Origin of the sequence: Aquamicrobium sp. NLF2-7 (genome assembly GCF_022359935.1) — a bacterium.
Classification (GTDB): domain Bacteria; phylum Pseudomonadota; class Alphaproteobacteria; order Rhizobiales; family Rhizobiaceae; genus Mesorhizobium; species Mesorhizobium lusatiense.
The window spans coordinates 3,083,802-3,198,311 of sequence record NZ_JAKSED010000001.1 but is presented as its reverse complement, the minus strand read 5'-3'; the positions used below and the strand labels follow the sequence as shown (position 1 = coordinate 3,198,311).

The window sequence follows — 114,510 nt, the reverse complement described above, 5'->3', positions numbered from 1 at the left end:
TGTAGATCACGTTGTAGTAACGGATCTCGATGCCGGCGGCTTCAGCCGCAGCACGCGCCTGAACGTTGGCGCGGACGTTGAAGCCGATGATGACCGCACCGGACGTCTCGGCCAGCGAAACGTCGGTCTCGGTGATGCCGCCTGCCCCCGAATGAACGATGCGCACGCGCACTTCGTCGGTGCCGAGCTCTTCCAGCGCGACGTTGATCGCCTCGATCGAGCCGGATACGTCGCCTTTGATGACCAGCGGGAACTCCTTGAGATTGCTGGTCTGGAGCTGCGACATCATCTGCTCCAGCGAGCCACGCTGACCGGCATGCTTGGCAGCAGCCTTGTCGCGCGCCTTGCGCTGGCGGTACTCGGTGATTTCACGGGCGCGCGCTTCGTTGTTCACGACGGCAAAGCGGTCACCGGCGCGCGGCGTACCCTGCATGCCCAGAATTTCGACCGGCATGGACGGGCCGGCCTCTTCCACATGCTCGCCCCGGTCGTTGACCAGGGCGCGAACGCGGCCCCACTCGTTGCCGGCAACCAGAATGTCACCGGGCATGAGCGTGCCGGTCTGCACCAGAACGGTGGCAACCGGACCGCGGCCCTTGTCGAGCTGCGCCTCGATGACCACGCCTTCCGAGGTACGGTCGGGGTTGGACTTCAGGTCGAGGATTTCAGCCTGCAGCAGGATCGCCTCAAGCAGCTTGTCGATGCCGGTTCCCGTCTTGGCCGAAACCTCGACGTCGAGCACCTCACCACCCATGGATTCGACGAACACCTCATGCTGAAGAAGCTGGGTGCGCACCTTCTGCGGATCCGCAGACGGCTTGTCGACCTTGTTGATGGCCACGATGATCGGAACGCCGGCAGCCTTGGCATGGCTGATCGACTCGATGGTCTGCGGCATCACGCTGTCGTCAGCCGCCACCACCAGAATGGCGATGTCGGTCGCCTGCGCACCGCGGGCACGCATGGCGGTGAAGGCCGCGTGGCCGGGGGTGTCGATGAAGGTGATCTTCTGACCATCCTTTTCCACCTGATAGGCACCGATATGCTGGGTAATGCCGCCGGCTTCGCCCGACTGCACCTTGGCATGACGGATGGCGTCAAGCAGCGAGGTCTTGCCGTGGTCGACGTGGCCCATGATGGTGACGACAGGCGGACGCGACACCAGATCGTCGGGATTGTCCGCGATGTTGAACAGGCCTTCCTCGATGTCGGAATCCGCCACGCGCTTGACGGTGTGACCGAATTCAGTCGCCACCAGCTCGGCCGTATCGGCGTCGAGAACGTCGCCGGGCTTCATCATCTGGCCCTGCTTCATGAAGAACTTCACGACATCCACGGCCCGCTCGGACATACGCTGGGCAAGTTCCTGGATGGTGATCGTCTCCGGCAATGTCACTTCGCGCATAACTTTCTCGCGGGGCTCCTGATACATGGCCCGCTTGAATTTTTCCTGACGCCGGCGCATCGCCGAAAGCGAGCGGGCGCGGGCATCGCCATCTTCCGACGAGAGAGCGCTGGTCAGCGTCAGCTTGCCACGGCGGCGATCTTCCTCGCCCTTGGCCTTGGCCGGACGCGCCACTTCAGGCGTCACGATACGGCGGGGCGGCACGCTCGGGCTGCTCGGGGCGCCTGCGCGCTTGACCGGCTTTGCATCATCCTCCTCATCAGCAGCTGCCTGAGGCGCACGACGACGCGCTTCTTCCTCGGCCCGGCGACGGGCTTCGGCCTCAGCCTGAAGGCGGGCCTCTTCTTCGGCCTGCCGACGAGCGGATTCTTCCCGCTCACGCTTGCGCCGCTCATCTTCCTCGGCACGGCGGCGGGCGTCCTCGGCCGCACGGGCGCGATCCTCGGCCTCGCGTGACTGGGCTCCCTCGAGCGCACGACGACGCGCGTCCATCTCCTCGCGGGACAGGGCGTTCAGGACCATGCGCTCGGCCGGTGCCGGGGCGCGTGCAGGCTGCTGCGGCCTCGGCGCGACCTTCGGCGCCTGCTGCTGCACGACGGGAGCGGCTTGCTTTTCAACGGGTTCCGGGGCGGGTGCTGCTGCCACTTCAGGCGCTGCCGGCGGTACGGGCGCAGGCTGCGGCTTCGGCGCAAACACGGACGGCTCCGGCTTTTCGCCAGGAATGTTGAACTTGCGCTTCTTGGTCTCGACGACGACAGCCTTCGTGCGTCCATGCGAGAAGTTCTGGCGCACGGTTCCCTGCTCCAGGCCCGGCCGCTTCAGCGTCAGGGTCTTCTTCGGCGTAACGCTCAAAGTCTTGTCATCGCCCGATTTCGTATCGCTCATTCCCAATCCTCTGCGGCATCATCTTCGCCAGCGACGGCCGCAAGCATCGCCAGATCGTCCGGGGATCCGCCCCGGTAACGGTCGAGCGCAACCATGCGCTTCTGCACCGCCGTGCCCGCGTCCGACGCGAGAACGGCTGCATGTATCACATTTGTGCCACCCAATGCCAAACCCAATTCAGCTTCGGGGAAAAGTTTGTAGGCACGGATAGCGGGTCCGCCCAGATGCACGGTGGCACGGCGGGCCTGGCTGATCTTTCTCACGCCGTCCTCAGCGGCTTCTTCGGCATGAAGAACAAGCAGCGCCTCACCGCTGCGCACCGCTGCCTCAACCTTGGTAGCGCCGAATATGACCGCTCCCGCCTTGCGGGCAAGGCCGAGCATGCCAAGGGCGGACCGGACCAGCAACCCGTCGACCAGAGCGCCGAGTTCAGCAGGCACGTCCACCTTGGTCTTGAAGGCGCGTGAAAACAGGTTTTTCGCCGCCGCCTTGTCTACATGTAGGCGATCGGCACTCACCCAGCAACCACGGCCGGGCAGATTTCGCTTCAGATCGGGGACGACGGCCGAATCCGGGCCGACAACGAAACGGATCAGTTCATCCGTTTCGGCTGTCTTCCTCGTGACGATGCAGGTGCGATCGTTCATATCCGACAAAGGGTGCCCCGGTCTCCATCACGTCACGCGTCGGCGTCAGCTTCGGCCTCTTCGGCCTCAGCTTCGTCGGCGGTGATCCAGCCAGCCTTCAGGCGGGCGGCTACAATCATCTGTTCTGCATCCGTATGCGAAATGCCGTGGCTTGCCAGAACGCCGGGGAAAACCTTGGTTTCCCCATCCTTGCGCTCCTTCCAGCCGGCGAGATCGTCGGCCGCATATCCGGCGAAATCCTCTACGGTCTTCACGCCGTCCTCGCCAAGCGTCACCATCATTGCAGTGGTCACGCCGGGGATTTCGCGCAGCTCGTCCTCGACGCCAAGCTCCCGGCGCTTCGCATCATGCTCAGCCTCGATGCGCTCCAGATATTCGCGGGCGCGGGTCTGGATTTCTACGGCGGTGTCGTCGTCGAAACCGTCGATGGACGAAATCTCGTCGGCATCGACATAGGCCACTTCCTCGACGCTGGTGAAGCCTTCCGAGGCAAGAACCTGCCCGACCATCTCATCCACGTCGAGCGCATCCATGAACAGGTTGGAGCGTTCCACGAATTCCTTCTGGCGGCGCTCGCTCTCTTCCTGCTCGGTCAGGATATCGATGTCCCAGCCGGTGAGCTGCGAGGCAAGGCGCACGTTCTGGCCGCGGCGGCCGATGGCCAGCGAAAGCTGATCGTCGGGAACCACCACTTCGATGCGCTCGGCATCCTCGTCGAGCACGACCTTGGCGACCTCGGCCGGCTGGAGGGCGTTGACGATAAAGGAAGCGGCCGAAGGCGACCACGGAATGATGTCGATCTTTTCGCCCTGAAGCTCGCCGACGACGGCCTGAACGCGCGAACCGCGCATACCGACGCAGGCGCCTACGGGATCGATGGAGGAATCGCGGGAGATGACGGCGATCTTGGCGCGCGAACCCGGATCACGGGCAACCGACTTGATCTCGATGATGCCGTCGTAGATTTCCGGCACTTCCATGGTGAACAGCTTCGCCATGAACTGCGGATGGGTGCGCGACAGGAAGATCTGCGGACCGCGCTGCTCGCGGCGCACGTCGTAGACATAGGCGCGCACGCGGTCGCCATATTTGTAGATCTCGCGCGGGATCAGCTCGTCACGGCGGATGATGCCTTCACCACGGCCGAGATCGACGATGACGTTGCCATATTCCACGCGCTTGACCGTACCGTTGACGATTTCGCCAATGCGATCCTTGTACTCGTCATACTGGCGGTCGCGCTCGGCCTCGCGCACCTTCTGGACGATGACCTGCTTTGCCGACTGGGCGGCGATACGGCCGAAATCCATCGGCGGAAGCTGTTCTGCGATGAAATCGCCGAGCTGCGCGTCGGGATTGCGCTCACGCGCCGTGACCAGCGCGATCTGCGTGGCGTAATCCTCCACGGTATCGACGACCTCCATCAGCCGCTGGAGCTTCATCTCGCCCGTCTGCGGATTGATGTCGGCGCGAATGTTGGTTTCCAGACCGTAGCGCGAGCGCGCCGCCTTCTGGATGGCGTCGGCCATGGCGTCGATGACGATCTGCTTGTCGATCGACTTCTCGCGCGCGACCGCATCGGCAATCTGCAGCAGTTCAAGCCTGTTTGCGCTTACAACCATGTCTATCTCCCTGAACCGGGCCGCTTCTTCGCGACGGTTCAATTCGCTTCGTGTTCGTTTCCGTCTTCGGCGTCGTCTTCATCAAACGCCTCGTCGGTTTCGTCCTGATTCTTCTTCGCTTCCTTGCGGGCGCGATTGTCCTTCGACAACGCATCGCGGATGAGGTCATCGGTCAGAATCAGGCGCGCTTCGGCAATCGTATCGAAAGGCACCTGCACCGAAGGCTCCTCGCCATAGGCGGGCACATCGCGCAGCACCAGAATGCCTTCGTCGTTCACCTCGGTGATCCGACCCCTGAAGCGCTTGCGCTCGGCAACCAGGGTCGAGGTCTCCATCTTCACCAGATGGCCGAGCCAGGTGGCGAAATCGCCCTTGCGCACCAGCGGCCGGTCGATACCCGGCGACGACACTTCAAGATGATACGCCTTTTCGATGGGATCTTCCACATCGAGCGCCGGCGAGACGGCGCGGCTCAGCTCCTCGCAGTCCTCCACGGTCATGGTGCCGTCTTCACGCTCGGCCATGATCTGAAGGGTGAGGCCATTCTGGCCCGACAGTCGCACGCGCACCAGACGAAAGCCGATGCCGCGCATCACCGGCAGAATGATCGCCGCAATGCGCGCATCAATGCCGCTCTCACGGATGATGCGATCATCACCGTTGTCGCGGTCGGGGCGGTCGTCGCCGAAAACTTCGCTTGCCGTCATATGATTCCTGATCCGAAGGCCGGCAGGTAACAAAAAAGAGCGGGACCGGATGGACCCACTCTTCGTCATACCGACCAAGAATTTGCACGCTATATAACCGAAGTCGGCACCGGGTTCAATAGCGGGCGCGAGCCACCACCGATTTGCATGAGACGTGCGGCAGACGCAGGCCACACATGCGCTACATGCCATGGAAGCACCCGGATTCGCGTCCTATATGTATGCTGCATCGCACAACAAGATAATGCGATGCAGCAAAGGATCAAGATAATGCGATGCAGCAAAGGATAAAGAAATGAACCGTTACAAGCCGTTCAACCGGCTCGGTACCTTGCTCGGCATGATGGGAAGCGCGGTCGCCGCAGCCAGTGCCGTCGAGCGCGGCGTTGCCCCGGAAGCACGCCACCTGCGTAAGCTGGGCATCGACCCGAAGCAGTTCGGCCAGATCCGTCTCAGCTGACGGCTGAACAGCAACTCTGTTCGCGACAGGCCGATAAGATGAAGGGCGCCCCTGCTGACGCCCTTTTTGCTTTCCGGTTCCTGCCTTGCTCAATCCTCGTCGGTCGCAAACTGGGCAAGCACCTTGCCCTTGCCTTTGGCGCGCAGATAAAGCGGCAGCGCCACCGCGAGGATCGCCAGAACCCACAGCAATATGGCGATCCATGAGCGGAACAGGATCGCCGGATCGCCCTGGCTTATCTGCAAAGCCTGACGCAGGCTCTTCTCCGCCATCGGCCCCAGAATGAGGCCCACCACAACCGGCGCGATCGGGTAGCCGAAGCGGCGCAGCCCGTAGCCAAGAATGCCGAACAGCATCAAAAGCAGAAGGCCGAAGGACACCGGCACCGGCCCGATGAAGAAGGTCGAGCCATCGGCGCCGATGGTGCCGAGCGTGGCGAACACGAGAATCCCCGCATAGAGCCACGGCTTGGGTATGGAAAGCAGCTTCACCCACAGGCCGATCAGCGGCAGGTTGAGCACCAGCAGCATGAAGTTGGCCACCAGCAGGCTGGCGATCAGGCCCCACACCAGAGGGGCGTTTGTGGCGAACAGCAACGGGCCGGGCTGCAGGCCGAACTGCTGGAAGCCGGCCAGCATGATGGCCGCGGTAGCCGTCGTCGGCAGGCCAAGCGTCAGAAGCGGCACAAGCGTGCCGGCAGCCGATGCGTTGTTGGCGGCCTCCGGACCGGCAACCCCCTCGATCGCCCCTTTGCCGAACTCTTCGGGGTGCCGGGCGAAATTCTTTTCAGCCGAGTAAGAAAGGAAGCTGGAGACATCCGCACCGCCCGCCGGCATGGCCCCGATCGGGAAGCCGATGGCGGTGCCGCGCAGCCATGGTATCCAGGAGCGGCGCCAGTCCTCGCGGCTCATCCACACCGAGCCCTTGACCGTTTCCACCTTTTCCTCACCCATGTTGCGCTGGGCAACGACCGTGAAGGTTTCGCCGATGGCGAACAGCGCGACCGCCAGCGTGGTGACGGAAATGCCGTCGAACAGGTTGGGCATGCCGAAAGTGAGCCGCGCCTGCCCGGTCAGCTGGTCGATACCGATCAGGCCAAGTGCAAGACCGATGAACAGCGAGGTCAGGCCACGCAGGGTCGATTCGCCAAAAGCGGCCGAAACGGTCATGAAGGCCAGCAGCATCAGCGCGAAATATTCCGCAGGCCCGAAGGAAAGGGCGAATTTCACAACGGAAGGTGCGATGAAGGCGAGGCCCAGCGTGGCGAGAAGCCCGGCCACGAAAGAGCCGATGGCCGCCGTGGCAAGTGCTGGCCCCGCCCTGCCCGATTTGGCCATCTTGTTGCCTTCCAGCGCCGTGACGATCGAAGCGCTTTCGCCCGGCGTGTTGAGCAGGATCGAGGTGGTCGAACCGCCATACATGCCGCCATAATAAATACCGGCGAACATGATGAGAGATCCGGCAGGGTCGAGCTTGTAGGTCACCGGAAGCAGCAGCGCCACGGTGAGCGCCGGTCCGATGCCCGGAAGGACGCCGACCGCGGTTCCAAGCGTGACGCCGATCAGCGCATAGAGCAGGTTGGCAGGATCCATGGCCACCATGAGGCCCTGACCCAGCAGGCTGAATGTATCCATGTCGCTCTCCGCTCAGAAAAGGCGTTCGAGAGGACCGGCCGGCAAGGTCAGTTGCAGCCCCTTGGCGAACATCAGCCACACCAGCAGCGCGAAAACCACGCCGACGGGAAAGGTGATCCACATCTGTCCCTTGCCGAAGGCGCGGGCGGTAGCGGCAAACAGAAAGCCGGTGGCGATCGAAAAGCCTATCGTCTTCATGGTCAGCATCTGCGCCACCAGGCCGCCGAGAACCCAAAGCATAGGCGGGAAATTTTGCGGTTCGCGCTGCGGAAAATGCCCCCGCATGGCCTCTATGGCGGTGAACACCGAGAGGATGAACAGGCCGCCTGCAATTATGTAGGGAAAGGTTTTGGGGCCGACCGGCGAGTAACCCGCAACTGCGCTCGACAGCGATGTGCTCCACGCGATCACTATCGCCACGGCGGCAAGGACGGCGGCTATGCCCAGCGCCGCCTTGTCGGGGCGGCGCCGGAGGTTACGCGAACCCATGTCGCTCATTTGACGAGACCGATGTCTTTAAGAATGGCCGTGGTGTCGTCGGTGTCCTTCTTCAACTGCTCGACGAAGGCATCGCCGGCCAGATAGGTGTCGGCCCATCCCTTGTCCTTCAGAGTCTTCTGCCAGCTCTCGGATTTGGCCATTTTCTCGATATCGGACTGGATAGCGGATTTCTGTTCATCGGTGATGCCGGGAGCTGCCGCCACCATGCGCCAGTTCTGGATCGACACGTCGACGCCGCCTTCCCTGAAGGTCGCCGCATCGATGCCCTCGACCCGCTCGTCACTGGAAATGCCGATGATGCGCAGCGTGCCGGCTTCGATCTGGGAAGCGAACTCGCCATAGCCCGAAATGCCGACGGTGACCTGATTTCCCAGAATGGCGGCAAGCGCCTCGCCACCACCGGCAAAAGCGATGTAGTTGACCTTGGTGGGATCGACACCCACAGCCTTTGCGATCAGGCCGGCCGTGATGTGATCGGTGCCGCCTGCGGAGCCGCCCGCCCACGAAACGCTGCCCGGATCGGCTTTCAGCTTCTCGGCCAGCCCGGCCATGTCCTTGATCTCGGATGCGGCGGGAACGACGATCGCCTCATATTCTCCCGTCAGCCGCGCGATCGGGGTCACCTGATCGAGCGTGACCGGAGATCCGTTGGTCAGGATCGCGCCGACCATGACATAGCCGCCCACGATGAGCTGTGAGGGGTCGCCGGATGACTGGTTGACGAACTGGGCCAGGCCGATGGTGCCACCGGCACCCGGCACGTTCAGCACCTGAACGCTGCCGGAGATTTTCTCGTCCTGAAGCGCAGCCTGCATGGAGCGCGCTGTCTGGTCCCAGCCGCCCCCGGGTGCGGCCGGAGCCATGATCTTGTAATCCTCGGCCATCGCCGGCATGGCCATGGCGCCGGCAATGATGGATGCCCACACGAACTGCTTCACTGGATTTCCTCCCTTGTAGCCTGCCTCATGGCAGGCTGACATCTGCCGGCTCCCGTGCCGGCCGGCTCATCGCTGAGCCTCGACCGACAAGTTGGCATCAGATGCAAAAGGGCGCAAGCACCCTCATCCTAAGGTCCAAGATGCAGGCGGACGGAAAGGATTTCAGGCGCGCAGAAACGTCAGATAGGCGGGCGTTCGGCCCTCACGCAGGGCCTTCGCCTCATAGCGGGTGCCCGGCCAGCCCTCATAGGGCGTGTGCCAGTCGGCCGCCTCGCTGGCCTTCCACTCAAAAGCGGTATGCGCATGGCAATGCAGCAGCGTCCAGTTCACATAGGTATCGATGTCGGAAGCGAAGCGGAAACGTCCGCCCGGCTTCAGCACCCGTGCGAAGCGATCGAGATTGGCGGCATTGACGAAACGGCGCTTCCAGTGCCGTTTCTTCGGCCAGGGATCGGGATAGAACAGATCGATCCCGTCGAGAGACGCCACAGGCAGCCAGTCGAGCAGCAGCGTGGCGTCCTCGTTGAACAGCCTGATATTGTTCAGCGGCTGGCGCTCCAGCGCCGCCGTCATCTTGGCCATGCCGTTGACGAAGGGCTCCACCCCGATGAAGCCGTCATCGGGGTGGGTCGCCGTCTCATGCAGGAGATGCTCGCCGCCGCCGAAGCCGATTTCAAGCCGCACATGCTCGACCTGCGCGGTGAAAAGCTGGCGCAGGTCCTGAGGCGCGGGGCGGGACAAATCCAGCCCCATCGTTTCGAGCCCGGAGGCGAGCGCATCCGTCTGGCCGGAGCGCAGGGGCTTGCCCTTGCGCCGGCCGAAGAACGCCTCGCTTGTGCGGCTGGGTCTGGTCGCTTCGGCAGACACGGCTTCGACTATCCCTTTCAGGCGGAAACCGCCTCCCGGAGTGCCTTCACCAGATCGGTCTTTTCCCAGGAGAACGACCCGTCGCGGCCGGCCTTGCGGCCGAAATGGCCATAGGCCGAGGTCCTGGCGTAGATCGGCTTGTTGAGATCGAGGTGACGACGGATGCCGCTCGGCGACAGGTCCATGACCTTGCGCAGCGCCTCTTCCAGAACCGATTCCTCGACCTTGCCGGTGCCGTGCAGGTCGACATAGACCGACAGCGGCTGGGCAACGCCAATGGCGTAGGAAAGCTGGATGGTGCAGCGGTCGGCAAGCTTGGCGGCAACGACGTTCTTGGCAAGGTAGCGCGCGGCATAGGCAGCCGAACGATCGACCTTGGTGGTGTCCTTGCCGGAGAATGCGCCGCCGCCGTGGGGCGCGGCACCGCCATAGGTGTCCACGATGATCTTGCGGCCGGTGAGGCCGGCATCGCCGTCAGGCCCGCCGATGACGAACTTGCCGGTCGGGTTGATGTACCAGTTGCAATCGGCGGCGATCTTCAGGTCGCCCAGCGCCTCGCGGATGTAGGGTTCCACGACCTGACGAACCTTCTTCGAATCCCAGCTTTCGTCGAGATGCTGGGTCGAAAGCACGATCTGGGTGACTTCCGTAGCCTTGCCGTTCTCATAGCGGACGGTCACCTGGCTCTTGGCATCGGGGCCAAGCTTGCCGACATCGCCCTCGCCCTTGTGGCGGGCGGCGGCCAGCAGTTCGAGGATCTTGTGGCTGTAGTAGATCGGTGCCGGCATCAGGTCCGGCGTCTCGCGGCAGGCATAACCGAACATGATGCCCTGATCGCCAGCACCTTCTTCGCCCTGACGGTCGGCGGCATTGTCGACGCCCTGACCGATATCCGGCGACTGGCCATGCAACAGCACGTCTATCTTCGCCGTCTTCCAGTGAAAGCCGTCCTGCTCGTAGCCGATCGCCCTGATCGCCTTACGGGCGGCAGCGCGGATCTTCGAAGGGTTGATCACGGCGTGACCCGAAGCGTCCTCGAGGATCCTGCCGTCCTTGTCCTTCTTCAGCAGCGTTTCAGGCACGCGTACTTCGCCTGCGATCACCACGCGGTTCGTGGTGGCCAGCGTCTCGCACGCCACACGCACTTTCCAGGGGTCCATGCCGCTTTTCTTCGCCTCGCGATAAACGAGATCGACGATTTCATCGGAAATGCGGTCACAGACTTTGTCGGGATGGCCTTCGGACACGGATTCCGAAGTGAAGAGATAGTTCTGACGGCTCACGGGATGTCCCCTCTGGAAATGCCGAAGCTCCGTGCCCGGCGTTGCGTCGATATGGCGCGCAACGTGTTAGCGGGGTGGCGCGCGAGTCGTCAAGCTATGGGAATGCCCTCGGGGAAGGACTTTCCCTCAGGCCGCGAACGGCAGCACTTATTTGTCGGTATCGTCGGGAGAAAGGGATTTCACCAGTTCCACGATCCTGCGGCGAACCTTGGGGTCGTTAATACGGGCGAATGCCCGATTGAGCTGAATACCCTCGGCGCTGGAACAGAAATCCATTACGGATGTCATGGAGGCGTCTTCCGCGAAACCGCCACCCGATGTCGCTTCATCGGTCGGCGCGTTCTCGAAAAAAAACGCCGGCGGCACTTCCATGATCGACGCGATCGCCTGCAGGCGGCTTGCGCCTACACGGTTGGTGCCTTTCTCGTATTTCTGAATCTGCTGAAAGGTAATCCCCAGGCTCTCGCCAAGCTTCTCCTGGCTCATGCCCAGCATGTTACGGCGCATTCGTATGCGGGCGCCTACATGCGCATCGATCGGGTTAGGCTTCTTTTTGCTCTGATCCGCCATTCGTTCCTCGCCGAATTCCTCCGGCATCTCGTTATTTAAACGCCTTACTTTTTCGGCCCGCACATGGCACGAATGGGTCCGTGAACCTAGCACAAGAAAGTAGTCTCAATAGAATATGAAATTCTAATATATGACGAGTCAATTCGTTCGTAGGCTCTGCCTTACATTCACGACAAAGGCACCGATCACAAGAAGCATCACCAGAATTATGCCATTTATGCGACGCTGGCGCTCAGTTATGGTTTCCGCAAGGTAAATGGGAATGCGAGAATCAATTATTCCCTGAGTGCCGATCGCCAGCCCGTCGACGACGATGCCACGTTGTCCGACAACTCCGGAAATGCCTGTATTGGCGGCCCGCAACAACGGCCGTCCGGTCTCGACGGCACGCAGCTGGGCCTGCCGGAAATGCTGATAAGGGCCCGGCGTGTTGCCGAACCACGCGTCGTTGGTGACATTGATCATGATGTCCGCGGACGCAGAATCGGCGGCCACCAGCCCGGGGAAAATCACCTCGTAGCAGATGAAGGGCGAGGCTTTGACGCCACCCGGCAGGGAAATATCCCTGCGCTGGTTGCCGGCATCAAAGTTCATCGGCCCGGCGACAAGCTGGTCGATGCCGATCGAAGCGAAGAGATCGGCGAAGGGGATGTACTCGCCGAACGGAACCAGATGCACCTTGTCGACCGCATCGACGATTTCGCCCCTGTCGTCGATCGCAACGACAGAATTGTAATAGCGGGTGCGGGTTCCCGGCCCCGACGCCGCTTCTTCGCGCACGATGCCGGCCACCAGCAACTGCCCGTCCTGCAAGACCTCACCCAGCGCGGTCAAAGCGTCGGGACGGTCGGTGAACAGGAAGGGCACGGCCGTTTCAGGCCAGATGATAAGCTGCGGCCGCGCCTGCCCTTGCGCCGGCGGCCGCGCCGACAATTCGATCAGCGACGCGAAGATGCGGTCCCTGACTTCCTTGTCCCATTTTTCAGAAAGGTCGACATTCGGCTGGACGATCCGCACCTGAAGATATTCAGACGCTTCGGCAACCGGCTTGGTAAGCCGATAATAACCGAACCCCGCATGCGAGATCAGCAGAAGCGCGAACAGCGCCGCCCCCAGGCGCCGGCCTGATTTGTCCACCAGAAGCGCCGGCATCGAGAAGACGAATACGGCCAGCGCGTTCATGCCGTCCATGCCCATCACCGAAACGCTCTGCATCAGCATCGGCACCGGCATGGCGGCATAGCCGATGGCGTTCCACGGAAAGCCGGTGAAGAGAAAACCGCGCAGCCACTCGGCGATCGCAAAGCCTGCGGCAAGGGCGGCGATCCGGCCGATGCCGCTGCCCCACATCGCGCGGGCGATTGCCGCCGCCAGCCCATAGAAGAAGGCAAGCAGCAGCGGAATGCCGATCATGGCGAAGGGAAGCGCCCACGCAAAGCTCTCGGCTTCGACCAAAAGGGCCGTGCCGATCCACCACAGGCCGCCGAGGAAGTAGCCGAAGCCGAACCACCAGCCCACCGCAAAGGCAGGTTTCAGGCGCCCGATGCGACTGACGGTGGCGTCGCCGGTGGTGCCATCAAGCAGCCAGACCAGAATGGGAAAGGAGATGAAGCAGGCTGCCGGAAAATCATAGGGGGCCTGCCCCAGAACGGCAAACACCCCGGCGAGGAAGGCGACCAGCGCCCGCCGCCATCCCCAAAGCAGCACTATCCGGCCGGCAAGGCGTTGCATGAGACCTTCCGATCAACGCGAATCACAGATCAACCTAGCAGGCGCGAGTCCGCAGGCCAAACGCTACAGTTGTACAGAAACCCGCTACAGCCCGCCCGATCAGGCCTGCTCCGCCCGTATTACGCGCTTGCGGCGCTCGCCCTTGGACAATTGCACGATCCGCACGCGCTTGATGCGGCGCGGATCGGCGTCCAGAACATGGAACTCGAAGCCGGGGACGGCCTGAACCACCTCGCCACGAGCCGGCACGCGGCCAAGCGTGTTGAAGATCATGCCACCGATCGTATCGACGGATTCGCCATGCTCGCCGGGCGCGAAGTCCTTGCCGATCATGGCCTGCACGTCCTCGATCTCGGCCTTGCCGTCGACAATGAACACGCCGTCGCCCGCCCTGGTGATCAGCGCTTCCTCGTCGTCGTGCTCGTCCTCAATGTCGCCGACGACCATCTCGACGATGTCTTCCAGCGAGGCCAGACCGTCGGTGCCGCCATATTCGTCGATGACCAGAGCCATCTGGATACGCGCTGCCTGCATGCGACCCATCAGGTCGGAGGCCAGCATGGACGGCGGCACGAACAGCACCGGGCGCATGAGATTGAGTTCACCGATGGTGCGGGAAAGATCGACCTGAGAGAGGTCGAGCTGAGCAGCGGTCGGGGCGGTCTTGCGAGTCGTGCGCCGCTTCTTGCCGCGGGCAAGGCGCGTGATGTGGCCGAGCAGATCGCGGATGTGGACCATGCCGCGCGGATCATCCAGCGTCTCGCAATAGACAGGCATGCGCGAGTGGCCAGACTGCTCGAACACGGTCATCAGGTCCGCCAGCGTGGTGCCAAGCTCGACCGCCTCGATATCGGCGCGCGGCACCATGACGTCCTCGACGCGGACTTCGCGCAGCCGCAATATGTTGTTGAGCATCGCCCTTTCGCCGGGCGAAAATGCCTCGCCATCGGCACCGGCCTCGGCAAGAGCGTCGACGATCTCTTCGCGCAGGTTGGTGCCGTTGCGCGGCCTGAACAGGGCCTTGAACTTCTGGACAAGCCCGGGTCCGGCAGGCGTGGCCTCATGCGGCTGGCTGCCGGTTACGGTACTCGGACTGGGGTCCTCGTCCGGATTCTCGGGCAGGTCCCGAGCGCTGCCTGCATCATTGTGCCGGGCAGTATTTGGCGTGTCGTTCATCGTCGTCCGGTCAGTTTCTCAAAAACGTAATTACGCATAGGGATCGGGAATGGCAAGCCTTGCCAGAACCCGTCGCTCCAGAGCTTCCATTTCCTCGGCCTCTTCATCGCTCTCGTGATCGTATCCGAGAAGATGCAGAAATCCATGCACAAGAAGATGACTGATATGGTTGGCGAGCGGCTTGTTTTCCAGTTCCGCTTCGCGAAGGACCGTCTCGGCCGCCATTACGATATCGCCAAGCATCGGGGGCTGGATATCTTCTTCCAGCTCAAATGCGGGAAATGACAGCACGTTCGTCGGCTTGTCCTTGCCCCGCCATTGGGCATTGAGTTCCTGAATGCGGGCATCGTCACAGAAGACGACGCTGAGTTCGCTCTGCCCAGTCCAGCCCGGCTGCAATTCATCGAGAACAGCGCCGACGGAACGTTCCACGAGCCCCATAAGCTCGCTCTCTGGCGGCCAGTCGCCTGCCTCCAGCAACAGGTCTATATCCACGGGAAGCGGCGCGGACGCCGCCGGATCGCAATCTTTGATGGACATGCGGCGCGTCAGCCTTCCACGCCCAGACCGCGCGAAACCTTGCCGTCGCGGTCATAGGCCCTGACGATTTCGGCCACCAGCGGATGGCGAACCACGTCGACATCGTTGAAGCGCACGGTGACGACACCCGAAACGCCATCCAGCACGCGCAGCGCCTCCACAAGGCCCGATTTCGTATTGGGCGGCAGGTCGATCTGCGTCGGATCGCCGGTGACGATCATGCGCGAATTCTCGCCAAGACGCGTCAGGAACATCTTCATCTGCATGGAGGTGGTGTTCTGGGCCTCGTCGAGGATGACGGCGGCATGCGAGAGCGTGCGCCCGCGCATGAAGGCCAGCGGCGCGATCTCGATGACGCCTGCACCAATCGCCCGCTCCACCTTGTCGCCCGGCATCATGTCGTAGAGCGCATCGTAGAGGGGCCGCAGATAGGGATCGACCTTCTCCTTCATGTCGCCCGGCAGGAAACCAAGCCGCTCGCCCGCCTCCACCGCAGGCCGCGACAGGATGATGCGCTCGACCATGCCGCGTTCGAGCAGCATGGCGGCATGCGCCACCGCCAGATAGGTCTTGCCCGTGCCGGCAGGCCCGACGCCGAAGACCAGTTCCGAGCGCTCCAGAGCCCGCATATAGGCGTCCTGATTGAGCGAGCGGGCATAGATGGTCTTCTTGCGGGTGGAAATCTGCGCGGCCGACATCTTGCCCTTGCGCTCCATGGTGGGCAGCACCAGCTGGTCGTCGGCCGCAACGGCCATGCGCACGGCGCCATCGACATCGGACTGGCCGATATCGGCGCCCTTCTGGAGAATCTCGTAGAGGCTGTCGAGCGCCCGGCGCGCCTGCTCGGCCGCCACCGCAGAACCACGAATGCTCAGCTGGTTGCCGCGCGAGCGGATATCGACACCGAGCTTCTGCTCCAGCCGCGCCAGATTTTCGTCAAACTGGCCATACAGGGCGCCGGCCAGCTTGTTGTTATCAAAGGTGAGTACGATGTGGGCCATATCTGAAGCCCCTGACGGGGCGCTGGAAGATGGGCCGTTACCGGACGTGGCATCGGGGCTCGTATTCGTCAGGTCGGTTGCGCTCAACCGTCTCTCCAGATCTGCCGGGGCCGGATCATACGGGTTATCCGCGATCAGACCGGGTCGGCGAACAGGCTGTTGAAGCCAGTCTTCGTGATTCGCACGTCAATAATGTCACCGATTTCGGCGACCTTTTCATCAACAATAACGGGCTGCAGCCAGGGCGAGCGGCCCACCTTCTGTCCCGGCTGGCGGCCGGGCTTCTCGATCAGCGTGGACATGGTGCGGCCGATCATCGAAGTGGTGAACGCCTGCTGCTGTTCATTGAGCAGCGCCTGAAGCCGCCGCAAGCGCTCGTCCTTGACCGGCTCGTCGACATGGCCGCCCATCTCCGCGCCCGGCGTGCCGGGGCGCGGCGAATATTTGAACGAGAAGGCCGAGGCATAGGAAACCTCGCGCACCATCTTCAGCGTGTCCTCGAAATCGGCTTCCGTCTCGCCGGGGAACCCGACGATGAAATCGCCCGACATGGCGATGTCGGAACGGGCCGAACGAATGCGCTCGATCAGGCGCAGATAGTCGGCACCCGTATGGCGGCGGTTCATCGCCTTGAGGATGCGATCCGACCCGGATTGCACCGGCAGGTGCAGATAGGGCATCAGCGCGCCGAGATCGCGATGGGCGGCGATCAGGTCGTCGTCCATGTCGCGCGGATGGCTGGTGGTGTAGCGCAGGCGCGCAAGGCCCGGGATTTCCGCCAGCCGGAACAGCAGGCGGCCAAGGCCCCATTCGGAACCATCCGGCCCTTCGCCATGCCATGCGTTGACGTTCTGCCCGAGCAGCGTCACTTCGCGAACGCCGGCATCGGCCAGCCGCTCGGCTTCCGCCACGATCTGGGCAACCGGGCGCGAGACTTCCGAGCCGCGCGTATAGGGCACCACGCAGAAGGTGCAGAACTTGTCGCAGCCTTCCTGCACGGTGAGGAAAGCGGTAACGCCACGCTTCGCCACCGCCGCACGTTGCAGCTTCGGCAGATGCGCGAACTTGTCCTCGATCGCGTATTCCGTCTCGACGACCTTCTCGCCGTTGCGGACCTTTGCCAGCACATCAGGCAGGCGATGATAGGTCTGCGGGCCAACGACCAGATCGACGGCCGGCGAGCGGCGCAAAATTTCGCTGCCTTCGGCCTGCGCCACGCAGCCGGTGACGCCGATGACCAGTTCGCCGCCATTGATCTCGCGCTCGGCCTTCATTTCGCGGATGCGGCCGAGTTCGGAATAGACCTTCTCCGCCGCCTTCTCGCGAATATGGCAGGTGTTGAGCAGCACCAGATCGGCGTCCTCGATCACTTCGGTCGCCACATAGCCATCGGCGGCCAGCGCATCAGTCATGCGCTGCGAATCGTAGACATTCATCTGGCAGCCATAGGTCTTGACGAAGACCTTCTTCGGCGTGCCCTTTTCGGTCGGGAGCGTTGTCGTCTGTTCCATCGGCGGGCTTCTACCAGCAAAACCCGGCTGAATCTACGGCTTTGGGCGCGACCCTTCCGGCGCGCGCAGGGCTGCGGCAAACTGCTCGCGCACCCTCTCCTCCACGGTGCGCGCCGCCTGCTTGCGGTTGTCGCCGGCGGCGAAGATCACCGGCTCGCCAAAACGCACTTCCACATCCATCGCGCCGCTGGCTATGAGGTCGCGGGCATGCGAGGCGAGATCCTGATCGCCGATCCAGCTTGCCAGAGGCCGGAAGCGGCGGCCGAGCGGCATGCCGTGCAGGCGCGTATAGGCAATGGCCACCGGCTGGATGGCGACTTCCTTTGCTGCTCCTTCGGCAACCGCCATGGTGGCCGCGCCAAACAGCGTGCTCTTGAAGGGCAGCATCATGTTGCCGTCGCTGGTGGTGCCTTCGGCGAACAGAACCATGGCCTCGCCGTTGACCAGCCGGAGCGCGATCTCGCCGGCCTGATCGCCGGACTTGCGCCGTCTTTCGCGCTCGATATAGACGGTGCGTTGCAGGCTCGACAGAAAACCGACCAGCGGCCATGTCTGCATATCGGCCTTGGCGATGAAGCGAACATCCGCAATCGCGCCCAGAACCGGAATGTCGGTCCATGAAATGTGATTGGCGACGATGAGTAGCGGGCGCCGCGCTGCCGGCTGGCCGGTCACATGCACCCGTATTCCCAGTCCGCGCAGGACGACGCGGTGCCATAGCCTCAGGATGACGGTTTCCCGCCACAGCCCCGTCTTCATGGCAACCAGTTGCAAGGGCGCCAGAATCAGCGTCGCGATCCCGACAAAGACAAGCGCGAGCGCGATCCTGATCCGTGCGATCATGTGAACGGCACCCGCTTCATCGGCGCAGATCGCGGCGCATGACGAGCGCGCTGGTCGGTGCCTGACCCGGCGTCTGGTAATAGTTTGGCCGCTTGCCGACCTCCACAAAGCCGAGGCGGCGATAGAGCCCGACGGCTGCAGGATTGGTCTCGTCCACCTCGAGGAACAGCGCTTCGGCGCGGCGGGCGTGAAGCTCGCGCAGCACCGCGTCCATGAGCTGCCAGCCGAGGCCGTAGCGGCGGTGTGCGCGCGCCACCACGATGGTCAGGATCTCGGCCTCGCCTGCGGCAAGCCGGGCCAGCACGAAGCCGACCGGATTGCCCCTGCCCCGACCCACGGCGCGCGCGGCAAACCCGAACACGGTGTCCTGCCCCAGAAGCGAGATGAATTCCTCATCCGTCCACGGGCGGCTGAAACCTTCGCGATGCAAAGCGGCGGCAGCTCCGCTTTCTTCCGGCGACAGGGGCTGCAACGCATATTCCCGGCGCAGCGATGACAGAAAGGGTATGCGCATGCGAAAGTCTCTCCTCCCGGCCCCCCAGCCGTCATAAACCGTTGCGCGGCAGCACGAAGCCGGCCTGCGGCCTGGCATCGGCGTCGCGCAGATAAAGCGGGCGCGGCTTTTCGCCCGCCCCCTTGTTCGCGGCAAGCCGCGCATAAACAGCAATGTCGGCGGTGCGCTCCGGTACTGCGCTGTCGAAGACCATATCCGCCGCATCGGAGAGCTGTGCCGCTGCGGCTCCGGCCAGAACGGCGTTGGCCTGTCCGCCAAGACGCGCAGCCGCCTCCGCCGACATCACCGCCGGGCCTGACAGGGGCTGCAACTGGGCGTCGTAAAGGGCGGCATGAATTTCGCCGCGGCCACCATCGAGGGCGGCAAGCACCGCCCGCCTGGGAAACTGCTGCGCGGCTTCCGCCGCCAGCGCTTCCAGCGTGGTCACGCCGATTGCGGGGAGGCCGAGGGCCAGCGCCAGACCGCGTGCGGTCGACACGCCGACACGTATGCCGGTGAAGGAGCCGGGACCGATGGATACGGCAACGGCATCGAGATCAGCAAAAGTCCGGCCGGCCCGTTCGAGCGCGGCATCGATCACGGCCATCAGGTGTTCGGCGTGGCCCTTGCCCAGATCACGAACCTCGCGCCCCAGCTCCGTATCCGAACCGGTATCGCAGACGCAGGAGGCGCAGAGGCCGGCGGAGCAGTCGATGGCAAGAACGATCATGATGTGCAGGGGCTAGCGCATTTCCGCTTTTCTCCGAAGCGTGGAAATGCGCCAACCCTTTGTTTTGACGCAATTCCCGACGCAAAAAGCGCTTCGCACTTTTACTGCAATTGCTCTAGCGCAAGACGAGGCCCGCCACAAGCCGTGGCTCAGGCGTCATTCCCCAGCTTCGCCTTCAGTTCGAGGCGACGCTTGTGTAGCAGAGGCTCGGTGTAGCCGCTCGGCTGCTCGCGCCCCCTGAATACCAGATCGCACGCCGCCTTGAAGGCGATGGAGGCTTCGAAGTCCGGCGCCATCGGGAGGTAGAGCGGATCGCCTTCGTTCTGGCGATCGACCACGGCGGCCATGCGCTTCAGCGTTTCCATCACCTGTTCCTCGCTGCACACGCCATGGTGCAACCAGTTGGCGATGTGCTGCGAGGAAATGCGCAGCGTTGCGCGGTCTTCCATCAGGCCGACATCGTTGATGTCCGGCACCTTGGAGCAGCCGACGCCCTGATCGATCCAGCGCACCACATAGCCGAGGATGCCCTGCGCATTGTTGTCCAGTTCGAGCTGAATGTCTTCCGGCGTCCAGTTCGGACGAACGGCAACCGGAACCGTCAGCAGATCGTCGAGCTTCGCCTTCGGACGGCTGCGGATCGTATCCTGCACGGCATGAACGTCGACCTGATGATAATGGGTGGCGTGCAGCGTGGCGGCGGTCGGCGACGGCACCCATGCTGTGTTGGCGCCCGCCTTCGGGTGGGCGATCTTCTGCTCCAGCATCGCCGCCATCATGTCGGGCATCGCCCACATGCCCTTGCCGATCTGCGCATGGCCGGACAGGCCGCACTGCAGGCCGGTGTCGACGTTCCATGCCTCATAGGCACCGATCCATGCCGCCTGCTTCATGTCGCCCTTGCGGATCATCGGGCCGGCTTCCATGGAGGTGTGGATCTCGTCGCCGGTGCGGTCAAGGAAGCCGGTGTTGATGAAGGCCACGCGCGCCGAGGCGGCGCGGATGCACTCCCTGAGGTTCACGGTGGTGCGCCGCTCCTCGTCCATGATGCCCATCTTGATGGTGTTGCGGGCCATGCCCACGAGGTCCTCGACGCGATCGAATATCTCGACGGCGAAGGCCACCTCTTCCGGCCCGTGCATCTTGGGCTTGACCACATACATGGAGCCGGTGCGGCTGTTAGCGCGGCGGCCCTTCGGCCCGACATCGTTGAGCGCGATCAGGGCAGTGATCGCCGCATCCATGATGCCTTCCGGAATTTCCGAGCCGTCGCGCAGCAGGATGGCCGGGTTGGTCATCAGGTGGCCGACATTGCGAACCAGCATCAGCGATCGGCCGGGCAGCACCAGTTCGCCGCCATCGGGCGCGGTGCAGGTGCGGTCGCCATTGAGACGGCGGGTGAAGGTGCGGCCGTCCTTGACGATTTCCTCGGCGAGGTTGCCGTTCATCAGGCCGAGCCAGTTGCGATAGACGACGACCTTGTCCTCGGCGTCGACGGCGGCGACCGAATCCTCGCAGTCCTGAATGGTGGTGAGCGCGGCTTCGATCACCAGATCGGAAATGCCGGCCTTGTCGTCCCTGCCGATCACGCTGTCGCGGTCGATGACGATTTCGACATGGAGCCCGTTCCTGCGGAGCAGAACCGCCGAAGGCGCGGATGCCTCGCCGCGATAGCCGGCGAACTGGGCCGGATCGGCAAGGGCGATCTCGCCGACCACCAGCTGGCCGTCCTTCACAGAGAGGGCACCAGCATCAGCCCACGAGCCGGTCTTCAGCGGCGCGCTTCCATCGAGGAAATTGCGGCCCCATGCGATGACCTTCGCACCACGCTTCGGATTGTAGCCCTTGCCCTTTTCCGCGCCATCGGCGTCGGAAATCGCATCGGTGCCGTAAAGCGCATCATAGAGTGAACCCCAGCGCGCATTGGCGGCGTTGAGCGCATAGCGCGCGTTCATGACCGGAACGACGAGCTGAGGGCCGGCCACCTCGGCGATCTCGGGATCGACATTGGCGGTGGTGACTTCGAACGCCGGGCCTTCCGGCACCAGATAACCGATCTCGCTCAGATAAGCTTTGTAGGCCTCCAGATCGTTCGGCGCGCCGTTTTCACGGTACCACTGGTCGAGCTTTGCCTGAAGGTCTTCGCGCTTCTGCAGCAGCTCGCGGTTCTTGGGGGCCAGATCGTGAGCGATCGCCGATACGCCGGTCCAGAATTTCTCAGCATCGATCCCGCTGCCAGCCAGTGCTTCGTCAGCTACGAAGTCGTGCAGTACGCGCGCGACGCGCAGCCCGGCGATCTCGATGCGATCCGACATTCCCAAACCTCCACATAAGGGCCCGTTGCGGCAGTGCAACATAATCGGGCCCGGCTTTGACACGAAAGGGCGCGAAGGGTCAATGACGGGGTTGGCTCAGAAGGGCGATTGATTTGGCTCAGATGCCGGTTTTGCGGGAAAATCGCCGTCAGCGCTCGCTGTCCAGCCAGATCGTCACCGGGCCGTCATTGACCAGCGCGACCTTCATGTCCGCGCCAAAAACGCCATTGGCGACAGGCACGCCATGTGCCGCAACGGCAGCAGAAAAATGCTCGTAGAGCCGTTTGCCGTCGTCGGGCGCGGCAGCCGTTGAGAAGCCCGGCCGGTTGCCTCTGGTCTCGGCCGCCAGCGTAAACTGGCTGACGATGAGCGCACTGCCGCCCACATCCGGAAGCGAGCGGTTCATGCGGTCCTGTTCGTCCCGGAAGATACGCAGATTGACGACCTTGCGCGCCAGCCATTCAGACTGTGCCTCCGTATCGCCCTGCATGGCGCAGACCAGCACCAGCAGGCCGGTGCCGATTTCTCCGACCTTTTCGCCATCCACCGTGACGCTGGCTTCACTGACCCGCTGGACAAGTGCGCGCATGACGAGGCGTCAGTCGCCCATCTTGAGCGCCTGGATGAAGGCTTCCTGCGGAATGTCGACCTTGCCGAACTGCCGCATGCGCTTCTTGCCTTCCTTCTGCTTTTCCAGAAGCTTGCGCTTGCGGGTGGCGTCGCCGCCATAGCACTTGGCGGTCACGTCCTTGCGCAGAGCCGAAATGGTCTCGCGCGCCACGATCCTGCCGCCGATGGCCGCCTGGATCGGGATCTTGAACATGTGCTGCGGGATCAGTTCCTTCAGCTTCTCGCACATCACACGGCCGCGCTTTTCCGCCGCCGAGCGGTGAACGAGCATGGACAGCGCATCGACCGGCTCGTCATTGACGAGGATCGACATCTTGACCAGATCGCCCTCGCGATAGTCCGTCAGATGGTAGTCGAACGAGGCATAGCCCTTGGAAATCGACTTCAGGCGATCGTAGAAATCAAACACCACTTCGTTGAGCGGCAATTCGTAGACCAGCATGGCGCGCTTGCCGACATAGGAGAGATCGGCCTGCACGCCACGACGGTCCTGACAGAGCTTGAGGATCGAGCCGAGATAATCGTCCGGCGTCAGGATGGTAGCGCGGATCCACGGCTCCTCGATATGCGCGATCTTCACGACATCCGGCATGTCGGCCGGGTTGTGCAATTCCTTCACCTCGCCATTGTTCATCACCATGCGGTAGACGACGCTTGGCGCGGTGGCGATCAGGTCGAGGTCGAATTCGCGCTCCAGCCGCTCCTGAATGATCTCCAGATGAAGCAGGCCGAGGAAGCCGCAGCGGAAGCCGAAGCCCAGCGCGGCGGATGTCTCCATTTCATAGGAGAAGGACGCATCGTTGAGGCGCAGCTTGCCGACGGCGGAGCGCAGATCCTCGAAATCGTCGGCATCGACCGGGAACAGGCCGCAGAACACCACCGGCTGCGCCGGCTTGAAGCCCGGCAGCGGTGTCGTCGTCGGGCGACGATCCTCGGTGATGGTGTCACCGACGCGGGTGTCGGCCACTTCCTTGATGGAGGCGGTGATGAACCCGAATTCACCCGGGCCGATCTCGTCGACATTCAGCATCTTCGGCGTGAACACACCGGTGCGTTCAACCGGATATTTCGCGCCGGTGCCCATCATGCGGATGGTCTGGCCCTTTTTCAGTACGCCATCGATGACGCGCACCAGAACGATGACGCCCAGATAGGAATCGTACCATGAATCGACCAGCATCGCCTTGAGCGGCGCGGTGCGATCGCCTTCCCGCGGCGGCGGCAGCTTGTTGACGATGGCTTCCAGAACGTCCTCGATGCCGATGCCGGTCTTGGCCGAGATCATCACCGCCTCGGAAGCGTCGAGGCCGATCACGTCCTCGACCTGTTCCTTGATGCGCTCGGGCTCGGCGGCCGGCAGATCGATCTTGTTCAGCACCACGACGATCTCGTGGTTGTTGTCGATGGCCTGATAGACGTTTGCGAGCGTCTGCGCTTCGACACCCTGCGAAGCATCCACCACCAAAAGCGAGCCTTCGCAGGCCGAAAGGCTGCGCGATACCTCATAGGCAAAGTCGACGTGGCCGGGCGTGTCGATCAGGTTGAGGATGTAGTCCTCACCATTCTTCGCACGATAATTCAGGCGCACGGTCTGCGCCTTGATGGTGATGCCGCGCTCCTTCTCGATGTCCATATTATCGAGAACCTGCTGCTGGCCGGCCATCTCACGCGCGTCCATGCCGCCTGTCATCTGGATCAGGCGGTCAGCTAGCGTGGACTTGCCATGGTCGATATGGGCGACGATGGAGAAGTTGCGAATGTGATCGAGGGGTGTGGTCATAGTCGCGGCCTTTATCAGGCGGACCATCCCTCGGCAAGCAGGAGCGCAAAGCTCCTGCCCGCATCAGGCCGTGATCAGGCGATATCCGCCTTTATTTCGGTTCGCCGGTGATCGGATCGAAGCGGATTTCGACCTTGGCCTTGTCGGTCGTGTAATAGGTCACCTCATAGAGCCCGCGATCCCACTCGATCTCGTCGATGTAGCGAAAGCCGTCGCGCTGCTCGACCTTGGCGATGATCTCCGAAAGCTTCAGCGCATTCTGCGGCGGGGCCCTGTCGTTGTCCTGCGCATAGGCGGGGGCGAAGCCTGCTCCGGCCACAAATGCAGCTGCAAGCAGTGTCGGGACGATCTTTCGTGTCATTCGCTCGGACTCCGTTTTCTCTGTGCCGGTCATCAACAAAATGGTCATCAACCAGGTGGGCATCAACTAAGTGTGCATTGGCATGGGAAAGACAACCCCCGCGTTTCGCCACAGCCTCCTGTCGGGAAATGTCAGCAGGCGCATTGACTTTGCCGGCAGCGCACCGACATTCGGGCAGCCAGAAAAAATTTCCAGTCCGAAGCGATCTTCATGCAGCCAGCCATCTCCATATCCGGCGTGTCGAAAACCTATGCCAGCGGCTTCAGCGCCCTGAAGCATATCGATCTCGACATCAGGCACGGCGAAATCTTCGCGCTTCTCGGCCCCAACGGCGCCGGCAAGACGACGCTGATCTCGATCGTGTGCGGCATCGTCAACCGCAGCTCCGGCACTGTGACAGTAGAAGGAGCCGACATAGACCGCGACTATCGCACGGCCCGTTCGCTGATCGGACTGGTGCCGCAGGAGCTGACCGTGGAGTCGTTCGAGACCGTTCGCTCCGCCCTCACCTTCAGCCGCGGGCTGTTCGGCAAGCCGCCGAACCCGACACTGATCGAGAATATCCTCAGGGATCTTTCGCTGTGGGACAAGCGCGACGCCAAGATCATCACCCTTTCCGGAGGCATGAAGCGGCGCGTGATGATCGGCAAGGCGCTGGCGCACGAGCCGCGCATCCTGTTTCTCGACGAGCCGACCGCCGGCGTCGATGTGGAACTGCGGCAGGATATGTGGGCGATGGTGCGCCGTTTGCGCGAAAGCGGTGTCACCATCATCCTGACCACGCATTATATCGAGGAGGCCGAGGAGATGGCCGACCGCGTCGGCGTCATCAACCACGGCGAGATCGTGCTGGTCGAGGACAAGGCGGAGCTGATGCGCAAGCTCGGCCGCAAGCAGTTGCGGCTTGAGCTTCGCCAGCCGCTCGATGCTGTGCCCGAGGCGCTGGCCGGCTATGGGCTCGAACTGTCGGCCGATGGCAGTGCGCTCACCTATACATACGACAACCAGAGCGAACGGCCCGGCGTCGCCTCGCTGCTGCGCGACCTCGAAATTGCCGGCATCGCTTTCCGCGATCTCGACACGGTCAACAGCTCGCTTGAAGAAATCTTCGTCAATCTGGTCAGGAAGGCGTCATGAACCATCACGCAATCTGGGCCATCTATCGCGTGGAGATGGCGCGCACCGTGCGCACTCTCATGCAGAGCGTCATTTCGCCGGTCATCTCGACCTCGCTCTACTTCGTCGTCTTCGGCGCGGCCATCGGCTCGCGCATCGACCAGATCGACGGCGTCAGCTACGGCGCCTTCATCGTGCCGGGGCTGATCATGCTGTCGCTGCTCACCCAGTCGATCTCCAACGCATCCTTCGGCATCTATTTCCCGAAATTCGTCGGCACCATCTACGAGCTGTTGTCGGCGCCTGTCTCCTATCTGGAAATCGTCATTGCCTATGTCGGGGCGGCGGCGACCAAATCAGCGGCCATTGGCCTGATCATACTGGCGACATCGTCGCTGTTCGTGCCGCTGCATATCGAACATCCGTTCTGGATGCTTGCCTTCCTCATCCTCACGGCCGTGACGTTCTCGCTGTTCGGCTTCATCATCGGCATCTGGGCCGGCACGTTCGAGCAGTTGCAGCTCGTGCCTCTGCTCATCGTCACGCCGCTCACCTTCCTCGGCGGCTCCTTCTACTCGATCGACATGCTGCCCGGCATCTGGCGCACCATCACGCTGTTCAACCCGGTGGTCTACCTCGTCAGCGGCTTCCGCTGGGCCTTCTTCGGCAAGGCCGACGTGTCGCTGGGCTTAAGCCTCGGCATGACGCTGATGTTCCTGCTCGCCTGCGTGGCCGTCGTCGCATGGATCTTCCGGACAGGCTATCGCCTGAGAACATAGAGCGTTTCTGGTGAGAAAGGTTCACCTCCAATGCTCTATCTCTTTGTTTTGACGCAGTTCCGGACGCAAGATCACTTCGCGCTTTTGCTGGAACTGCTCCAGCGGACAATTCTTGTCCCCGACCCTTGACCGCCGGCACCACTTTCGGAAACAAACCGGCAAAGGAAATGCACAGGGAAAAGTCAGGATGAAGCCGATCACCGCTCTCATCGGACGGATCGAACTGCCGATGCTGCTGGCCGGCGTCATCGTCGCGGGCGGCTTATGGGGTTTCCTGGAACTGATGGAGATCGCCACGGACCGGGCCCCGCACGCCCTGGACAGCGAGATCCTGCTGTGGTTCCGCGTCGAGGGTCATCCCGACGTGCCGGTCGGACCCGCATGGCTGCCCAAGATGGTGCGCGACATCACCGCCCTCGGCAGCGCCGCGGTGCTGACGCTTATCACAGCCGCGACGGCGCTCTATTTCTTCGTGGTGCGCAGGCCGGCTAGCGGACTTTTCGTCATCGCCGCCGTGGCGAGCGGGCAGATCGTGGCCACCCTGCTGAAGACCGGCATCGACCGTCCCCGCCCCGATGTGGTGCCGCATCTGATGCAGGAAAGCTCGCTGTCCTTCCCCAGCGGACATGCGATGATCTCGGCGCTCGTCTATCTGACGCTCGGCGCACTGGCCAGCCAGACCGCACACAATCAGGCGACGCGCATCTACATCCTGTCGCTGGCGGTGTTCGTATCGCTGCTGGTCGGCATTTCGCGCCTCTATCTCGGCGTTCACTGGCCTTCGGACGTGATGGCCGGCTGGTGCGCCGGTTTCGCATGGGCCATGCTGTGGTGGATGGCGGCGCGGCTGATACAGCCGAACGGTGGCTCCGCCGCCGCTTCCGGCAATAATGTTTCAAACATTCATAATGATGTTTGACACATCACAATGAAAGTATCATATATTCATATTGCAGATCCAGACGGGAGACTGTGCCGGTGATCACAGCAGCGCAGATGCGCGCCGCGCGAGCACTCGCCGGCATCGACCAGAAGACGCTTGCAGAGCGGGCCGGGGTTTCGCTTCCGACCATCCAGCGGATGGAAGCCAGCGATGGCGTGGTCCGGGGCGTGGTGGACACGCTGATGAAGGTGATTCAGGCGCTCGAAGAGGCCGGAGTCGAACTCATCGGCGAAAACCAGCCCAGCGAGCGCGGCGGACGGGGCGTGCGCCTGCGGACCCGCTAGGACCGTTCAGCGTTTCACGGAACCGCTGAACGGCTTCAGGTCTTGTTCTGGCGCGTTTGCGAACCGGAAAGGTGTGTCCACTTTTCCCGGAAACGCTCTTGCCGCAGCCTTCCTGCGGATCGGCAAACAGGTCGCGACGGCGGCCGGCGATCATTCCGATGCCGACAGTGCCGCCACGCAACGGTGTGAGCGAAGGCCGAGACATGAAACAGCGCCGGAGATCGAGGCAGCGTCCCCAATCCAGCAACCCGTCCTTCCGGGAGCTTTTCACGCCGAAACTGGTGACCGTGCTGCGGGAAGGCTATCACCTTCCCCAGTTCAAGGCCGACGCCATCGCGGGCCTGACCGTCGCCATCGTGGCGCTGCCGCTTTCCATGGCGATCGCCATCGCCTCCGGCGTCGGTCCCGAAAAAGGCCTGTTCACGGCCATCGTCGGCGGCTTCCTCGTCTCGCTGCTCGGGGGCAGCAGGTTCCAGATCGGCGGTCCGGCCGGCGCCTTCATCGTTCTGGTGGCGTCCACGGTGGACCGCCACGGCGTCGACGGCCTCGTGCTGGCAACTATGATGTCGGGCGTGCTGCTGGCGGCGGCCGGATGGCTCAGGCTCGGCACCTATATCAAGTTCATTCCCTATCCCGTCACCGTCGGCTTCACCGCCGGCATTGCCGTCATCATCTTCGCCAGCCAGCTGACCGACCTGTTCGGGCTTACGCTGACGGAAAAGGAGCCGGGCGACCTGATCCCCAAGCTGATGGCGCTTTTCAATGCCGCGCCGACCGTCAATGCCGGCGCGGTGGCGATCGCGGCGCTGACGATCGCCGTGATCGTCGGCCTGAAACGCTGGCGTCCGTCATGGCCGGGCATGCTGATTGCCGTCGCGCTCGCTTCGGTGGTCGCGGCCGGCCTCGATGTCGAGACCATCGGCACCCGCTTCGGCGGCATCCCTTCGATGCTGCCGAGCCCCACCCTGCCGGCGATGAGCGTGGAAAAGGTGCTGGCCGTGCTGCCCGATGCGGTCGCTTTCACTCTGCTGGGCGCCATCGAATCGCTGCTTTCCGCCGTGGTGGCGGACGGCATGACCGGGCGGCGCCACCGCTCCAACTGCGAGCTTGTGGCGCAGGGCGCCGCCAATATCGGCTCGGCCCTGTTCGGCGGCATCTGCGTGACCGGCACCATCGCCCGCACCGCCACCAATGTGCGCGCCGGCGCGCATGGCCCGGTCTCGGGCATGCTGCATGCAGTGTTCCTGCTGGCCTTCATGCTGCTGGCAGCCCCGCTCGCCAGCTACATTCCGCTGGCGGCATTGGCCGGCGTTCTGGCCGTGGTGGCGTGGAACATGATCGAACGCCCGGCTTTCCGCGCGCTGATCCGTTCCTCGCGGGGCGATGCGGCAGTGCTGCTCATCACGTTCGGGCTGGTGATCTTCCGCGACCTGACCACCGGCATCGTCGTCGGCTTCTCGCTCGGCGCGCTCATGTTCATCGACCGCATGGCCAAGTCGGTCGAGGTCGAGGCGGAAGCGCCCTTCATGGCGGAAGACCTTGCCGACACCGCCAATGGCGAGCGCGATGCCTATGATGCGGCAGCCGCCAGCGATCCCGATACCGTCGTCTACCGCATCTCGGGCGCATTCTTCTTCGGCGCGGCCTCAACGGTCGGCAGCGTGCTCGACCGGATCGCGGATCAGCCGAAAACCTTCATCCTTGACTGTTCCGGCATTCCGCTGGTGGATTCCACCGGCGCCAACGTGCTGGAAGGCGTCGCGCACAAAGCGGCCAGACAGGGCGTCCTGTTCTACATCGCCGGCGCGTCGCCACAGATGCGCAAGCTGCTCACCGCCCACGGCGTCAAGCCTCCGCTGGTGCACTATCGCGCCACCGTCGCCTCGGCGAAGGCGCATGCCCGCGCACAGGTCCGCCAGTCGCAGCCGGAGGCCGAGCCTGCCTGACGAATGGCAGGAAAGCCGCGCTTCAGGGTGCGTCGTGGGGAAAACCGTTCAGCGCCAGCGAGGCGTTGGAATAGCGGATCTCACTGGTGATGTCGGGCCCCAGCCAGTCCGGCAACGCATCATCCTGCACCCTGTCCGGCGTCTCAAGCTCGGCCACGACAAGGCCATCCAGATCCCCTGAAAAGACGTCGACCTCATAGAGGTAGCCGGCGTGGCGCACATGATAGCGGGTCTTGGTGATGACCTTGCCAAGGGCGAAGGCCTGCATTTCCCGCGCCTCGTCCAGCGGGATGTCATACTCGAACTCGTCGCGCACGTTCAGGTCGCTGCCGAATTTGAGCGTCAGCCGGGCCTTGTCGCCGTTCGAGATGCGCACGCGGATCGAGCGCTCGGCGGTGACAGCCAGATAGAACTGGACGATGGCGATGCTGGCCTCGGACCTTGCCAGCCACGCCTGGTTCTTCACCAGAAACTTTCGTTCGATTTCCTTGGCCATGCCCATCAGGTAGGCCATCGGGATCGCAAGCGCATCTGTTTTTTCGCCGCTTTCCGGCGCCCTGCGACAGGACGGCACCCGGCAGGCCGTTGACTTCACCAGCCTCGATACTTAATTTAGAATAATTCTAAAGTATATCGAGATCATCATGCTTTCCCGTGTTTTCGGCTTCGGCCGCCGCTCCTTCGAGTCCCTGTCCGAGCAGGAAATCCTGGCACTTGCCATCTCGTCGGAGGAGGACGACGCGCGCATCTACCGGGCCTATGCCGACGGGCTGGAAGCGGACTTTCCGCATTCGGCAAAGATATTCGAGGCCATGGCCGAGGAGGAAGACCGGCACCGCGCCGCGCTGATCGACCTGCACCGCAAGCGCTTCGGCGAGCGCATACCGCTGATCCGGCGCGAACATGTGAAAGGCTATTATGAGCGCACGCCCGACTGGCTGGTGCGGCCGCTGGGCATCGACAAGGTGCGCGCCCGTGCCGAAGACATGGAGAGGCAGGCCTTCGCCTTCTACACCGAAGCCATGAAGCGCACCACCGATGCCTCGACGCGCAAGCTGCTCGGCGACCTTGCCGCGGCGGAACAGAGCCACGAAGGGCTGGCGCAGCGGCTTGAAGCACAGCATGTTCCGGGCGCCGTCCGCAACGAGGAGGCTGAAACCGAGCGGCGGCGGTTCATCCTCACCTATGTGCAGCCGGGCCTTGCCGGACTGATGGACGGCTCGGTTTCGACGCTCGCCCCGATCTTCGCCGCAGCCTTTGCCACGCATGATACGTGGCAGACGTTCCTCGTCGGCCTCGCAGCCTCGCTGGGCGCCGGCATCTCGATGGGCTTCACCGAAGCGGCCTCGGATGACGGCAGGCTTTCGGGCCGCGGCTCGCCGGTGAAGCGCGGCTTCGCCTCGGGCCTCATGACAGCGCTGGGCGGCCTTGGCCATGCCCTGCCCTATCTGATCCCGGATTTCCGGACGGCAACCACCGTTGCGATCGTCATCGTCTTCTTCGAGCTGTGGGCGATTGCCTACATTCAGAAACGCTACATGGAAACGCCGTTCCTGCGCGCAGCATTTCAGGTCGTGCTGGGTGGCGGGCTGGTGTTTGCAACCGGCGTTCTCATCGGCAACGCCTGAGCCTTAACCAAGACGGCTTGTCTTCGCGGTCGGGCAAAACCGCCGTGGCGACGGGCTTGCGACATGCGGCCGGAAAGCAACAGTCGGCGGAGATCGGCACAGGGGCAAGAAAAGACCGCCAAACAGCCGCAATCCGGTCATGAAGCAGCGCGTTTTACGGGAAAAGTTAAGATCGCGTTCACCACCTATTCATGCTCGGTCGGTAGGGTGTCCGCACTTCGGAAAAACCGTCCGAAACGGAACAAAGACATGACGCTCGTGAACCTTATGCGCCGCCTTTTCGCAGCCATGCGCGAGATGATCGCGCCTTCATACAAACCCGAACGCCACTATATGCGCGGGCCTGGCCCCGCCACGTCCCGCCGCATGGGAAACAGGACATGACGGCCGGCACCATGACCGACAGAAGGTTTCCGGGCACAGGCGTCCGCAAGGGCGTGGACATGGCCGGGCGCGCAGCCCGCGCCACCACCTATCACGCGCCGCGTGCTGCGGATCTGCGCCGCCGCTGAGTTTCCGCATCTCGAAATGAAGGAACGGCCCGCGCCTTCAAGGTACGGGCCGCTTTCGTTCGCTCAGCCGCCAAGGCCTTCGAACAGCACCGTCGACAGATAGCGCTCGGCGAAGGACGGGATGACGACCACAAGCGTCTTGCCCGCATTCTCCGGGCGCGAGCCGACCACGGTTGCCGCCTGGAGGGCTGCGCCCGAGGAAATGCCGACCGGAACGCCTTCCAGCCGCGCCACCAGACGGGCGTTGGCGATGGCGTCTTCGTTGGAGACGGTGACGATCTCGTCATAGACGGCGGTATCAAGCACCTTCGGGGCAAAACCCGCGCCGATGCCCTGAATCTTGTGCGGACCCGGCGCGCCGCCGGAGAGGACCGGGGAAGCCTCAGGCTCGACGGCAATCACCTGCACGGAAGGCTTGTGCTGTTTGAGAACCTGCCCGACGCCGGTGATGGTGCCGCCGGTGCCGATGCCGGAAACGAAAATGTCGACCTCGCCATGGGTGTCGTTCCAGATTTCCTCGGCAGTGGTATGGCGATGGATTTCGGGGTTGGCAGGGTTCTCGAACTGCTGGGGAATAACCGAATCGGGGATCGTGGCCGCCAGCTCGTCAGCCTTGGCGATGGCGCCTTTCATGCCCTTAGCGCCTTCGGTCAGCACCAGCTCGGCGCCAAGCAGGCTGAGCATCTTGCGGCGCTCGATCGACATGGTTTCCGGCATGGTCAGGATCAGGCGGTAGCCCTTGGCGGCAGCCGTGAAGGCAAGCGCGATGCCCGTGTTGCCGGAAGTCGGCTCGATCAGCGTGGTCTTGCCCGGCGCGATCCTGCCCTCAGCTTCCAGCGCCTCGATCATGGCCACACCGATACGGTCCTTGACGGAGGCGATCGGATTGAAAAACTCCAGCTTGGCGACGAGACGCGCCACAATGCCCTTCTCAGCCGCGAACCGGTCGAGGCGCACCAGCGGCGTGTCGCCGATGGTCTGGGTGATGGAATCATAGATGCGGCCGCGGCCGGGAGCTTTGATGGAGGTTTCTGGCTTGGTCATGGAACTCGCTTTCGCACGGAATTGAGCTTTCTTGGCGGCTACCGCAACAGATAGGGTGCCATGCGCCAATATCCGAGCGGTTTTATTGCTCAGATAATCACACCAAGGGAAACTTGTTCCGAATTTTAAGTCAAACCGAGTATAAAAATCCAAACCCGTATGATCAGCGACACGCCCTAGTGCCGGGCGGCAATTGCGGCCGCAGCGCCGACCATGAAGGTCGCGGCGGTGCGGTTGAGCATCTTGAGCGCGCGCGGCGACGACAGGAACCAGCGCGCCCGCGAGGCCAGAACCAGATAGGGCATCAGCGAAATGGTCAGGACGACAGCCGTGATCACCACAAGGATCGCGTAGTCGGATGGCGTAATGCTTTTCAGGTCGATGACCGTCGGCGTGATCGCCAGATAGAACACCATCGTCTTGGGGTTTCCAAGCGTCAGCGTCAGGCCACCGAGAAAACTCGAAAACAGCCCGCCGCGCGCCTTGCCCGCCTCGACATTTTCCGGCGTGATGCCTTCGCGCCAGAAGCGCCAGCCGAGCCAGGCGAGATAAAGGACGCCGAACCATTTGATGGCCGTAAACACCATGCCGAACTGCTGGGCGACGAAAGCCAGCCCCAGAACGGCCGCCGTCAGATAGAACAGGTCGCCAAGGAGCAGGCCGAGCAGCATGGCGAAGGACGAGCGAAAGCCGGAGCCGAGCGCCCTTGCGACCAGCGCGGTTACACCGGGCCCGGGGATGACCGCCGCAATGCCGAGAGCCGCACTGTAGGCAAGGAAAGTTGCGGGCGTCATGGAAATGTCCGTGAATATCTCAAAAGTGGATGGTCGCTTCTTGCACGTCGCCGCTGCGGGCGAAAATACCTGTACAGGCCTTTGATTGCGCCAGCCAGAGAAAGATTGGCTGCTCAGGCGGTGCGGCAACAGCGCCATTGCCCTGAGGCGCTCTTTTCGCTATGTGCGCTTGAGATGATTTAGGAGGGGTATTTCCTATGGCTGAACACTTGCCCGCGGGTCCTGTCGAACTCGGCGCTCAGATGGATTATTCCGAGCACGAAAAAACCTACAGGATGTTCACTGCCCTGACCAAATACTGCACCCTCGCCTGCGTTGCCATTCTGGTGGCCATGGCGTTCGGCTTCTTTGCAGGCGGCGCCGTCTCAGGTCTCATTGTTTTCATTCTGACCTTCGTGGTCGGCGCCTATCTGCTGCGCTGATGCCTATGCGGACCCTCGGAGCACGATGCACGAGGATCATCGCCCATGTCGATGAGGCTGCCTGAGGCCAACAGGATTTTCACCCTACGCAGGGTGAAAAATGCCCGATCAAGCCTGATTTCGGCGCTATCGCCCGATCCGGTGCGGAACCGGTTTCCATATCGCCGCCAGCGCGTTTGATGAAGCCCTTCGGGATCAGCTATCCCACCCGGCGAGAACAGCATCAACACATTCGCTGCCCCTAAAAAGCGGGGAAGCACCTGATGTCTTGTTTGCAAATTATCCCCGATCAGACTTTAGTGCTGTGATGCGGCCTATGGTGCAGGATCTCAGCTTTTCCGCAGTGACATGCAATGTAGCTTGGACGCTCCCCGGAAGGATTGGCGACCTGTGTGTTCCATAGCACTTTCTTCGCGCCGGCGACTTTCACCGGCACTGCATAGCTCGACCGGCAATGCCATCACTCTGGTGATCTTGGCCGCACATGGCTTGTCGCCGTCAACGGGTTCGGTGATTTCCCCGACATCCAGTCTATAGTGGCGGGGCTCAGGAAAAAGGATCGACGATGAGACCTCTTGTAAAACTGCTCCTGCCTGTTGTTGCAGCCATTTCCATCCTCAGTTCCGCTGCTTTTTCCACGCTGGCAGAAGCCCGTCCGCTGACCGATACGGAAAAGGACAAGCTGCAGCAGACCGTCGAGACCTTCGACAAGGCCATGCGCGACGAAGACTATGAGCAAGTTGCCAACACCATTCCGCCGCGCGTGATGGAATTCATCGCAAAGCAGGCCGGCCTCGAGGTCGATGCGCTGCGCACCGTGGTCATCCAGCAGATGGAGGCCGCACTTGCCGCCGTCACGCTGGAAGATTTCGGCATGGATATGAAGGCGCTGCAAGAAGCCGAGCTTGCCAATGGCGACCCCTATGCGCTGATTCCGACCGAAACCGTCATGACTTCGGAATCCACCGGAACAATGCGGGTTCAGTCGGAAACGCTGGCATTGCTGGACGAAGGCCAGTGGTATCTCGTGCGCGTCAACGACCTTCAGCAGGTTGCCATTCTGCGTCAGGTCTATCCGGAGTTTTCAGCGGTTGAGTTCTCCGGCGGCAAGGTGGAAGCCTCGGAGTAGAAGTTCGCCGACCAGAAACGTTTGTCTGCTGCATCACCGGCATTCTGTTCGGTCTGTGCGGGCGCTGGCGGCGCGGCTCATTATGATTTGTGATCGCCAGACCCACGACGCAAAAAGCCCGGAGACGATACCGGGCCTTTTCGCGAAAACCGCCGCCATCAGCCCCAGCGTCCGGCCACGGGCGTCCAGATCACGTCCTCGATGCGGGCGGCCCCTGCCGCAAGCATAACCAGACGGTCGAAGCCCAGTGCTATGCCGCTGGCATCCGGCATGATCGCAAGGGCGGCCAAAAATTCCTCGTCGATCGGATAGCGCTCGCCGTAAATGCGCTCCTTCTCGTCCATGTCCGCCTCGAAACGCTTGCGCTGTTCGACCGGATCGGTGAGTTCGCCGAAGCCGTTGGCAAGCTCCACCCCGCAGCAATAAAGCTCGAAACGCTCCGCCACGCGCGGATCGTGCGCGGCGGGACGGGCAAGTGCTGCCTCGACGATCGGATATTCGCACAGCACGGTTGCGCGTCCCTGCCCCAGTTGCGGTTCCACGCACTCCACCATGACGCGGCTGTAGAGGTCGGACCATGTGTCGTCGGGCGCGGTGCGCAGGCCGGCCCTGACCAGTGCCGCATGGAGCCCTTCGCGATCCGTGCCGCCATCCGCCGCTACGGTCGCCAGAAGATCGATCCCGGCATGACGCTGGAAGGCTTCGGCAACGGTGACACGCTCGGGCTCGGCATAAGGGTCGGCCTCGCGATCGCGGAAGGCAAATTTCCGCACGCCGGCCTGATCGGCGGCCAGCGCCAGAAGCCGCGCGCAATCGCCCATCAGGCTCTCATAAGTCTCGCCAACCCGATACCATTCGAGCATGGTGAATTCAGGATGATGCAGAGCCGAGCGCTCGCGATTGCGATAGACCGGACCCATGGAGAAAATGCGCTGCTCTCCGGCGGCCAGCAGCTTCTTGCAGGCGAATTCCGGCGAGGTATGCAGATAAAATGGCTGCACGCTACCGTCCGGCCGGATTTCGGCAGTGGCGAAGGCCGAAAGATGCGTTTCGTTGCCGGGCGAGATCTGCAGGGCCACCGCGTCGACCTCGACGAAGTCCTGCGATGTGAAGAAACCGCGGATCGCTGCGGCAATGCGGTTGCGCAGAAGGAGGCGTGGCCGGCGGTCGGCATGGACATGCGGGGTCCACCAGGGAGAGGCTTCTACTGTCATTTTCGGATCGTCTTCAAGCTGATGGTTTTGAACCGGCTGGCGATTTGCGCACTTATAGTTTAAAGCGCGCACTATGGCTGCCACAGCCGTTTGGCCGCAACACGATTTTCAGGAAGAACACTAGTGAAGGTAATTGCCAGCTCCCTCCGTAAAGGCAATGTCGTCGACAAGGACGGCAAGCTCTACGTGATCCTGTCCGCCGAGAACATCCATCCCGGCAAGGGCACGCCCGTCACCCAGCTCGACATGCGCCGCATTTCCGACGGCGTGAAGGTGTCCGAGCGCTACCGCACCACCGAGCAGGTCGAGCGCGCCCATGTCGAGGACCGCGAGCACACCTTCCTTTATCAGGATGGCGAAGGCTTCCACTTCATGAACCCGGAAAGCTACGACCAGATCGCCGTGTCGGCGGACGTGGTCGGCGACTCCGCCCCTTATCTGCAGGAAGGCATGTCGGTCACGCTTTCCGTGCATGAGGGCGTCGGCATTGCACTGGAACTGCCGCAGCGCGCCGTTTACGAAGTGGTCGAGACCGAGCCGGTCACCAAGGGCCAGACGGCATCTTCCTCCTACAAGCCGGCGATCCTTTCGAACGGCGTCAAGTCGGCCGTACCGCCGCACATCACCGTCGGCACCCGCATCGTCGTCATGACCGCCGACGGTTCCTACGTGGAACGCGCCAAGGACTGAGCGTTCGCCCCAACCATACGGGACGCAATCATGAAAACCGCGCTTGTCGCCGCAATCGCCCTCCTGCTGGCAGGAGGCGCGGCGCGCGCGGACGACCCTCCGTTGCGAATGGGCGTGGAGGGTGCCTACGCGCCCTTCAACGCAGTCGGACCGGACGGCAAGGTGCATGGCTTCGACAACGATTTCGGCGAAGAGCTGTGCAAGCGCCTGCACCGGCGCTGCGAATGGGTGGTGGTGCAGTGGGACGGGCTGATCCCGGCCCTTCAGGCGGGCAAATTCGACGTGCTGATGTCATCGGTGACCATGACGCCGGAACGCCACCAGCAGGTACGCTTTTCAAAGCCCTACTATTTCTCCTATGGGCTGATGATAGCCCGCAAGGATCAGCAAGACCTGCAGTTTAGCCGCGAGGGGCTGGACGGACGCGCCATCGGCGTGCAGGCATCGACCACGCATGAACACTGGCTGCGCGAGCGGTTCGGCACGGCCATCTCCATTCATGCCTATCCTTCAAGCGACGACATGTTTCTCGACTTCCAGAACGGCCGGCTGGATGCGGTGTTCGCCGAGTCTGTCGCCATGTTTCCGTGGATGGAGCGCAATGGCGGGATCGATGCCTATAAGCAGATCGGCCCCGACATAACCGACCCGGCGCTCGGGACCGAGATGGGGATCGCAGTCGCAAATGGCAACGATGCGCTCGGCAGCGAAATCGACAGGCTGATCGATGAGATCGTGGCCGACGGAACCTTTCGGAAGATCGAACGCAAATATTTCGAGACGTTGCGCCTCAGACCTTGAAGACACCCGCTTCGGGCCACCAAAAAGAAAAGCCGCGCCGGAAAAGCAATCCGGAGCGGCTTTTTCTATAAAGTTCGGCCCGATCAGATGTCAAGATTGGCGACGCTCAGCGCGTTGTCCTGAATGAACTCGCGGCGCGGCTCCACCTCGTCGCCCATCAGGCGGGCGAACAACTCGTCGGCGCCCGACGCATCATTGACCTTGACCTGCAGAAGCGAGCGGACATTCGGGTCCAGCGTGGTTTCCCAAAGCTGCTCGGCGTTCATTTCGCCCAGTCCCTTGTAACGCTGCATGGTGAGTCCGCGACGGCCGATCGCAAAGACGGCGTCGAGAAGCGCCAGCGGCCCGGAGATCGTCTGGCTGCCTTCCTTGCGGCGCAGCACCGGCTGCTGGCTGTAAATCTCGCTCAGACGTGGCGCAAAGCGGTCGAGCTGGCGCGCGTCGGCCGAATTGATCAGCCCCATGTCGAGATGCACGACCTCGCGCACGCCGCGCACCGTGCGCTCGAACGAATAGCCGCCCGGGCCCTCGTTGGAGCGAGAGGTGGTGCCTTTCCAGCCACGTTCCGTATCTTCCGAAATCATGTCGAGCCGCTCGGCGATTGCTTCGGCCATGGCGGTCGCCTGACCGAGATCGTTGAACAGCTCCGGATTAAGCCCGCCGGCGATCGCCGCCTGCTCCACAACGGAGTGGCTGTAGCGCGTGTGCAGGCCATTGAGCAGTTGGCGCACGGCCAGAGCATCCTCGACGGCCGCCCGCAGATCCTGCCCGGTGCGCACTTCGCCGGAGCCCAGCGTGAGCGATGCATCCTCAAGACCGGTGCTGATGAGGTAATCCTCGAAAGCCGCCTCATCCTTCAGATATTGCGAGCTCTTGCCGCGCGTCACCTTATAGAGCGGCGGCTGGGCGATATAGAGGTGGCCGCGCTCGATCAGTTCCGGCATCTGGCGGAAGAAGAAGGTGAGCAGCAGCGTGCGGATATGAGCGCCGTCGACGTCGGCGTCGGTCATGATGATGATCTTGTGATAGCGCAGCTTGTCCGGGTTGAACTCGTCCTTGCCGATGGACGTGCCCAGCGCAGTGATCAGCGTACCGATCATGTCGGACGACAGCATGCGGTCGAAGCGTGCGCGCTCGACATTGAGGATCTTGCCGCGCAGCGGCAGGATCGCCTGGTTCTTACGATCGCGTCCGCCCTTGGCGGAGCCGCCTGCCGAGTCACCCTCGACGATGAACAGTTCGGACTTGGCGGGATCGCGCTCCTGACAGTCGGCCAGCTTGCCCGGCAGGGAGGTGATGTCGAGAACGCCCTTGCGGCGGGTCAGTTCGCGCGCCTTGCGGGCGGCTTCACGGGCAGCAGCGGCTTCCACCACCTTGCCGATCAGCACCTTCGCCTCGGCCGGATGCTCTTCCAGCCACGTGCCAAGCGCCTCGTTGACGAGGCTTTCCACCACCGGGCGCACCTCGGAGGAAACCAGTTTGTCCTTGGTCTGCGAGGAGAACTTCGGATCAGGCACTTTCACCGAAAGCACCGCCGTCAGGCCTTCGCGGCAGTCGTCACCGGTCAGCGAGACCTTCTCCTTCTTGGAGATGCCGGAATTATCGGCATAGCCGGTCACCTGACGGGTCAGGGCGCCACGGAAGCCGGCCAGATGGGTGCCGCCATCGCGCTGGGGGATGTTGTTGGTGAAGCACAGCACATTTTCGTGGTAGCTCTCGTTCCACCACATCGCCACCTCGACGGTGATGCCATCGCGCTCCGAACGGATGGCGATCGGCTTGTCGATCAGCGGCTTCTTGGCACGGTCGAGATATTTAACGAACTCTTCCAACCCGCCATCATAATGCAGTTCCTGACGCTTCACGTCGGCATGACGGTTGTCGGTCAGGATGATGCGCACGCCGGAATTGAGGAAGGCCAGCTCACGCAGGCGGTGCTCCAGCGTGCCGTAATCGAAATCGATGACCCCCTTGAAGGTGTCCGGCGACGGCAGAAAGCTGACGGCGGTGCCGCTGCGGCCTTCATAGGTGCCGGGCTCGTTGGTGACTTCGTACTCACCCACCACGGCCAGCGGCGCATCCGCCACGCCATGCGAGAAGCTCACCTCATGAATCTTGCCGTTGCGGCGGATGCTGAGTTTCAGCCACACCGACAGCGCGTTGACCACCGACACGCCGACGCCATGCAGACCACCGGAAACCTTGTAGGAATTCTGGTCGAACTTTCCGCCGGCGTGAAGCTGGGTCATGATGACCTCGGCAGCCGAAACGCCCTCGGTCGGATGCAGATCGGTGGGAATGCCGCGACCATTGTCGGCCACCGTGCAGGAACCGTCCGGATTGAGCGTGACCGAAACCAGATCGGCGTGGCCGGCCAGCGCCTCGTCGATGGCGTTGTCGACAGCCTCGTAGACCATGTGGTGCAGGCCCGAGCCGTCGTCGGTGTCGCCGATATACATGCCCGGCCGCTTGCGAACGGCATCCAACCCCTTCAAAACCTTGATGGAATCGGCACCGTACTCAGCCGGCGCGGCGGCCTGATTTTCGGTCGTATCGCTCATGAAATACTTTCGTCTCTCTGTCGCGGAGGCGGGCGTCCGAAAACGTCGCGAATCGAATGCCCACCGATCCGCCAGATATAGGCGTTCCGGGCCTTTTTTCCAAGTTTTCCAAGGAGTTTGCCACTGAAAAACGACCCCGCCGGAGCATCTCCGGCGGGGTCGTCAGGGTAATGATGGATTCAGACGTGCCTGTGTATCAGGCCGCGGCGGCGGCCTTCACCTGCGAACGAAGCGCCTTGAGCGCGCCCGCCCAGCGGTCGAGTTCATCCAGCATGGTGGTCGCGCCGGTGGTCATCAACTCATTTGGCTTGAATTCACCGTCGGCGAGGAACTGCGGATAGCCCGGAACCGGCACGCCTTCGGGGATCGGCACGACCTTGAGTGCTGCCAGCAGCGGCTTGGCCGATTCCACGGCGCGCAGGCCGCCGGAAACGCCGCCGTAGGAGAGGAAGCCGGCAGGCTTGTAGTTCCATTCGGTGGACAGATAGGTGATGGCGTTGAGCAGCGGCGCGGGAATGATCGAGTTGTATTCCGGCGTCACGAACACATAGGCGTCGCCTTCGGCGATGGTCTGCGACCAGCGCTTTGTATGGGCGTTTTCATACTGGCCGAGGCGCGGATGCTTCGGCTCGTCGAACAAGGGCAGATTGAACTCGGCGATGTCGACGAGAACCGGGTCGAACTTGCCGTGCTGGCGGGCGAATTCAACGAACCAGTTCGCGAAGATCGGTCCGACGCGGCCAGGCCGCGTGCTGCCGACGATGATGTTGAGCTTGTGCGTCAATGTAGGAATCCCTGTGATCCAGAGCATTTCCAGTCGAAGCGAAGTCGCTTCGGCGTCGGAAAATGCGGTAAAAACAAGAGACCCGCACATTTCCGGTGAGCGTCCGGCTCACCGGAAATGTGCGGGGTCACCAAAAGTGACCAGCGCCAGATGGGCCTTTTATGCGCCTGCGGCAAGAGATGATTTTTCCCGAACCGTTGATTTTCGAGGGTGACGGTGCGTTCACGATTCATGCACGATGGAGAATTGCTGTGGACGCAAGGGCGCGGCGAACCTAGATATCGGGCATGGCCACCGTGACGGAAGCAGTCCCTTTCCCCTTTGTGCCCCCGGCTCCGAAGCCGCGCACCAGCCCGCCTTCGACGCTGGAAATGATGCGGATCGTCTACCGCAATCCCCTCGAACTATGGGGCGAGCCTTCCTACAACGAGCCGTGGATTTCGATCAGCGGTATTGGCGGGCCGCTGGTCATCGCCAACGATCCCGGCCTTATCCGCCACGTGCTGGTCGACAATGCGAAGAACTACAGGATGGCCACCGTTCGGCAGATGGTTCTGCGGCCGATCCTGCGCGACGGGCTGCTAACGGCCGAGGGCGCGGTGTGGAAGCGGTCGCGCAAGGCGATGGCGCCGGTGTTCACGCCGCGCCACATATTCGGCTTTGCCGCGCCTATGCTGGCCTGCACGAATGCGTTTGTGGAGCGCTACGAGCAGGGCGGCACGTTCGACATCGCCCACGATATGACGATGCTGACCTACGAGATCCTGGCCGAGACGCTGTTTTCCGGCGAGATCGCCGGCGAACCGGGCAGCTTCGCCCGCCAGATCGACCGCCTGTTCGAGACCATGGGCCGGGTCGATCCGCTCGACCTCCTGCGCGCGCCGGACTGGCTGCCGCGCATCACCCGCATCCGCGGCCGCCGCACCATGGCCTATTTCCGCCAGATCGTGGCTGACACCATGGCCTTGCGGCGCGCGCGCATGGAGCGCGATGGCGACAGGGTGCCGAACGATTTCCTCACCCTTCTGCTGCGCGCCGAAGGGCCGGACGGGCTGACCCGCGCCGAGATCGAGGACAACATCATCACCTTCATCGGTGCCGGCCACGAGACCACGGCGCGTGCGCTGGGCTGGACGCTCTACTGCCTTGCCGAAGCGCCATGGGAGCGCGAGCGCATCGAGCAGGAGATCGACACGGTTCTGGCGCGCGAGACCGATCCGGTAAAATGGCTGGACGCCATGCCGCTGACACGCGCCGCCTTCGAGGAGGCGCTGCGGCTCTATCCTCCCGCGCCGTCCATCAACCGCGAGCCGGTCGAGACTGACCATTACAAGGACCTCGAACTGCCCAAGGGCGCGCAGGTTCTGGTGATGCCGTGGACCGTGCATCGCCACCGCAAGCTCTGGGAAGCGCCGGATGCCTTCATGCCCGAGCGCTTCCACCCTGAAAACCGCGACCGCATCGACCGCTACCAGTATCTGCCGTTCGGAGCCGGGCCGCGCGTGTGCATCGGGGCGAGCTTCGCCATGCAGGAAGCGATCATCGCGCTCGCGGTCATGCTGTCGCGTTTTCGGTTCGAGACGGTTCCCGAAACGCGTCCATGGCCGGTGCAGAAGCTGACCACCCAGCCGCAGGGAGGCCTGCCGATGCGGGTGAGCCGGCGGTGAGCGCCCGCACGGTGACGGTGCGCGTCCGGGGCCGCGTGCAGGGCGTCGGCTTTCGCTACTGGACGCAGGAAGAAGCCGAACGGCTCGGTCTTGTCGGTTGGGTTCGCAACGAAGCGGACGGCTCCGTCAAGGCGCTGTTCAGCGGGGCGGACGAGGCCGTCACCGGAATGCTGGAGCGACTGCGCCAGGGTCCGCGCGGTGCCGTGGTCAGCGATGTGGAGATTCTGCCGCCGGGGGTGCAGAACGTGCCGGCCGATTTTCGCATCCTGCGCTGACGACCCCAATCCGACCGCTTCGCGCCCCTTCTCCCGCAAGGGAAGAAGTTGGCCCGCATCAGCTGTACCGCCAACCACACCCCCGGCTATTTTCACAGACGACCATGCAGCACTTTCCTTCTCCCCTTGCGGGAGAAGATGGAGTGGCACGGACTGCCGGAACGGATGAGGGGTATTCAGTCAGGCGCTGCCCCCGGCTACCGCCCGTAAAACACATTCTCCACATGCACCGGCCAGCGCCATGGCAGCACGGCGACCATGTCGAAGCGCAGGGAAAAGCGGCCATAGTCCGGCTGGCGCGACAGCCAGATATCGGCGGCGGCTTCGATGCGGCGTTCTGACTGGCGCGCGATCGCCTCCATCGCATCGACCAGCGAGCGCCGCGCCTTGACCTCGACGATGAGCACCAGATCGCCGCGCCGCGCGATCAGGTCGATTTCACCGAGCCGCGTGCGGTAACGGCGTTCCAGAATGCGGTAGCCCTTGATCATCAGCGCCAGCGCGGCCAGCCATTCGCTGTAATGGCCGCGCCGATAGGCGGCCTTGCGGCGATTGTCCTTGCGTCGATTGTCGTTGGGTCGGGGGGCCGGAGCGTCAGCCACCGCCGCCCTCCTTCAGGGCAAGAAGGCGACGGTAAAGCTCCTGCTTGGGCTGGCCTGTCATGCGGGCCGCTTCAGCGGCTGCCTTCGAAGCCGGCATTTCAGCCGCAAGGCCGATGAGAAGCGCATCCACATCGGCAGGCGCAGCATCCTCATCCGCCGCCGGCCCGACGCAGATGACGACCTCGCCCTTCGGCGTGTCGGCGGCGGCATAATGAGCCGCCAGCTCCCCGAGGGTTCCGTGGCGGGCTTCCTCGAACGTCTTGGTCAGCTCGCGGCATACGGCTGCCCGCCGTTCCGCGCCCAGAACCTGCGCCATCGCATCGAGCGTATCGGCCAAACGGCGTGGCGATTCGAAGAAGATCAGCGTCGCCGGCACCGCTTGCCACTGCTCCAGCCGCGTACGCTTCTGGCCAGCTTTGGCCGGCAAAAAACCCGCGAACAGGAAGGCATCCGAAGGCAGGCCGGAGACTGTGAGGGCCGCGAGCGCCGCCGACGGCCCCGGTATGGGCACGACGCGCAGGCCGCGCTCCAATGCCTCGCCGACCAGCCGGTAGCCCGGATCGGAGACCAGCGGCGTGCCGGCATCGGAAATCAACGCAACGCTTTTGCCCTCCTCCAGCGCCGCCATCAGCCGGGGGCCGGCATCAGCGGCGTTGTGCTCGTGATAGGCTGTGGTGCGGCGGCGGATGCCGTAGCGCTCCAAAAGCACGCGCGACACGCGCGTGTCTTCGCAGGCAAGCACATCGGCAGCCGCCAGCGTTTCCAGCGCGCGGATGGTGATGTCGGCCAGATTGCCGATCGGCGTCGCCACCAGATAGAGCGCAGGTTCCAGCGGGCGTGCCGGAAATTCGGCCTGTCCGATCAGGAAGGAGCGTCTCGAAGTCCCGGAATCCATGCCATGTCCTTTTTCAGAAGGACGGTTTGGCATGGCTTGCGCGCTTTGCAAAGCTCGTGCCACAAGCCGCCACAACCAAAGCTCGCGGAAAGACACCCATGACAGCCTCCCTCCCCGCGATTTCCGATCTGCGCGATCAGCCGAAGTTTGCCGAAACCATCGCCGATCGCGTCTGGCAGGCATGGTGGCGCGAACAGGGTGTCGCCTTCAGCGAGATCGAGGCCATGGTGCGCGAATGCATGGATGGACAGGACATCCCGCTTTCGCTGGTTGCCCATGAAGGTCCGGATTTTTACGGCTGCGCGCATCTGATCGCCAGCGACCTCGATGAGCGCCCACACTACACGCCATGGGTTGCCGCCGTCTGGGTCGAGGAAAAAGCGCGCAAGGGCGGACTCGGCACGAAGCTCGTGCTCGCCGCCGTCGAGCAGGGATTTTCGCGAGGTTTCGACACGGTCTATCTCTGTGCCGAACCGCATCTTGCGCCCTTCTACCAAAAGATGGGGTGGCACAGCATCGAGGAAGGCGTCGAGGGGCTAAGCGTTTTCTCGATCTCGCGCTGAGCGGCTTTTCGCCTAACGATAGGCGACCAGAACGGCACCGGCCGCGATGAGCATGACACCGAGCCAGTTGGCGAGCGACAGGCGCTCGCCCAGAAAGATCACGCCGAACACGGCCACCAGAACGACGCTCAGCTTGTCGATGGGCGCGACCTGCGCCGCCTGCCCGAGCTTCAGGGCACGGAAATAGCACAGCCACGAGGCGCCCGTCGCCAGACCCGACAGCGCCAGAAATACGTAGGTTCTGCCAGAAATAGAGCCGAGCGGCTGCGCCTGCCCGGTGGCCATGACGATAGCGGCGATGACCAGCAGGATGACCGCCGTGCGGATCAGCGTGGCGAAGTCGGAATTGACGTTTTCCACGCCAACCTTGGCGAAAATGGCGGTAAGGGCCGCGAAACCGGCCGAAAGCAGCGCCCAGAACTGCCACGAGGAAAAGGAAAGGTTCATGCGATGCACCGCCAGATTGTCGGCCGCCATACTGGAACGACGGTCGGCGAAAGGAAAGTCTTCAGAGCTTCGGTCCGATACTGTATCGATAATTCAGATCGTCCTTTGTGCGTCCGTATGGACGCACAGCGATCTGGAGCAGCGGGCGTTCTGACGAACGCTGCTCCGGCTTGTTTTCTTTGGCCGCATTTGTGCGATGTCAGACGGTTCCGTCTGGCTGCAAAATACTTTATCGCGCCAGTTCGGCGACAAGCGAATTCAGCACGATCATGCCGGAGGGCGTGGCGCGCAGGCCTGAATTGCCGACCGGGGCGACAAGCCCCTCCTCCTGCAAAATGGACAGTTGGCGGCGCGGCAGCGTGCGCCCGGACAGGGTCTCGAAGCGGGCGAGGTCGATGCCCTCGACCAGCCGCAGGCCCATCATCAGGAATTCATCGGCCTCTTCCTCGCGGGTCAGCCGCTCGCCATCGACGATGCCATGGCCCTGCCGCTCCACCAGTTCCGCCCAAGTCTCGGGATGCCTTTCGGCGATGGTGACGGTGCGTGTGCCGTCTTCCACGAAGCGGCCGTGGGCGCCGGGACCGATGCCGACATATTCGCCATAACGCCAGTAAACGAGGTTGTGGCGGCTTTCCGCGCCGGGGCGGGCGTGGTTCGACACCTCATAGGCCGGCAGGCCGCGCGCGGCGGTGACTTCCTGCGTGAGCTGGTAGAGATCGGCGGCGAGATCAGGCACCGGCATCTCGAATTTGCGGGCTGCATAGAGCTTGTGGAAGGCGGTGCCTTCCTCGATGGTGAGCTGATAGAGCGACAGATGATCGGCGGCATGGCCGATCGCCTCGTTCAGCTCAGCCTCCCACGCCTCCGGTGTCTGGCCGGGCCGCGCATAGATGAGATCGAAAGACAGGCGCGGGAAGATGTCGCGCGCCAGCCTGATCGCATGGAGCGCCTCGGAAACATTGTGCAGGCGGCCGAGGAACCGCAGGTCGGCATCGTTGAGCGCCTGCACGCCCAGCGAGACGCGGTTGACGCCGGCGGCGCGATAGCCGCGAAAACGCTCCGCCTCGACCGACGATGGATTGGCCTCCAGCGTTACCTCTATGCCTGCGGGAACCGTCCAGTTGCGGGCGACTTCCTCCAATATCGCATCCACGGTTGCCGGCTCCATCAGCGAGGGCGTGCCGCCGCCGATGAAGATGGACGTCACCTCGCGCGGGCCGGTGCGTGCCCGCATCGATGCCATTTCGGCGGCGAAGGCGCGCACGAAGCGCTGCTGATCGACCTTCTGATGGCGCACATGGCTGTTGAAGTCGCAATAAGGGCACTTGGCCGCGCAGAACGGCCAGTGGAGGTAGACCCCGAAACCGGGTGAGCGATCCAGCGTCACGCCACTCCCAATCGTGCTCGGGCGAACTTCTGGAAGGCGCGGGCGCGGTGCGACAGCGCCTCGGGCGTGCCGGGCTTCCAGCCGTGTTTCTGCTCCGCCGTCATCTCTCCAAAGGTCCTGTCATAGCCATCGGGCAGAAAGACCGGATCATAGCCGAACCCCAGTTCGCCGCGTGGCGGCCACACCAGATGGCCTTCCACCTCGCCGCGATAATATTCCGCCTCGCCATCGGGAAAGGCAAGACAGATCACGGCAACGAAACGGCCCGTGCGCTGCCGCGGCTCCACCGCGCCCGCCTTCTGCATGGCGGCCTCGGCCTTTTCCATGGCCATGCCGAAATCGCGCTTGCCATCCGGCTTTTCGGCCCAGTTAGCGGTGTAGACGCCCGGATCGCCGTCCAGCGCATCGATGCACAGGCCGGAATCGTCGGAAAGGGCCGGCAGGCCGGTGGCCTTTGCCGCCGCGAAAGCCTTGATATAGGCGTTTTCCTCGAAGGTGGTGCCCGTTTCATCCGGCTCGGGCAGACCGAATTCGCGCGCCGACTTCGCCTCGAAGCCGAACGGAGCCATCAGGTCGGCGAATTCGCGCAGCTTGCCTTCATTGTGGCTGGCGACGACGATCTTCTTGTCCAAAGGATGCATTACAGGCCCCCAGATACGCGGTTCGGCGAATTCCAGCGAATTGCCGGAAGGGTCGCGGATATAGATGGAACGGCCACCGTTTGGCCACTCGAAATCGGCTTCGATGGCAATGCCCGCCGCTTCCAGCCGGCTCTTCCATGCGTCGATCTCATCGGCGCTGGCGCCAAAGCACAGATGCCCCTGCCCTGTCGCGCCGTGCGGCGGCACCGGCAGCCGCGCCCCGGGCGCGGGCGGCTCAATCGTCGCCCCGGCGTTGAACAAAAGCACCACGCCCTGCCCGCAGCGGAAGAACACATGCCGTCCCTCGACCTTCGCAATCCGTTCCAGACCCAGCACGTCGCCATAGAAAGCCTCGGCGGCAGCAAGATCGGTCACGTAGAGCGCGGATTCAAGGACGGCAGCAGGCTTCATGGCATCAGAGCTTTCAGGCGACGGCCAGCTTCTGCAACTCGACCAGCCGGGCGATGCCGTTGCGGGCAAGCCCCATCAGCTCGGCGAACTGCGCGTCGGTGAAGGGCTCGCCCTCGGCCGTGCCCTGAATCTCGACGATGCCGCCCTTGCCGGTCATGACGAAATTGGCATCGGTGCCGGCTGCGGAATCCTCCAGATAGTCGAGATCGATGACCGGCTGGCCATCATGGATGCCGCAGGAGATGGCGGCGACGTGATCCTTCAGCACCCTCTGCACATTCACCATCTGGCGCGCCTCCATCCAGCGCAGGCAATCATGCAGCGCGATCCACGCGCCGGTGATCGAGGCGGTGCGGGTGCCGCCATCGGCCTGAAGCACATCGCAGTCGATGGTGATCTGCTGCTCGCCCAGCGCCTGCATATCGACGACGGCGCGCAGCGAGCGGCCGATGAGACGCTGGATTTCCTGCGTGCGCCCGCCCTGCTTTCCGGCGGAAGCCTCGCGGCGCATGCGCTCGCCCGTCGAACGCGGCAGCATGCCATATTCGGCCGTGACCCAGCCCTTGCCGGAATTGCGCATCCAGCCCGGCACCCGCTCTTCGAGGCTTGCCGTGCACAGCACATGGGTATCGCCGAATTTCACGAGGCAGGAACCTTCGGCGTGCTTTGAAAAGCCGCGCTCGAAGGAGATGGCGCGCATTTCGTCTGGCTGGCGTTTGGAGGGGCGCATGTCGTGTCTTTCCAATCCTGTGATTTTGCCGATCCTGAGATTTTGCGGGCTTGTAGCCCTCCACGGCTGCTTGCGCAAAGGAAAACGGCTCGCTTGCACTGGCGCCCGCCGCGTCTATATCCTTTGTATAGAGGTACGACATGACAAAGCACAGTTCAGCCCCGACACCGCCACTTCCCCCATCACAGTGGCAGTCGCTGGATACGCGCTCGCGCGAGATCTTCCGGCGTCTCGTCGATTCCTACCTGAAGGACGGCGAGCCGGTGGGGTCGCGCAGCCTGTCGCGCATCCTGCCCTCGACATTGTCGCCGGCCACGATCCGCAACGTGATGAGTGATCTGGAGCATCTGGGCCTGATCTACGCGCCGCATGTCTCGGCCGGGCGCCTGCCGACGCAGGCGGGCCTGCGCTTCTTCGTCGATGCCTTCATGGAGATCGGGGACCTCGGCGACGAGGAACGGCGCAGCATCGAGGCGCAGATCAAGGCCTCGGGCAACGATACTTCACTGGAACACATGCTGACGGAGGCGAGCCAGTTGCTGTCCGGCATGTCGCGCGGCGCGGGCGTCGTGCTGGCGGCCAAGAGCGAGGCGGCCCTCAAGCACATCGAGTTCATCCAGCTTGAGCCGACAAAGGCGCTGACCGTGCTGGTCTCGCAGAACGGCGATGTGGAAAACCGCATCATCGACCTGCCGGCGGGCGTTACCGTCTCGCAACTGCACGAGGCCTCCAACTTCCTCAACGCCCACATCCGCGGACGCACGCTGGCCGAGGCGCGCACGGAAATCTCGCGCATCAAGGAAGAAACGCGCGCGGCCCTCGATTCGCTGTCGCAGGCGCTGGTGGAAAAGGGGCTGGCGGTGTGGGCGGGAACCGAAAGCGACCTTCCGGCGCGGCTGATCGTGCGCGGCCGGGCGAATCTTCTGGAAAACATCACCGCGCAGGCGGACATGGAACTGCTCAAAAACCTGTTCGATGACCTGGAGACGCAGGACGGACTACTGCAATTGCTCAACCTCGCCGAAGAGGGCCCCGGCGTGCGCATCTTCATCGGCTCGGAGAACAAGCTGTTCTCACTGTCGGGATCGTCGCTGGTGGTGGCGCCCTATCGCGACGCGGAGGCGCGCGTTGTCGGCGCGCTCGGCGTCATCGGCCCGACGCGGCTCAACTATGCCCGCATCGTGCCGATGGTCGACTATACCGCACAGCTCGTCTCGCGCATGCTGCGCTGAAAAAGGCGCGCCACATCACGCCCTCGTGTGATGCATCGCCGCGCCCGCTTTCCTAAAGTGCCGCCTGACGGGTCGACAGGGGAAGGAGGACGGCATGATCCACCTCATGAAACGGGTCGCGGCGGCTTCGGTCCTGCTGGCGGGCACTGCCGCGATGGGACAGGAAACCGGCGCGACGCTGACCGGCGAAGCAGCGTTCGGCGGCTGGCGGGACGACAGGCCGGGCATTCGGCGGCATTTCACGCCGCAGGACCTTCCCGCTCCCTTTGCGACAGAGTCCACCTCCAACAGCGCGCGGCGGGTCAGCCCGCCGGAAAATGTCAGCCCCCAACTGCCACAGGGCTTTTCCGCACACATGATCGCTTCCGGCCTCGGCGGGCCGCGTATCGTGCGCGTGGCCCCGAATGGCGACATATTCGTTGCCGAATCCGGCGCCGATCAGGTGTCGGTCTATCGCCTAGAAGACGGCAGCGCGCAGCCTGTGCAAAACTCCGTCTTTGCCGGCGGGCTGAACCAGCCCTACGGCATCGCCTTCCATCCCGCCGACGATCCGCAATGGGTTTATGTCGCCAACACCGACAGCGTCGTTCGCTTCCCTTACAAAAGCGGCGACCTCGAAGCCTCTTCCGAACCCGAGGTCATCATTGCCGAGCTTCCTTCCGGAGCCCACTGGACCCGCGACCTCGCCTTCTCCGCGGACGGCGAAACGCTCTACGTCTCGGTCGGCTCGCAATCGAATGTCGCCTCCGGCATGGGCGAGGCGCCCGGAGGGCTGGACGCATGGCGAAGCGCGCAGCCGACCGGCGCAGGCTGGGGTTCCGAAACCGACCGCGCCGCCGTGCTCGCCTTCGACGCGGATGGCGCAAACCGGCGGATCGCTGCGACGGGACTGCGCAATTGTTCGGGACTGGCATTGCAGCCGGCCACGGACGCATTGTGGTGCGCCGTCAACGAGCGCGACGGCCTGGGCGACAACCTGCCCTTCGACTATGCGACAAGCGTAAGCGAAGGCGCATTCTACGGCTGGCCGTGGTACTACATCGGCAATCATGAGGACCCGCGCCATGCCGGTTCAAGGCCCGATCTCGCCGACAAGGTGACGGTGCCGGACGTGCTGATCCAGGCCCATTCCGCGCCGCTCGGCATCGCCTTCTACGAGGACGACCAGTTCCCTGCCGACTATCGCGGAGATGCCTTCGTTGCCCTGCACGGCTCATGGAACCGGGGCCTGATAACGGGCTACAAGGTGGTGCGCCTGCTGTTCGACAATGGCCGGCCGACGGGCGCCTACGAGGATTTCATGACGGGCTTCGTCCTTTCCGACGGCTCCGTGTGGGGACGGCCGGTCGGGGTCGCAATGGCCCGCGACGGCGCCCTGATCGTCAGCGAGGACGGCAGCGGCACGCTGTGGCGCATCGCCTATCAGGGGAGCCGGTAAAACGGCTCCGCTTCCGGACGACCTGCTTCAGACCAGACAGCCCCGCATCACGCGGCCCGAGATCACGCGGCGTGGTGCAGATAGCGGGCGCTGGGCAGGATGGTCAGCGGCTGCAACTCCCCCGCCCCCACCTTGCCGAATAGCAGGCGACGCTCGGTTTCGGTCGAGCGGAAGAAGGGGAAGCGCGCATAGTAGCGCTCGCGGTTCTCGATGGCGTTCGTGCGGAACAACACCACCTTGTTGAACACGCCCGGATAGCCGCGCGGCTCGCTGATCTGTTCCGAATTGTAGATGCGCCGGTAGAAGCCGGCATGGTCTTCCCGCACAGTGGAAAGCCCGTATGGCGCATTGAAATAGATGCAGGCCATGCCCGCCAGCCGCAACGTCACGTAGATCAGATGCGGATATGCGCGCGCCAGTTCCGGATCGGAGGCAAAACGGCTCATGCACACGAAAGTGTCGCCGGCTTCCAGCATGGGGCGCACGATATCCCCGAAGGCCTGAACGGAGGGCGATATCGGCGTTTCCAGCGTGACATGATGAATGCGCATGGTGGAAACCAGATTCTGGTCCACATAGACACCGAAACGATAAACGTTCGGAGCATCGTCCAGTTCATCAATGATCGTGCGCCGATCCGCGTCCGGAACCATGTCGTTGAACCGGTAGGCCTTGTAGCGCAGCCGGTATATGTCTTCCAGATCCTCGCCCTTGTCGCAGCGGCGATATTCGGATCGGTCGAGCAGTTCGAATACCTTGTTGGCGAAGGCCGAGCCGGATAAGCCCGGCTTTAGCTGTTCCGCGTCCGCATCCAGCTTCAACTGCCGGGTCACCATCGGCTTACCCTCTGTCATGCCGCTCTCAAAGCACGGTAAGGGTTGGAACACATCAGTAAAGTTTTAATTAAAGAAATCCTGTTTTACCCGGAATTAACCTTAATAAAACGACATCGCAGTATAAGGGAAGCAGCCGGTGGCTGAGCCGGGCCTTGAAGGCGGATGCTATTTGCGGGTTGCGCCGGAAGCCACCAGTTCGTCGTGCGCGAAGGGCCAGCGCGCCGTCGACATGGTTTCGATGCCGGATGCGCTGAGCGCCGCACCGAACAGGAACCCCTGCACCAGTTCAGGTTCGACCTGTCGCGACAGAATACGCAACTGCTCGAAGGTTTCGACGCCTTCAATGGTCACGGCAAGCCCCAGCGATCGCGACAGGGCCACGATGCCCTTGAGCAATTCGAGCGATCGGGGATTCTGCGTCACGTCGGACAGAAAGGAGCGGTCGATCTTGACCTTGTCCAGCGGCAGCTTGTGCAGGTAGCTGAGGCTGGAATACCCGGTGCCGAAATCGTCCAGAGCAATCCTTACGCCCAGCGATTTCAGTTCCTGCAGAAGCTGGCGCGTCTCGGACTTGTCGTCCAGAAGCGCCGTTTCCGTCACCTCGACTTCAAGCCGGTGCGGCGGCAGGCCGGAAGCCTCCAGCGCATTGCGCACTTTCTGAATGACGTCGCTGTTGCGGAAGTCCTTGGCGGAGAGGTTGACCGAGACATTGGTATGCTCGGGCCATTTCATGCATTCCGCACAGGCGGCATTCAGCATGAAGGTGCTGATCTGGGAGATGATGCCCATTTCCTCAGCCAGCGGAATGAAGACGCCCGGCGACACCGGGCCCAGCGCCGGATGGTCCCACCGGCACAAAGCCTCGCAGCCGGAAATGCGCATGGTCGCCATGGTGACGATCGGCTGATAGACGACGCGCAACGTGCCCGCCTCGACGGCCGCGCGCAGATCCGCCTTCATTCTCTGGCGGTCGCGGAACGCCGCATCCATCGACGATTCGAACAGCTGCCAGCCATTCTTGCCGAGTTCCTTGGCCTTGTAGAGTGCGAGGTCGGCCTTGACGATCATTTCGTCAACCTCGCTGAACTCAACCCGCGACAGGACGGCACCGGCGCTCACCTGAATGCGCAGCACATGGCCGGCGACATCGACCTCGCCTTTCAGTCCGGCAAAAATCTCGTCCATCATGCGGGTGAACTGGCTTTCGCTCTCAACCCTGTCGAAGAACAGAATGAATTCGTCGCCACCGAAACGGCTTATCTGGATGCCCGGTGCGGCAAACTCCGCAAGCCGCTCCGCCACGGCATAGATGAGACCGTCACCCACGGGATGGCCCACGGTATCGTTGACGCTCTTGAAATCGTCCAGATCGATGGTTGCGATGGCGCAGTAGCGTTTCTGATCGCCCGTGCTGAGGCTTTCCTCGACCAGTTCATGAAAATAGGCCCGGTTCACCAGCCCGGTCAGGCTGTCGTAGCGCGCCATGAAGCGGATGCGCTCCTCCGCCTCGACGCGGGCGGTCACATCCTCGAATGTGATGACGCCGAGTTCCTGGCTGCCTTCGCGGGCCGAGAACTCGTAGTGCTGGCCATTTGCAAAACCCACCAGAACCTTGCGATCGCGGCCCTCCCGCAGCGCTTTCGTCAGCTGCGTTTCGACAAGCTGGCAGTCCTTGCGGGTCAGCATGCCGCTGACCACCCCACGCATCAGAAGCGAATGGACCGAACGTCCCAGCAGATCGTCAGGCGAATGGATCGAGAGCAAACGGGCCGCCTCGGCGTTCGCCACCACAACCTTTCCGTCCGGGTCCAGCATGATGAGCCCGTGCGGCATGGTGTTGAGCGCCCGGTTGAAACGCTGAGCCAGCCGGTTGGCGAGCTTTTCAGCCGAGATCGCCGTGAACAGCACGTCCCGCACCGTATCTGCATAGCGATGGATCGCCAGCAGGAAGGGCGCGGAGAGCAGCCCCAGCGCCACGTGGTAGAAGTCACCACGCAGGATGAAGCCCAGAGCCATCGGGCAGGCCAGCGTCAGGATCAGGATGTTGACCATCCTCGGCGATCCGTAGTTCCGGCCGGCAATGCCTGTCGCCGTGGCCAGCACGATACAGACCGCGGCAATCTCGGCGAACTCATCCTGTGCGGTATAGATCGCAGTAAGGCAGAAAGTGCCCAGAACGAGACCATGCATGGCCCCGTAGATGATGTAGCGGGTTTCGCGGCGATATGCTTCCTGACGCGTCTCGATGGGCGGCAGGGCAGCGAAGCGGCGCATGTTCATGACGCGCACGATACCGACAAGCACCAGAACAGCAGCCAGAACCAGATAGGAGGGATTTCCGGTTTTCGCCCCCACGATGCACATGAGGGCCGTCTGTGCGGAAATGCCTATAGCAAGCGTGAAGCCGTCGCGGAAAAGCGTCTCCACGAACGGAATGTAGACGTCGTCAGGCAGCTCATTTCGCTTGATCGCGGTCACATTCGGCACTCACCCCATGCGAAGATGATGACACATTCGCATTAAAAAAACTTTTAGAAACGGGGAGGTGGCGGACTTATCCGACGTCGCTCTCATATCCCCGGTTCAAATCATTTCAAGACAGGATGCATCTATCCCCACCCAGGGCGCAATAGCATCCGGACCTGACGTCAACCTTGTCTCCTTCACAGCGGCATGAAGTTCATGATAAATCCTGCCCGAAGCAGAGATCCTGAAACTCACCGGATTCGCACATCATGACGCAGCCGCTCGTTGCCGTCTCCACGGACGTCAGGCAGTTTGAGAATTACACCTGGCATGCCGCACCCCAGCAATATCTGGAAGCGGTGATCGCCGGCGCCGGCGCCCTGCCCGTGCTGGTCCCCTCTTTCGGCGACCGGCTCGATCTGGATGCGCTGCTGTCGCACGTCGATGGCGTCATGCTGACGGGCTCGAAATCGAACGTTCATCCCTCGCTCTATGGCGGTGATGCCAGCGAGGAAAACGGCCCCTACGATACAGCGCGCGACTCGACCACCCTTCCCCTTATCCGCAAAGCCATCGCGCGCGGCGTGCCGCTGCTCGCCATCTGTCGCGGCATACAGGAGCTGAATGTGGCGCTTGGCGGCACTCTCGCCAGCGAGATTCAGGAACGCGAGGGCTCGCTCGATCACCGTGCGCCGGCGAGCGACGATCAGGACAAGCGCTTCGCCATCCGCCAGAAGGTCAGCATCCGGCCGGGAACCTGCCTTGCCGGTGTTTTTGGAGCAGGCGACATCGAGGTGAATTCCGTTCACCGGCAGGCAGCCGACCGTCTGGGCAACAACCTTCAGGTCGAGGCGGTGGCCGAAGATGGAACGGTCGAGGCCGTCTCCGTGAAAGGCGCCCGCGCCTTCGCGGTCGGCGTGCAGTGGCATCCCGAATACTGGGTGAGGTCCGACAGCGTTTCGCAGAAAATCTTCCGGGCCTTCGGCGATGCCGTACGCCTCCACGCGGCGGCGAGGCCGGAAGCGCGCGCCGCGGCCGAGTAAACCGGCCGCTTGGCGCTACTTCGCCTTCACATGCGCCGTTTCCGGCACCGGTGTCAGCGCCTTGCGCGCACCAAACCACGACACGAGATTGTCGACGCACAGATCGGCCATGGCCCTGCGTGTCGGAACCGAGGCCGAGGCGACATGCGGCAGGAGAACGGTGTGCGGCGCATCGAGAAGGGCCTGCGGCACGTCCGGTTCATGCGCGAACACATCCAGCCCGGCGGCGGCGATGGTGCCGTCTGAAAGTGCCGCCGCCAATGCATCCTCATCGACCGTCGTTCCACGGCCTGTATTGATGAGCACGCCATCGGGACCGAGCGCTTTCAGGATTTCGGCGTTGATCGCCTTTTCGGTCGCAGCCCCTCCGGGCGCGATGCAGATCAGCGTATCGACAGCTTCGGCAAGGTCCTTCAGCGTGGCATGATAGGCATAGTCCACGCCATCGACCGGCCGGCGATTGTGATAGGCGACCGTGACGCCGAAGGCTTCCAGACGTTTCGCCACCGCAAGCCCGATCCGGCCGAGGCCGAAAATGCCGATGCTGCGGCCGCGCAAACTGAGTGGGCTCAGCCGGTAGAATCCCTCTTTTGCCCACCTGCCCTGCCGCAGCCATGCCTCTGCCCTGGGCAGTTCACGCAAGGTGGACAACAGGAGACCAACGGTCAGATCCGCAACCTCTTCCGTCAGAACATCGGGCGTATTGGTGACCATGACCCCTTTCGCACCGGCATGAACGGCATCCACGGAATCATAACCGACGCCGAAATTGGCGATGATCTCCAGATTGGGGAACGCATCGATGAAATCCGCATCTATGCCCCCGAAGGCAGAGATAGCCCGCACCGCAGCAATATCCTGCGGCGACAGAAGCGACGGGTCGGCGCGCTCGATGTGCACGAGCCGGAACGCCTCGCCGATGCGTTTTACGGCATGGCCATGCAGATTGCCGCAAACGAGGACAGTGGCCGGTCCGGACGAAATCGACATGAATTCAGCGCTCCACGGGGCGACCGGTAGACTGGCGAACATGCAGCTCCGGTCTTATCAATTCCTGGGTCTGGCCCACCGTCTGGCCATTGAGCTTGTCGAGCAGCGCGCTGGCCGCACGGCGGCCCACCTCGCGCTGGCCGTTCCACACGGTGGTCAGGGCCGGTGTCGCGATCGCGGCCTCTTCCAGATCGTCATAGCCGGTAACCGAAATATCCACGCCCGGCGTAAGCCCGGCCCGGGAAATGCCGTTCATGAGGCCGATGGCGACGAGATCGTTCCAGCAGCAGGCCGCCGTGGGCTTGTCCTTCAGGGCGAGCAACTGGTTCGCGGCCTCAAACCCGCCCTGCTTGGTGCGCGGACCGGCTATGCGCCATGTCGGCTGCACATCAAGCCCTGCTGCCTGCATGGCATTGAGATAGCCCTGGTAGCGGTCGCGCCCGGTCGAAGTCTGGTCGTTGCCGCCAACCATGGCGATGCGCTTGTGGCCAAGCGAGATCAGGTGATTGGTGGCAAGTGCGGTGCCATAGGCATCGTCGCCACGGAAAACCGGCACATGCGCGCCCTCGACGTCGCGCGCGATCAGGACGGCAGGCAGGCCATTTTCTTCCGCCATGCGAATGTCGGCAGCCGGTGTGTCGATGGCCGGCGACATGATCACGCCATCGGCGCCCAACTGCAGGAGAGTGTCGATGAAGGTGCGCTGCTTGTCGAGCTTGTCATAGTGGTTGGAGAGCAGGAAAGTCTGGCGCGAGCGGTCCAGCTCATGTTCGATGGAACGCAAGATCTCGGCATAGAACGGGTTCATGATGTCATGCACCACGACACCGACAATGCCCGAGCGGGAGGTGCGCAGGGACGCAGCGCGACGGTTATAGATATAACCGATCTCGCGCGCATGTTCCTTGATGCGTTCGCGCGTGGATCCCGCCACCAGCGGGCTGTCCCGCAGGGCAAGAGATACCGTTGCCGTCGATACGCCCAGCGCATCGGCAATGGTGGAAAGCTTGACTTTCTGAGCCAGCGTTGATGCTCCCCCGCTAAACAATTTAAATTTTTTAAAAGCGTTTAGGCCATCGTTGCGGGTCGAGTCAAAGCTTTTTCGCCACCTCCGCCACATCGGCATCCGCAACGGCGCGGTTGAGAACACGCAGTCGATGCTCCCGGTGCACGATGTACAAGCCGCTCGCCATGATGATGCCGGCGCCGGCAAGCGTCCATACATCCGGAAACTGGCCGAACACTAGCAGTCCCGCAGCTATCACCCACACCATCTGCTGATAGGAATAGGGCGCGAGCGCTGTCGCGGTAGCGCGCCGGTAGGCCTGAATGAGGCACCAGTGGCCGAGCCCGCCGAACAGCCCGAGCAGCAGCAGCAAGCCCCATTGCAGCAGGCCGACCGACGGCCACTGTGTGAGCCAGAGCGTCGGCGTCAGCAGGATCATCGGTGCCAGTGCCGAATAGAGGATGAGGCTTTCGGCGGTTTCCGTGGCCGACATGCTGCGTGTCATGATGATGTAGACCGAGTTCGACAGCATCGAGCACAGCGCAAACACATGGCCGATGCCGAACACGCCGACGCCCGGGCGCGTGATGACCAGAACGCCGATGAAGCCGAAGACAATTGCCACCCATCGCCGCCAGCCCGCCCATTCACCGAGAAGCGGTCCGGCAAGCGCAGTTATCACCATGGGGCCGAAGAAATAGATGGATGTGGTTTCCGCCAGTTGCAGATAGCGCAGCGCCAATATGTTGAAGATGGTGGAGCCCGCCAGAAGCGCACCTCTTATGAGGTGCGCTTCTGGCTTGGAAGTGCGGAAACGGTCCGTTCCCTGCCAGCCTCTGAACAGCGCCGCGACCAACACGACGTGGCTGGAAAAGCGTATCCAGGCGATAAAAAGAGGCGTCACCCCGGCAAGCGCCAGAAATTTGATCGACGTGTCGAGAAACGTGAACAGCACATAGGCTGCAGCCATATAAACGATGGCTGCAGTTGGGGCTGCGCTGTCTTTTGAATGACTGGAACTGTTCACGTCAAAGCCGGACGAGTAATCTCGACATCAAGCTTTGGGCCAGTCGCCCTGTGCCCGCAAGCCTCAAAGCGCCTGGCCTGAAATGTAAGCGCTGCTGGCCTCAGGCTTCGACCTTGGTCGCGGTTGCGGGCTCGGCATCGGTTCCGGCTGCATTCTTTGCATCCGGTTTCGTCTCGGCCTCGGTTTCGGGCTCATCATCGATGAACACTATTTCCTCATTTGTGAGGTTGGCCTCGATGCGGGCCAGAAGCTTGGCCAGCGTCTTCTGCTCTTTCTTGTCGAGCCCTTTGAGAGCCTGCTTCTCCGTCTTCTTGACCGATTTCTCGATCGATACGATGAGATCCCGGCCAGCCTCAGTCAGAAAAATGTGAGCCTGACGGGCATCGAAGATGGAGTTGCGCTTTTCCAGAAAACCCTGGGCCTGCAAGCGGTTGATCGTCTTGGTGATGGTTGGCGGACGCACGCCCAGCCGATCCGCAAGAGTGCCCGGCGTCTGGCCGTCCTCACGGTCCAGAGCCAGCATGATCTGGTCCTGCCCCGCGTAGAAACCGTGCTCCAGAAGTCGTGCAGCAAGCGCCGTGCGGGCAAGCCGCGCAGCCGAATGCAGCCGGCTCATCGTTGCAGTTCTGTCAGCTTTGGCCATGGTTTCCCTCTCGACCGCATCAGCATCGCAAACATGGCCCGGCAGGTCACGGTTTGCAATTGCGCTTTCAAATTCCACACCCGAAACAGCTTTGCCGGCAAGTTTCGCAGCATGTATGATGGCTAATGGCAGATGTTTATTTCAGTTAGATGACAAACAATCCGTCCGGAGGACTTGTCCGACAGAGCCTCTGTTTTGCCCTGTGCAATCGCAGCCGCGACGTCCTATATGGGTCACATATCCATTTCGAGGTTCCCATGAGCGACACCCAGACGCGCGACACCCAAGTGAACGAAGCCGGGGTCAACGAAACCGGGACGCAAATCCCGGTGACCGTGCTGACCGGCTATCTCGGTTCCGGCAAGACCACGCTGCTCAACCGCATCCTGTCGGAGAACCACGGCAAGCGCTATGCGGTCATCGTCAACGAATTCGGCGAGATCGGCATCGATAACGACCTCATCGTGGAATCCGATGAGGAAATCTACGAGATGAACAATGGCTGCGTGTGCTGCACGGTGCGCGGCGACCTGATCCGCGTCGTCGAGGGCCTGATGCGCCGTCCCGGCCGCTTCGACGCCATCGTGGTCGAGACGACCGGCCTCGCCGACCCCGCACCCGTAGCGCAGACCTTCTTCATGGACGACGACGTCCGCTCAAAGACGAAGCTCGATGCAGTCGTGGCGCTGGTCGACGCCAGACACCTGCCGCTTCGCCTGAAGGATTCGAAGGAAGCCGAGGACCAGATCGCCTTCGCCGACGTCATCATCCTCAACAAGACGGATCTCGTGACAGAGGACGAGTTGCGCGCGGTCGAAGCCACGGTGCGCGCCATCAATCCGGCGGCGAAAATCCACCGCACCCAGCGTTCCGGCGTCGATCTCGCAGAAGTTCTCGATCGCGGCGCCTTCGACCTGAAACGCGCGCTGGAGAACGACCCACACTTCCTCGACGCGCATGATCACGATCACGACCATGTCTGCGGCCCTGGTTGCGACCACGACCATCATCACCACGATCACGACGGGCATGATCATCACGGACATGAGCACCATCATCACGACCATCACGGCCACGACCATGTCTCGCCGATCCATGACGTGACGGTGCAGTCCGTATCGCTGCGCGGCGGCGAGATGGACCCGAAGAAGTTCTTCCCGTGGATCGAGAAGGTCACCCAGCTCGAAGGCCCGAACATCCTGCGCCTCAAGGGCATCGTCGCCTTCAGGGACGATCCGGACCGCTACGTCATACAGGGCGTCCACATGATCATCGAAGGCGACCACCAGCGCGCGTGGAAGGACGGCGAGAAGCACGAAAGCCGGCTCGTATTCATCGGCCGCGAACTCGACGCGGAGCGCCTGAAGAAGAGCTTCGAGGCGTGTCAGGCGGCCTGATCGTTCACCTGAACGGCTGGCCGGGCGTCGGCAAGCTCACGATCGGCCGCGTTCTGGCAAACAGGCTCAGCGCGCGGCTGGTCGATAACCATCTTCTGCATGACGTCGCCATAGGCTGCACCGGGCTTGCCGATCCCGGCAGATGGCCTCTCTATGAACAGGTGCGGCACGCCGCCTACGAAGCGTTGAAGGACAGACCGGACGCAGAAACCTTCGTGATGACGAATGCGCTTTGCGCCAACGATCCACGCGAACGGCAGGCGTGGGAAGATGTCGTCGATCTGGCCATGGCACGCAATGCAGCGCTGGTGCCCGTCGTGCTCGAAGCCGGTTTCGGGGAAAATTCCCGAAGGCTGCGCAGCCCGGAGCGGGTGGGCCGCAAGCTGGCCGATCCCGCTGTCCTCGCCTCTTTCATGACAGAGGACAGCATCCAGAAGCCCGACGTGCCGGATCTGTTGGTGCTTGACGTGACGCGGCTTTCCGCCGATCAAGCTGCCGACGCGATTTGCCGCCATCTGCGGTCCGGGGCCGGCGAGCGGTTCCAGCCCGCGACGGACAGGCACCGCAATCTCCAGCCATGAAGCAGGCAAGCAGATATACCATGCCCACAGTCGCCCCGCTTGATCTCGAAGGCCATTGCGTGGCCGCCGTCTTTCTCGGAAATGTGCCGCATTTCGCGCTTGCCGACGGCTCCATTCACCGTCTCGACGACGGGCACAAGACCGCGCAGGCCAATGACGGGCTGCTGTGCGCCTTTTACGACGCCGCCAGCGACCGGCTGATCACCGGAGGCGAAGACGGCAAGGTGTTCGCCGTGAAGGCGGGCGGCGTGATCGAGAAATTGGCGGAAGCCGGGCGCAAGTGGATCACCAGCGTTGCGGCAGGCCCGCAGGGCGCCATAGCCTATGCTTCCGGGCGCAATGCCTTCGTGCGCTTTGCCGACGGCAAGGTGAAGGAATTTTCGCATCCGCGCTCGGTCGAGGGCATCGCCTTCGCGCCGAAGGGCATGCGCATCGGCGTTGCCCGCTACAATGGCGCGACGCTGCATTTCCCGGCCGCCGAAGGCAAGCCGACAGAGCTTGAATGGGCGGGAGCCCACACGGGCATCACCTTCTCGCCGGATGGGAATTTCCTCGTCACCACCATGCAGGAGAACGCCCTGCACGGCTGGAAGCTGGCCGACGGCAAGCATATGCGCATGAGCGGCTATCCGGCCAAGGTCAAGAGCCTGTCGTGGTCGCCCAAGGGGCGCTGGCTGGCGAGTTCAGGCGCGCCGGCGGCCATCGTCTGGCCGTTTCAGGGCAAGGACGGGCCAATGGGCAAGGCGCCGCTGGAGCTTGGCACGCGCGGCAATTCGACGGTCACCTGCGTAAGCTGCCACCCGAGCGAGGACGTTGCCGCCATCGGCTATGACGACGGCATGATCCTTGCCGCCCGTTTCGCCGATGGCAAGGAAGTGCTTCTGCGGCGCGGCGGCAAGGGTGCGATCACCTCCATGGCATGGGACGGCGACGAGCGCCGGATCGCCTTCGCCAGCGCCGCCGGAGACTGCGGCATCATCGACATCGCCGGCTGACACATCCGCACATGCCCTGCCGAGTGTGGCGGGGCTGGACCGCTGGGCCACAGCTTCGGCAAAGTGGCCGGTTGCCGTGCGCAAACGCCCCCTTATAGTGGCGGCGTTTGTTGATCATGGGCGGAACATGGCGGGCATCGGGCAGGAGCGCATCAAAGAGCTGCGTGAGAGCGAGGCGGAGGCGTTTCGCAAGGCCCGGCCGAAAACCGCCGCCAAACTCGGAAACGGCATCGCCGGCTTCCTCGACGGCGTGCCCATGCACTGGATGAAGGACTGGCCGACGCTGTTTCCCATCCTCGTCGACCGGGCGCGCGGCGCCACCATCACCGACATCGACGGCAACCGGCTGGACGATTTCTGCCTCGGCGACACCGGGTCCATGTTCGGCCATTCGCCGCCGCCGGTGTCGCGCGCCATTCGCCGGCAGGCGGGTCGCGGCCTCACCTACATGCTGCCCTCGGAAGACGCGCTAGCCATCGGCCCGCTGCTGCAGGAGAAATTCGGCCTGCCCTTCTGGCAGATCGCCACCACCGCCACCGACGCCAACCGCTTCGCGCTGCGCATCGCGCGGGCGGTGACGGGTCGCGAAGAGATCCTCGTCTTCAACGGCTGCTATCATGGCTCCGTGGACGAGACCATGGTGCGGCTAAGGGACGGAAAGCCGATCAATCGACCGGGGCTGGTCGGCGAATTCCGCGACCTGACGCGCACCACGAAGATCGTGGAGTTCAACGACATTCCAGCCCTTGAGGCAGCGCTTGCCGACGAGGATGTGGCTTGCGTCATCACCGAACCGGTGCTGACCAATTCCTGCATGGTGCTTCCCGATCCCGGCTTTCACGACGCACTGCGCCGCCTGACCCGCGCCACAGGCACCCTGCTTCTGATCGACGAGACGCACACCATCTCGACCGGCCTAGGCGGCTACACGCGCGCCTTCGGGCTGGAGCCGGACCTGTTCGTGCTCGGCAAGCCGGTGGCCGGCGGCGTGCCGGCCAGCATATGGGGGATGAGCGAGGACGTCGCCTCGCGCTATGCCGACTATCGGCGCACCCATGAACCGGGCTATTCAGGCATGGGCACAACGCTTTCGGCCAACCCGCTGCAGTTCGCCGCCATGCGGGCGACGCTGGAAGAGGTGATGACGGCGGAAAACTACGCGCATATGGAGCATCTGGCGCGCCGCCTCGACGCCGGGCTCACCGCCGTCATCGACCGCTACCGCCTGCCATGGCATGTGGCGCGGGTCGGCGCGCGGGTCGAGTTCATCTGCGCGCCCGGGCCACTGAAAAATGGCGGCGAGGCGGAAGCAGCCCATGCGCCGGAACTGGAAGCCGCACTCCATGTCGCGCTCGTCAACCGCGGCGTGCTGATCGCACCCTTCCACAACATGATGCTGGTTTCGCCGGCAACGCGCCCCGCACAGGTGAACCGGCTGATAAGCGCTTTCAGCGACGTCGTTAAACGGCTCACCGATTGATCATATTCGCACTGTCGGCTACCCCAGGCGGTAAAGCCGCATTCCTTCCGGAGACAACCCATCATGACCTCCCCATCGGGCTCGACGCCCGGCGAAGCCCAGGCCTTTCTCGACGCTCACCCGGAGATCGAGGCCTTCGACATTCTGCTCACCGATGCCAATGGCGTGGGGCGGGGCAAGATCATCCGCCGCCATGAACTGATGGGTCTTTATAAAAGCGGGCGGCACATGCCGATTTCGATCCTCGGCCTCGACATCACCGGCGAGGATGTCCACGAAACCGGGCTGATCTGGGATTCGGGCGACGGCGATCTGCGCGCCTGGCCGATCCCCGGCACGCTGGTTCCACTCTACGGAACCAGCCCCGCGCGCGGGCAGGTGCTGATGGCCATGTACCATCTCGACGGCGCGCCGATGAGCTCCGACCCGCGCCACGCGCTGGAACGGCAGGTTCGCAAGCTCGCGGAAAAAGGCCTGCACCCGGCCGGCGCCTTCGAGCTGGAGTTCTTTCTCCTCGCCAATGAGCGCGACGGTGACGGCAAGGTGCAGCCGGCAGGCGCGGTTCTGGATGGCCGGCGCTCGGCCAAGACGGAGGTTTACTCCGTCGACCATCTGCACGGCATGGAGCCCTTGTTCTCCGACATCTATGCGGCGGCGAAAGAACAGGGCATTCCGGCCGAGACAGTGATCTCGGAATATGCGCCCGGTCAGTACGAGCTTACGCTTAACTACCGCAAGGATGTGCTGCGCGCCGCCGACGATCTCATCATGCTCAAGCGCATCGTGCGCGCGCAGGCGCGCCGCCATGGCGTGACCGCCTGCTTCATGGCGAAGCCGATCGAGGAATATGCAGGCTCTGGCATGCATTTCCATGTGTCGCTGCTGGATATTGAAGAACGCAATGCCCTTACCGAGCGAGAGGGCGAAACATGGTCACCGCTGCTGCTTCAGGCGTTGGGTGGACTGGTGGCAACCATGGCCGAATCCATGCTGGTGTTCGCGCCTCACGCCAATTCATGGCGGCGTTTCGTGGCGCAATCCTATGCGCCGGTCGCGCCGACATGGGGCGTCAACAACCGATCGGTGGCATTGCGCGTGCCCGCGGGCGACGCAAAGAACCGGCGCATCGAGCACCGTCCTTCCGGCGTCGACGCCAATCCCTATCTGGTTGCCTCCACCATTCTGGCCGGCATCATCAAGGGCATCGAGGAACAGCTCGATCCCGGCCCTGAAACCACTGGCAACGGCTATGAGACCGACACTGGCGACAGCACCATGCCGGCCGACTGGCGCGCGGCAATCGAGGCGGCAAAGGCTTCCGCGTTCCTGCGCGAGGCGCTGGGCGCGGATCTTCACAACACCTTCACCGCTATCAAGCAGGCCGAGTATTTCAGGGTGGCGCGCACGGTGGCGGAGCTGGATTACCACCTCTACCTCCATGAGGTGTAGGCAGAAAAAGTAAGTTTCTACTTACGGAAAGTTTCAGCGCACCAAGATGGCGCGCAAATCGTTGACATTGGTGCCGGTCGGCCCCGGCACGAACAGGTCGTCAACGGCATCGAAAGCGGTCCACGCATTGTTGGCGGCCAGCAGGGCGCGCGCATCGATGCCGGCGCCCCGCATGCGGCGCACAGTCTCACCATCGCAGAAGGCACCCGCATTGTCTTCGGAACCGTCGATGCCGTCGGTGTCGGCGGCCAGCGCGTGAATGCCCGCAAAGCCGTCGATGCCCAGCGCGAAGGAAAGCAGGAATTCGCTGTTGCGGCCGCCCTTGCCTTTGGCGCGCAGCGTCACCGTGGTCTCCCCGCCCGACAGAAGCAGAACGGGCTTTGAGAACGGCCGGTTGCGCGTGGCGATCTCGCGGGCGATGGCCGCATGGACCGAACCCACCTCGCGCGCTTCTCCCTCGATGGAATCGGAGAGGATGACAGCTTCGATGCCCTGCCTTTTCGCTTCCGCTGCGGCGACCTCCAGCGACACGGCTGCCGAGGCGATCAGCTTCACCTCGTTGAGGGCGAAGCGCTCGTCGTCGGGATGCGGGGCGTCCGCCTCGGGCGAGTTGAGATGTTCCATCACGGCCTTCGGCAGTTTGATGCCGTAGGTCTCTATGGCTTTCAGCGCATCGGCGCGGCTGGCGGCATCGGGAACCGTGGGGCCTGAAGCCACCAGTGCGGGATTATCACCCGGAATATCGGAAACGATCAGCGAAACGACGCGTGCCGGATGCGCCCGCGCTGCCAGCCTTCCGCCCTTGATGGCGGAGACATGCTTGCGGATGGCGTTCATGACCGAGATCGGCGCGCCCGAAGCAAGCAGCGCCTCATTGACGGCGATCTCGTCTTCCAGCGTGAGCGAACCGGCCGGTGCAGGCAACAGGGCCGAGCCGCCGCCGCAGACCAGCGCCACGACCAGATCGTCCGCGCTCAGGCCTTCTACCTGACGCAGAAGGCGCTGCCCGGCCTCAAGGCCGGCCTTGTCGGGCACGGGATGCGCGGCCTCGATCACCTCGATGCGTTGTGTCGGCGCACCGTAGCCGTAGCGGGTCACCACCAGTCCCTCCAGCGGACCTTCCCAGACCTTCTCGAAGGCTGCAGCCATCTGCGCCGCGCCCTTGCCGGCCCCGATGACGATGGTGCGCCCTTTCGGCGGCTGAGGCAGGTGCTCACGAATGGTGCGCTCAGGATCGGCCGCGGCGACAGCCGCCTCGAAGATCGACGTCAGAAAAGGCTTCGGGTCCACCACTACCGGCTCCTCCTAATGGCTCCGGCTTTCTGTACGCACTGGCCGGCATCGTCAAGCCATCCCTTCCCTTGCGGGAGGCTTAACCGGCCAGAATGCTCTTCGCCGGCTTGCCCGAGACATAGACCTCGCGCACGGCACGGTCGTCGCCCAGTGTCTGCAACAGGAAAAGCTCCTCGGCCAGCGACCTCACCGTTTCCATGCGCAGTTCCATGACCGAAGTGGCGCGGCTGTCCAGCACGATGATGTCGGCATCGCTGCCTTCATCCAGCGTACCGACGCGATCGGCAACCGAAAGCGCTTCGGCATTGCCGCGCGTGATCTGCCAGAAGGACTGGAACGGATTCAGTTTCTCGCCCTGGATGGCGATGACCTTGTAGCCCTCATCCATGGTGCGCAGCATCGAATAGTTCGTTCCGCCGCCAACGTCGGTGGCCGCCGCGATGCGCAGCGGTTTTTCGCGGCGACGGAAGCGCTGATAGTCGAACAGGCCCGAGCCGAGGAACAGGTTGGACGTCGGGCAGAATACCGCGACCGATCCGGCATCCGAGATCACATCCGCCTCGCGCTCGGAGAGGTGGATGGAGTGGCCAAGCAGAGTACGCGAGCCCAAAAGGCCGTAATGGGCATAGACGTCCGTATAGTCCTTCGCCTGTGGGTAGAGTTCGCAGGTATAGGCGATCTCGTCGTGGTTTTCCGACAGATGGGTCTGGATATGCAGGCCGGGAAACTCCTTCGCCAGCGCGCCGGCCATCTCCATCTGTTCAGGCGTCGAGGTGATGGCGAAGCGCGGCGTGATGGCATAGTGCTGGCGACCCTTGCCATGCCATTGGGCGATCAGCGCCTTCGTGTCGTCATAGCCGGATTGCGGCGTGTCGGTGAGGCCCTCCGGCGCGTTGCGGTCCATCATCACCTTGCCGGCAATGTTGAGCATGTCGCGATCATGCGACTCGGCAAAGAAGGCTTCCGCCGATTCCCTGTGCACCGAGCAATAGGCGGCCACAGTCGTGGTGCCGTGGCGAATCATCTCGTCAAGGAACAGGCGGGCGATGCGGCGGCCATGCTGCGCATTGAGAAACTTCGTCTCTTCGGGAAAAGTATAGGTGTTCAGCCATTCCAGCAGTTCAGCACCATAGGAGGCGATGACCTGCATTTGCGGGAAATGCGCGTGCGCATCGATGAAGCCGGGCACCAGCAGATGCGGCCGGTGGTCGATCACCTTCGCGCCCTCCCCGGCTTTCGCGGCGACATCGGCATAGGCGCCGGCGGCAGCGATCCGGCCATCCCTGAGCAGCAGGCCGCCATCCTCCTCGCAGCGCCACGCGCCATGGTCGTCGATCGCTTCCGGCCAGCGCAGGAAAGTGAGCGTACGGCCGCGCAGAAGGGTTTCGGTCATGACAGGTTCCCTGGCTCTTTCGGCTGAGGATGGTCCGGCGTATCAGCCCGCCGGAAGGCTTACATCATTCGCGCCCGTCTTCGAACCATGCAATGAGCAACTGGCGTTCCCGGTCGGTCATCTGCGTGACGTTGGCGGGCGGCATGGCATGGCTGCGGCCTGCCTGAAGATAGATTTCGCGGGCATGGGAGGCGATCGCCTCGTCGCTGTCCAGAACCACGCCCTTGGGCGCATGATAGATGCCGTCATAGAACGGTTCGGATGCATGGCACATGGCGCAGCGCCCCATCACCGTGTTGCGCACGGCGGGAAAATGCGTCGAGGCGATATAGACTTCACCCGTTGCCGTAGCGGCGGCCTTTGGCTCGCCGGTCAGTACCTTCGGCACGGTCGACAGCCAGATGATGATGACGAACAGGATTGCGGCTACCAGCCAGGTCCAGGTCGGGTTGCCCTTGCGGGCATGGCCGGTGTTGAAATAATGGCGGATCAGCACGCCAATCAGGAACACCAGCGAAGCGATCACCCAGTTGTACTGCGTGCCGAACGCCAGCGGATAGTGGTTCGACAGCATCAGGAACAGCACCGGCAGCGTCAGGTAGTTGTTGTGTACCGAGCGCTGCTTGGCGATCTTGCCGTATTTCGGGTCCGGCTTGCGGCCGGCAATGAGGTCCGCGACCACGATCTTCTGGTTGGGAATGATGACCATGAAGACGTTGGCCGACATGATGGTCGCCGTGATGGCGCCCAGATGCAGGAAGGCGGCGCGGCCGGTGAACAGATGCGTCAGCCCCCAGGCGATGAACACCAGAATGCAGTAGAGGAAGATCATCAGGCCGGTGTCGCTCTTGCCGAGGAAGAGCTTGCACAGATTGTCGTAGGCCAGCCAGCCGACGCCGATGGTGGCCAGCGAAATGCCGATGCCGACGGGAACCGACACGTCGAGCACGTTGGGGTCGATCAGGAAGAGGTCCGCGCTGGCATAGTAAACCACGCACAAAAGCGCAAAGCCGGACAGCCAGGTGGCGTAGCTCTCCCATTTGAACCATGTCAGGTGTTCGGGCATGGCCGCCGGCGCGACCAGATATTTCTGGATGTGATAGAAGCCGCCGCCGTGGACCTGCCACTCCTCGCCGAACGCGCCTTCAGGCAGGCCGGCACGCTGGCGCAGGCCGAGATCGAGGGCGACGAAGTAGAAGGACGAGCCGATCCACGCAATAGCGGTGATGACGTGCAGCCAGCGCACGGCAAACGACAACCAGTCCCAGAAAATAGCGAAATCCAGCATGCTCCACCCCTTGTCGGCAGACGACAACTTTACGGACTGTCCTGCGAACGAAAAGAGCCCATTGGCCCGATGACTTTCAAAAAAAAATGGAAAATACTATTGTCTTTCCACGCAGCCGCATGAAAGCCACGAAACCCGCATGGCCTATCTCGACAATATCGCCGTTTTCGTCCGTGTCGTCGAACTGGGGAACCTGTCGGCGGCAGGGCGGGATATGCGCATTTCGCCGGCCGTCGCATCGAACCGTATCAAGGAGCTGGAAAAGCACCTCGGAGTGCGGCTTTTCAACCGCACCACGCGCCAGTTGATGCCGACCGAGCAGGGAAATGTTTTCTACACCGGCGCGAAGCAGATCCTCGATGCAGTCGCCGAGGCCGAGGCGGCGGTGACGGCTCTGTCCGGCCAGCCGCGCGGCACCATCCGCGTCACCGCGCCGCTGGGGCTGGGCCGGCGCCTGATCGCCTCGGGCATTCCCGAGTTCCACGACAAGTATCCCGACATAGAGGTGCGCCTGCGGCTCTCCGACCACAATGTCGATATTCTGAAAGAGGGCATCGACGTTGCGTTCCGGCTGGGGGTGATCGAGGATTCTTCGCTGCGCCTGCGCGGCATTCTGGAATGCGAGCGGGTGCTGGTCGCCTCGCCGGACTATCTGGAACGGCGTGGCGAGCCGGCCGACATCAACGAACTGATCCAGAACAGGCACGATTGCCTGATGCTGCGCTTTCCGGGATCGCGCGAGTTCTACTGGATCCTGCAAACGCCGAACGGGCCGCAGAAATTCGAGTTTCGCGGGCCCTACGACAGTGACGACGGCGACGTGCTGACGGAATGGGCGCTTGGCGGGCGCGGCATCGTCAACAAACCGCGCTTCGAGGTGGAGCCCTATCTGCGACAGGGACGCCTGCGCGTCATTCTTCAGCAGACCCCGCCAACTCCGGTGCAGCTTGCCGCCGTCTATCCGCACAAGAAGCTGCAGGACCCGAAAGTGCGCCTGCTGCTCGATTTCATGGCGGAACGCTGCCAGAGGCTCATTCGCGACGCATTGGAGCCGCGATCCCCGGACGGGCCGGCCGATACAGCTGCCAAAAAGCCGCAGCACGCTTGAGGAACCGATTGCGGAAGCGCACATTGTTGTGTGAGGGGGCGGGTTTTTGCCGCGCCCCGTCGAACAGCAACTGAATGGAGCTTCCCAATGGCAACGATCCAGACTCATAACGACCTGAAATCTAATACGCGCGCGTCCTCGATCGAGGTACTGAACGCGCGGCTGGCAGATGCCATCGATCTGGCGCTGATCACCAAGCAGGCACACTGGAACGTGAAGGGTCCCCAGTTCATCGCCATTCACGAGATGCTCGATACATTCCGGACTGAACTGGACGAGCATGTCGACACTATAGCCGAACGCGCCGTGCAGCTCGGCGGCACCGCTTATGGAACGTCGCAGGTGGTTGCGAAGGAAACCACCCTCAAGCCGTACCCGACCGAAATCCACAAGACCAAGGACCATCTGGCGGCTCTCATCCAGGCCTATGCGGCTGCTGCCAAGGGCGCGCGTGACGCCATCAGCGAAACGGACGAAGCCGGGGACGCCGATACAGCCGACATCTTCACGGGCTATTCGCGCTCGCTCGACAAGTTCCTGTGGTTCCTGGAAGCCCATACCCAGGAAAAGGAATAACGGCCCTACGATCCGGACCGGGCGGCGTTGCTTTTTCCTGCTTCTGACATCGCAGACAGGCTGCGCTGCCCGACCACGTAAAACGCCAGTGACGACATGATCTCGGCGGCGGCCAACGCGGCGATCACCGCGGGCCGCTTGTCGCGCACCGCCTCGCCGCCAATCGGCGAAATCAGCCGCGCGAACTGCATTTCCGTGCCGCCTGCGGTCTTGAGAAACCAGCTGCGGAAGGTGGCCTTCTTGGTTTTCGAGCCGATCATGCCGACATAGGCGGCATCGCTGCGCTTCAGGGCTTCGGCAACGATCAGGAAATCCAGCGCGTGGTCGTGGGTCAGGATGGCGAAGGCAGATCCGGCAGGGGCCGCCCGCACCGCCTCTTCCGGCATCGGCGTCAGCATCGTTTCCACGCCGGGCGAAATACCTTCCAGTTCGTTGGCCCGGGTTTCGACGACGATCGCGCGCACGGGCAGAAGCGCCACAGCCGCCGCGATCGCCTTGCCAACATGACCTCCACCAAAGATATAGAAGTGAGGCAAACCCGCCTCCTCCTGCTCCGCCTCGCGGATCAGCGCGGATGCCAGTTCGTCATCGCCTAGCCGGATTTCAACCTCGACGCGTCCTCCGCAGCACTGGCCGATTTCCGGACCAAGCGGCACATCGAGCATGGTGGACGCTTCGTCGGGTCTGCCGAGAACCTGCCGGGCCTTGTCGATCGCCATATATTCGAGCTGGCCGCCACCAATGGTGCCGTATGTGGTCAGCATCGACACCAGCATCCATGTGCCAGCCTCACGCGGCGTGGAGCCTTTGGTTCCCGCCACCCTGACCTGCGCGAACCTGCCCGCACCGGCAAGGAAGGATTTCAGATTGCGAACGGTCGAGGCCACTTCATGCCTCCGCACATGTCCCGGCTTTGCAAACAGACAAATCACTCATGCCCTTAAGATAGGCTCCCAACACGCACGGCGCTACTTTGCAAGCTGCGCCTTCAGCCGCTCCACCGCCATCAGCACCCGTTCAGGCGTGGCCGGTGCGTCGAGGCGCGGACAAATCCGGTGATCGGCAACGCTGGCAACGGCATCCGACAATGCATGCAGCACCGCAAGCCCCAGCGGCAGCGGCGGCTCGCCCACGGCCTTGGAACGATGGATGGTCGGCTCATAGGCCTCCGACCAGTCGGTCAGCGCCACGTTGAAGATCTTGGGCCGATCGGATGCCAGCGGTATCTTGTAGGTGGAAGGGGCATGGGTGCGCAGGCGGCCCTTATCGTCCCACCACAATTCCTCGGTGGTCAGCCAGCCCATGCCCTGAATGAAGCCGCCCTCGACCTGCCCGATGTCGATGGCCTTGTTCAACGAACGGCCGGTATCGTGCAGGATATCGGTGCGTTCCACGACATATTCGCCGGTCAGCGTATCGACCGAGACTTCCGAACATGCCGCGCCATAGGCGTAGTAGTAGAAGGCATGGCCACGGCCCCTGGCACGGTCCCAGTGGATTTTCGGCGTCTTGTAGAAACCCGCAGCCGAAAGCTGGATGCGGTTCATGTAGGCCTGCCGCACCAGTTCGCTGAAAGCAATCTCCTCGTTTCCGACACGTACCCGGTTGGGCAGGAACACCACCTGATCACGCGGGATCTGGTGCTTTTCGGCGGCGAAGTCGATCAGGCGATCCTTGATCTGGCGCGCCGCGTCCTGTGCCGCCATGCCGTTGAGGTCCGCGCCCGACGAGGCGGCGGTCGGCGAGGTGTTGGGCACCTTGGCCGTGGTGGTGGCGGTGATCTTGACCCGGTCGAGGTCGATCTGGAACTCTTCCGCGACAACCTGCGCGACTTTCAGATGCAGGCCCTGCCCCATCTCGGTGCCACCGTGGTTCATGTGCACCGAACCGTCGGTGTAGACATGGACCAGCGCGCCGGCCTGGTTGGACTCGGTCTTGGTGAAGGAGATGCCGAACTTCACCGGCGTCAGCGCCAGCCCGCGCTTGACGACCGGGCTGTTGGCATTGAACTCGGCGATCGCCTTGCGCCGCCCGGCATAATCCGCGCTCTCTTCCAGCTCGGCCACGATGCGCTGGATGATGCAGTCCTCGACCTTCTGGTGATAGGGCGTGAGATTGCGTGTCCCCTCCACGCCCATCGCGTCGTAGAAGTTGAGCTTGCGGATTTCCAGCGGGTCCTTGCCGACCGCGAAGGCCACCTCGTCGATCACACGCTCCGCGCCCACCATGCCCTGCGGCCCGCCGAAGCCCCGGAAGGCCGTGTTCGATACCGTGTTGGTGTAGAGCGGCGCCGACTTGGCAAGCACGTGCGGGAAGAAATAGGCGTTGTCGCAATGGAACAGGGCGCGGTCGCCGACAGGTCCGGACAGGTCTGCCGAGAACCCCGCGCGCAGGGCAAAGGTGTAGTCGATGCCGAGGATGCGGCCCTCATCGTCGAAGCCGACATCGTAGTCGATGGCGAAATCGTGCCGCTTTCCGGTCGCGGTCATATCCTCGTCGCGGTCGAGACGCAGCTTGACGGCGCGCTTCAGCTTCTTGGCGGCGATGGCCGCCAGCGCGGCGCACTGATTGGCCTGCGTTTCCTTGCCGCCGAAGCCGCCACCCATGCGGCGCACCTCGATGGCGACCGAATGGCTCGGAACGCCCAGCGCATGGGCGACCATGTGCTGGGTTTCGCTCGGCCCCTGCGTGGAGCAGTAGACGAGGACGTCCTCGTCCTCGCCCGGAATGGCCAGCGACACCTGCCCCTCAAGATAGAAATGGTCCTGCCCGCCAAGGCGCATGCGCCCCTTGACCCGACGCGGGGCGCTGGCAAGGGCGGCTGCGGCATCGCCACGCTTCAGCGTCAGCGGCGTCGTGACCTGCTTGTGCGTTTCCACATCGACATCCCAGATATCAATGACCGCCGGCAGTTCCTCATATTCGATCTTCGCCAGTCGCGCGGCGCGGCGCGCCTGCTCACGCGTCTCGGCGATCACGCAGAAGATCGGCTGGCCGTGGAACTCCACCTTGCCGTCTGCCAGCACCGGGTCGTCGTTCATGCCGCTGGGCGAAATCTCGTTGACGCCGGGAACGTCGCTGGCCGTCAGCACATCGATCACGCCGGGAGCCGCCCGCACCGCGGCCAGATCCATCGAGCGGATGGTGCCATGGGCGACATTGGCGAGACCGAGGCCCGCATGAAGCGTGCCGAAAGGCTCCACGATGTCGTCGATATAGACGGCCGTGCCGGTTACGTGCTTGTGCGCGGAATCATGGCGCGGCGATGCGTGGACGCCGCCGACGATCTTCTCGGCCTTGAGATTGCTTGTGTGCTTCGTCATCGATCCTGCCTCCCCGGTGCCTAAGCACCTCGCGGCCACTCAGGCCGCAACGGTATATCTCGATACGCGCGCCGGAACCTTTGCGCCGGATGTTTCCAGATGAAAGCGGCGCAACAGGTTCTTCGCCGCCAGCATGCGATACTCCGCCGTGGCGCGCATATCGGTCAGCGGTGCAAAATCCTGCTCATAGGCAGGGATAGCCGCTTCGATCGTCGCTTCCGTCCACGGTTTTCCGGTCAGCGCGGCCTCGACTGTGCTTGCCCGTTTCGGTGTCGCCGCCATGCCGCCATAGGCGATGCGGACCTCTTTCACCGTGCCATCGCCGGCAAGTTCGAGATAAAACGCGCCCAGCGTTGCGGTGATGTCTTCCTCGCGCCGCTTGGAAATCTTGTGTACGGCATAGTGGATGCCTTCGCCCGGCACCGGCACATGAACGGCCTCGACGAACTCGCCCGGCTGACGGTCCTGCTTGCCATAAGCGATGAAGAACTCTTCCAGCGGAATGGTGCGCCTTTCGCTGCCCTTGCGAAGGGTGAGCCTGCTGCCAAGCGCGATCAGCGGCGGCGGCGTATCGCCGATCGGCGAGCCGTTGGCGATGTTGCCGCCGATGGTTCCCATGTTGCGGACCTGCTCGCCGCCGATGCGGGCCACCAAAGCACCAAGTGTCGGAATACGCTGCGACAGGAAGCCGAAGGCCTCGCTGTAGGTGACGCCGGCGCCGATGGTGATGACGCCATTTTCCTCGCTCATGGAGCGCAGTTCCTGCACGCCGCCGATGAAAACGGCCGGCGAAATGTTGCGCATCATCTTGGTAACCCAGAGCCCGACATCGGTGGAGCCCGCTACGACAGTCGCCTTCGGCTCCGCCTCCAGCACCGCGGCAAGGTCATCGACATTGGCCGGCACGATCAGGCGTTCAGCACCTTCGCCGACCTCGACGCGGGTGCCATCGTCCATCCGTGCCAGCCGCGCGAGGATCGAGGCGCGCTCATTGGCCAGCGGATCCTCGCTCACCCGACCATAGGTGGAGATGGCGCGCGCGGAGCGGATGATCGCCTCATAGCCGGTGCAGCGGCACAGATTGCCCTGCAAGGCCTTCTCGATCTCGAAATCCGAGGGATTGGGCGAGCGCATCCACAGCCCGTAGAGCGACATGACGAAGCCCGGCGTGCAGAACCCGCATTGCGAGCCGTGGAAATCCACCATCGCCTGCTGCACCGGGTGCAGCCTGCCCTCGTTCGGCGCCAGATGCTCGACCGTCACGACATGACAGCAATCGAGTGATCCCATGAAGCGGATGCAGGCGTTGACGCCTTCATAGACCAGTTCATCGCCGACCCGCTTGCCGACCAGAACCGTGCAGGCCCCGCAGTCGCCCTCAGCGCAGCCTTCCTTGGTGCCGCGCAGGTTTTGTGACAGGCGCAGCCAGTCGAGCAAAGTCATGTCCGGCGCTGCGGAGGTCAGCACCACATCACGGTCGTTCAGAATGAAGCGTAGCTCGTTGCGTATTGCTGCGGCCATCGCTTTAGCTCCCCCGATAGGTGGAGTATCCGTAGGGCGATATCAGTAAAGGCACATGATAGTGCTTCGGTTCCGCCATGCCAAACCGGATCGGCACGATGTCGAGGAAGGCAGGCTCCGGAAGCGCATTGCCCTGCCCGCGCAGATAGTCGCCCGCAGCGAACACCAGCTCATATTCGCCGGTCCTGAATTCATCACCGGCCAGAAGCGGCGCGTCACAGCGGCCATCGGAATTGGTGACAACGGTCTTCACGGAGGTGCGGCGGTCGCCCTCGATGCGAAACAGTTCGATGGACAGCCCCGCCGCAGGACTGCCGGATGCCGTATCAAGCACATGCGTTGTCAGACGGCCACCCGCCGCCTCTGCCGTTGCTCCCACCTGTTCGCCTCCCGTTCAAGGTACGCCGAATATGCAGCATATGTCATAATTGCAGCATTTGATTGTGCGCCATTTAGCAGCGCCATATAAGGGCCGCCGCCTGACTGGAGCCCAAAAACACTTTCAAATTTTTTGAGGGGAATGCAGCCCCTTCCCTTTGGGTACTCTGTCGATCGTAATTGCCAGCCCGGAGTTTTCAAACATGCGTTATCTGCGTGACATGCGCGGCTACGGAGCCAATCCACCGGATGCGGCATGGCCGGGCGGCGCGCATGTAGCAGTCCAGTTCGTGGTCAATTACGAGGAAGGCGGCGAAAACTGCATCCTTCATGGCGACAAGGCTTCGGAAGCCTTCCTGTCGGAGGTGACGGGTGCCGTGCCATGGCCGGGCAAACGCCACTGGAACATGGAATCCATTTACGAGTACGGCGCCCGCGCCGGCTTCTGGCGGCTGCACCGGCTGTTCACCGAAGCCGAGGTGCCGGTTACGGTCTATGGCGTCGCCTCCGCGCTTGCCCGCTCGCCCGAACAGGTCGCGGCGATGCAGGCAGCGGACTGGGAAATCGCCTCCCATGGCCTGCGCTGGATCGACTATCGTGACCACGAGGAAGACGCCGAGCGCGCCGACCTCATCGAGGCGATCCGCCTGCACACGGAAGTGACCGGCGAACGGCCGCAGGGCATGTATCTGGGCCGCACATCAGTGTGGTCGGTCCGGCTGGCCGCCGCCGAGGGCGGCTTTGAGTATATCTCCGACACCTATGACGACGACCTGCCCTACTGGCTCGACCATGACGGCCATGGCAATGCCATTCCGCCGCACCTGGTCATTCCCTACACGCTCGATGCCAACGACATGCGCTTTGCCATTCAGGCCGGCTTCACCGAAGGCGAGCAGTTCTTCACCTATTTGAAGGACACATTCGACACGCTTTATGCGGAAGGCAAGGGTGGCAAGGCGAAGATGATGTCGGTCGGCCTGCATTGCCGGCTGATCGGGCGTCCGGGCCGCGTGGCGGCGCTGAAGCGCTTCATCGACTATGTCAAAAGCCACGACAAGGTCTGGCTGCCGCGCCGCATCGACATTGCCCGGCACTGGAAGGAGCATCATCCCTACAAGGCTCCGGCGCTGCGTCCCTCGCGCATGGACGAGGCGAGCTTCGTCAGGACCTTCGGCGGCATCTTCGAGCATTCGCCATGGATCGCGGAGCGCGCTTGGAAGCTGGAACTGGGCCCCGCCCATGACAGCGCAGGCGGGCTGCACAACGCGCTCTGCCGCGCTTTCCGCTCGGCCAGCGAAACCGAGCGTCTGGGCGTGCTGACCGCCCACCCCGATCTTGCCGGCAAGCTGGCGCAGGCCAAACGCCTGACGCCCGAATCGACCGCCGAACAGGCTTCCGCCGGGCTGGACGCGCTGACCGATGCGGAGCGCGGGACCTTCACCCGGCTCAATTCCGCCTATGTGGAGAAGTTCGGCTTCCCCTTCATCATCGCGGTCAAGGACAACACAAAGGCGAGCATTCTCGCCGCGTTCCAAACCCGCATCGATAACGACCGCGCCACGGAATTCGCAACGGCCTGCCGGCAGGTCGAGCGCATCGCCCTGCACCGCCTCAGAGATCTCCTTCCCCCTGTAGGAACCCAATCATGGACATGACCGCCATGCCAAAACGCACCTATTACGCTCCGCAAGGCGGTCTGCCGCCCCAGAGCGACCTGATCACCGACCGCGCCGTCTTCACGGATGCCTATGCGGTGATCCCGCGCCGGGAGTTCAGCGACATCGTCGCCTCCTACCTGCCCTTCTGGGACAAGACGCGCCTTTGGGTCATCGCCCGTCCGCTTTCCGGCTTTGCCGAGACCTTCTCGCAATACATCATGGAAGTGCAGCCGGCCGGCGGCAGCGACCGGCCTGAACCCGATGCCAACGCCGAAGCCGTGCTGTTCGTGGTCGAAGGCGAAATTACGGTGACGCTCGACGGCCAGTCGCATCGCATGGCACCGGGCGGCTATGCCTTCCTGCCGCCCGCCAGCGGCTGGACATTGCGCAACGAAGGCGCGCAGACGGCCCGCTTCCACTGGATCCGCAAGGCCTACGAATTCGTCGAAGGCATCGACGTGCCCGATCCGATCTTCACCAATGAGAACGACATCGAGCCCGTGGCCATGCCCGATACCGATGGCAAATGGGCGACCACCCGTTTCGTCGATCCGGTGGATGTGCGCCATGACATGCATGTCACCATCGTCACCTTCAAGCCGGGCGGCATCATTCCCTTCCCCGAAACCCACGTCATGGAGCACGGGCTCTATGTGCTGGAAGGCAAGGCTGTGTACCGGCTCAATCAGGACTGGGTCGAGGTGGAGGCAGGCGATTACATGTGGCTGCGCGCCTTCTGCCCGCAGGCCTGCTATGCGGGCGGCGCCGGCAATTTCCGCTATCTGCTCTACAAGGACGTCAATCGCCACGCGGCGCTCGGCGGATTCGGGAGACAGGAATGACCTCGGCGATCATCGCCCGGCCGCTGACACGCAACAGCTTCGCAGCCTTCGGCGATGTCATCGATACCGACTGCGACACGCATTACCCGATCAATGCCGGCAAGTGCGAGCGCTATCACGATCTTGCAAAGGTCGAGGTGACGGGACCCAATTGCCGGGTCCTGATTTCGATCTTCTGCGGCACGCCCTATGCGTTTCCGCTCCAGCTTTCCATGGTGGAGCGCCACCCTTTCGGCAGTCAGGCCTTCATGCCACTGTCACCGCGCCCGTTTCTGGTCGTGGTCTGCCCCGACGAGCCCGATGGTCCCGGCGTGCCGCAAGCTTTCGTCACCGCGCCCGGTCAGGGCGTGAATTATCACCGCAATGTGTGGCACGGCGTGCTGACGCCGATTGGCGAGCCGCAGAATTTCGTCGTGGTCGACCGCGGCGGCGACGGCTCCAATCTGGAAGAATTCTACTTCTCCCACCCTTATGAAATCCAGCTTCCGGAAGGTTTTGCCGCATGAGCGACGTTTCCCTGATCGACCGCCTGCTCGACGTGATCGAAAGCGACATCGTGCCGAAGACGGCGGCCGGCGTGGAACAGGGAAACAAGCTTTTCGGCGCCGCTCTTCTGCGAAAATCCGACCGCTCGCTGATTCTGGCCGAAACCAACAACGAGACCGAAAACCCGCTCTGGCATGGTGAAATGCACTGCCTGAAGCGGTTCTACGAAATGCCGAAGGCCGAACGGGTCGATACGAAGGAGGCCATTTTCGTCTCCACGCACGAACCCTGCTCGCTGTGCCTGTCGGCCATCACATGGGCCGGTTTCGACAATTTCTACTATCTGTTCAGCCATGAGGACTCGCGCGACAGCTTCGCCATTCCCCATGACCTGAAGATCCTCAAGGAGGTCTTCACGCTGGAACCGGGCGGCTACAATGCCGAAAACGCCTACTGGAAGAGCTTTTCCATTCGCAGGCTTGCCCGCGAGGCACCGGAGCCGGAGCGCACGCGGCTGGCAAAGCGCATAGAAGATATCGCTGCGCGCTATGACGAATTGTCGGCAATCTATCAGTCCGGAAAGCAGGATAACGACATACCGCTCAACTGACGGCACTGTCTTTTTCGCGACATTTGGAAGCGCCGCCGCCCGACCGGGCGGCGGCGTTATCATTTTCAAAAAATTTGCGTTCCGGCGCTGCCGTTACGCCGCAAACCCGCTAAAAACGGCGTTTCTTGTCTATTTACGACGTATCCGTTACGGTGCGCCCGGCAATTTATTGCTCCAGATGCGACATACAAATTACGCCAGAGCGTGTCGCATTCCGTCCGGTGCGGGGTTGACCCAGGTCCCATTATTCCCCGTAATCAGAAGAATAAGAACGGCCGCAAGGTCCAGACAAAGAGATAAGGGAGCTCTGAATATGTCAGCGGAACTCGATTTTTTAAGCCGTGCAGTTGCCACGGGCAGGCTCAGCCGCCGCGATTTTCTCGGCCGGGCCGCTGCACTGGGCGTGAGTGCCGCGCTGGCGAACACGATGCTCTCGGGCGTGGCGCAGGCCCAGACACCCCAGAAAGGCGGCGCGCTGAAAATGGGGCTGGTTGGCGGTGAATCCACCAACAGCCTCGACCCGGCCCAGTTTCTCACGCAGGTGCCGCAGAATTTCGGCTGCACATGGGGTGAGACGCTGGCTATCCAGTCGCCGGCAGACGGCAGCGCCCAGCCGGTGCTTGCTGAATCCTGGGACGCTTCGGCCGATGCGACCGAATGGTCGTTCAAGATCCGCAAGGGCGTGACCTTCCACAACGGCAAGGAACTTTCGCCCGAAGACGTTGCCCAGACCATACGCCGCCATTCCGATGCCGAGACCAAGTCGGCCGCCGTTGGCATTCTCGGCGATATCAACGAAGTCGTGGTCGACGGCGACAATGTGGTCTTCAAGCTCAAGCGCGGCAATGCCGACCTGCCGCTGCTGCTGACCGACTACCACCTGATCATCCAGCCGAATGGGGGCTTCGATGACCCGACCGCCGGCATCGGCACAGGCCCCTACAAGGTCGAGGTCAACGAGCCCGGCGTGCGCCACATGTCGGTGAAGTATGACGGCTACTGGAACGACGACGTCGGCCATGTCGATTCGGTCGAGATCATCGTCATGAACGACACCACGGCCCGCATGGCGGCGCTGCAGTCCGGGCAGGTGCACATCATCAACCGGGTCGAGCCGAAGACGGTGGCCCTGCTCAAGCGCGCTCCCGGCGTGGTGATCGTCAACGTGCCCTCCAAGGGGCACTACATCTTCCCGATGTTCTGCAACACCGCGCCCTTCGACAATGCGGACCTGCGGCTGGCGCTGAAGCTTGCCATCGACCGCGAGCAGATGATCCAGCAGATCATGCAGGGCTACGCCTCGGTCGGCAACGACTTCCCCATTTCGAAGAGCTATGCGCTGTATCCCGAAGGCATAGAGCAGCGCAGCTACGATCCCGATCAGGCCAAGTTCCACTACGAGAAATCCGGCCACAGCGGGCCCATCCTGCTGCGCACCTCCGATGTCGCCTTTCCCGGCGCCGTCGATGCAGCCCAGCTTTTCCAGCAAAGTGCGGCAAAGGCGGGCATCCAGATTCAGGTGCAGCGTGAGCCGGGTGACGGCTACTGGACGGAAGTGTGGAACAAGCAGCCCTTCTGCGCTTCCTACTGGGGCGGACGGCCGACGCAGGATTCCATGTATTCGACCGCCTACATCACGGGCGCGGACTGGAACGACACGCGCTTCTTCAATGAGAAGTTCGACAAGATCATTCTCGAAGCGCGCGCCGAACTGGACACTGCCAAGCGCACCGACCTCTACCGCGAGGCGGCCACCATCGTGCGCGATGACGGCGGCCTCATCCTGCCGATGTTCAACGACTTCATCGACGCCCATCGCGAGGAAGTGCAGGGCTGGGTCCTCGATCCCAACCATGAGACCTCGAACCTGAAGGCGGCAATCCGCGTCTGGCTGAAGCAGGGCTGAGACGCGCACGGATGGGAAGTGCCCATATTCTGCGGCTGATCGCCCAGCGTCTCGTGCTGGGCGGTCTGCTCCTCCTCGCCGTGTCCGTGCTCATCTTCGCGGGCACACAGATCCTCCCCGGTGATGTCGCCCAGTCCATACTCGGGCAATCGGCGACGCCGCAGGCGCTCGAAAACCTGCGCCGCGAGCTCGGTCTCAACGATCCGGCCTATATCCGCTATTTTCGCTGGCTGGGCGGCGTGCTGACGGGCGATTTCGGCACCGCCCTTTCCAACGGGCGCGACATTGCCGATTCGCTGGGCGGGCGGCTGAAGAACACGCTGTTCCTCGCCACCTGCGCGGCAGTAATCTCGGTGCCGCTGGCCATCCTGCTCGGGCTTCTGGCGGTGCGCTACCGCAACGGGGTCATCGACAAGACGATCTCGGGCTTCGCGCTTGCCTCCACCTCGCTGCCGGAATTCTTCATCGGTTACCTGTTCATCCTGTTCTTCGCCGTCAAACTGCAATGGTTCCCGGCCAGCTCGACCGTTTTCGACACCATGTCGTTTAGCGCACGCCTGCAGGCCATCGCGCTTCCGGCCCTGACGCTGACGCTGGTAGTGCTGGCGCACATGATGCGCATGACGCGCGCCGCCATCCTCAACGTCATGCAATCGGCCTATATCGAGACGGCGGAACTGAAGGGGCTGTCGGCCTTCGAGGTCATCCGCAGGCACGCCATGCCCAATGCGGTGGCGCCCATCGTCAACGTGGTGATGCTGAACCTTGCCTATCTGGTCGTCGGCGTCGTCGTGGTCGAGGTGATCTTCGTCTATCCGGGCATGGGCCAATATCTGGTCGATCATGTTTCCAAGCGCGACGTGCCGGTGGTTCAGGCCGTAGGCCTGATCTTCGCCGCCGTCTACATCGGCCTCAACATCGTTGCCGACATAGTGGCGATTCTGGCCAATCCTCGTCTCCGGCATCCGAAGTGAGGGCGGCCCTTGTTTGACATCAGACATATTCCGCCAAGCGCCCTGGTCGGTCTTCTGCTGACCGCGCTGTTCCTGTTCGCGGCTCTTTTCGCGCCGTGGATCGCGCCGTACGGCAATGGCGAGATCGTCGGCGAGGTATGGGGCCCGATGTCGGCCGCGCATCCGCTCGGCACCGACAATCTCGGCCGCGACCTGCTCTCGCGCATGATCTACGGGGCGCGCATCACCATCTTCATCGCGGTGACGGCGACCGCCCTCTCCTTCATCCTCGGTTCGGTCCTCGGCTTCACCGCGGCGGTGGTCGGCGGCTGGATCGACCAGACCCTGTCGCGCTTCGTCGATCTTCTGATGTCGATCCCGACGCTGATCTTCGCGCTGGTGGTGCTGTCGGTGCTGCCTTCCACACTGGTGACGCTCATCCTCGTCATGGGCATTCTCGACGCCACCCGCGTCTACCGCCTCGCGCGCGCCGTGGCGGCGGACATCAATGTCATGGATTTCGTGGAAGCCGCCAGGCTGCGCGGCGAAGGCCGCTCGTGGATCATATTCCGCGAAATCCTGCCCAATGCACTGTCGCCGCTGGTGGCGGAGCTTGGCCTGCGCTTCATTTTCGCGGTGCTTTTCCTGTCGGCGCTCTCCTTTCTCGGCCTCGGCGTGCAGCCGCCCGATGCGGACTGGGGCGGCATGGTCAAGGAAAACAAGGACGGCATCGTGTTCGGCATTCCCGCCGCACTCATTCCGGCGGGTGCGATCGCGCTTCTGGCAATCTCGGTCAATCTGGTTGCCGACTGGGTGCTGAACCGCACCTCCGACTTGAAGGGAGGCCGTGGCGATGGCTGAACAGGAACGGGCAGACAGGCAGGCCGCCCCGCAAGACGATGTGCTCGACATCCGCAACCTGCGCATCGAGGCGACCGTCTACCCTCCGGGGGAAGACCCGAAAACCATCGTCATCGTGGACGACGTATCGCTCAGGGTCGGGCGCGGCAGGGTTCTGGGGCTGATCGGCGAATCCGGTGCAGGCAAATCGACCATCGGCCTGTCCTCGATGGGCTACGGGCGTGGCGGCGTGCGCATCACCGGGGGCGAAGTGATCCTCAACGGCCGCGACATTCTCGGCAACGCGCGGGGCTTGCGCAGGATACGCGGCAAGGAGGTCTGCTATGTCGCCCAGTCGGCGGCGGCTGCATTCAATCCTGCCCGCAAGCTCATGCAGCAGGTGATCGAGGCCACGCTCGAACATGGCGTCTCCAGCCGCGAGGAGGCGCAAAAGCGCGCCGTCGACCTGTTTCGCCAGCTCAGCCTGCCCGATCCGGAAAATATCGGCGACCGCTATCCGCATCAGGTATCGGGCGGGCAGCTGCAGCGCGTCATGACGGCCATGGCGCTGTGCTCCAGACCCGACCTCATCGTTTTCGACGAGCCGACCACGGCGCTCGACGTCACCACCCAGATCGACGTTCTTGCGGCGATCAAGAACGCCATCCGCGAAACGGGCGTGGCGGCGCTCTACATCACCCACGATCTCGCCGTCGTGGCGCAGGTCGCCGACGACATCATGGTGCTTCGCCATGGCAAGACGGTGGAATGGGGCGATACGCGCCAGATCATCGAGGCGCCGAAGCAGGACTACACAAAAGCGCTGGTTTCGGTGCATGCGATCAGCCATGAGGAGCAGGCGCCCTCGCCGGCTCCCATTCTCACCGTCGACAAGGTCACCGCTTCCTATGGCGGCGGCCAGGTGAAGGTCCTGCGCGACATCTGCGTCGACATTCATGCCGGCCAGACGCTTGCGGTGGTGGGTGAATCAGGCTCCGGCAAATCGACGCTGGCGCGCGCCATCACCGGCCTTTTGCCGCCGGAACAGGGCAGCATCACCTTCGACGGGCGCACCCTCGCCAACCGGCTGGCCGACCGGCCAAAAGAAGATCTGCGCCAGCTCCAGATGATCTACCAGATGGCGGATGTGGCGATGAACCCGCGCCAGACGGTGGGCACAATCATCGGCAGGCCGCTGGAGTTCTATTTCGGCATGCGCGGCGCCGAGCGCGATGCGCGCGTGGCCGAACTGCTCGACAAGATCGAGATGGGCAAGGGTTTCGCCGACCGCTACCCGGCGGAGCTTTCAGGCGGCCAGAAGCAGCGTGTGTGCATCGCGCGTGCTCTGGCGGCACGGCCGAAGCTCATCATCTGCGACGAGGTGACGTCGGCGCTCGATCCGCTGGTGGCGCACGGGATCCTCGAACTGCTGCTGGATTTGCAGGCAGAGGAAGACGTGGCCTATCTGTTCATCACCCACGACCTCGCCACCGTAAAGGCCATCGCCGATTCCATCGCCGTGATGTATCGCGGCGAAGTCGTGCGCTATGGCCGCACGAGCGAGGTTCTGGCGCCACCCTTCGATGCCTATACCGACCTTTTGCTTTCATCCGTTCCGGAAATGAAAGTCGGCTGGCTGGAACAGGCGATCGAAAGCAGACGGATGGATGCGGGCGGAAACTGAGGCCTGTCGCCGGGTCCGGCACGCCGGTTGCGGGAGACAGGCCCGGTGATAAACGTCAGCGGGACTCAGGCGGCGCTGCGGCCGGGCTCATCCTGTTCGAGCAGGGCGCGCATCTGCCTTGCCAGATGGACCTGAAGGCGGCCGGCCACGGCGCGGTCCCATTCGCCACAAGCTTCATTGGCGGCCGGACGCGGCAGCGCCATCAGCCGGTCGATGATGGAGTCAGTGCCCCCGTTCGACAGGAGGGCGTCGATTTCGCGATCTTCTTGCATATCGGTTCGCCTCGTTGAGCTTGTTTGCGAGGCTAGTTATACGACGCCCGTGACGGCTGCATGAAGGCAGCAAGGCGGCATTGTGGCGGCAAAAGCGGATCGCTTTTTCACATTTCCCGCAAACTGGCGAAAAAGCCGGCAGCGGCGCTTTTGCGACCTACAGGCGCTTTTCAAACAGGACGGTGGTAAGGCCGCTCTTCCATTCCGCGTCCGGATATCGCCCCATTTCGACATATCCGAGGGACTTGTAGAAGCTCTGGCTCTGCTCGTTGAAGGTGTCGGTTTCGAGCCGTGCCTGCCGGAATCCCCGGGCCGACATATCCTGCTCGGCCCGTTCCATGAGGCGGCGTCCCACGCCCCTGCGCTGAAAGGCGGAACCGACGTGCAGGGCATCGACGAAATCATCGACGCAATGGATCAACCCGGCGATCTCGCCGCCGATTTCGGCCACCAGCATGTCCGCGCCGGCACGTTCCACAAAGCGGCCGCCAATATCGGTGTCGAGATAGTTGCGGATGGAGGCCTCGGTGATCTGCGGCCTCCATGTGCTCTCGAACGTATCGCGCAAAATGGCCTTCATGGCCGGAAAGTCCTGCGGGCACGCCGGACGCACAATGATCTCACCCGTCATTTCAGCCCGCACACTCACACTTACACATAACGATTGACCACATTCTCCAGATATTCCTGACGGCCGGAGCGCGGCTGCGGCTCGATCCCGTCCTTCACCACGCGTTCGGCAACCTGCTCAAGCGTGCGCCTCCCGGCGAGCATGGCGTTCGCCTCCTCGCCGTTCCAGCCGGCATAGCGTTCTTCGAGCGGCCTGATAAGAGCCTTGTCGTCGATCATGCGGGCGGCAGCCTTCAGGCCCCGCGCGCAGCAGTCCATCGCACCTATATGCGCGATCAGCAAATCCTGCGGATCGAGCGACTGGCGGCGCAGCTTGGCGTCGAAATTGGTGCCACCGGTGGTGAAGCCGCCGGCAAGCAGCACCTGATAGTAGGCCAGCGCCATTTCCGGCACATTGTTGGGGAACTGGTCGGTGTCCCAGCCAGACTGGTAGTCGTTGCGGTTCATGTCGATGGAACCGAAGATGCCCAATGCAGCGGCCAGCGCCAGCTCGTGCTCGAAAGAGTGGCCGGCGAGGATGGCGTGGCCCTGCTCGATATTGACCTTCACCTCGTTTTCCAGACCGAAATCCTTCAGGAAGCCGTAGACGGTGGCGACGTCGTAATCATACTGGTGCTTGGTCGGCTCCTGCGGCTTCGGCTCGATCAGGATCGTGCCCTTGAAGCCGATGCTGTGCTTGTAGTCAACCACCATCGACAGGAAGCGGCCGGCCTGTTCGCGCTCGCGCTTCATGTCGGTGTTGAGCAGCGTCTCGTAGCCCTCGCGACCGCCCCACAGCACATAGTTCTCGCCTTCCAGCCGTTTGGTCACGTCGATGCAGGACTTCACCGTGGCGGCCGCATAGGCGAACACCTCCGGATCGGGATTGGTGGCGGCACCCGCCATATAGCGGCGGTGGGAAAACAGATTGGCCGTGCCCCACAGGAGCTTCACCCCGCTCTCGGCCTGCTTCTTCTCGAAGATGCCGGCGATCTCGTCGAGGCGCGCGGCGCTCTCGGCGAAGTTCTTCCCTTCCGGGCGCACATCGGCATCGTGGAAGCAGTAATAGGGAACGCCAAGCAGCGAGAACATCTCGAAGGCCACATCCGCCTTGAGGCGGGCCTTGTTCATATCCTCGCCGAACCATGGCCGCTCGAAGGTCTGGCCGCCGAAGGGATCGCCGCCCGGCCAGGCGAAGGAATGCCAGTAGGCGACGGCAAAGCGCAGATGGTCCTCCAGCCGCTTGCCCTGCACGATCTCGTCGGGATCGTAGAAGCGATAGGCGAGCGGATTGGTGCTTTCCGGGCCTTCATAACGGATGGGTTCGATATCGCCGAAGAAGCCGGTGCTCATGCTGAAACTCCCTTGATGGCTGGATAGAGGGCGCGGTAGCGCCGACGAGCCTCTTCATACGCCTGCGTCAGCCCCGCATCCGGCTCGATGGTGCGGCTGGTGGCCGGCGGCGTGCACACGCTGAACGGATCGGCTCCGGTGGCGGCGATGAGACCGAGGCGGGCCGCGCCGAAGGCAGCGCCGAAATCGCCGTCGGCCGGCACGTCGACGGGAATGCCAAGCGCGGTTGCGATGGCTTTCAACCAATAGAGCGAGCGCGAGCCGCCGCCGATCGCCGTCACCCGCTCCAGCCGCGTGCCGGCGCTGGCCAGCGCTTCGAGACTGTCGCGGAAGGCGAAGGCAACGCCTTCCAGCACCGCCTGCGTCAGCGCCGCACGGCCGCTTTCATGGGCAAGGCCGGCAAAGGCGCCGCGAATGGCTGCGTCATTGTAAGGCGTGCGCTCACCCGACAAGTATGGCAGGAAGGTGACGCCCGACGGCGCCCTGAGGTCGTCACCAAGCTCGGCCGTGAGATCACCTGCCTCGCGACCGGCGATGCCGGCCAGCCAGTTCAGCGAGTCCGTCGCCGAGAGGATGACGCCCATCTGGTGCCATGTCTGCGGCAGCGCATGGCAGAAGGTATGCACGGCACTGGCAGGATTGGGCAGATAGGCAGCGTTGGAGGCAAACAGAACGCCCGAAGTGCCGAGCGAAACGAAGGCATGGCCCTCGCCCACCGTGCCCATTCCGCAGGCCGAAGCCGCATTGTCGCCAGCCCCGCCGGCGATGGGGATACCGGCCTGCATGCCCCATTTCGAGGCCAGTTCCGCGCGCAGCGCCCCGGCCGGCTGCGTGCCTTCCACCAGTGTGGGCATATGGCTCTCGTCCAGCCCAGTCACCGCCAGCAATTCGCCGGACCAGCGCCGCTTGCCGACATCCAGCCACGAGGTTCCGGCCGAATCCGACATTTCGGAAATGTGCTCGCCGGAAAGCCACAGGCGCAGATAATCCTTCGGCAGCAGCACTTTCGCCACGCGAGCGAAGATTTCCGGCTCGTTCGCCTTCACCCAGACGAGCTTCGGCGCGGTAAAGCCCGGAAAGACGATATTGCCTGTAAGCTCGCGAAAGCGCGGGGCCGCATCGAGCATGGCGGCTTCGGCGTGGCTGCGCGTATCGTTCCACAGGATGCAGGGCCGCAGCACCTTGTCGTCTCGGTCGAGCAATGTGGCGCCATGCATCTGGCCGGAGAGGCCGATGCCCCTGACGGCGGCCAGCTCGTTCGGATGCGACGCCTTCAGTTCGCCGATGGCATGCTCGCACGCCGCCAGCCAATGGGCCGGATCCTGCTCCGACCAGCCCGGATGCGGGCGCGAAACGTCGAGCGGGCCATGGCCGGATGCGACCGGCTGCTGGTCGCCGTCGATCAGAAGCGCCTTGACGCCCGAGGTGCCCAGATCGAGCCCCAGATACATGAAGTCCTCCCGTTCCGCGACCTCAGCGGAAAACAGGAAACGCAAAACGACACTTTTCGTTCGGCTCCCTGATTTATTTCGACTATCGTAAAAATTGCCGTCCCGCCAGCCAAATGTGCCGCCAAAGGGGGTCTGGACCAATGGGGCGGAGACAAATTTTCCCCAGCTCCGGTGATTTGCCATCTTGTCGTCACGAATGACAATGTAATAACATCACATCAATCGATATCGAAACGGACGCACATTCGCCTTATGGCTGCTCCCTGCATAACATTCAGCGATCTGACGCTGGGCTACAACAGCCATCCGGCCGTTCATCACCTCTCCGGCGTGGTGCGCAAAGGCTCGCTGACGGCCGTGGTCGGCGCCAACGGCTCCGGCAAATCCACGCTGATGAAGGGTGTCGTCGGCATGCTGAAGCCGATGGTCGGCTCCGTCACCGTCACGCCCGGCACGCGGGTTGCCTACCTGCCGCAGCAGTCCGAACTCGACCGCACGTTTCCCGCGCGCGTTGTCGACCTCGTTTCGCTCGGCCTGTGGCCGAAGCGCGGCCTGCTCGGCCGCCATACGGCGCAGGACCGCGCCGCTGTCTCCGAGGCGCTGATGGCTGTGGGGCTCGAAGGGTTCGAGCAGCGCCCCATCGACACGCTTTCGGGCGGACAGCTTCAGCGTGCCCTGTTTGCACGTGTGCTGGTGCAGGATGCGGAACTCATCCTGCTCGACGAGCCGTTCAACGCCATCGATGCCCGCACCATGACCGACCTGATCGCGCTCATCAAGCGCTGGCATGGCGAGAACCGCACCGTCATGGTCGTCGTGCATGACCTTGATCTGGTGCGCACCCATTTCCCGGAGGCGCTGCTTCTGGCGCGCGCGCCGATTGCGTGGGGCGAGGCGAAATCCGCGCTGGCGGCCGAAAATCTGCTGCGGGCCCGCCAGTTCCATGAAGCATGGGACGAGACGGCGCCCTGGTGCGCCTCCCATGACGACCACGATCATGGGCATGGGCACACGCATGACCATCATGCCCACGCCCATGAAAGCGCAGAGCCGGTGGCGCGCAAGGGAGCCGCATGATGGAAGCGCTCCACCAGTTCCTGATCGCGCCGTTCACCGAATTCGCCTTCATGCAGCGCGGACTGCTGGGCGCTGTGCTGCTGTCGCTCAGCGCCTGCCCCATCGGCGTGTTCCTGATGCTGCGGCGCATGAGCCTGACCGGCGACGCCATGGCCCATGCCATCCTGCCGGGGGCGGCCGCCGGCTTCCTGCTCTACGGCTTGCAGATCGTGCCGATGACCATAGGCGGGCTGCTGGCCGGCGTCATCGTCGCGCTGGGCGCGGGAGCGGTCTCGCGGCTCACCATCCAGAAGGAAGATGCCTCGATGGCCGCCTTCTACCTGATATCGCTGGCGCTTGGCGTCACCATGGTGTCGCTGCGCGGCTCCAGCGTCGACCTGATGCATGTGCTGTTCGGCACCGTGCTCGCCCTCAACAATGACGCGCTTTCGCTGATCGGCATCGTCGCGGTCGTCACGCTCGCATCGCTCGGCCTGTTCTGGCGCGCGCTGGTGGCGGAATGCCTAGACCCGCTGTTCCTGCGCTCGGTGTCGAAGCTCGGCTCGCCGGTGCATTTCATCTTCCTCGGGCTGGTCGTGCTCAATCTGGTGGCCGGCTTCCAGGCGCTCGGCACACTGTTGTCGGTCGGCCTGATGGTGCTGCCGGCGGCTGCCGCCCGCTTCTGGACCCAGCGCGTCGAGACCATGGCGATGCTGGCCGTGGCCTTCGGCCTCGTCTCGTCGGTCAGCGGTCTGCTGCTCTCCTACCATGCGGCGCTGCCTTCCGGCCCCGCGATCATCCTTTCCACCGGCTGCCTCTATTTCGTGTCGGTGCTGTTCGGCCCGCGCGGCCTGCTGGCAACCCGCCGGCCGCGCCCCGCCCACCGGATCGCCTGAAAACAGGAACTGGAAACTTCGAGAATGACCCTCTTCCGCAAGCTCGCCTCCGCACTGATTGTTATAACATTAAGCTCGACCCTGCCCGTCGCAGCGGCTGAAAAGCTCAACGTGATCGCCAGCTTCTCGATCCTCGGCGACTTCGCAAGGCAAGTCGGCGGCGACCGCATCGAACTGCGCACCATCGTCGGCCCCGACAGCGACGCCCATGTCTACGAGCCGAAACCCGCCGATGCCATCGCCGTCGCCAAGGCAAACGTGGTGCTGGTGAACGGCCTCATGTTCGAGGGCTTCCTCCAGCGCCTGATCGAGGCGAGCGGCACTTCGGCCACGGTGGTGGAAGCCACCAGGGGCGCCGAAATCCTCAACGACCCCGCGGGCGGGCACTATCACTATGTCGGCGGCAAGGCAGTTTTCCATGAGGCCCCGCTCGACCCGCATGCCTGGCAATCGGTCGCCAACGCGAAAGTCTACGTGAAGAACATCGCCGACGCCTTCTGCAAGGCGGACGCCGAGGGCTGCGCCACCTACGAGGCGAACGCTCAGGCCTATGACGGCAAGCTCGACGCGCTCGACAAGGAGATCCGCGAAACGGTCGCCGCGATCCCGCAGGATCGCCGCGTCTTCGTCGTCGCCCACAATGCCTTCCGCTATTTCGAGCATGCCTATGGCGTCACCTTCCTTGCCCCGCAGGGCGTCTCGACCGACGCGGAAGCCTCGGCGGCCGATGTCGCAGGCGTGGTGCGCGAAATCGCCGGCAAGCGTGCCGTGGCGGTGTTCGCGGAGAATATTTCCAATTCGCGGCTCGTGGAGCAGATCGCCTCGGAAGCCGGGTTGAAGCTCGGCGGCACGCTCTATTCCGACGCGCTGTCCAAAGAGGACGGTCCGGCCGCGACCTATGCGGAGATGATGCGCCGGAACCTCGCCACGATCAGGGATGCGGCCGGCCACTGACCCCGAAACCGCCCGCGCCCTCCTGGCCGGCCGGCGCTTGCCTGAGACGCCGGCCGGCCCTGCCCAAACTTCGCAGTGAGAGCGAACACACCCGGATTGCGTTCAGTTTCTGCTGATTTGTAATGTAATAACATCAAGGAGAGTGATATGAGAAAATTCTTCTACGCGGCCTCGGCGCTGGCGCTGGGAGCCTGCCTTTGGACCGGCCCCGTGCTGGCCGACGAGGACGACGTGACGGCGTGGCGGCTGTTCGTCTCCGACCATGATCAACCCGTGGTCAATGTCATCGACGCCCTCGACGGCGACAAGCTGGGCACTTTCCGGATCAAGGGACCGGCATCGCTCTACCGCACCGAAAGCGGCCAGACCGTGTTTGCCGTGCAGGGTGCGGCCGGCACCGTATCGGCCATCTCCACCGGCATTGCCTTCCATGACCATGGCGACCATGGCGACATCGACGTGGACGACCCCGAACTGCTCGACACCACGCTGGAAGGCTCCAGGCCGGCCCACTTCGTCGAGCGCCAGGGCAATGTCGCGCAATGGTTCGACGGCGAGGACAAAGCCCGCTTCTTCACCGAGAAGGCAGCCCTCGAAGGCAAGCCGCAGCTGCGCGAGATCGGCGTCGTCGCCCCGCATCACGGCGTGGCGGTGCCGTTCGACAAGCATGCTGTCGTGACCATCCCCAACCCCGAGGATGCCTCCAAACGCCCGATCGGCGCGCGGCTTGTCGATCTCGACGGCAAACCGGTCGGCGAAGACGTCGCCTGCCCCGGACTGCATGGTTCGGCCGGATCGGGCAGCCTCTATGCGCTCGCCTGCGACACCGGACTGCTGCTGATCTCGCAGGACGGCGACGTGCCTGAAATCCGCCACCTGCCCTATTCCGACAAGCTGCCCGACGGCAGTTCCTCGACACTGATCGGCGGCAAGGGCCTGCAGTATTTCGTCGGCAACTATGGTCCGGACCGCATCGTGCTGGTCGATCCGTCGGAACAGGACGCCTTCCGTCTGGTGCAGCTTCCCACGCGCCGCGTTCATTTCGCCGTCGACCCGATCCGCTCGAAATTCGTCTACGTCATCACCGAGGACGGCCAGCTTCATCAGGTGGACGTGCTGAAGGGCGAGATCGCCCATTCGCTCAAGCTCACCGAGCCCTATTCCATGGATGGCCACTGGAGCGATCCTCGTCCGCGCGTGACCGTTGCCTCCGACAAGGTGTTCGTCACCGATCCGCTGAACAGCAAGATCCACATCGTCGATGCAGGTTCCTTTGAAAAGGCCGGGGAGATCACCGTGGAGGGCAGGCCCTTCAACATCGTTGCCGTGGGCGGCACGGGCAAGTCGCATGATCACGAGGGCGAGGATGGCCACGACCACGCTCATGAACATGGGCATGGCCATGGGCACCACCATGGCGACGATCAGATCTACAAGGGCTACTTCAAGGATGATCAGGTCAAGGACCGTGCCCTGACGGACTGGGCGGGGGACTGGCAGTCGGTCTATCCTTACCTGAAGGACGGCACGCTCGATCCCGTGATGGCGCACAAGGCCGAAGAAGGCGACAAGAGCGCGGAGGAATACAAGGCCTATTACGACATCGGCTACCGCACCAATGTCGAGCGCATCACCATCGACGGCGATACCGTGACGTTCTTCGAGGACGGCAAGCCGCTCAAGGCCCGCTATGCCAGCGATGGTCATGAAATCCTGACCTACAAGGCCGGTAATCGTGGCGTACGCTTCATCTTCAAAAAGGTGGAAGGCGATGCGGCTGCGCCGGAATTCATGCAGTTCAGCGATCACAAGATCGCGCCGGATGCCTCCGATCACTACCACCTCTACTGGGGCAACGATCGCGCTGCCCTTTTGGAGGAAGTGACGAACTGGCCGACCTACTACCCCTCGTCGCTGGATGCAAAAGGCATCGTTCACGAGATGCTGGAGCACTGATTTCCAGCACGGACATCCTGTCTTTCGCGTCCGGCCGCTGCGGCCGGACGCTCCGTTTCGACAATCCTCAGGATCAGGAGGCCAGCCATGCCAGACATAGCCATGCCAGAAACAACCGGGCCAAGCACAGCGGGGCAGAACCGACGCCTGCCGGTGACGGTGCTCTCCGGCTTTCTCGGAGCCGGCAAGACCACGCTTCTCAATCACATTCTCAACAACCGCGAAGGCCGTCGCGTGGCGGTCATCGTCAACGACATGAGCGAGGTCAACATCGACGCGGCGCTGGTGCGTGACGGAGGTGCGAACCTGTCGCGCACCGACGAGCAGCTCGTGGAAATGACCAATGGCTGCATCTGCTGCACCCTGCGCGACGATCTTCTCAAGGAAGTGCGCCGCCTCTCGCAGGAAGGCCGCTTCGACTATCTGCTGATCGAGGGAACCGGCATCGCCGAGCCGCTGCCCGTCGCCGCCACTTTCGATTTCCGCGACGAGAACGGCGACAGCCTCTCCGACGTTGCCCGGCTGGACACCATGGTCACCGTGGTCGATGCGGCAAACCTTCTCACCGACTACGGCTCGCAGGATTTCCTGCGCGATCGCGGCGAGATCGCCGGCGACGCGGACGACCGCGCCATCGTCGACCTTCTGGTCGAGCAGATCGAGTTCGCCGATGTCGTCATCCTCAACAAGGTGTCCGACACCCCGCCCCACAATCTGGAGATGGCCCGCAGGATCGTGCGCTCCCTGAACCCCGATGCCGAACTGATCGAAACCGATTTCGGCAATGTGGCGCTGGACAAGGTGCTCGACACCGGCCGCTTCGATTTCGACAAGGCCGAGACCCATCCGCTCTGGTTCAAGGAACTCAACGGCTTTGCCGACCATGTGCCGGAAACGGAAGAATACGGCATCCGCTCCTTCGTCTATCGCGAGCGCCGGCCGTTCGACCCGGTGAAGCTCAAGGCCTTCGTCAACCGCTCGTGGCCGGGCGTGGTGCGCGCCAAGGGCTTCTTCTGGCTGGCAACGCGCCCGCATTATGTCGGCGAACTCAGCCAGGCCGGCGCGCTGGTGCGCACGGGCAAGCGCGGTCTTTGGTGGGCCTCGGTGCCGAAACAGCGCTGGCCCGATCATCCCGAATGGCACGCGGCCATGCGGCCCTATCTCGATGACATGTGGGGCGACCGCAGGCAGGAGATCGTCTTCATCGGCTGCGACCCGATGGACGAGGTCGCGATCCGGGCCGAGCTCGACGCCTGCCTCGTACCCGAACGGGATTTCATGCCCGGCCGCTGGCGCGACCTGCCCGATCCCTTCCCGAGCTGGGAGCCGCAGGCCGCCTGACAGGCAAACGGAAATGCAACCGTGCCGGGAAAGCTTCACGGTTTGTAAACCATGACGGCTGAAAATACCTGCGAGTGCCGGACCTTGGGGGCCCGGCCGGTATCGCAGGATCAAACACATGTCAGAGTTGCCGCGGAACCAGTCGTCGCCGGCCGCAGGCGAGCCGGGTGCGCCGGTTCTTCCCCGCCGCCTGCTGCTGCAGGGCATGGGCGCAACCGCGCTGATGGCCGCCGGCGGCTGCAGCACAGCCTCATCGGGCTTTGATGCGCTGAACCTCGATTACGGTTCCACCGGCTCGATCAAGCCCATGCGCCCCTCGATCAGCGTCGATCGGCAGATCACCAGCCCGGATGTCATGTATGCGGCGGTGACGGACGGTGGCTTCTCCGTTCCGGAAGTGCCCTATCAAAAAATCAAGCCGCAGTTCCGCCGCCAGATCGTGGTCGACCCGACCGGAGAGGCACCCGGAACCATCGTCGTTCATACCAAGGAATGCCTGCTCTATCTCGTGCAGCCGGGCGGCGAGGCGATCCGCTATGGCGTGGGCGTCGGCAAGGCCGGTTTCTCGTGGTCGGGTCGCGCCAATATCCAGTATGGCCGCGAATGGCCGACCTGGACGCCGCCACGCGAGATGATCGGCCGCCGGCCAGAGCTGGTGAAATGGCAGAACGGCCAGCCCGGCGGGCTCGACAATCCGCTCGGCGCGCGCGCCCTCTACATCTTCCAGAACGGGCAGGACACGCTCTACCGCATCCACGGTTCGCCCGAATGGTGGAGCATCGGCCAGTCCGTGTCGTCAGGCTGCGTGCGGCTGATCAATCAGGACATCATCGACCTCTACAACCGCGCCTCGAAACGCAATCCGGTGGTCGTTATCTGACACAACTCCCGAATCGGTTTGAATATACGACTGCCCGTCGATACAAGACGCGCAGTCGTATATATTTCGAACATTCGGGAGGTCAGCATGGCCGGAACTTTCGTCATCGCGCAAGGCGGCGGCCCCACCGCGGTCATCAACCAGACGCTGGCCGGCGCGGTTCTTGAAGTTCGCAAGCGCCATCCCGATGCGCGCGTGCTTGGTTCCCTGCATGGCGTGCGCGGCATACGCGACGGCAACTATGTCGATCTCACCGACCTTCCCGAGGAACGGCTTCGCCTGATCGCCGGCACCCCCGGTTCTGCGCTGGGTTCCACCCGCGACAAGCCAGATGCCGCCTATTGCGACCTGATCCTGTCGGGCCTGAAGAAGGTCGATGCGGAAGCCTTCATCTATATCGGCGGCAACGACACCGCCGGCACCCAGCAGATTCTCAGCGATGCGGCCGGCGGTTCCATCGCCATGGTGCATGCGCCCAAGACCATCGACAACGATCTGGTGGAAAACGACCACACGCCGGGCTTCATCTCGGCGGCCGAGTTCGTCGCCGGAGCGTTCCTGTCGGTCGATCTCGATTTCCGCGCCCTGCCCGGCATCTATGTCGGCATCGTCATGGGCCGTCATGCCGGCTTCCTCACCGCCGCTTCCGCCGCATGGCAGCAGGACGAGACGAGCGGCCCGCACCTCATCTATGTGCCGGAACGCGCCTTCGACATTCCACGTTTCATCGATGATGTCCGCTCGACCTACGACCGCCACGGGCGCTGCGTGGTCGCGGTGTCGGAAGGCGTCTCCACGGCCGATGGCAGAGCGCTTGTCGAAAGCCTCGTACCGCCGGAGCGGCTGGAACGCGACCAGCACGGCAACGTCAGGCTTTCGGGCAGCGATCTGACCGCAGCGCTGGAACACGCGCTTGCCGAGCATCTTCCCGGCAAGCGCGCGCGGGTGGATGCCTTCGGCTTCCTGCTGCGCGGCAATGTCGGCTCCATAAGCCAGACAGATGCCCGTGAAGCCTTCGAAGCCGGCGCTTTCGCGGTGCAGGTTGCGGGCGAAGGCAGCGGCTCGGTTGCGCTTCAGCATGACGGCAGCACGGTCCTCGCCAAAGTTCCGCTCGCCGATGTTGCCGGCAAGACGCGGCACATGCCGGACAGCTTCCTGCACCGGCAGGAAAACCGGCTTTCCGAAGAAGGCCATGCCTATCTGAAGCGGCTGGTGCCGGCGAAGCACAAGGTCGGACAGCCCTTCGTGTAGCAACGACGGAGCCTGCGCCTCATGGCCTGACAGCTCAACGCGCAACCGTCCTGCCAGATCGCCGTGCGTCCATTCGGACGCACAAAGGACGATCTGAGTTACTGAGAGAGCATCGGAATCACCGAAAACCGGACTCCACTTTGCGGTCCGATGCTCTGGAGTAGAGCCCGTCGCGCTTCTTCTCCTTGCGGGCTGCCGGCAGGATCGCAGCCCTCAGGGTTTTCAGCGAGAGCCCTCTTGCGAGTGCTGCGGCGCTGTCTGCGTGCCGCGCGAGCACCACGGCCTGCCTGCGTGGCAGAAGCAGCCCCTGCGCCAGAGGCCCCGGCCGTGAAAGGATGCGCGCGAGGAAGGGTGCCCGGCTTGACCGGTCTCTCGAAAACCGCGCTGCCGTGCCGGAGCGGGCTGCGTGAACAGCCACTGCTTCCGTCCAGTCGCCGAGCAGGCGCGCGCCCGGTTCCAGCAGCAGCAGCCAGTCGCCTTTCGCCGTTTTGACGGCATCGGCGATGCCGCCTGTCGTCCACACGCAACCTGCATGCTCCGCGACCTGACGTGTTGAGTCGCCGGAGCCCAGATCGCAGACGACGACATCACGCACCAGCCCCTCCACCGCACCCGACACCAGCGAAGCGAGCGTCCGTGCCAGAGCTTCCTCGTCGTTGCATGTCTCGATGATGACGCTGAGCATAAACGCCTGATAGCCCACAGGCTGGAACAGCGCCAGTTGCAAGTCGGTCCGGCCCGGTTCGCATAACAAAGTTCTTGATTTGTTCTCATTTTGGGATAGGAATAATTTCATGAGAACAGAGATTCGACAGTCTCAGCCCACCTCTTGGGAGAAGGCCAGGATGGAACCAATCGTGCAGGCGGATGTTGCAGCTTTCGGAACGGGACGCAGCGAAATGGCCAATGCGATGATAGAGCAGAGCGGCCTGCGCCTCCGGCCCGACAGGGCTCGCGGGCGCGCTGCCGGCATCAATCCCTCCGGTCGCTACGAGCCGGTCAGCCGCCATGTGTTCGACGATGGCTGGGAAAGCCTCGAGGAATTGCCGCCGTTCAAGACGGAAGTTCAGGTGGAACGGCCGCGCACAATCATCACCCGCAACAGCTCCCCCGACATTTCCTTTGACCGTTCGGTGAACCCCTATCGCGGCTGCGAGCATGGCTGCGTCTACTGCTTCGCACGCCCCACCCATGCCTATATGGGCCTGTCGCCGGGGCTGGATTTCGAGGCCAGGCTGTTTGCCAAGCCGGATGCGGCGCGCCTGCTGGACAAGGAACTGTCGAAGGAAGGCTATACGCCGCGCACCATCGCCATCGGCACCAACACCGATCCGTACCAGCCAATCGAGAAGCAGTACCGGATCATGCGCGAGATACTGGAAGTGCTGGAGGCGCGCGGCCATCCGGTCGGCATCGTCACCAAGTCGGCGCTGGTCACCCGCGACATCGACATATTGGCGCGCATGGCGCAGCGGGGCCTTGCCAAGGTGGCCCTGTCGGTCACAACCATGGACCGCAGGCTGGCCCGCACGATGGAACCGCGCGCGGCGACGCCGACCAAGCGACTGGAAACCATTCGGCAGCTTGCGGATGCGGGCATCCCGACATCGGTTCTGGTGGCGCCGATCATCCCGGGGCTCAACGATCAGGAACTGGAGCGCATCCTCGACTCGGCGCGCGCCGCCGGGGCACGCGAGGCCGGCTATGTGGTGCTGCGTCTGCCACTGGAAGTGGCGCCCATCTTCAAGGACTGGCTGCTGCGCAACTATCCGGACCGCTACCGGCACGTCATGTCCCTGATCCGCTCCATGCGCGACGGCAAGGACTATGACGCGGAATGGGGCAAGCGCATGAAAGGTGCCGGCCCCTACGCATGGCAGATCGGCCGGCGTTTCGAGATTGCCGCCAAAAAACTTGGCCTCAATACACAGCGCCTCAGTCTGCGAACCGACCAGTTCGTAGCCGGGAAGCACAGCGAACAGCTGATGCTACTCTGAAACCGACGCAGGCCGGGTTTGGAAGGCGAAAACCGGCCTGATGTCTGCCCGGCCAGAAAGACGTCGAAGAAGCGGGACCCGGATCATGTCCCCCGAAGCTTCGGAACCGATTGCAACGGCGCTGGCGCGCACGCGGGAGAATGGCACTTGCGTATGTGTTGCCTGTAGCCATTCGAGCAGGAGCGGGTTGGCTGGATCGGCAGTGGTTTGCGTTTGGAGTTGAGTGAGACAAGGGCTGAGAAGGTTTCTGTGGAAAGCAGGACTGCCCTTCAATGTTCGTCCTGACAAGCCGTCGTCCCGGCTTGTCTTCAGCCGGAAGGCGTTCCCCCCGCCGCCGGCTTCCCCTGCCCGCCGCTCCCCTCGGCGGCAGGGGCTTGCGGAGAATCGGGGCCAGTGCGAACTTCGCCGCATCATGGTTCGCTTACGCCCCGATTCTCCACTTCTCTTCGATATCGTCCAGCGTCCCGATTTCTCATTCGAGACATCGGCAAGAGCCGAAGGACTGTGGCCTGTGGCAGGCATGGATGAGGCAGGGCGAGGTCCCCTTGCAGGTCCCGTTGTGGCGGCAGCGGTGGTGCTGGACCCAGACAATATTCCGCCGGGGCTGGACGATTCCAAACGCCTCAGCCATGCCCAGCGCGAGACTCTGTTCGAAAGGGTGCTGAGTGCGGCCCGCGCTGTCGGCATCTCTTCCGTCTGCGCCGAAAGCATCGATGCCGGAGACATCCGCAAGGCCAGCCTTGAAGCCATGCGCCGCGCCGTCTGCGCTCTTTCCGTTCAGCCGAAGCTTGCGCTCGCCGATGGCCGTGACGTACCGCCCGGCCTGCCCTGCCTCGGCCGCGCACTGGTCAAGGGCGACCAGCGCTCGCAATCCATTGCCGCAGCCTCCATCGTCGCCAAGGTGATGCGCGACCGCATGATGGCCGATTGCGGGCGGATACATGCCCAATACGGGTTCGAGATCCACATGGGTTACGCGACGGCCCGCCATCGCACGGCCATCAAGGCTCACGGCCCGGTAAAGCGGCTGCACCGGATTTCCTTCGCCCCATTCCGGAAGGCACAAGGCGAAGAGTAAAAGCAGCTTCTCATTTTCCTGAGTTTCGAAACCGCTCAGCCTGCGCTGATGATGCTCCGCTCCGTACCACTCAGAAAGCACGCTGCAAGCCTTTTCCAACTTCACTTCAGGTTGGAATCACGCCCGCGAGGACAAAGGCAGCGTCAAAACTCGTTGATCGGGAAGACGGGTCGTCTCATCCTCTCCAGCAGAAACTTCCGGCCCCTTCACCTCGCCCACTTTTTGAAAAGAAAAAAGCCGCCGGATTACCCCAGCGGCTTTTGATTCTTCCGAAACCGGCCTCGCTCAATTGAGGCGGGCCTTCACTTCTGCAACCGAAGTCTTGAACAGATCGGCGTCCACCTTTGCATCGGTCTTGTCAGCCAGCACCTTGCGGGCGGCTTCGACGGCAAGCTCGACGGCGCTGGCGCGCACTTCGCTCACGGCATCGCGCTCAGCCTGAGCGATCTTCTGCTCGGCCATGGCGGTGCGGCGTGCGACATAATCTTCCGTCTTGCGCTTCGCGTCTTCAGCGAGAGCGGCGGCCTCGCGTTTCGCGACGTCGACGATCTCGGAGGCTTCCAGCTCGGCAGCCTTGCGCTTGGCCTGATATTCGGCGAGCAGGGCCTGTGCTTCCTCGCGCAGGCGCCTGGCTTCTTCAAGCTCGTTGCGGATGCGCTCGGCGCGCTGATCGAGCGCCTTGGAGACCATACCCGGGACTTTGAGATAGATGCACAGCGCGATAAAAATCACCAGTGCGACGGTAGCCCAGACTGTGGCGAGAGATGTTGCGTCCATAGTCTGTGCCCTCAACCGGCGACGGATTTGACGGCGGCAGCCACACCGGCCTTGTCGGCCTTGCCGACGAGCTGCTCGATGATGGCGGAAGCCGTGGATTCAGCGATGGAGCCGACATCCTTCATGGCGCTGGACTTGATCGAAGAGATGTGGGCCTCCGATTCCGCCAGCTTCTTGTCGAGCTCGGCCTCAACCTTCTTGCGGACGGCTTCGGCTTCAGCCTCCGCCGCATCGCGGGCCTGCTGGCCGATGGCCATCGCGCCGGCGCGGGCCTCGGCCAATTCCTGTTCGTAGGCGGCCACCGCAGCGTCCGCCTCTTCCTGCATTTTCGCGGCCTGATCGAGATCGCTGGCAATCTTGCCGGAGCGCGTCTCGACGATGCCGGCAAGACGCGGCATCGCAACCCGCTTCAGGAACAGGTAGAAAAGACCGAAGGTGATGGCCAGCCAGACAATCTGCGAGGCGAAGCTCTCAGGATTGAAGGGCGGAAACAGACCTTCCTCGACAGCTTCGTGCGGAACTTCCGTCCCGATCACAATGCCTGTCTCGGTCGCGCCCTGATCCGCAGGCGCCGTTTCTTGCCCGTAGGCTGGTGTCACGAACATCTTTCGTCCCTGTCATTCGGGCCGGCCGGTTTGCGGCGCGGCCCCATTCAAAGGCAAATCAGCCGAACAGCGCCAGAAGGGCGATGAGCAGCGAGAAGATGCCCAGAGCTTCCGTCACGGCGAAGCCGAACACCAGGCGGCCGAACTGACCGTCAGCGGCGGACGGGTTGCGCAGCGCGCCGCCCAGATAGCTCGAGAAGATGTTGCCGAGGCCAATGGCCGCGCCGCCCATGCCAAGGCACGCGATACCGGCACCGATGTACTTTGCTGCTTCAGCTTCCATTTCTTCAACTCCTTGTGGAATGGCTTTTCAGGTTTCGTCGACGCAGACCGTCTGCGAGCGATTTCGTCAATGCCCCGGATGCAGGGCGTCGTTGAGATACATGCAGGTCAGGATCGCAAACACATAGGCCTGCAGACATGCAACCAGCACTTCGAGACCGGTGATCGCAACGGTCATGACCAGCGGCAGAACCGCACCGGCAACGCCGACGCCACCAAGAGCGCTCAGCGATACGATAAAGCCCGCGAACACCTTCAGCGTGATGTGGCCGGCCAGCATGTTGGCGAACAGACGCACGGAGAGGCTGACGGGGCGCGACAGGAACGACACGACCTCGATGATCGCAACCAGCGGGATCAGGATTGCGGGAACGCCGCTCGGCGCGAACAGCTTGAAGAAGCCGAAGCCGTGCTTGGCGAGACCGTAGACCAGCACCACGCCGATCACCAGAACCGACAGAGCGAAGGTGACGATGATGTGGCTGGTGACGGTGAAGAAATAGGGGAACAGCCCGAGCAGGTTCGCCACCAGGATGAACATGAACAGCGAGAACACGAACGGGAAGAAGCGCATGCCCTGGGTTCCGGCGGAATCCTTAAGCATGTTGGCGATGAATTCGTAGGTCAGCTCGGCGGAAGACTGCCAGCGCGTCGGCACCAGATGGCGACCGGAGGTGGCGAGATAGAGGAATGCCGACGCCACCAGAACCGTCACCACCATGAACAGCGACGAATTGGTGAACGAAAGATCATATCCGCCGATCTCGATCGGAACGATCTTGTTGATATGGAACTGGTGGATCGGGTCGACCTTGTCAGCAGCTGCCACGTTCAGTCCTCATACGGCCGTTTCCGGCCTTTCTCATTGCCTTCGCGCCCGAAGCGCGCTTACTTTAAATCTTTGGGTCCGGACCCGGACTTCGTCTGTCCGAAACCGGCCACCATGCCAGCCGAACGCAGAACGTTCAGAACGCCAGCCGCAAAACCGACAAGCAGGAAAACAATCAGCCCCCAAGGCGATGTCCCGGCAAGATGGTCAACCATCCAGCCAATCGCTATACCCACCACCACACCGGCGATGAACTCGCTGGACAATTTGAACGCCTGGCCGTAACCAGTCGAACCGCCCGCTTGCGCGTTGTCTTCCCCCTCGATCGCCTTCGGATGCCGTGCTGCCAGAGATGCCCCAAGCTCACGCCGACGGCGTTCAAGTTCGTCGTCGCGGATGTCGCCTTTGCGGTCATTCCGGGGGCCGGTCTCTCCGGTTCCGTCTGGCCCATTGTTGCCGGCCATCGTAACCTCCCTGCCCGGCCGAAAGTCCGCCGTCGGTCTGCATCCAGTTGGCGCGCAACATAGTTAGAGCCCTCCCGCCCGTCAAGCCACGTGGGAGTTTTCAAAAGCAAAGTATTATGCCTGTAAAATCAGCATCTTACCCAGATGCGACATCGTGCCCGCCAGCTCGTCCCCACAAGGAAGGGAGAATCTCCCCCTTTCCGCCGCCACTGCGCGAGGTATCAGCTCCAGCCACCGCCATAAGTGCGATAGAAGATATGAAGGCCGATCTTGGTCATCTTCTTCATGCTTCTGGCCCAGCCGGGGCTGACATAGCTGGCGTAGTAGTGGGTGGACGATCCCACTTCAGGCAGAAAGATCTTGCCCGCCGTCACCGCAAGGGCGATTTCCTCGGCCACCTTGTAGTGGCGCGGCTCGGTCACGCGCTTCTTGCGGCCATCGCAGGCAAAGGAAAACTGGCAGCGATTGAGCCAGTGATCGTTCTGATAGACGACGCCGCAGATCGAAGCCGGATAGGTCGGATTGCGGACCCGGTTGAGAACGACCTGCGCCACGGCGGCCTGCCCGCGCACGGATTCGCTGCGCGCCTCGAAATAGATGGCGTTGGCGAGGCACTTCTGCTCCGCCTTGGAAAACACGGTGGCCGGCAGGGGATTGCGCATCCAGGCATGATCCCCTTTGCTCATCGGCGGGATGAAGCGCCCGCCGCCGGGCTCCTCTTCCTGCAAAAGCGCCTTGAACGGCGAGGACTTGGCGTAATCGACGGTGGCCGGCGCATAGGCGGTTGCCAGAATGTCCGGCTTGTCGTTGTTGACGAGGCTGGCCAGCATGCTCGAGACGCCCGGCGTTGCCTTCGGCTCCTCGCGCAGATGGAAAGCAGAAGCGATCTGTACTTCCTTGCCTTTGATCTTCGGCTTGGCAAAAGCCATCTTCATGCCGCCATCAAGGCTCTTGCGCAGCATCAGCGACGACGTGCGCTCGAAGATGGACCCTGCGTTGAAGTTTTTAGGCGGCGCTACCGGCGCGATCTTGACCAGACGGCTGCCTTTGCCCTGACGCACCACGCGATCCTCATCCGGCACTTCCTCGATGATACCGTTCTTGGAGCGGAAGGCCACTTTGCCGACACCCGGCAGCGCCACACCGGACCCCGCAAGGGAGGCTGCGGAAACCGCCGAAGCAGCGGAAGCCTGGAAAGGCATTTCAGCTGCCTGCGTCGAGCCGACGACAGACTTCTCTATATAGGCGTTCCAGCGCGCATTGGCGTCGAGACCGGAAACGAGGCTGGTCATATCCTGAAAAGCGGTAACGGTCGGGAATCCAACCCAGATACCCAGTCCAACGAGCAGGGGAGCGATGAACGAACCTTGCCTGCCACCGGCGGCGGCCAGCGGCCGCTTCACGACACGTCGATGCACGGAAACTCTCCAGAACGCTACAGAACTCACTGGAATCGAAAATGATGCATTAACCTTGATGGGCGGTTAACGGAGCAGGATTTCCTGTCACAAATCCAACCTGACAAGCCGGCACGAATCGGCTTCAGTCCGGGCAGTCATTTCAGCGCGAGGACAATCGATTGACGATCACCATGTACGGCATCCCCAATTGCGACACGATCAAAAAGGCGCGGAACTGGCTGGAAGGTCAGGGCGTTGCCTATACCTTCCATGATTTCCGCGCCGATGGGCTGAACAAAGGCACGCTGGAGGGCTGGATCGGCAAGGTCGGCTGGCCGGTTCTGCTCAACAAGGCCAGCACGACGTTTCGGGGCCTTCCCGATACCGACAAGCAGGATCTGAGCGAAGACAAGGTCAAGGCGCTGCTGCTTGATCATCCAACCATGATCAAGCGCCCGGTGCTGGACATGGGCAAGAAAGTTCTGGTCGGCTTCAAGCCCGATATTTACGCGGCAGAGGTGAAGGCATAGGCGGATAACGCCCGACAGCCCTTGCAGGCGAGGTTCCGGCAGGGATTCGCGGACCTCCGAGGGAAGCTTCAGGCTTCACTGAGATATGCCGCCAGTGCGACGGCGTTGTTGTGCTCCTCGTCATGGGCGGCGAACAGGAGCGTGACCTTGCCTTTGGCCATCAGGGCACGCAACTCGGCAAGGGCGTCCGCCTTGCCACCCAGTTCGGCCCTGTAGCGCTTCTGAAATTCCGCCCAGCGTTCAGGATCATGGCCGAACCAGTGGCGCAGCTCATCGCTGGGCGCGATATCCTTCAGCCACAGGTCAAGATGCGCCTTCTCCTTGCTCAGTCCTCGCGGCCAGAGCCGGTCGACCAGAACGCGCTGCCCGTCGCTTTCAGCGACGGGTTCGTACACGCGCTTGACGGCCAGCTCAGGCATGTCAATTTCAGGCCCACTCGCCGGCGCGCATCAACGGCACCCTGCGGCCATCTTCATGAACGCCATCGATGTCGACCTCGTCGGAGCCGATCATCCAGTCGATATGAATGAGGCTCTTGTTGCCGCCCTTTGCCGCAACTTCGTCCGGCGTGAGCTTGTCACCGCCGACAAAGCACTTGGAGTAGCACTGGCCAAGCGCGATGTGGCAGGAGGCGTTCTCGTCGAACAGCGTATTATAGAAGAGAATGCCGCTCTTCGAGATCGGGGAGGAATGCGGCACCAGCGCCACCTCGCCCAGCCGGCGCGCGCCCTCATCGGTATCGAGCACCTTGTTGAGAACGTCCGCGCCCTTCGATGCGGTCGCCTCGACAATGCGCCCTTCCTCGAAGCGCACCGAAATATCGTCGATCAGCGTGCCCTGATAGGACAGAGGCTTGGTCGAGGAAACATGGCCGGAAACGCGCAGGCGGTGCGGCGTGGTGAACACTTCCTCGGTCGGGATATTGGGATTGCAGGTGACGCCGTTCTTCGCGGTAGAGGCACCGCCCATCCATTCATGCCCGTCGGCAAGACCAAGCGTCAGGTCGGTGCCCGGCCCGGTGAAATGCAGCGAATGGAAGCGGTGGCCGTTCAGCCACTCGGTGCGCTTTGCCAGCGCCGCGTTGTGCTCACGCCATGCCGCGACCGGATCGTCATTATCCACGCGGCTCGCCGCGAAGATGGCCTCGGCCAGCTTGCCGACCGCCACCTCGTCGGACACGCCCGGAAACACCTGCCGCGCCCATTCCACTTCCGGATAGGCAAGGATGGTCCAGTTGATGTCGAAGCCGGTGATCTTTTCCAGCGCGGGCTGGTAGGCGGTGGAGTTGGCCTTGTTGGCACGGGCCACTTTCGCCGGGTCCTGCCCCGACAGCAGGGAGGGATTGTCGCCGCGCACCGCAAGGCGGGCAGCATTCTGCGCATAAGCCCTGGCCATGCCCTCATGCAGCCAGCTGGCGGCACGGTCGAAGCTGGCGTCCGAGCCATAGCGGAAGCGGGCGAGCGTGATCTCGTCATCGGAGAAGATCGGCGTCACCAGACCGGCGCCGGCCTTGTAGGCCTGCTCAACGATGCGGCGCGTCAGCGGCAGGGCGGCAATCGAGGAGGTCAGCACCAGATCCTGCCCCGGCTGAAGCTGAAGGCCCACTTTGATCGCCACCTCGGCCAGCCGGTCGAGCTTCACCGGATCGATGACACCTGAAAAATCGCCGGCGGCCGAAAGCGAAGGGGCATGTGCTGTCATGGGTGGAAAATCCTGAAGATCAGTTGCGTCGAAATCTATAGATAGACCCGTAGCCAATGGCTTTCCAGCCTTATGCCCGTCCTGGTGCAGGCATGGTGCGCGCCGCATCTGGCCCAACGAAAGCCGGATTGTATCGCCGGCACGCGCAAATATTGTGGGCGCCATGAACGCCGCATCCGCCTCCCCCGTCCGATTCGCCCTTGCCGGAGCGATTGCGCTTGCCGTTGCCATGGGCATCGGCCGCTTCGTCTACACGCCGATCCTGCCCGGCATGATGGACGGGCTCGGCCTGTCGGCATCCGATGCGGGCCTGATCGCCTCCGCCAACTATGTCGGCTATCTGGTCGGGGCGCTGGTGGCTGCGGGCGGCTGGGCGCAGGGACGCGAGCGCGCTGTCGCACTGGCAAGCCTTGCGCTCAACGCGCTGCTTGCAGCGGCAATGGGGCTGGTCACCGGAATAGGTTCTTTCATCATCATCCGCTTTCTGGCCGGCGCCGCCAGCGCCATGACCATGGTGTTCATGGCCAGCATCGTCTTCAGCCATCTGGCGAAGGGTGGCCGCAACGAGCTGCAATCCCTGCATTTCAGCGGCGTGGGAACCGGCATCGCCATTTCGTCGCTGCTGATGGTGGCGCTGGCGACGACACAGGCGGACTGGACGGCGGGCTGGTACTGGTCCGGCGCGGTTTCTTTTGTTGGTCTCGTTCTCGTTGCCTTCCTCGCGAATGAAGGCCCGGCCGGCAGCGGCAGTTCCGGCCGCGAGCCGCCACTCCCCAGGGATGCGGCCCTTTACAAGATCATCCTTTCCTACGGGTTGTTCGGCTTCGGCTATGTGATCACCGCCACCTTTCTCGTCGCCATCGTGCGCCAGAACGGCGAAACGCGCGTGTTCGAAGCGCTGGTGTGGCTGGCAACCGGCGTTGCCGCCGTTCCTTCGCTCTTCCTGTGGCAGACTTTCGCCCGGCGCTCTTCCATCTATAAGGCCTATGCCCTTTCCTGCATCGTGGAAGCGATCGGCGTGGCGGCGAGCGTCATGATCTCCGGGCGGATGGGGCCGCTTGCCGGCGGCATATTGCTGGGCGCTACCTTCATGGCCCAGACGGCGCTCGGCCTGCAGGCAGCGCGCCAGCTTGCGCCGCAGGCCCCCCGGCGCGTCTTTGCCATCATGACCGCCTCCTTCGGGCTTGGCCAGATCATCGGACCGCTGGTTTCGGGACTGCTGGTCGAGTGGTCGGGAAACTATGTGTCCGCCTCCCTGCTGGCGGCTGCGGTGCTTGTCATCGCGGCGGGTATCGCGTGGTCGGCAGCTCCCCGCCTGAACAAGGCCCCATAAACCTGCCTTCATTTTACCGGCTTATCGTCGGCAGGCCCCGTCCATAAAAAGCAGCGGTCCAGCCGGGGCGCGGAGCGAATTTGAGGCTTGCCCCTTCCATGCCGGGGAATTTCAGCTAAAACGCAGGCGAACACACCGCCATAGCGGCAAGAAACGGTTTTGAGTGAATGGCCGACGACAGCTTTATCCGCGAAGTCAATGAAGAGATCCGCAAGGAGCAGGCGAAGGCGGTCTGGGACCGGTTCGGCCCGATCCTGATCGCCATCGCCATTCTGGTCGTTCTCGCAACCTCGGCTTTCGTCGGCTACCGCCATTGGGACGAAAGCCGCGCCAACCGTTCGGGCGATGCCTTCTCGCAGGCGCTCACCCTTGCCAATGAAGGCAAGCAGGAGGAAGCTCTGGCCGCGCTCGCGGAAATCCAGAAGGACGGCTACGGAGCCTATCCGGTTCTGGCGCGTCTGCGCGCCGCCACCTTCAAGGCCGACAGCGGCGATGTAGGGGCCGCCGTCACCGAACTCGATGCGGTATCCGCCGACAGCGCCATTCCGCAGGGTCTGCGCGACATGGCGAAGCTGCGTGCGGCTCTCCTTCTGGTCGACACCGGCTCCTATGCCGACGTATCTGCCCGTGTCGAGGCGCTCGCCGTGGATGGCAATGCGCTGCGCCATTCCGCCCGCGAAGCGCTCGGCCTTGCTGCCTGGAAGGAAGGCAAGTCAGCCGACGCGCTCAAGCTGTTCGACCAGATCGTCGACGATGAGCAGGCTCCGCAGAACATTCGCCAGCGCGCTACCCTGATGTCCGAACTGATCCGCGGTTCGGGCAATGCGTCGTGAGACATGAGCTTCAAAGCTGCAATCATCGGCCGGCCTAATGTAGGCAAATCCACGCTCTTCAATCGACTGGTCGGGCGCAGGCTGGCGCTCGTCGACGACACGCCGGGTGTAACCCGCGATCGACGCACCCACGCCGCCAAGCTCTACGACCTTGCCTTCGAGGTGATCGACACGGCCGGCTTCGAGGATGCCCCGGCCGCCACCCTACCCGGCCGCATGCGCGCCCAGACCGAGATCGCCATCGACGAGGCCGATGTCGTCTTCTTCGTGGTCGATGCCAAGGCAGGGCTGATGCCCGACGACCGCACTTTCGCCGATGTGGTGCGCCGCTCCGGCAAGCCGGTGGTGCTGGTTGCCAACAAGGCCGAAGCGCGCGGCGCTCAGGGCGGATTGCTGGAGGCGTGGGAACTCGGCCTCGGCGAACCCGTGCCGGTCTCGGCCGAGCACGGCGTCGGCATGCCGGACCTGCGCGATGCCGTGGTCGAGGCGCTGGGCAAGGAACGCGCCTTCGGCAAGGACGAAGACGAGGACGACGAGATACCTGCCGCCAGCGAAGTGCTGATCGGCGAGGACATCGCCGATCCCGAAGCCGATGCGCCTGCCTATGATGAAAGCAAGCCGCTGCGCATCGCGGTCGTCGGCCGTCCCAATGCGGGCAAGTCGACGCTCATCAACGCGCTGATCGGCGAGGAACGTCTGCTGACCGGGCCGGAAGCCGGCATCACCCGTGATTCCATCTCCGTCGACTGGGAGTGGCGCGGACGGCAGATGAAGCTGTTCGACACGGCCGGCATGCGCCGCAAGGCAAAGGTGCAGGAGAAGCTTGAAAAGCTTTCCGTGGCCGACGGCCTGCGCGCCATCCGCTTCGCCGAGATCGTCATCATCGTGCTCGATGCCACCATTCCCTTCGAGAAGCAGGATCTGCAGATCGCCGACCTCATCATCCGCGAGGGACGCGCGCCGGTCATCGCCTTCAACAAGTGGGACCTGATCGACAATCCGCAGCAGCTGCTGGCGGAACTGCGCGAGAAGACCGAGCGGCTGCTGCCCCAGGTGCGCGGCATTCAGGCGGTTCCGGTTTCGGCAGAGACCGGACGCGGCCTCGACAAGCTGATGGAAGCGGTGGAGCGCACCCACAAGGTGTGGAACAGCCGCGTCTCGACCGGCAGGCTGAACCGCTGGCTGGAAGGCATTCTCCAGCATCATCCGCCGCCCGCCGTGGCCGGACGCCGGCTGAAGGTCAAATATGTCACGCAGGCCAAGACCCGCCCGCCGGGCTTCGTCGTTTCCTGCTCGCGGCCGGAAGCCATGCCGCAGTCCTATGTGCGCTATCTGATCAACAATCTGCGCGAAGCCTTCGACATGCCTGGGGTGCCGATCCGCGTGGCGCTGCGCACCTCCGACAATCCTTTTGCCGGCCGAGCCCGCAAGAAGAGCTGACACCTCGAGCTTTCCTGACCCGGCTTGGCAAGGCTGTTGCCGCCGGGTAGTGTGTTCCTGAACGGTCCGGAATACAGGGCCGGGGGGAAGCTACGGGGCCGCATTTCATCATTTCTCGTCCCGGCAGGTCTCCTGCAGCTTCAACGGGGACGAATCAAAATTCCTGGGAACAGGACACAACGGTCCGGCCGACCGCCAGCCACAAACGGTGCGTGCACGCAGCACCACCCCGCTCATTCTTTCATTGCAATCCATTCTGCCGGTGCAATGCCCGGCCTGAACGCGCGCGGCCTTCGCCAAGCCACGCGCGTCGCCACCCCTATGTTCAACCAACCCGGAGGTATCAATTGAGTGAAGCTATCAGGGAGGTGCTGGACTGGCTGAAGAGCCGGCCTGACATCCACAGCCTGAGGGCCGCGGTGTGCGACCTGAACGGCATCATGCGCGGCAAGCGCATCCCCGTCGATCAGGCTGCCAAGGCACTGGAAGGCAAGTTGCGCATGCCCTACTCGGTGTGCGGCGTCGACGTCTGGGGCGAGGACATCGTGGGCAACAAGCTGGTCTTCTCGACCGGTGACGCCGATGGCATCTGCCAGTGGACCGGTCGCGGCATCCTGCCGATGGACTGGACCGCCCATCCCACCGCGCTCATTCCGCTCTGGCTGTCGGATGAAAGCGGCGCGCCTTTCCTTGGCGATCCGCGCCGGGCGCTGGCCCGCATTCTCGATCGCTACAAGGCGCTGAAGCTGACGCCGGTCGTCGCCACCGAGCTGGAGTTTTATCTGGTCGACCCGAAGCCTGCCCGCCCGCGCGGGCCGGTCTCGCCGATCACCGGCCGCCGGCTCGATTCCGACGCGGCCCTTTCCATCGATGAGATCGACGACTTCGAAGGTTTCCTGCACGAAGTCTACGAGGCCTGCCGCCTACAGGACATTCCCGTCGACTCGGCCATTGCCGAGAATGGCGTCGGCCAGTTCGAGATCAATCTCAACCATGTTCCCGACGCACTGCGCGCCGCCGACGACGCCATACTCTTCAAGCGCACCGTCAAGGGCATCGCGCGCAAGCACGGCTTCATCGCCTCCTTCATGGCGAAGCCCTATGGCAAGCGCTCCGGCAGCGGGTTTCATGTCCATTTCAGCCTGCTCGACGAAGACGGCAAGAACGTCTTCGATGACGGCACGCCGCGCGGCTCCGACATATTGCGCCATGCGGTGGGCGGGCAACTCGCCGCCATGGCGGAAAGCACGCTGGTGTTTGCCCCGCACTTCAATTCGTTCCGCCGCCTGCGTCCGAACTCGCATGCACCAACCGCCGTTGCCTGGGGCTATGAGAACCGCATGGTGGCGATCCGCATCCCCGGCGGTCCAAACGCAGCGCGCCGCATCGAGCATCGCGTGGCCGGGGCCGATGCAAATCCATATCTTGTGCTGGCTGCCATATTGGGAGCCGCGCTCATCGGCATCGAGAGGCAGCTGAACCCCGGTGAACCGGCGACAACCGATGTTTACGAACGCGACATGACCAAGCTGCCGCCCGACTGGGCCTCGGCGATTGCCAGCTTCGAAAACGGAAACCTCGTCGCGGAAATCTTTCCGGACGCGCTGCGCGGCTCTCTCGTCGCGTGCAAAAAGCAGGAACTGGAGACCTTCGCCCTGAGGGTCAACAATTTCGAATTCGAGACCTATCTGGAAGCGATCTGATACCAGCCGGCGGCGGATCGGTTTCCGCCGCCGCATCTTCCTGTGGTTATACCCGTGTTTCTCGTCGGCAGGGAGTTCCGGACGGCATCAAAATGCGTCAGGAATGCCGCCCACTTGCCCGGTCTGGCAAAAAACTTCCTATGAAGACTTTGTGCACAGGCAGCCTTTGGATTGTGGGCATAAGATAAATTCATCCATCAAATTCAAAATCAACCTGTTGACACCAGAACGGCTCCTGATACTAAATGTAGCCATCATGGTTCCTTCCAGCGCCAATATGGATCTGGAGGGCTAAGAGGGAAGTCGGTGCCCTTGCGAGGAAATCCGACGCTGCCCCCGCAACTGTAAACGGTGAGTCGTTGTCCCTTTTCGTGTCACTGGTGCGTTTCAGGCACCGGGAAGGCCGGACAGCGACGATGAGCCGTGAGCCAGGAGACCTGCCGTGATACTGCACGAAACTCGGGCGGGGTGTCCCGGAGGTGCGCTTGCCCACGTGGCCTGAGCCACGCCATCGGGCATGCGTTGCCGTCAGCTCCCCCGTCCACAGCGCCACGGGGATAAGATGCCGGCGACCACTGCACTCCAGACGATCGGGACCGATGCGGTTCCACCTTCCATAGAAAACGAAGCCCGGACCCCGACGGAGCCCGGCTACCGCATCATCCGCCGCAACGGATCGGTCACGCCCTTCGATCCGACCAAGATCACCGTCGCGCTGACCAAGGCGTTCCTGGCTGTCGAGGGCTCGGTGGCGGCCGGCTCGCGCCGCGTGCACGACGTGGTCAAGGACCTGACCGAGCAGGTTGTGGGCAACCTCACCCGCCGCATCGGCGAAGGCCGCACCTTCCATATCGAGGACGTGCAGGATCAGGTAGAACTGGCGCTGATGCGCTCGGAACACCACAAGGTCGCCCGCGCCTATGTGCTCTATCGCGAAGAGCGCGCCCGCGAACGTGCGGCCGCCAAAGCCGCCGCTCCTGAATCCGCCGCGCCGTCGCTCCACGTCACCCGCGCCACCGGCGAAAAGGTTGCGCTGGACGAGGGCCGTTTCCGCCGCATCGTCGAGGAAGCCTGCGAAGGGCTGGAGGCTGTCTCCCCGCAGCCGATCCTCAACGAGGCGCTGCGCAATCTCTATGACGGCATCACCGAGGACGAACTGTCGCTGGCGCCGATCCTTGCCGCGCGCACGCTGGTCGAGACCGAGCCCAACTACAGCTTCGTTTCCGCCCGCCTGCTGCTCGACCGGCTTCGCCGCGAAGCGCTGAGCTTCGTCACCGGCCGCTCCGAGCAGGCCACGCAGGCCGACATGGCCGAGCGCTATGCCACCTATTTTCCGGAATTCATCCGCACCGGCATCGAGGCCGACCTGATCGATCCCGAACTCGGGCGTTTCGACCTCAAGCGCATCGGCGCTGCTCTCAAGGCCGAACGCGACCTGAACTTCCAGTATCTGGGCCTGCAAACGCTTTACGACCGCTATTTCCTGCACACCAGGGGCAAGCGCTTCGAGCTGCCGCAGGCGTTCTTCATGCGCGTCGCCATGGGCCTCGCTGCCCGTGAGATCGACCGCGAGGCGCGCGCCATCGAGTTCTACAACCTGTTGTCGTCCTTCGACTTCATGTGCTCGACGCCGACCCTGTTCAATTCGGGCACACTCAGGCCACAGCTTTCGTCCTGCTTCCTGACCACCATCGGCGACGACCTCGACGCCATCTTCAAGGGCGTGAAGGACAACGCGCTGCTCGCCAAATATTCCGGCGGCCTCGGCAATGATTGGACGCCGGTGCGTGGCCTCGGCGCCCACATCAAGGGCACCAACGGCGAGAGCCAGGGCGTGGTGCCGTTCCTGAAGGTGGCCAACGACACCGCCATCGCCGTCAATCAGGGCGGCAAGCGCAAGGGCGCGGTCTGCGCCTATCTGGAAACATGGCACGTCGACATCGAGGAATTCCTCGACCTGCGCAAGAACACCGGCGACGACCGCCGCCGCACCCATGACATGAACACGGCCAACTGGGTGCCGGACCTGTTCATGGAGCGCGTCGAGGCAGACGGCGAGTGGACGCTGTTCTCGCCCGACGAGGTTCCGGATCTGCACGACCTTTACGGCACGGCCTTCCGTAACGCCTATGAAGCCTATGAGGCCAGGGCCGCGGCCGGCGAGCTGCGCGTCTGGCGC

The 114,510-nt window shown here is 63.1% G+C and carries 107 protein-coding genes, 3 pseudogenes and 1 riboswitch (2 of these 111 running past the window's edge); of the genes and pseudogenes, 49 read left to right on the top strand and 61 right to left on the bottom strand.

Going from position 1 to position 114,510, the window contains the following annotated elements:
* The 4 genes in view from infB to rimP are tightly spaced (at most 38 nt apart) and all read right to left on the bottom strand, a layout consistent with a single transcriptional unit that may run on beyond the window.
* On the bottom strand, positions 1-2,290 hold the 5' portion of the coding sequence (gene infB, locus MIC97_RS15685; RefSeq protein ID WP_239800787.1) for a translation initiation factor IF-2. It extends 353 nt beyond the left edge of the window; 2,290 of the gene's 2,643 nt are visible here — the first part of the coding sequence; it begins with the start codon at positions 2,288-2,290; the stop codon falls past the left edge of the window.
* Positions 2,287-2,937, bottom strand: coding sequence for an RNA-binding protein (locus MIC97_RS15680; RefSeq protein ID WP_239801166.1), 651 nt, complete (start codon positions 2,935-2,937; stop codon positions 2,287-2,289). The genes infB and MIC97_RS15680 overlap by 4 nt, the downstream gene beginning before the upstream one ends.
* A gap of 32 nt (positions 2,938-2,969) precedes the next feature.
* Complete coding sequence (gene nusA, locus MIC97_RS15675) at positions 2,970-4,559, bottom strand: transcription termination factor NusA (RefSeq protein ID WP_239800786.1); 1,590 nt, start codon at positions 4,557-4,559, stop codon at positions 2,970-2,972.
* 38 nt (positions 4,560-4,597) lie between these two features.
* Positions 4,598-5,266, bottom strand: a complete 669-nt coding sequence (rimP, locus tag MIC97_RS15670; protein ID WP_239800785.1) for a ribosome maturation factor RimP — start codon at positions 5,264-5,266, stop codon at positions 4,598-4,600.
* A gap of 295 nt (positions 5,267-5,561) precedes the next feature.
* On the opposite strand from rimP, the gene MIC97_RS15665 reads away from it, so the two are divergent.
* Positions 5,562-5,726: a hypothetical protein gene (locus MIC97_RS15665; protein WP_239800784.1), complete on the top strand. Its 165-nt coding sequence runs from the start codon at positions 5,562-5,564 to the stop codon at positions 5,724-5,726.
* A gap of 89 nt (positions 5,727-5,815) precedes the next feature.
* Here the strand turns inward: MIC97_RS15665 and MIC97_RS15660 are convergent, their stop codons facing one another.
* From MIC97_RS15660 to MIC97_RS15575, 18 genes are all read right to left on the bottom strand, one after another.
* Positions 5,816-7,360: a tripartite tricarboxylate transporter permease gene (locus MIC97_RS15660; protein WP_239800783.1), complete on the bottom strand. Its 1,545-nt coding sequence runs from the start codon at positions 7,358-7,360 to the stop codon at positions 5,816-5,818.
* Between the two features lie 12 nt (positions 7,361-7,372).
* On the bottom strand, positions 7,373-7,858 hold the full coding sequence (locus tag MIC97_RS15655) for a tripartite tricarboxylate transporter TctB family protein (RefSeq protein WP_239800782.1): 486 nt from the start codon (positions 7,856-7,858) through the stop codon (positions 7,373-7,375).
* Positions 7,855-8,799 carry a tripartite tricarboxylate transporter substrate-binding protein gene (locus MIC97_RS15650; protein WP_239801165.1) on the bottom strand — a complete coding sequence of 315 codons (945 nt, stop codon included), beginning with the start codon at positions 8,797-8,799 and terminating at the stop codon, positions 7,855-7,857. The genes MIC97_RS15655 and MIC97_RS15650 overlap by 4 nt, the downstream gene beginning before the upstream one ends.
* A gap of 162 nt (positions 8,800-8,961) precedes the next feature.
* Positions 8,962-9,666, bottom strand: coding sequence for a tRNA (guanosine(46)-N7)-methyltransferase TrmB (trmB, locus tag MIC97_RS15645; protein ID WP_239800781.1), 705 nt, complete (start codon positions 9,664-9,666; stop codon positions 8,962-8,964).
* A 17-nt stretch (positions 9,667-9,683) separates the two neighbouring features.
* Positions 9,684-10,949: a methionine adenosyltransferase gene (gene metK / locus MIC97_RS15640; RefSeq protein WP_239800780.1), complete on the bottom strand. Its 1,266-nt coding sequence runs from the start codon at positions 10,947-10,949 to the stop codon at positions 9,684-9,686.
* 147 nt (positions 10,950-11,096) lie between these two features.
* Positions 11,097-11,519 carry a helix-turn-helix transcriptional regulator gene (locus tag MIC97_RS15635; protein ID WP_239801164.1) on the bottom strand — a complete coding sequence of 141 codons (423 nt, stop codon included), beginning with the start codon at positions 11,517-11,519 and terminating at the stop codon, positions 11,097-11,099.
* A gap of 138 nt (positions 11,520-11,657) precedes the next feature.
* On the bottom strand, positions 11,658-13,250 hold the full coding sequence (lnt, locus tag MIC97_RS15630; protein WP_239800779.1) for an apolipoprotein N-acyltransferase: 1,593 nt from the start codon (positions 13,248-13,250) through the stop codon (positions 11,658-11,660).
* Between the two features lie 99 nt (positions 13,251-13,349).
* A complete protein-coding gene (locus MIC97_RS15625) occupies positions 13,350-14,426 on the bottom strand; it encodes a hemolysin family protein (RefSeq protein WP_239800778.1) in 1,077 nt (358 codons plus the stop codon).
* 30 nt (positions 14,427-14,456) lie between these two features.
* Complete coding sequence (gene ybeY, locus MIC97_RS15620; RefSeq protein ID WP_239800777.1) at positions 14,457-14,966, bottom strand: rRNA maturation RNase YbeY; 510 nt, start codon at positions 14,964-14,966, stop codon at positions 14,457-14,459.
* 8 nt (positions 14,967-14,974) lie between these two features.
* Complete coding sequence (locus MIC97_RS15615; protein WP_239800776.1) at positions 14,975-15,967, bottom strand: PhoH family protein; 993 nt, start codon at positions 15,965-15,967, stop codon at positions 14,975-14,977.
* 134 nt (positions 15,968-16,101) lie between these two features.
* On the bottom strand, positions 16,102-17,478 hold the full coding sequence (gene miaB, locus MIC97_RS15610) for a tRNA (N6-isopentenyl adenosine(37)-C2)-methylthiotransferase MiaB (protein ID WP_239800775.1): 1,377 nt from the start codon (positions 17,476-17,478) through the stop codon (positions 16,102-16,104).
* A 33-nt stretch (positions 17,479-17,511) separates the two neighbouring features.
* Entirely contained in the window at positions 17,512-18,321 is an 810-nt protein-coding gene (locus MIC97_RS15605; RefSeq protein ID WP_239800774.1) for a 1-acyl-sn-glycerol-3-phosphate acyltransferase, read from the bottom strand.
* A gap of 16 nt (positions 18,322-18,337) precedes the next feature.
* Positions 18,338-18,835: an N-acetyltransferase gene (locus tag MIC97_RS15600; protein WP_239800773.1), complete on the bottom strand. Its 498-nt coding sequence runs from the start codon at positions 18,833-18,835 to the stop codon at positions 18,338-18,340.
* Between the two features lie 31 nt (positions 18,836-18,866).
* Positions 18,867-19,544, bottom strand: coding sequence for a tRNA (adenosine(37)-N6)-threonylcarbamoyltransferase complex dimerization subunit type 1 TsaB (gene tsaB / locus MIC97_RS15595; protein WP_239800772.1), 678 nt, complete (start codon positions 19,542-19,544; stop codon positions 18,867-18,869).
* A gap of 149 nt (positions 19,545-19,693) precedes the next feature.
* Positions 19,694-21,859 carry a malate synthase G gene (locus MIC97_RS15590; RefSeq protein WP_239800771.1) on the bottom strand — a complete coding sequence of 722 codons (2,166 nt, stop codon included), beginning with the start codon at positions 21,857-21,859 and terminating at the stop codon, positions 19,694-19,696.
* Between the two features lie 148 nt (positions 21,860-22,007).
* Positions 22,008-22,448: a D-aminoacyl-tRNA deacylase gene (dtd, locus tag MIC97_RS15585; protein ID WP_239800770.1), complete on the bottom strand. Its 441-nt coding sequence runs from the start codon at positions 22,446-22,448 to the stop codon at positions 22,008-22,010.
* 9 nt (positions 22,449-22,457) lie between these two features.
* Positions 22,458-24,269 carry a translation elongation factor 4 gene (gene lepA / locus MIC97_RS15580; RefSeq protein WP_239800769.1) on the bottom strand — a complete coding sequence of 604 codons (1,812 nt, stop codon included), beginning with the start codon at positions 24,267-24,269 and terminating at the stop codon, positions 22,458-22,460.
* Between the two features lie 91 nt (positions 24,270-24,360).
* On the bottom strand, positions 24,361-24,630 hold the full coding sequence (locus MIC97_RS15575; RefSeq protein WP_239800768.1) for a PepSY domain-containing protein: 270 nt from the start codon (positions 24,628-24,630) through the stop codon (positions 24,361-24,363).
* Positions 24,631-24,840: 210 nt separating this feature from the next.
* Between MIC97_RS15575 and MIC97_RS15570 the strand changes: the two genes are divergently transcribed.
* The 5 genes from MIC97_RS15570 to MIC97_RS15550 all read left to right on the top strand — a co-directional run bounded on the left by MIC97_RS15570 (position 24,841) and on the right by MIC97_RS15550 (position 29,698).
* Positions 24,841-25,767 (top strand): ABC transporter ATP-binding protein, encoded by a 927-nt coding sequence (locus MIC97_RS15570; RefSeq protein WP_239800767.1) that lies wholly within the window; start codon positions 24,841-24,843, stop codon positions 25,765-25,767.
* Positions 25,764-26,525, top strand: coding sequence for an ABC transporter permease (locus tag MIC97_RS15565; protein WP_239800766.1), 762 nt, complete (start codon positions 25,764-25,766; stop codon positions 26,523-26,525). Before MIC97_RS15570 ends, MIC97_RS15565 begins: the two co-directional genes overlap by 4 nt.
* A 187-nt stretch (positions 26,526-26,712) precedes the next feature.
* Positions 26,713-27,444 carry a phosphatase PAP2 family protein gene (locus MIC97_RS15560; RefSeq protein WP_239800765.1) on the top strand — a complete coding sequence of 244 codons (732 nt, stop codon included), beginning with the start codon at positions 26,713-26,715 and terminating at the stop codon, positions 27,442-27,444.
* A gap of 59 nt (positions 27,445-27,503) precedes the next feature.
* Positions 27,504-27,752 (top strand): helix-turn-helix domain-containing protein, encoded by a 249-nt coding sequence (locus MIC97_RS15555; protein WP_183827914.1) that lies wholly within the window; start codon positions 27,504-27,506, stop codon positions 27,750-27,752.
* Positions 27,753-27,955: 203 nt separating this feature from the next.
* On the top strand, positions 27,956-29,698 hold the full coding sequence (locus tag MIC97_RS15550; protein ID WP_239800764.1) for a SulP family inorganic anion transporter: 1,743 nt from the start codon (positions 27,956-27,958) through the stop codon (positions 29,696-29,698).
* 22 nt (positions 29,699-29,720) lie between these two features.
* Here MIC97_RS15550 and MIC97_RS15545 read toward each other — a convergent pair whose 3' ends face one another.
* A complete protein-coding gene (locus MIC97_RS15545) occupies positions 29,721-30,194 on the bottom strand; it encodes a CYTH domain-containing protein (RefSeq protein ID WP_239801163.1) in 474 nt (157 codons plus the stop codon).
* A 148-nt stretch (positions 30,195-30,342) separates the two neighbouring features.
* On the opposite strand from MIC97_RS15545, the gene mbfA reads away from it, so the two are divergent.
* Both mbfA and MIC97_RS25115 read left to right on the top strand, forming a co-directional pair.
* Complete coding sequence (gene mbfA, locus MIC97_RS15540) at positions 30,343-31,326, top strand: iron exporter MbfA (RefSeq protein WP_239800763.1); 984 nt, start codon at positions 30,343-30,345, stop codon at positions 31,324-31,326.
* 380 nt (positions 31,327-31,706) lie between these two features.
* Complete coding sequence (locus MIC97_RS25115; protein ID WP_275592356.1) at positions 31,707-31,838, top strand: hypothetical protein; 132 nt, start codon at positions 31,707-31,709, stop codon at positions 31,836-31,838.
* 63 nt (positions 31,839-31,901) lie between these two features.
* Here MIC97_RS25115 and cysK read toward each other — a convergent pair whose 3' ends face one another.
* Together cysK and MIC97_RS15530 are read right to left on the bottom strand one after the other, a co-directional pair.
* Positions 31,902-32,882, bottom strand: a complete 981-nt coding sequence (gene cysK, locus MIC97_RS15535; RefSeq protein ID WP_239800762.1) for a cysteine synthase A — start codon at positions 32,880-32,882, stop codon at positions 31,902-31,904.
* 176 nt (positions 32,883-33,058) lie between these two features.
* Complete coding sequence (locus tag MIC97_RS15530) at positions 33,059-33,676, bottom strand: LysE family translocator (RefSeq protein WP_183827902.1); 618 nt, start codon at positions 33,674-33,676, stop codon at positions 33,059-33,061.
* A gap of 197 nt (positions 33,677-33,873) precedes the next feature.
* On the opposite strand from MIC97_RS15530, the gene MIC97_RS15525 reads away from it, so the two are divergent.
* Positions 33,874-34,098, top strand: coding sequence for an aa3-type cytochrome c oxidase subunit IV (locus MIC97_RS15525; protein WP_183827899.1), 225 nt, complete (start codon positions 33,874-33,876; stop codon positions 34,096-34,098).
* A gap of 565 nt (positions 34,099-34,663) precedes the next feature.
* Complete coding sequence (locus tag MIC97_RS15520; RefSeq protein WP_239800761.1) at positions 34,664-35,227, top strand: hypothetical protein; 564 nt, start codon at positions 34,664-34,666, stop codon at positions 35,225-35,227.
* A 158-nt stretch (positions 35,228-35,385) separates the two neighbouring features.
* On the opposite strand, the gene epmA is transcribed toward MIC97_RS15520, so the two are convergent.
* Entirely contained in the window at positions 35,386-36,441 is a 1,056-nt protein-coding gene (gene epmA / locus MIC97_RS15515; protein ID WP_239800760.1) for an EF-P lysine aminoacylase EpmA, read from the bottom strand.
* Positions 36,442-36,564: 123 nt separating this feature from the next.
* Between epmA and efp the strand changes: the two genes are divergently transcribed.
* Positions 36,565-37,131 carry an elongation factor P gene (efp, locus tag MIC97_RS15510; RefSeq protein WP_239800759.1) on the top strand — a complete coding sequence of 189 codons (567 nt, stop codon included), beginning with the start codon at positions 36,565-36,567 and terminating at the stop codon, positions 37,129-37,131.
* 30 nt (positions 37,132-37,161) lie between these two features.
* Positions 37,162-37,932, top strand: a complete 771-nt coding sequence (locus MIC97_RS15505) for a transporter substrate-binding domain-containing protein (RefSeq protein ID WP_239800758.1) — start codon at positions 37,162-37,164, stop codon at positions 37,930-37,932.
* An 83-nt stretch (positions 37,933-38,015) separates the two neighbouring features.
* On the opposite strand, the gene gyrB is transcribed toward MIC97_RS15505, so the two are convergent.
* Together gyrB and MIC97_RS15495 are read right to left on the bottom strand one after the other, a co-directional pair.
* Positions 38,016-40,493 carry a DNA topoisomerase (ATP-hydrolyzing) subunit B gene (gene gyrB, locus MIC97_RS15500; RefSeq protein ID WP_239800757.1) on the bottom strand — a complete coding sequence of 826 codons (2,478 nt, stop codon included), beginning with the start codon at positions 40,491-40,493 and terminating at the stop codon, positions 38,016-38,018.
* 196 nt (positions 40,494-40,689) lie between these two features.
* The gene (locus tag MIC97_RS15495; protein WP_239800756.1) at positions 40,690-41,277 is read right to left on the bottom strand and encodes an NADPH-dependent FMN reductase; all 588 of its coding nucleotides are present in this window, start codon (positions 41,275-41,277) and stop codon (positions 40,690-40,692) included.
* 287 nt (positions 41,278-41,564) lie between these two features.
* On the opposite strand from MIC97_RS15495, the gene MIC97_RS15490 reads away from it, so the two are divergent.
* The gene (locus MIC97_RS15490) at positions 41,565-42,944 is read left to right on the top strand and encodes a cytochrome P450 (protein WP_239800755.1); all 1,380 of its coding nucleotides are present in this window, start codon (positions 41,565-41,567) and stop codon (positions 42,942-42,944) included.
* Entirely contained in the window at positions 42,941-43,219 is a 279-nt protein-coding gene (locus MIC97_RS15485) for an acylphosphatase (protein WP_239800754.1), read from the top strand. The genes MIC97_RS15490 and MIC97_RS15485 overlap by 4 nt, the downstream gene beginning before the upstream one ends.
* A 197-nt stretch (positions 43,220-43,416) precedes the next feature.
* On the opposite strand, the gene MIC97_RS15480 is transcribed toward MIC97_RS15485, so the two are convergent.
* Positions 43,417-43,821 carry a YraN family protein gene (locus MIC97_RS15480; RefSeq protein WP_239800753.1) on the bottom strand — a complete coding sequence of 135 codons (405 nt, stop codon included), beginning with the start codon at positions 43,819-43,821 and terminating at the stop codon, positions 43,417-43,419.
* A complete protein-coding gene (gene rsmI, locus MIC97_RS15475; protein ID WP_239800752.1) occupies positions 43,814-44,716 on the bottom strand; it encodes a 16S rRNA (cytidine(1402)-2'-O)-methyltransferase in 903 nt (300 codons plus the stop codon). Before rsmI ends, MIC97_RS15480 begins: the two co-directional genes overlap by 8 nt.
* 98 nt (positions 44,717-44,814) lie before the next feature.
* Between rsmI and MIC97_RS15470 the strand changes: the two genes are divergently transcribed.
* The gene (locus MIC97_RS15470; protein ID WP_239800751.1) at positions 44,815-45,279 is read left to right on the top strand and encodes a GNAT family N-acetyltransferase; all 465 of its coding nucleotides are present in this window, start codon (positions 44,815-44,817) and stop codon (positions 45,277-45,279) included.
* 12 nt (positions 45,280-45,291) lie between these two features.
* On the opposite strand, the gene MIC97_RS15465 is transcribed toward MIC97_RS15470, so the two are convergent.
* From MIC97_RS15465 to rph, 5 genes and pseudogenes are all read right to left on the bottom strand, one after another.
* Complete coding sequence (locus MIC97_RS15465; protein ID WP_239800750.1) at positions 45,292-45,726, bottom strand: EamA family transporter; 435 nt, start codon at positions 45,724-45,726, stop codon at positions 45,292-45,294.
* Between the two features lie 229 nt (positions 45,727-45,955).
* Positions 45,956-47,113, bottom strand: coding sequence for a radical SAM family heme chaperone HemW (gene hemW, locus MIC97_RS15460; protein ID WP_239800749.1), 1,158 nt, complete (start codon positions 47,111-47,113; stop codon positions 45,956-45,958).
* Entirely contained in the window at positions 47,110-47,754 is a 645-nt protein-coding gene (gene rdgB / locus MIC97_RS15455; protein ID WP_239801162.1) for an RdgB/HAM1 family non-canonical purine NTP pyrophosphatase, read from the bottom strand. Before rdgB ends, hemW begins: the two co-directional genes overlap by 4 nt.
* Positions 47,755-47,841: 87 nt before the next feature.
* Positions 47,842-48,165: pseudogene (locus MIC97_RS15450) on the bottom strand (VOC family protein); the annotation flags it as partial.
* Between the two features lie 13 nt (positions 48,166-48,178).
* Entirely contained in the window at positions 48,179-48,895 is a 717-nt protein-coding gene (rph, locus tag MIC97_RS15445) for a ribonuclease PH (protein ID WP_183827851.1), read from the bottom strand.
* A 140-nt stretch (positions 48,896-49,035) separates the two neighbouring features.
* On the opposite strand from rph, the gene hrcA reads away from it, so the two are divergent.
* Together hrcA and MIC97_RS15435 are read left to right on the top strand one after the other, a co-directional pair.
* On the top strand, positions 49,036-50,127 hold the full coding sequence (hrcA, locus tag MIC97_RS15440) for a heat-inducible transcriptional repressor HrcA (protein WP_239800748.1): 1,092 nt from the start codon (positions 49,036-49,038) through the stop codon (positions 50,125-50,127).
* A 154-nt stretch (positions 50,128-50,281) separates the two neighbouring features.
* The gene (locus MIC97_RS15435; protein ID WP_239801161.1) at positions 50,282-51,565 is read left to right on the top strand and encodes a sorbosone dehydrogenase family protein; all 1,284 of its coding nucleotides are present in this window, start codon (positions 50,282-50,284) and stop codon (positions 51,563-51,565) included.
* Between the two features lie 62 nt (positions 51,566-51,627).
* Here MIC97_RS15435 and MIC97_RS15430 read toward each other — a convergent pair whose 3' ends face one another.
* Both MIC97_RS15430 and MIC97_RS15425 read right to left on the bottom strand, forming a co-directional pair.
* On the bottom strand, positions 51,628-52,419 hold the full coding sequence (locus tag MIC97_RS15430; RefSeq protein ID WP_239800747.1) for a hypothetical protein: 792 nt from the start codon (positions 52,417-52,419) through the stop codon (positions 51,628-51,630).
* Positions 52,420-52,566: 147 nt separating this feature from the next.
* Positions 52,567-54,879, bottom strand: coding sequence for an EAL domain-containing protein (locus MIC97_RS15425; RefSeq protein ID WP_239800746.1), 2,313 nt, complete (start codon positions 54,877-54,879; stop codon positions 52,567-52,569).
* Positions 54,880-55,136: 257 nt separating this feature from the next.
* Here MIC97_RS15425 and MIC97_RS15420 point away from each other — a divergent pair, with 257 nt between their 5' ends.
* Positions 55,137-55,910: a gamma-glutamyl-gamma-aminobutyrate hydrolase family protein gene (locus tag MIC97_RS15420; protein WP_239800745.1), complete on the top strand. Its 774-nt coding sequence runs from the start codon at positions 55,137-55,139 to the stop codon at positions 55,908-55,910.
* A gap of 15 nt (positions 55,911-55,925) precedes the next feature.
* Here the strand turns inward: MIC97_RS15420 and MIC97_RS15415 are convergent, their stop codons facing one another.
* The 4 genes from MIC97_RS15415 to MIC97_RS15400 all read right to left on the bottom strand — a co-directional run bounded on the left by MIC97_RS15415 (position 55,926) and on the right by MIC97_RS15400 (position 59,576).
* Complete coding sequence (locus tag MIC97_RS15415) at positions 55,926-56,900, bottom strand: 2-hydroxyacid dehydrogenase (RefSeq protein WP_239800744.1); 975 nt, start codon at positions 56,898-56,900, stop codon at positions 55,926-55,928.
* 4 nt (positions 56,901-56,904) lie between these two features.
* Positions 56,905-57,924: a LacI family DNA-binding transcriptional regulator gene (locus MIC97_RS15410; protein ID WP_239801160.1), complete on the bottom strand. Its 1,020-nt coding sequence runs from the start codon at positions 57,922-57,924 to the stop codon at positions 56,905-56,907.
* A 67-nt stretch (positions 57,925-57,991) separates the two neighbouring features.
* Positions 57,992-58,876, bottom strand: a complete 885-nt coding sequence (locus MIC97_RS15405; protein WP_239800743.1) for a DMT family transporter — start codon at positions 58,874-58,876, stop codon at positions 57,992-57,994.
* A gap of 157 nt (positions 58,877-59,033) precedes the next feature.
* Positions 59,034-59,576 (bottom strand): MarR family winged helix-turn-helix transcriptional regulator, encoded by a 543-nt coding sequence (locus MIC97_RS15400; RefSeq protein WP_239800742.1) that lies wholly within the window; start codon positions 59,574-59,576, stop codon positions 59,034-59,036.
* A 257-nt stretch (positions 59,577-59,833) separates the two neighbouring features.
* Between MIC97_RS15400 and MIC97_RS15395 the strand changes: the two genes are divergently transcribed.
* The 5 genes from MIC97_RS15395 to MIC97_RS15375 all read left to right on the top strand — a co-directional run bounded on the left by MIC97_RS15395 (position 59,834) and on the right by MIC97_RS15375 (position 65,478).
* Positions 59,834-60,973, top strand: coding sequence for a GTP-binding protein (locus tag MIC97_RS15395; RefSeq protein ID WP_239800741.1), 1,140 nt, complete (start codon positions 59,834-59,836; stop codon positions 60,971-60,973).
* Positions 60,958-61,554: a nucleoside kinase gene (locus MIC97_RS15390; protein ID WP_239800740.1), complete on the top strand. Its 597-nt coding sequence runs from the start codon at positions 60,958-60,960 to the stop codon at positions 61,552-61,554. Before MIC97_RS15395 ends, MIC97_RS15390 begins: the two co-directional genes overlap by 16 nt.
* 20 nt (positions 61,555-61,574) lie before the next feature.
* On the top strand, positions 61,575-62,549 hold the full coding sequence (locus MIC97_RS15385; protein WP_239800739.1) for a WD40 repeat domain-containing protein: 975 nt from the start codon (positions 61,575-61,577) through the stop codon (positions 62,547-62,549).
* 127 nt (positions 62,550-62,676) lie between these two features.
* A complete protein-coding gene (locus tag MIC97_RS15380) occupies positions 62,677-64,029 on the top strand; it encodes an aspartate aminotransferase family protein (protein WP_239800738.1) in 1,353 nt (450 codons plus the stop codon).
* Between the two features lie 63 nt (positions 64,030-64,092).
* A complete protein-coding gene (locus tag MIC97_RS15375; RefSeq protein ID WP_239800737.1) occupies positions 64,093-65,478 on the top strand; it encodes a glutamine synthetase family protein in 1,386 nt (461 codons plus the stop codon).
* Between the two features lie 33 nt (positions 65,479-65,511).
* Here MIC97_RS15375 and MIC97_RS15370 read toward each other — a convergent pair whose 3' ends face one another.
* The 3 genes from MIC97_RS15370 to MIC97_RS15360 form a co-directional block, all read right to left on the bottom strand.
* The gene (locus MIC97_RS15370; protein ID WP_239800736.1) at positions 65,512-66,771 is read right to left on the bottom strand and encodes a glycerate kinase; all 1,260 of its coding nucleotides are present in this window, start codon (positions 66,769-66,771) and stop codon (positions 65,512-65,514) included.
* Between the two features lie 79 nt (positions 66,772-66,850).
* Entirely contained in the window at positions 66,851-68,164 is a 1,314-nt protein-coding gene (gene guaD, locus MIC97_RS15365) for a guanine deaminase (RefSeq protein WP_239800735.1), read from the bottom strand.
* 64 nt (positions 68,165-68,228) lie between these two features.
* Complete coding sequence (locus tag MIC97_RS15360) at positions 68,229-69,452, bottom strand: urate hydroxylase PuuD (protein ID WP_239800734.1); 1,224 nt, start codon at positions 69,450-69,452, stop codon at positions 68,229-68,231.
* Positions 69,453-69,591: 139 nt separating this feature from the next.
* Between MIC97_RS15360 and MIC97_RS15355 the strand changes: the two genes are divergently transcribed.
* Complete coding sequence (locus MIC97_RS15355; protein WP_239800733.1) at positions 69,592-70,560, top strand: LysR family transcriptional regulator; 969 nt, start codon at positions 69,592-69,594, stop codon at positions 70,558-70,560.
* An 87-nt stretch (positions 70,561-70,647) separates the two neighbouring features.
* A complete protein-coding gene (gene dps / locus MIC97_RS15350; RefSeq protein WP_239800732.1) occupies positions 70,648-71,136 on the top strand; it encodes a DNA starvation/stationary phase protection protein Dps in 489 nt (162 codons plus the stop codon).
* A gap of 5 nt (positions 71,137-71,141) precedes the next feature.
* Here dps and xdhC read toward each other — a convergent pair whose 3' ends face one another.
* From xdhC to uraH, 4 genes are all read right to left on the bottom strand, one after another.
* Positions 71,142-72,023: a xanthine dehydrogenase accessory protein XdhC gene (xdhC, locus tag MIC97_RS15345; RefSeq protein ID WP_239800731.1), complete on the bottom strand. Its 882-nt coding sequence runs from the start codon at positions 72,021-72,023 to the stop codon at positions 71,142-71,144.
* Between the two features lie 81 nt (positions 72,024-72,104).
* Entirely contained in the window at positions 72,105-74,459 is a 2,355-nt protein-coding gene (xdhB, locus tag MIC97_RS15340; RefSeq protein ID WP_239800730.1) for a xanthine dehydrogenase molybdopterin binding subunit, read from the bottom strand.
* A 39-nt stretch (positions 74,460-74,498) separates the two neighbouring features.
* On the bottom strand, positions 74,499-75,980 hold the full coding sequence (gene xdhA / locus MIC97_RS15335; protein ID WP_239800729.1) for a xanthine dehydrogenase small subunit: 1,482 nt from the start codon (positions 75,978-75,980) through the stop codon (positions 74,499-74,501).
* Between the two features lie 4 nt (positions 75,981-75,984).
* Positions 75,985-76,359, bottom strand: a complete 375-nt coding sequence (gene uraH, locus MIC97_RS15330) for a hydroxyisourate hydrolase (RefSeq protein ID WP_239800728.1) — start codon at positions 76,357-76,359, stop codon at positions 75,985-75,987.
* Between the two features lie 202 nt (positions 76,360-76,561).
* On the opposite strand from uraH, the gene puuE reads away from it, so the two are divergent.
* From puuE to MIC97_RS15290, 8 genes are all read left to right on the top strand, one after another.
* Positions 76,562-78,016, top strand: a complete 1,455-nt coding sequence (gene puuE / locus MIC97_RS15325; protein ID WP_239800727.1) for an allantoinase PuuE — start codon at positions 76,562-76,564, stop codon at positions 78,014-78,016.
* Positions 78,007-78,861 carry a bifunctional allantoicase/(S)-ureidoglycine aminohydrolase gene (locus tag MIC97_RS15320; protein ID WP_239800726.1) on the top strand — a complete coding sequence of 285 codons (855 nt, stop codon included), beginning with the start codon at positions 78,007-78,009 and terminating at the stop codon, positions 78,859-78,861. Before puuE ends, MIC97_RS15320 begins: the two co-directional genes overlap by 10 nt.
* Entirely contained in the window at positions 78,858-79,367 is a 510-nt protein-coding gene (locus tag MIC97_RS15315; RefSeq protein ID WP_239800725.1) for an ureidoglycolate lyase, read from the top strand. Before MIC97_RS15320 ends, MIC97_RS15315 begins: the two co-directional genes overlap by 4 nt.
* Positions 79,364-79,957 (top strand): nucleoside deaminase, encoded by a 594-nt coding sequence (locus MIC97_RS15310; RefSeq protein WP_239800724.1) that lies wholly within the window; start codon positions 79,364-79,366, stop codon positions 79,955-79,957. Before MIC97_RS15315 ends, MIC97_RS15310 begins: the two co-directional genes overlap by 4 nt.
* A 313-nt stretch (positions 79,958-80,270) precedes the next feature.
* Positions 80,271-81,863, top strand: a complete 1,593-nt coding sequence (locus MIC97_RS15305) for an ABC transporter substrate-binding protein (RefSeq protein WP_239800723.1) — start codon at positions 80,271-80,273, stop codon at positions 81,861-81,863.
* An 11-nt stretch (positions 81,864-81,874) separates the two neighbouring features.
* Complete coding sequence (locus tag MIC97_RS15300) at positions 81,875-82,837, top strand: ABC transporter permease (protein ID WP_239800722.1); 963 nt, start codon at positions 81,875-81,877, stop codon at positions 82,835-82,837.
* 9 nt (positions 82,838-82,846) lie between these two features.
* The gene (locus MIC97_RS15295) at positions 82,847-83,677 is read left to right on the top strand and encodes an ABC transporter permease (protein ID WP_239800721.1); all 831 of its coding nucleotides are present in this window, start codon (positions 82,847-82,849) and stop codon (positions 83,675-83,677) included.
* Positions 83,670-85,340: an ABC transporter ATP-binding protein gene (locus MIC97_RS15290; RefSeq protein WP_239800720.1), complete on the top strand. Its 1,671-nt coding sequence runs from the start codon at positions 83,670-83,672 to the stop codon at positions 85,338-85,340. Before MIC97_RS15295 ends, MIC97_RS15290 begins: the two co-directional genes overlap by 8 nt.
* Positions 85,341-85,405: 65 nt before the next feature.
* Here MIC97_RS15290 and MIC97_RS15285 read toward each other — a convergent pair whose 3' ends face one another.
* The 4 genes from MIC97_RS15285 to xylB form a co-directional block, all read right to left on the bottom strand.
* Positions 85,406-85,612 carry a hypothetical protein gene (locus MIC97_RS15285; RefSeq protein ID WP_239800719.1) on the bottom strand — a complete coding sequence of 69 codons (207 nt, stop codon included), beginning with the start codon at positions 85,610-85,612 and terminating at the stop codon, positions 85,406-85,408.
* A 157-nt stretch (positions 85,613-85,769) separates the two neighbouring features.
* The gene (locus MIC97_RS15280) at positions 85,770-86,192 is read right to left on the bottom strand and encodes a GNAT family N-acetyltransferase (RefSeq protein WP_239800718.1); all 423 of its coding nucleotides are present in this window, start codon (positions 86,190-86,192) and stop codon (positions 85,770-85,772) included.
* Between the two features lie 71 nt (positions 86,193-86,263).
* A complete protein-coding gene (gene xylA / locus MIC97_RS15275; RefSeq protein WP_239800717.1) occupies positions 86,264-87,574 on the bottom strand; it encodes a xylose isomerase in 1,311 nt (436 codons plus the stop codon).
* Positions 87,571-89,025, bottom strand: coding sequence for a xylulokinase (gene xylB, locus MIC97_RS15270; protein ID WP_239800716.1), 1,455 nt, complete (start codon positions 89,023-89,025; stop codon positions 87,571-87,573). Before xylB ends, xylA begins: the two co-directional genes overlap by 4 nt.
* A 252-nt stretch (positions 89,026-89,277) precedes the next feature.
* Here xylB and aztA point away from each other — a divergent pair, with 252 nt between their 5' ends.
* The 8 genes and pseudogenes from aztA (at position 89,278) to MIC97_RS15235 (ending at position 97,359) form a co-directional block, all read left to right on the top strand.
* Positions 89,278-90,102: a zinc ABC transporter ATP-binding protein AztA gene (gene aztA, locus MIC97_RS15265; protein WP_239800715.1), complete on the top strand. Its 825-nt coding sequence runs from the start codon at positions 89,278-89,280 to the stop codon at positions 90,100-90,102.
* Positions 90,102-90,977 (top strand): zinc ABC transporter permease AztB, encoded by an 876-nt coding sequence (gene aztB, locus MIC97_RS15260; RefSeq protein WP_239801159.1) that lies wholly within the window; start codon positions 90,102-90,104, stop codon positions 90,975-90,977. Before aztA ends, aztB begins: the two co-directional genes overlap by 1 nt.
* 24 nt (positions 90,978-91,001) lie before the next feature.
* Positions 91,002-91,931 (top strand): zinc ABC transporter substrate-binding protein AztC, encoded by a 930-nt coding sequence (aztC, locus tag MIC97_RS15255; protein ID WP_239800714.1) that lies wholly within the window; start codon positions 91,002-91,004, stop codon positions 91,929-91,931.
* A 147-nt stretch (positions 91,932-92,078) separates the two neighbouring features.
* Positions 92,079-93,254, top strand: a pseudogene (aztD, locus tag MIC97_RS15250) (zinc metallochaperone AztD); the annotation flags it as partial.
* A gap of 54 nt (positions 93,255-93,308) precedes the next feature.
* Positions 93,309-93,887 (top strand): annotated as a pseudogene (locus MIC97_RS25235) (metal-binding protein ZinT); the annotation flags it as partial.
* An 87-nt stretch (positions 93,888-93,974) separates the two neighbouring features.
* Positions 93,975-95,228, top strand: a complete 1,254-nt coding sequence (zigA, locus tag MIC97_RS15245) for a zinc metallochaperone GTPase ZigA (protein ID WP_239800712.1) — start codon at positions 93,975-93,977, stop codon at positions 95,226-95,228.
* A 118-nt stretch (positions 95,229-95,346) separates the two neighbouring features.
* Entirely contained in the window at positions 95,347-96,108 is a 762-nt protein-coding gene (locus MIC97_RS15240) for a L,D-transpeptidase (protein ID WP_239800711.1), read from the top strand.
* An 87-nt stretch (positions 96,109-96,195) separates the two neighbouring features.
* Positions 96,196-97,359, top strand: coding sequence for a diphosphate--fructose-6-phosphate 1-phosphotransferase (locus MIC97_RS15235; protein WP_239800710.1), 1,164 nt, complete (start codon positions 96,196-96,198; stop codon positions 97,357-97,359).
* 118 nt (positions 97,360-97,477) lie between these two features.
* On the opposite strand, the gene MIC97_RS15230 is transcribed toward MIC97_RS15235, so the two are convergent.
* Positions 97,478-98,086 carry a glycosyl transferase family 2 gene (locus tag MIC97_RS15230; protein WP_345773553.1) on the bottom strand — a complete coding sequence of 203 codons (609 nt, stop codon included), beginning with the start codon at positions 98,084-98,086 and terminating at the stop codon, positions 97,478-97,480.
* 118 nt (positions 98,087-98,204) lie between these two features.
* On the opposite strand from MIC97_RS15230, the gene MIC97_RS15225 reads away from it, so the two are divergent.
* The gene (locus tag MIC97_RS15225; protein WP_239800709.1) at positions 98,205-99,356 is read left to right on the top strand and encodes a PA0069 family radical SAM protein; all 1,152 of its coding nucleotides are present in this window, start codon (positions 98,205-98,207) and stop codon (positions 99,354-99,356) included.
* A gap of 412 nt (positions 99,357-99,768) precedes the next feature.
* The gene (locus MIC97_RS15220; protein ID WP_239800708.1) at positions 99,769-100,434 is read left to right on the top strand and encodes a ribonuclease HII; all 666 of its coding nucleotides are present in this window, start codon (positions 99,769-99,771) and stop codon (positions 100,432-100,434) included.
* A 285-nt stretch (positions 100,435-100,719) separates the two neighbouring features.
* Here MIC97_RS15220 and MIC97_RS15215 read toward each other — a convergent pair whose 3' ends face one another.
* The 6 genes from MIC97_RS15215 to MIC97_RS15190 form a co-directional block, all read right to left on the bottom strand.
* Positions 100,720-101,211, bottom strand: a complete 492-nt coding sequence (locus MIC97_RS15215) for a F0F1 ATP synthase subunit B (RefSeq protein WP_239800707.1) — start codon at positions 101,209-101,211, stop codon at positions 100,720-100,722.
* Between the two features lie 11 nt (positions 101,212-101,222).
* Complete coding sequence (locus MIC97_RS15210) at positions 101,223-101,816, bottom strand: F0F1 ATP synthase subunit B (RefSeq protein ID WP_239800706.1); 594 nt, start codon at positions 101,814-101,816, stop codon at positions 101,223-101,225.
* Between the two features lie 58 nt (positions 101,817-101,874).
* Positions 101,875-102,099, bottom strand: a complete 225-nt coding sequence (locus tag MIC97_RS15205; protein WP_035024691.1) for a F0F1 ATP synthase subunit C — start codon at positions 102,097-102,099, stop codon at positions 101,875-101,877.
* Between the two features lie 66 nt (positions 102,100-102,165).
* Positions 102,166-102,927 carry a F0F1 ATP synthase subunit A gene (locus MIC97_RS15200; protein ID WP_239800705.1) on the bottom strand — a complete coding sequence of 254 codons (762 nt, stop codon included), beginning with the start codon at positions 102,925-102,927 and terminating at the stop codon, positions 102,166-102,168.
* Positions 102,928-102,986: 59 nt separating this feature from the next.
* A complete protein-coding gene (locus MIC97_RS15195) occupies positions 102,987-103,391 on the bottom strand; it encodes an AtpZ/AtpI family protein (protein WP_183827723.1) in 405 nt (134 codons plus the stop codon).
* Between the two features lie 221 nt (positions 103,392-103,612).
* Positions 103,613-104,809, bottom strand: coding sequence for a cell wall hydrolase (locus MIC97_RS15190; RefSeq protein ID WP_239800704.1), 1,197 nt, complete (start codon positions 104,807-104,809; stop codon positions 103,613-103,615).
* A 161-nt stretch (positions 104,810-104,970) separates the two neighbouring features.
* Here MIC97_RS15190 and MIC97_RS15185 point away from each other — a divergent pair, with 161 nt between their 5' ends.
* Complete coding sequence (locus MIC97_RS15185; protein WP_239800703.1) at positions 104,971-105,321, top strand: ArsC family reductase; 351 nt, start codon at positions 104,971-104,973, stop codon at positions 105,319-105,321.
* A 68-nt stretch (positions 105,322-105,389) separates the two neighbouring features.
* On the opposite strand, the gene MIC97_RS15180 is transcribed toward MIC97_RS15185, so the two are convergent.
* Positions 105,390-105,740, bottom strand: coding sequence for a DUF488 domain-containing protein (locus MIC97_RS15180; RefSeq protein ID WP_239800702.1), 351 nt, complete (start codon positions 105,738-105,740; stop codon positions 105,390-105,392).
* A 7-nt stretch (positions 105,741-105,747) separates the two neighbouring features.
* On the bottom strand, positions 105,748-107,022 hold the full coding sequence (locus MIC97_RS15175; protein WP_239800701.1) for an aminopeptidase: 1,275 nt from the start codon (positions 107,020-107,022) through the stop codon (positions 105,748-105,750).
* Positions 107,023-107,185: 163 nt separating this feature from the next.
* Here MIC97_RS15175 and MIC97_RS15170 point away from each other — a divergent pair, with 163 nt between their 5' ends.
* The 5 genes from MIC97_RS15170 to MIC97_RS15150 all read left to right on the top strand — a co-directional run.
* A complete protein-coding gene (locus MIC97_RS15170; protein WP_239800700.1) occupies positions 107,186-108,355 on the top strand; it encodes a YbfB/YjiJ family MFS transporter in 1,170 nt (389 codons plus the stop codon).
* Between the two features lie 167 nt (positions 108,356-108,522).
* The gene (locus MIC97_RS15165; RefSeq protein WP_239800699.1) at positions 108,523-109,188 is read left to right on the top strand and encodes a tetratricopeptide repeat protein; all 666 of its coding nucleotides are present in this window, start codon (positions 108,523-108,525) and stop codon (positions 109,186-109,188) included.
* Positions 109,189-109,191: 3 nt separating this feature from the next.
* Positions 109,192-110,628 carry a ribosome biogenesis GTPase Der gene (der, locus tag MIC97_RS15160; protein ID WP_239800698.1) on the top strand — a complete coding sequence of 479 codons (1,437 nt, stop codon included), beginning with the start codon at positions 109,192-109,194 and terminating at the stop codon, positions 110,626-110,628.
* 347 nt (positions 110,629-110,975) lie between these two features.
* Positions 110,976-112,331 carry a glutamine synthetase family protein gene (locus MIC97_RS15155; protein ID WP_239800697.1) on the top strand — a complete coding sequence of 452 codons (1,356 nt, stop codon included), beginning with the start codon at positions 110,976-110,978 and terminating at the stop codon, positions 112,329-112,331.
* Between the two features lie 240 nt (positions 112,332-112,571).
* Positions 112,572-112,791: riboswitch (cobalamin riboswitch) on the top strand.
* A 102-nt stretch (positions 112,792-112,893) separates the two neighbouring features.
* Positions 112,894-114,510: the 5' portion of a ribonucleoside-diphosphate reductase subunit alpha gene (locus tag MIC97_RS15150; protein WP_239800696.1), read on the top strand. 1,278 nt of this gene lie beyond the right edge of the window; 1,617 of the gene's 2,895 nt are visible here — the first part of the coding sequence; it begins with the start codon at positions 112,894-112,896; the stop codon falls past the right edge of the window.

Coding starts and splice junctions, on each gene's coding strand:
- hrcA (WP_239800748.1), top strand. CDS start 49,036: ATGACAAAGCACAGTTCAGCCCCGACACCGCCACTTCCCCCATCACAG.
- puuE (WP_239800727.1), top strand. CDS start 76,562: ATGCGTTATCTGCGTGACATGCGCGGCTACGGAGCCAATCCACCGGAT.
- MIC97_RS15380 (WP_239800738.1), top strand. CDS start 62,677: ATGGCGGGCATCGGGCAGGAGCGCATCAAAGAGCTGCGTGAGAGCGAG.
- MIC97_RS15420 (WP_239800745.1), top strand. CDS start 55,137: ATGACGCAGCCGCTCGTTGCCGTCTCCACGGACGTCAGGCAGTTTGAG.
- xdhB (WP_239800730.1), bottom strand. CDS start 74,459: ATGACGAAGCACACAAGCAATCTCAAGGCCGAGAAGATCGTCGGCGGC.
- MIC97_RS15210 (WP_239800706.1), bottom strand. CDS start 101,816: ATGTTCGTGACACCAGCCTACGGGCAAGAAACGGCGCCTGCGGATCAG.
- tsaB (WP_239800772.1), bottom strand. CDS start 19,544: ATGATCGTTCTTGCCATCGACTGCTCCGCCGGCCTCTGCGCCTCCTGC.
- MIC97_RS15385 (WP_239800739.1), top strand. CDS start 61,575: ATGCCCACAGTCGCCCCGCTTGATCTCGAAGGCCATTGCGTGGCCGCC.
- MIC97_RS15290 (WP_239800720.1), top strand. CDS start 83,670: ATGGCTGAACAGGAACGGGCAGACAGGCAGGCCGCCCCGCAAGACGAT.
- lepA (WP_239800769.1), bottom strand. CDS start 24,269: ATGACCACACCCCTCGATCACATTCGCAACTTCTCCATCGTCGCCCAT.
- MIC97_RS15655 (WP_239800782.1), bottom strand. CDS start 7,858: ATGAGCGACATGGGTTCGCGTAACCTCCGGCGCCGCCCCGACAAGGCG.
- MIC97_RS15310 (WP_239800724.1), top strand. CDS start 79,364: ATGAGCGACGTTTCCCTGATCGACCGCCTGCTCGACGTGATCGAAAGC.
- MIC97_RS15665 (WP_239800784.1), top strand. CDS start 5,562: ATGAACCGTTACAAGCCGTTCAACCGGCTCGGTACCTTGCTCGGCATG.
- MIC97_RS15305 (WP_239800723.1), top strand. CDS start 80,271: ATGTCAGCGGAACTCGATTTTTTAAGCCGTGCAGTTGCCACGGGCAGG.
- dtd (WP_239800770.1), bottom strand. CDS start 22,448: ATGCGCGCACTTGTCCAGCGGGTCAGTGAAGCCAGCGTCACGGTGGAT.
- xdhA (WP_239800729.1), bottom strand. CDS start 75,980: ATGGCCGCAGCAATACGCAACGAGCTACGCTTCATTCTGAACGACCGT.
- MIC97_RS15435 (WP_239801161.1), top strand. CDS start 50,282: ATGGGACAGGAAACCGGCGCGACGCTGACCGGCGAAGCAGCGTTCGGC.
- rdgB (WP_239801162.1), bottom strand. CDS start 47,754: ATGCATCCTTTGGACAAGAAGATCGTCGTCGCCAGCCACAATGAAGGC.
- MIC97_RS15550 (WP_239800764.1), top strand. CDS start 27,956: ATGAAACAGCGCCGGAGATCGAGGCAGCGTCCCCAATCCAGCAACCCG.
- mbfA (WP_239800763.1), top strand. CDS start 30,343: ATGCTTTCCCGTGTTTTCGGCTTCGGCCGCCGCTCCTTCGAGTCCCTG.
- MIC97_RS15280 (WP_239800718.1), bottom strand. CDS start 86,192: ATGAAGGCCATTTTGCGCGATACGTTCGAGAGCACATGGAGGCCGCAG.
- MIC97_RS15180 (WP_239800702.1), bottom strand. CDS start 105,740: ATGCCTGAGCTGGCCGTCAAGCGCGTGTACGAACCCGTCGCTGAAAGC.
- MIC97_RS15405 (WP_239800743.1), bottom strand. CDS start 58,876: ATGGCTGCAGCCTATGTGCTGTTCACGTTTCTCGACACGTCGATCAAA.
- MIC97_RS15470 (WP_239800751.1), top strand. CDS start 44,815: ATGACAGCCTCCCTCCCCGCGATTTCCGATCTGCGCGATCAGCCGAAG.
- MIC97_RS15625 (WP_239800778.1), bottom strand. CDS start 14,426: ATGAACGACACGCCAAATACTGCCCGGCACAATGATGCAGGCAGCGCT.
- aztB (WP_239801159.1), top strand. CDS start 90,102: ATGGAAGCGCTCCACCAGTTCCTGATCGCGCCGTTCACCGAATTCGCC.
- MIC97_RS15520 (WP_239800761.1), top strand. CDS start 34,664: ATGAGACCTCTTGTAAAACTGCTCCTGCCTGTTGTTGCAGCCATTTCC.
- MIC97_RS15615 (WP_239800776.1), bottom strand. CDS start 15,967: ATGGCCCACATCGTACTCACCTTTGATAACAACAAGCTGGCCGGCGCC.
- dps (WP_239800732.1), top strand. CDS start 70,648: ATGGCAACGATCCAGACTCATAACGACCTGAAATCTAATACGCGCGCG.
- MIC97_RS15605 (WP_239800774.1), bottom strand. CDS start 18,321: ATGATCGCACGGATCAGGATCGCGCTCGCGCTTGTCTTTGTCGGGATC.
- MIC97_RS15355 (WP_239800733.1), top strand. CDS start 69,592: ATGGCCTATCTCGACAATATCGCCGTTTTCGTCCGTGTCGTCGAACTG.
- aztA (WP_239800715.1), top strand. CDS start 89,278: ATGGCTGCTCCCTGCATAACATTCAGCGATCTGACGCTGGGCTACAAC.
- rimP (WP_239800785.1), bottom strand. CDS start 5,266: ATGACGGCAAGCGAAGTTTTCGGCGACGACCGCCCCGACCGCGACAAC.
- MIC97_RS15430 (WP_239800747.1), bottom strand. CDS start 52,419: ATGACAGAGGGTAAGCCGATGGTGACCCGGCAGTTGAAGCTGGATGCG.
- xylB (WP_239800716.1), bottom strand. CDS start 89,025: ATGTATCTGGGGCTCGATCTGGGCACCTCGGGCGTCAAGGCGCTTCTG.
- MIC97_RS15300 (WP_239800722.1), top strand. CDS start 81,875: ATGGGAAGTGCCCATATTCTGCGGCTGATCGCCCAGCGTCTCGTGCTG.
- MIC97_RS15320 (WP_239800726.1), top strand. CDS start 78,007: ATGGACATGACCGCCATGCCAAAACGCACCTATTACGCTCCGCAAGGC.
- aztC (WP_239800714.1), top strand. CDS start 91,002: ATGACCCTCTTCCGCAAGCTCGCCTCCGCACTGATTGTTATAACATTA.
- MIC97_RS15600 (WP_239800773.1), bottom strand. CDS start 18,835: ATGCGCATACCCTTTCTGTCATCGCTGCGCCGGGAATATGCGTTGCAG.
- MIC97_RS15395 (WP_239800741.1), top strand. CDS start 59,834: ATGAGCGACACCCAGACGCGCGACACCCAAGTGAACGAAGCCGGGGTC.
- cysK (WP_239800762.1), bottom strand. CDS start 32,882: ATGACCAAGCCAGAAACCTCCATCAAAGCTCCCGGCCGCGGCCGCATC.
- gyrB (WP_239800757.1), bottom strand. CDS start 40,493: ATGAGCGATACGACCGAAAATCAGGCCGCCGCGCCGGCTGAGTACGGT.
- MIC97_RS15465 (WP_239800750.1), bottom strand. CDS start 45,726: ATGAACCTTTCCTTTTCCTCGTGGCAGTTCTGGGCGCTGCTTTCGGCC.
- MIC97_RS15205 (WP_035024691.1), bottom strand. CDS start 102,099: ATGGAAGCTGAAGCAGCAAAGTACATCGGTGCCGGTATCGCGTGCCTT.
- MIC97_RS15660 (WP_239800783.1), bottom strand. CDS start 7,360: ATGGATACATTCAGCCTGCTGGGTCAGGGCCTCATGGTGGCCATGGAT.
- nusA (WP_239800786.1), bottom strand. CDS start 4,559: ATGGTTGTAAGCGCAAACAGGCTTGAACTGCTGCAGATTGCCGATGCG.
- MIC97_RS15175 (WP_239800701.1), bottom strand. CDS start 107,022: ATGACAGCACATGCCCCTTCGCTTTCGGCCGCCGGCGATTTTTCAGGT.
- MIC97_RS15195 (WP_183827723.1), bottom strand. CDS start 103,391: ATGGCCGGCAACAATGGGCCAGACGGAACCGGAGAGACCGGCCCCCGG.
- MIC97_RS15570 (WP_239800767.1), top strand. CDS start 24,841: ATGCAGCCAGCCATCTCCATATCCGGCGTGTCGAAAACCTATGCCAGC.
- MIC97_RS15285 (WP_239800719.1), bottom strand. CDS start 85,612: ATGCAAGAAGATCGCGAAATCGACGCCCTCCTGTCGAACGGGGGCACT.
- MIC97_RS15225 (WP_239800709.1), top strand. CDS start 98,205: ATGGAACCAATCGTGCAGGCGGATGTTGCAGCTTTCGGAACGGGACGC.
- MIC97_RS15375 (WP_239800737.1), top strand. CDS start 64,093: ATGACCTCCCCATCGGGCTCGACGCCCGGCGAAGCCCAGGCCTTTCTC.
- MIC97_RS15560 (WP_239800765.1), top strand. CDS start 26,713: ATGAAGCCGATCACCGCTCTCATCGGACGGATCGAACTGCCGATGCTG.
- MIC97_RS15530 (WP_183827902.1), bottom strand. CDS start 33,676: ATGACGCCCGCAACTTTCCTTGCCTACAGTGCGGCTCTCGGCATTGCG.
- MIC97_RS25115 (WP_275592356.1), top strand. CDS start 31,707: ATGACGGCCGGCACCATGACCGACAGAAGGTTTCCGGGCACAGGCGTC.
- miaB (WP_239800775.1), bottom strand. CDS start 17,478: ATGGAACAGACGACAACGCTCCCGACCGAAAAGGGCACGCCGAAGAAG.
- guaD (WP_239800735.1), bottom strand. CDS start 68,164: ATGACCGAAACCCTTCTGCGCGGCCGTACGCTCACTTTCCTGCGCTGG.
- der (WP_239800698.1), top strand. CDS start 109,192: ATGAGCTTCAAAGCTGCAATCATCGGCCGGCCTAATGTAGGCAAATCC.
- MIC97_RS15415 (WP_239800744.1), bottom strand. CDS start 56,900: ATGTCGATTTCGTCCGGACCGGCCACTGTCCTCGTTTGCGGCAATCTG.
- MIC97_RS15165 (WP_239800699.1), top strand. CDS start 108,523: ATGGCCGACGACAGCTTTATCCGCGAAGTCAATGAAGAGATCCGCAAG.
- rsmI (WP_239800752.1), bottom strand. CDS start 44,716: ATGGATTCCGGGACTTCGAGACGCTCCTTCCTGATCGGACAGGCCGAA.
- MIC97_RS15505 (WP_239800758.1), top strand. CDS start 37,162: ATGAAAACCGCGCTTGTCGCCGCAATCGCCCTCCTGCTGGCAGGAGGC.
- MIC97_RS15490 (WP_239800755.1), top strand. CDS start 41,565: ATGGCCACCGTGACGGAAGCAGTCCCTTTCCCCTTTGTGCCCCCGGCT.
- MIC97_RS15170 (WP_239800700.1), top strand. CDS start 107,186: ATGAACGCCGCATCCGCCTCCCCCGTCCGATTCGCCCTTGCCGGAGCG.
- epmA (WP_239800760.1), bottom strand. CDS start 36,441: ATGACAGTAGAAGCCTCTCCCTGGTGGACCCCGCATGTCCATGCCGAC.
- MIC97_RS15590 (WP_239800771.1), bottom strand. CDS start 21,859: ATGTCGGATCGCATCGAGATCGCCGGGCTGCGCGTCGCGCGCGTACTG.
- ybeY (WP_239800777.1), bottom strand. CDS start 14,966: ATGTCCATCAAAGATTGCGATCCGGCGGCGTCCGCGCCGCTTCCCGTG.
- MIC97_RS15315 (WP_239800725.1), top strand. CDS start 78,858: ATGACCTCGGCGATCATCGCCCGGCCGCTGACACGCAACAGCTTCGCA.
- MIC97_RS15235 (WP_239800710.1), top strand. CDS start 96,196: ATGGCCGGAACTTTCGTCATCGCGCAAGGCGGCGGCCCCACCGCGGTC.
- xylA (WP_239800717.1), bottom strand. CDS start 87,574: ATGAGCACCGGCTTCTTCGGCGATATCGAACCCATCCGTTATGAAGGC.
- MIC97_RS15635 (WP_239801164.1), bottom strand. CDS start 11,519: ATGGCGGATCAGAGCAAAAAGAAGCCTAACCCGATCGATGCGCATGTA.
- MIC97_RS15545 (WP_239801163.1), bottom strand. CDS start 30,194: ATGGCCAAGGAAATCGAACGAAAGTTTCTGGTGAAGAACCAGGCGTGG.
- MIC97_RS15575 (WP_239800768.1), bottom strand. CDS start 24,630: ATGACACGAAAGATCGTCCCGACACTGCTTGCAGCTGCATTTGTGGCC.
- MIC97_RS15565 (WP_239800766.1), top strand. CDS start 25,764: ATGAACCATCACGCAATCTGGGCCATCTATCGCGTGGAGATGGCGCGC.
- MIC97_RS15215 (WP_239800707.1), bottom strand. CDS start 101,211: ATGGACGCAACATCTCTCGCCACAGTCTGGGCTACCGTCGCACTGGTG.
- MIC97_RS15220 (WP_239800708.1), top strand. CDS start 99,769: ATGGTTCGCTTACGCCCCGATTCTCCACTTCTCTTCGATATCGTCCAG.
- lnt (WP_239800779.1), bottom strand. CDS start 13,250: ATGCAACGCCTTGCCGGCCGGATAGTGCTGCTTTGGGGATGGCGGCGG.
- MIC97_RS15360 (WP_239800734.1), bottom strand. CDS start 69,452: ATGCTGGATTTCGCTATTTTCTGGGACTGGTTGTCGTTTGCCGTGCGC.
- zigA (WP_239800712.1), top strand. CDS start 93,975: ATGCCAGACATAGCCATGCCAGAAACAACCGGGCCAAGCACAGCGGGG.
- MIC97_RS15680 (WP_239801166.1), bottom strand. CDS start 2,937: ATGAACGATCGCACCTGCATCGTCACGAGGAAGACAGCCGAAACGGAT.
- MIC97_RS15240 (WP_239800711.1), top strand. CDS start 95,347: ATGTCAGAGTTGCCGCGGAACCAGTCGTCGCCGGCCGCAGGCGAGCCG.
- MIC97_RS15525 (WP_183827899.1), top strand. CDS start 33,874: ATGGCTGAACACTTGCCCGCGGGTCCTGTCGAACTCGGCGCTCAGATG.
- MIC97_RS15400 (WP_239800742.1), bottom strand. CDS start 59,576: ATGGCCAAAGCTGACAGAACTGCAACGATGAGCCGGCTGCATTCGGCT.
- rph (WP_183827851.1), bottom strand. CDS start 48,895: ATGCGCCCCTCCAAACGCCAGCCAGACGAAATGCGCGCCATCTCCTTC.